This is a genomic window from Sphingobacterium sp. E70, assembly GCF_019285695.1.
Taxonomy (GTDB): Bacteria; Bacteroidota; Bacteroidia; order Sphingobacteriales; family Sphingobacteriaceae; genus Sphingobacterium; species Sphingobacterium detergens.
Genome location: NZ_CP079104.1, coordinates 3602616 through 3717958, shown reverse-complemented (window position 1 = coordinate 3717958; position 115343 = coordinate 3602616). Strand labels below are relative to the sequence as shown.

Sequence of the window (115343 nt, the reverse complement as noted above, 5' to 3'; positions counted from 1 at the left end):
ACAAGCCTTTATCCGCTGGCAGCGAATTAAACACTGCGTCTTTAAAAGAAACAGCTAATGTCTTATTATTTGTACTGTAAAATTTCATCTTTTAATACTTATTTGATGTACATCTATTCTGATTAATCAAAAAGAGTACATTATACGATTTTTATGCAATCAGTAAGATACTTTGCACCTTGCTTAGTTTTTACGCGCATGGTACAGTAAAATTTCTAATTTAACACCCTTGGTCCTTCGACATTTACCTTTGACACATAACCAAAGCTCTCAATTTCATTTTCTTTGAGATGCGCCTGAATTCTGTCTGCAATATTTTTTGCGATTTGCTCATCCCGTGTAATCGCGACTACGGAGGGGCCTGAACCGGATATCCCGAAACTCAAGGCACCATGCTGTAGAGCGATTTCCTTCATTTCATAAAATTGTGGAATCAGAATCGCGCGTGTGGGTTCAATCAGAATATCCTTCATACTGCGTGCAATCAGATCATAATCTTCCATAAATAAAGCCGCAACCAAGCCGGCAATATTGCCCCATTGTGTTACTGCATCTTTTAATAGGACTTTATCTTTAATTAATTGTCGGGCATCACGTGTAGGGACATCTACTTGTGGAAATACCACGGCTGCGACTAACTCCTTTGGTGAAGGAATTGAAATAACATCTAAAGGTTCGTTCCTCTAATCAACGTGATACCTCCATAAAGCGCCGGTGCAACATTATCAGCATGTCCGGTGCCACAGGCCAACCGTTCACCCTCAACACAAAATGGTAAAAGTTCTTCTTTTGTCAATGGACTGCCAAGCATAACATTAATCGCAAAGAGCCCAGCCACCGTACTCGCGGCACTGGATCCCAAGCCTGAGCCGATTGGCATGTGCTTGTGCAACTCAATTTCAACACCTACTTTCGAAGCAATATTTAGCGCCTGCAACAGGTACTGAACGCAAGCCGAAACGGTATTTTTGCTCGGGTCGAGCGGGAGTCTACCGTCATCTCCTGTAATTTGCTTGATAGTCACTCCGGGTTGCTCCTTACGTCGCATGATCACCTCATCTCCAGGCTGCTCTACAGCAAAGCCCAGTATATCAAAACCACAGATCATATTCGCTACAGTTGCGGGAGCAAATACCCGAACTTCGGGTAACATCTTGTCTAAATCGATTACTTTACCTTTTAGATATTCTACATTTAAATTATTGGCCATTACTTCAGTCGTTATTTCCTCTAAAATAGTTTTATGCACCTACGTTAACTAAATCTGCAAAGACACCCGCAGCAGTCACTTCTGCTCCAGCCCCGGCCCTTTGACAACCAAAGGACGCTCTTTATACCGTTCTGTCGTAAATGAAATAATATTATCACTACCCGACAGCGCATAAAAAGGATGATTTTCATCTACAAATTGGATCGCAATGGAAACCTTTCCATGCTCCAGTTTTCCGATATAACGGATTACTTTGTTCTCGCGGGCAGCGCGCGCTTTCATATCTTCAAAATAGGCATTCTCATTTTGTAATTCCGCATAGAAGGAATCTACTGTCTCAGCTTTCAGGCAAGCTGCGGGAAGAATTGGTCCAAGGTCTACGTCTTCCGCTTCGACAGGATAACCTGCGTCCCTAGCTAAAATCAACATTTTACGCATAAAGTCTATTCCCCCAGATCATCTCTTGGATCCGGTTCGGTATAGCCTAATTCTTGTGCTTGCTTTACAACATTAAAAAAACGTAGCATCGTCTTTGAAATTGTTAAAGATGTAAGATATAGTACCTGAAAGAATAGCCTCGATCTTTAAGATACGGTCACCACTGAACATCAAGTCTTTAAGAACCCTTACAATAGGCAATCCGGCCCCAACATTGGTTTCATAGAAGAAGTCCACGCCATGTTTATGTGCCGTATCGCGAAGCGTCTTATATTGTGCATATTTTCCAGAATTCGCGATTTTGTTACAGGTTACGATGGAGATATTGGACTTAAAGATATCTTCATAATATGTTGCCGGCAATTTACTCGCTGTATTATCAATGAAAACACAGTTCGGCAAGTTCAGGGCTTTCATTTTCTCGATAAACAAAGCAAGATCTGCCTCGGAACCATTTTTCTCGAGTTCAGCTGACCAATTATTTAGTTCCACACCTTCGGTATTGAACAACATTTTACGACTATTGGAAATTCCAACAACTTTGATCTCAATATCATTTTTATCGAGCAGAAAATCGTGCTGATCCTCTAATTGTTTAAATAGCGTCGCACCGATATTACCTGTACCGATATTAAACACATGCAATGTTTTTTCAGTTCCGCAAAAAAGCATCATGAACAGCGTTGAGCGCTTTGGCCAAATCTTCTTTACCGATGATGACCGAAATATTGTATTCGGATGAGCCTTGTGCTATTGCCCGGACATTGATACCGTTCCTTCCAAGTGCAGAAAATAACCTACCAGACATTCCCGGAGTCCGTTTCATATTTTCACCGACAATGGCCAATACAGAAAGATTTTCCTCGATAGCGGGGATGACCAATTTATTCGCCTGAATTTCCAATTCGAATTCTATTTCGATCAACTGGATCGCACGCTTTGCATCCGATGGGTTGACCGCAAAGGTGATACTGTGTTCGGAAGAAGATTGTGTAATCAATACAACATTGATTTGTTCCCTAGCCAACAGTGTAAAAAGGCGTCCGCTAAACCCTGACTTGCCGATCATTCCTGATCCACTTAGATTGATCACAGAAATATCCGAAATAGAAGAAATCCCTTTGATCGGTAGTGCCGTTTTCCACTATCAAATTGGATCACTGTACCTGAGAAATCAGGTTCAAAAGTATTGCGAATAACAATTGGGATTTTTCTCAAAAATGCCGGGATCATGGTGGGTGGGTAGATGACCTTAGCACCAAAATAAGATAGTTCCATTGCCTCAGTATAGGAAAGTACGGGGAGTGAGAAGGCTTTTTCACGATCCGGGGATCAGCGGTCAGCATTCCGTTAACGTCAGTCCATATTTCGATCGCCGTAGCATCCAATATTGACCCAAAGATAGCGGCTGTATAGTCCGATCCGCCACGTCCTAAGGTGGTAATGCGACCATTCTCGTTGCTCCCAATAAAGCCAGTCACAAACAGCAGCTTGTCACCATGAGTGATATACATCGATTTCACAAGCTGCTCGGTCAATGCCTCATTTAAATGGGCATTCCCGAAATTCGAATCAGTCTTTACATAGTGTGAGGCATCTATAAATAAAGCCTCCGGTATGTATTGTTCCATGACTTTAGAAACCATATAATTGGAACAGCGCTCGCCATAACTGAGAATCAAGTCTTTACTTTGATTGCTCAATTCTCTCAGTGCAAAAATCCCTGGAGAAGATCCTCGATCTCATTGAAAAATAACTTAAGTTTCGTGAAAACAGGATTTTGGAACTTTACTGCGAGAAGTTCTTTCACAACTGCAAAATGTTTATCTTCCAAAGATTTAAGTCCATCCGAAAAGGACTTCCCTTCAGCTGCGTCTTCTGCCAATTGGGTTAGTAAATTTGTTACACCCGACATCGCGGATAATACCACAAGGGGCTTTTCCTTAGCATCGTAGGATTTCTTGACAATACTTAAGACTGCTTTGAGACTTTCTACTGTTCCGACTGAAGTTCCTCCAAATTTTAAAACTTTCATACTGATCTATACTGTTTGTTTAGTTTGATTTATGCGACAAAAAAAGCGCTTTCCCTTTTGAGGAAAGCGCTTCGAAATATTGTGTCTACAATTATATACAATGAAACTACTTCCTCCTGAGTTTTATCCCGGTGGTAATAATAATCGTTGTAATAATTGTGTTTGTGTTCATTGTTTTTGCTTATGTATTGTAAATATAGAACAAATATTATCACATTCCTAAAGAAAATTAATATTTTTTTCAGTTTCACAAAAACAAGCCTTAAAGAATGGTATTCTAGCAGAACACCCCTATTCTTGGGAGTCTGAAACCACCACCTACTTGTAGTAGAAGTTCGACAGACCGATTAAATTTCAATATCTCCAAAAAGCGTTAAGAAAGATGTTAAAATTGTTAAAATTTCGTTAAATAGCTTTAAAAAAATTTGACCTTAAACTGATATTGTATTATATTCGCAACAGTGCTGTCCAAAATAGATGACAGTATTGAATTTTAAAAGTTAAATGTTGTACAAAAAAGCGATTTAATGAAAACAAAGAAATTTATAGCGTCAATGCTATTTATCGGCTTATGTCTAGTGTCGCAGGCACAAACCAACAGAAACTCCAAACCTGAATCAGATCCTGATAACCTTGCTAAAGAATACTTCTCACAAATTATGGGTGTTGCAGTCTCAGCAACAACAAACACAAAACTTTATCAATTTGTTTACGAATGGCTAGGTACTCCATACCGTTTGGGCGGAGATTCAAAACGAGGCATTGATTGTTCTAAATTTTCTTACGAATTATATGACAAAGTATTTAACACGTCATTGGGTTACAATAGTCGTAACCAGTATTCGCAAGTAAAGACTGTAGAGAAGAATGAGTTGAAAGCAGGGGATTTGGTATTCTTTAAAATCAGAAGTAGAAGCATTACGCATGTGGGTGTTTATATTGGTGACAATAAATTTGCTCATGCTTCTTCCAGCAAGGGTGTTATGATCAGCAATTTGGACGAACCATACTGGAGACGCTACTATTATAACGGTGGACGTTTACCAGAAGACAATAAATCGCTTACTGCCGAAATATTGAAAGCAGAAAAGATAATAAACTGAACTAGAGGTTCAGTTATCGACATAAAAAGTCCAAAGCTTTAAACGGCTTTGGGCTTTTTTATACAATTTAATATCCTATTTTTACCCTATAATCATTGAAATACTATTATGTCTTCAAAGAAAACGCTCATCTTAAATAAAGAACAAATAAAACAGAAGTCTATCCGTATTGCCTATCAGATTTTAGAAGACAATTTTGAAGACGAAACACTTGTTTTGGTTGGGATTGCCGATCGGGGTTATGTATTTGCGCAACGCCTGCAGGCGATATTAAAGGATATCTCAGACAAGGAAATTCTTTTGATTAAAGTTACCATGAAGAAAACAAGCCGCTCTTTGAGTGCTGGTACAGACTTACCTGTTGATATTGCAAAGACAAAACAATCATCTTGGTTGATGATGTATTAAATAGTGGTAGAGCACTGGCCTATGGTTTGGGTGTGTTTCTCAATGTTCCATTAAGGAAGATGAGAACAGCGGTCTTGATCGATCGGAGCCATCACAAGTTCCCAATCTTTAGTGACTACTATGGCACCAAATTGTCTACCATCCTAAAAGAACATGTCACTGTTACCCTAGAGGAATTTGATAACGAAGAAGATGCAGCATGGTTAGTATAACCATGTTGCTATTTCTTTGACACTTTCAATTTCATTCCCGGTTTAATCCGGCTTCCATTCAGATCATTATCGCTTTTTAGCCGGCTAACAGATACACCGTTTTTGTCAGCAATTTGGGATAAGGTATCACCCTTTTTAACCACATAATATGCTGTACGGCTAGCAGCTCGTTGTTGACTCTTCTTAACCGATTTTTCAGCATTATGCGCTAATTTAGCATTAACAAAATTATCTTCCTTCTTGATCAATAAATTTTGCCCCGGTACGATTTTATTTCCGCGTAGGTTGTTCCAGGACTTTATATCCTGAACAGTAACCTCAAATTTTTCAGCTACTGAAGCAAATGTTTCCCCGACTTTCACCTTATATTTTCCATCTTTTAAAAGTTCCGTAGGTTCGTTAGTGCCCGAACTAGCCATCACTGAAGTGGGTATAGGTGTATTGAGGGCAGCATATAGCTCCTCTGTAGCTATTTTCTTATCAATACAGGCAAAACTAATCTTAATGGTGCTTCTTCGGTACCGTTTAAAATATTCTTCTTAAAGCTAGGATTTAGTGCGCGGAGGGTTTCTTTGGATACATCTAAAGCTGCTGCTATCTGATTTAACGAGATCCTTTTGTTGATGTCTAATGCTTGGGTTCTCAGAGAGAGCTCTGTATCAGCTGCATTTATATTGTTTTCCTCGGCATACTTCATCGCATAAGTCATAGCAATGAATTTGGGAATATAGTTTTGTGTTTGTTGTGTCAGATAGGGAGCGATGTCCCAAAAAGTAGGCTTGTCTTTACCCGAACGTTGAATCGCTCGTCCAACAGCACCTTTTCCACCATTGTATGATGCGATTGCCAAAAGCCAGTCACCATATTCGTCATAAGCTTCTTTCAAGATTTTCGCGATCGCGTAACTGGAAGCGATGGGATCCATACGCTGGTCAGTATAACTATCTACGGTCAGGTTATAAGTCTTTGCCTCATAATACATCAACTGCCATAATCCAGTAGCGCCAGCACTTGAAATATCTCGTGGATTCAAAGACGATTCAACCACACTCAGATATTTCAGATCTCTAGGCACACCAACCTCATCCATGATGCGATCAAACATTGGAAAGTAATACTGTCCAAGTCCCATCATTCTACACATATAAGGATTGTAATTGTTGGAGGTGTATTTGGAGATCAGGTTTTTCACCTGTGGAGAGTAATTTAAGGGTACTTCTCGTTCGATTGCTTTGAGTTTGCGAACGAGCTGTATTTCTTCTTCGGTAATGGTGGAATCATCCTGTCGACTATTTCCCGAAGATTTGACACTGTCCAGGTATTGATAAATCTCCTGTTTTTCCCTATCAATCCTTCCTTGGATAACCTGATGTGTGGCTTCTCTCATGCCTTCTACAGCGCTTTCTTGAGCCATGATAGGCAGCACATAGCACAGCCCTCCTAGTATTGAAATTAACGTCTGTTTTCCGATCATAAATTTACTGTTAAATCCAGGTCTGATTTTTCTTCTTAAAAATCAACAATAATCTAAACGCTTAGAAACGGATTTTAGTATAAAAATGGTTCTGGCCTATTCAGCTATAGGTCCAGGATAAAACAAAATACGATTTTGTGAGTAACAAAATCGTATTTATGCTATATGGGATAAAATTACCCTTACTTGTTATCTTCTACTTCAGATTTCTTTTCAGCCGAAGAATCTTCTTTTTGACCTTCTTTGAATTCTTTCACCCCCTTACCCAATCCGCGCATCAACTCAGGAATCTTCTTACCTCCGAATAACAGTAACAATGCTATTACAATGAGGATAATCTCATTCGCTCCCAAACCCATGATTAAAAATGATGTTGACATATCTATAATTTCTTGTTTTTCAATTCTTTTAAACTAAATCTATTCTCCCTCTTTACAAATGTAGTGATAATTATTAAATATAGTAATTATTTCTTATCTCGCCAACCACGACATCGGATTCAATGGTGTTGATCCCTGATAAACAGAGAAGTCGACCATTGGTACACCTGTATCTGAATCCACATCTGCCGTACCGATTGTTTGACCTGTACTTACCTTCTGTCCCTTAGAAACACTGACACTACCTAAGTTATTATATACTGTAAAGTACTCACCGTGTTTAATCATCACAATGCGTTGTCCATACATCGTCAGCACGCTACTTACCTCGCCTGCAAAAACCGCTTTAACTGCAGCCCCGCTGGACGTTTGTATTTTCACCGACTCATGATCCCAGTTCACATTTCTACCTACGCTTTCACCACCAAAACCTTGCATAACTTTCGCATTCGAAACCGGCCAAGGCAAGCTACCTCGATTAGATCTAAAATCATTTGAAAGCTTGATCGCTTCCGGTGTGCTGCGTAAGACCTCAGAATCTGTTTTCCGTGCGGTATTACTACTTTTTGTACTCGTACTGTTTTTACCTTTCGAAGCATTTGCAGATTCATTTGCTTTCCGATTACGTTCTGCGGCTGCTTCGGCAGCACGACGAGCAGCTTCTGCACGTCTTCTTTCAGCTTCAATCTCTCTTCTAATGATTTCTTTGATAGCAGCATTGATCCGACGTTCTTCTTTTTTTTTTGCGTGATATCTTTCTTCACACCACGTTCTGTAACAATGAGGTCACTCAATTGCCCAGAGTAAACAGAGCGTTGTTGAGAGATCGTTCTCTTTTCCGTTTCCTGCTCTTTCATCAATGCAACCTGCTTATTTCGGTCGGCTTGCAATTGTGCAATTTTTTGTTCGATCTGTTTCTTCGTATTCTCGATATCTGCAGCCTTTAATTTTCTTGAATCATTAAATTGCTGTAAATATTTTACGCGTCTAAATCCTTGATTAAAATCCTTCGAAGCAAAAATAAACATCAGTTTATTGTAGGCGTTACGATTACGAAAAGCAAACATGACCATCTTTTCATAATCACGTTTCATTTTTTCCAGTTCGGCCTTCAATTTATTTACTGCTGCTGTATTCGCATTAATATGTTTATTGATGACTGCTACCTCAGAAGTGATTGTATTTATCTTTTGTTCACGTAAATTGATCTGCTTACTCAAGGCAGTCACCTGTTGCTGTGTCAACGATTTTTCCTTGGCTATTTCTTTCACAGTATTCTGCAATTCAGCAATTTCGCGAGTAAGTTTCTCCCGTTGCTTTTCCAGCTCGGCTCTCGTCTGAGCAGCAGAAATACCAATCATCAAAATGAATGCTACTATACCAAATATCGTCTTTTTAAAGTTCATTTACAGTACTATTTATTTAGTGTTTGCTCCTTTCCTAACCCCATTTTTTCATTTACAATAGCAAACTAAATGCGAAAGTAATAAATCTAATGGAAATAGATAACTTCTTATCGGATTACTTTATATCGCGATGACACTGAAAAAGGCATTTCAACAGGTTCATTAAATGTCACTTTGTTAAAATTAATCTCTGTTTTTATCTCCTGACGTCCATCTGAAATAATCATTTTTAGCAGCATCGGAAATTCCTGACCGGAAGCCATTGCATATTCCCCATAATTTGCTTCCAACAGTTGTTTTTGGACAACTGTGACAGCCTGAACTGGTAGGGGCGATTATTGTTGTTCAGTTTATATAAGAAATCAAGTTCATTCAGTTTTCCATCCAACTGCACAGAATTTGGATCTTGTTTAAAATTCACCGCATCGATATCTGACAGTAGATTAACGGATATATTCGCCAAAAGTAAATCCTGTAGGTTAGAAAAAGTAAGATCAGGGCTTGCGAAACGATAGAGATAGTCGAATGGTTTGACCATATACTCATTCTGAAACTTATTCAGAATCTGCACACTATCCGGCGTAATTAAAACCCGGGCAACTTCAATTCAAGGGTTGCTGAAATCGAAATCCAGATCCTTTTATCCTTTTCGATCCGGATATTGGAGGTAACATCAAACTTATCCTTACCCAGATCGAGACGCATTTTTGCCTTTCCGGAAAACGTCGAATAGCTTAAATTGGTCAAAAAAGATTACGCAGTGTCGCTTTCTTTGCTTCACGTGTATTGTCTTTAATAACCAGTTCATTCTCTGATTTGAGATCTGCTCCTTTCAACAGTTTCTTTTTGGAGCTACAAGAAGAAAGCAAAGTCACCAGAATACCTACCCAAACAATTTTATTCCACATAGCTTTTTGTCTCAATCTTCCTTTTTACTTTTTGTTTACTTTCATCAGAATCCAGACCTTTTTCCAGTGCTAGATTCCATTGTTTGAGCGCTTCGCCGGTCTTACCCAATTTGACCAAAATATCACCATAATGCTCAAGTAAAACTGCTGTTGGTGGATTTGTATTTTTCATGGCTTTTTGAATCCAAACCAGTGCATCCTCATATTTACCGTCAGCAAATAAAACCCAAGCATAGGTATCTTCAAATGTTCCGTTGTTGGGTTGCAATTTAGTAGCCATTGCTGCATATTTTGTCGCTTCGTCCAGTCGCTCTTTTCTTAACGATAAATAGTACGCTAAATTGTTCATGGCAGTCACATTTGTGCTGTCCAATCGAATCGCCTCCATATAGGCAGCATCCGATTCTTTATACATCTTTAATGTATTGTAGATATCACCCAGTCCCCATAGATATTCGCTTGTAAAAAGGAGTTTCATCCTGCGCATTATTCAATGCCGCCTCCATAAACTTACGGCTATTCTCTGTATCCTTTTTCATCAGGTAGGCCATACTTGTGAAATAGAGTATGGTAGAATTATTGGCCACATAATGTAGGGCTTCCCCCATGGGCTATAGCTTGATCAAATTCTCCTTTATCCATATCCAGACTCATCAACATCCGCCACGCATCGATCTGATAAGGATTCATACTTACAGCCACTGCCAACGAGCTTTGTGCAGCTGTTTTATCTTCGTTCAGCCACAACACCTGCCCTTTGGCCATATGGCTCTCTGCAATCCGCGGGTGCACCTCTACTAAAATATTGGCTAATTCCAAAAGCTGCGCATTGGAATAGGGACTCTTAGGTCCCATCAAGGTCATGATAATTCTATTTTTGTCTCCGAAATCAATCTTTTGGATTGAAATCCTTTTCTTAATGCATCAAATGATAATTTGTTTTTCTTATCTAACCGGTACAGGTCGGCCAAATCAAAATAAAGGAAGTCCTCCTGCGAAGTTTGAATACCCTTATTGATATATTCCAATGCAAGTTTTGAGTTTTTAGAAAGATTATAAGCCTGAGCCAATTGTCCGTATACCTGAGCTAATTTGGTACCTTTATCAGCCCAAGGTTTCAGGAGACCGATTACAGCATTGTAGTCTCCAGCATCATTCAACAGTACACTCCCACCATATCAAGCGTATCGGAAGGGGTTTCGATTTCTTTTGTTTTAAGAAAATATTCGAGCGCTACGTCTTTATATCCGCCATTAAAAAGGAGCATGATACGTTCACGCTTCAATGAAGCTGTGTTATTTTCATCTATGTTGATCAATTTATCCAGATAGATCAGCGCGCTATCCGCATCATTTTTGCTTTTAAAGGCATCGACTGCGAAGCTTAGATACTCAGGTTTCTGTTGAATTCCTAGGGCTGCCTTTATGGCATCTATCGCAGCATCTTGATTTCGCATTTGGGCAAAAAGGATAGCCTTTGTGAAATAGATTTCATCTGCTTTTGGGTAATCCGCTAATATGGCATCTAAAGAATCTACACCAGGGCCGATTTTCCCTTGCTTTAATATTTCCTGTACATTTTTGAGCCGCGCATCGTAGGGTTTGCTCTTCTTCTCCAATGACTGGGCCTGCACTAGGCCGACTGTACCAAAAAGAAATCCGACAAAACCCAAAACAACTCGTTTATCTAAAAAATTCAATCTCATCTACTTCCACTAAATAATTAAAAATTCTTCCTGCAATATACTAACTAATGTAACAATATTCCTTCGAGGAAGTTGTAAAAATATTGAGATTGGCCCATCCAGTTAGAAACTTAGCTCGTTTTCAATAAAATAAGTGAAATAGATTTTAAAATATAGAATAATAGATGTACCTTTGCAGACCCTTGTGATAAGGGGAAGATAAATAAAAATTTACAAATTATTTAAACAAAAGCAAGTGAATACGTTAAGTTACAAAACTGTCTCTGCCAACAAGAACACCGTTAACAAAGAGTGGATCGTTGTTGACGCTGAAGGAGAGATTTTGGGGCGTTTGGCGAGCAACATCGCGAAAGTAATTCGTGGTAAGCACAAGCCTACATTCACCCCACACGTAGACTGTGGAGATAACGTTATTGTTATCAATGCAGACAAAATTAGATTGACAGGAAACAAATTAGGCGACAAAGTTTACGTACGCTACACTGGATACCCAGGTGGTCAACGTTTCGTTTCTCCTAAAGAGTTAATGGCAAAATTCCTGAGCGCATCATTGAGAAAGCTGTTCGCGGTATGCTTCCTAAAAACCGTTTAGGTCGTCAATTGTTTAAAAACCTTTACGTTTATGCTGGTACTGAGCACAAACATGAAGCACAAAGTCCAAAACCAGTTAAATTTTAAGGAACATCGACATGTCAACAACTAACACTTCAGGAAGAAGAAAAACTGCTGTTGCCCGCATTTACTTAACTGCTGGTAGCGGAAACATTATCATAAACGGTAAAGACTACAAAGAGTATTTCCCGACATTACCTTTGCAATACATCGCTACTCAATCATTGAGCGTAGCGGGTGAATTAGCAAACTTTGATGTAAAAGTAAACGTTAACGGAGGTGGTGTTAAAGGTCAAGCAGAAGCTGTTCGCCTAGCGATCGCAAAAGCTTTGGTTGAGCTTAACCCAGAAGTTAAACCTGCATTACGCGCTAAAGGTTTAGTAACACGTGATGACCGTATGGTTGAACGTAAGAAACCAGGACGTCGTAAAGCTCGTAGAAGATTCCAATTCAGTAAACGTTAATCAAAGGAGGATCAAAAAATGGCAAGAACTACTTATCAAGATTTATTGGATGCAGGTGTGCACTTTGGTCACCTTACACGTAAATGGGATCCGAAAATGGCTAAGTACATTTTCATGGAGCGCAACGGTATCCACATCATTGACTTGAACAAAACTCTTACGAAATTAGAAGAAGCTGCTTCAGCTATCAAACAAATCGTAAAATCAGGTCGCAAAGTTTTATTCGTTGCAACGAAAAAACAAGCAAAAGAAATCATCGCACAACAAGCTAAAGAGGTTAACATGCCTTTTGTGACTGAGCGTTGGTTAGGTGGTATGCTTACAAACTTCGCTACAGTTCGTAAGTCTATCAAAAAAATGTCTAACATCGACAAAATGCAAAAAGACGGTACTTATGATGTATTGTCTAAGAAAGAAAAGTTGATGATTCAACGTGAGCGTATCAAATTAGAAAACCTTTTAGGAGGTATCGCTGATTTGAATCGTTTGCCAGCTGCTTTATTCATCATCGATGTGAAAAAGAACACATCGCTGTTTCTGAAGCAATGAAATTGAACATCCCTACTTTCGCGATGGTAGATACAAACTCTGACCCTTCAAACATTGATTTCCCAATCCCTGCAAATGATGACGCTAGTAAATCTATTAGCTTAATCGCAAGCATCATTGGTCAAGCAATCCAAGAAGGTTTGGACGAGCGCAAACGCGACAAAGAAGAAGAAGCTGAAAAAGATGCTGCTGCTGCAAAAGCAAAAGTTGACAATAGTGAAGCTTCAGAAGCTAAACGTCCTCGCAAAGCGAAAGACGGAGAATAATATTTTTATTCCAAACCGGATAGCGTAGCGTTAGTTTCTGGAAAAGATTACTTTTCTTGAACTAGCCTATCTGTCCGGTTTTTGGTTTAACAGCTCCCGATTATCAAGGAATGTTAAACTTCATATTAGCTTAACATGTTTTAAGTTAATATTGTACAAAATTTTCAGTAGTAAACAATAATAAAAAGAAATAAACATGTCAGTACAAATTTCTGCATCAGATGTAAACAAATTGCGTCAACAAACTGGCGCTGGTATGATGGATTGTAAAAAGCTTTGGTTGAGTCTAATGGTGACTTTGAAGCTGCTGTAGATTACTTGCGCAAAAAAGGCGCTAAAGTAGCTGCTAGCCGTCAAGATCGCGACTCTAACGAAGGTGTTATCATCGCTAAAGCAACTGCAGATGGTAAATCAGGTATCGTAGTTGAAGTAAACTGTGAAACTGACTTCGTAGCTAAAAACTCAGATTTCGTAGCTTTCGCAGAAAAAATCGCAGACCTAGCGTTGAACAACAAACCTGCTTCTTTGGAAGAATTGAAAGGTTTGGAAATTGATGGCAAGAAAATCGCTGATGCTTTGATCGAGCAAACTGGTGTAATCGGTGAGAAAATTGACGTTTCTAAATACGAAACTATCACTGCAGAGAAAGTAATCGCTTATATCCACGGTAACTACCGTTTAGGTGTATTAGTAGGTCTTTCTGCTGACGCAGCTGGTGCTGAAGAAGCTGGTAAAGATGTTGCTATGCAAATCGCAGCGATGAACCCTATCGCAATCGATAAAGACGGTGTTGATCAAAACACAATTGAGCGTGAAATCGCTATCGCAAAAGAGCAAATCATTGCAGAAGGTAAACCAGCAGAGATGGCTGAGAAAATCGCTCAAGGTAAATTGAACAAATTCTTCAAAGACACTACGTTGTTGAACCAAGAATTTGTAAAAGATTCTTCTAAAAATATCGCTCAATTCTTAGATTCAGTTTCTAAAGGATTGACAGTAACTGCTTTCAAACGCGTACAATTAGGCGCATAAGCATATTTCCTTTCTAGCAATAGATCGAAAAAAATAAAAACAGGGACTATTGACAAAATAGTCCCTGTTTTTATTTTTATAGGCGGTCAACCTCGTACAGTCCCATTCTCCTATTATTTGTTACTATCTCTCCGTTCCCCATCATTCCCGCTTTCCCAATAATTTATCTTCATCTTCCTTATGTTTGCCTAGCATTTGTTACGACCCTCAGGTTCCCTTATCATCCTATTAGCCCTCTCCTATCATTTACCACAATCACCTCCCTGTCTTTCATCCATCACTTTTATTTTCATTCAAATTTATGTAACTTAATCATACATAAAAACGAAACAAGATATGGGCATGTTAAAAGAAGGTGCACTAAAAGGCAAACGCATTCTAATTACAGGTGGTGGTACTGGGCTAGGAAAAGCGATGACTGATTATTTCCTAGAGCTGGGTGCTTCGTGCTTGATCAGCAGCCGAAAGGATGATGTGATTCAACATACAGCAAAAGAACTATCCCAAAAACACCAAGGCACATGCCTGGCCATAGCTGGAGATGTACGTAATTATGAAGATGTCGAGCGTGTAGTAGCTTATGGCTACGAACAATTGGGGGATCGACATCCTAATCAACAATGCTGCAGGAAATTTTATATCCCCTACCGAGCGGCTTAGTCATCGTGCTTTTGAGTCTGTCATCGGAATTGTACTTCAGGGTAGTATAAATTACATTAGCATTGGGCAAACGTTGGATTGAAAATAAGGACCAAAATAAAACGGTGCTTAGCATTGTAACGACTTACGCATGGACAGGATCTGGTTATGTTGTTCCTTCCGCGACAGCCAAGGCTGGTGTATTGGCTATGACAAGATCCCTTGCTGTTGAATGGGGAAAAAAAGGAATACGTTTAAATGCAATTGCCCCGGTCCGTTTCAGACCTCAGGTGCCATGGAACGCCTACTACCAGGTGAATTAGGAGAACTACTATCTCCTACGAAACGGATTCCCTTAGGACGTTTGGGTCAATTAGACGAGCTGGCTGATCTTGCGGCGTATCTTGTATCGGATTATTCCAGCTACATTAATGGCGATGTCATAACAATAGATGGTGGAGAATGGTTAAAAGGCGCAGGAGAATTTAATGGTCTGGATATTATTCCTGAAGAACAATGGGATAATATCGAAAAAATGACGCGAAGTGCAAAAAGTACTTAGTCCTATTTCTGGAACCTACAACAGCACATTGTTTTCTTTAAGAAGTCAAAAGATATAATCAAAATAACGATATTTGGCTGTCATATCGATTATCATTCGATAAAACAAAATTTACAAGTACACAATGAATTTATCCTTTCTCCCCGAAAAAATCAAACATAAGCAAAAGATTGATCTAAGCGAACTAGGTTTTGATTTTGCATTGGCTTATATTTCGGAAGGCACGTTGGTATCAAAAAACAATGGTGCAAAATTTCTCAAAGAAAATCTGCTCTTCCTGAATACCGCTTCAGAAATACTTGAAAGTAAGAAAGATTCAAGTGTATTTATTTTATATTTTTCAAGCCATTACTTTAAAGATCTGCATCATATACAACAAAATTTTTGCTTATCTTACAATCCTCAGGATATTTTCAATTCAGAAACACTACGCAATAAAAGCCTGTCCCTTAAAAAGGAGAATAGAAAATTAATAGAAAAAGTAATCTCCTTAATCTATCAACAGGGAGAATCTGAAAATGCAGCGACCTCTACCTTTGTCTTTCATCAAGTGATGTCACTCTTTGCATTAATTGAAAATATATTAAAAGATCTGGATCTTCCGATCAATGAGTCCCGTGACATGTCTCAAGAAATAGAAGCTTATATCCAACAAAACATCTATTTCCCAGACAAGCTACAAATAAAAAATATAGCTGATCATTTTCAGATTTCGGCCAATTACTTCGGCGCCTTTTTTAAGAAAAAATACCAGAAAAGTTATAAACTGTATATAGACGATATTCGTACCCAACTTATCGAAGAAAGGTTGGCATCGAGCCAATACAGCATGAAACAGATTGTGGATGAACTAGGTTTTAACGATGAAAGTCACCTGACCAACTTTTATAAGAAAAAGAGAAATATAACCCCAAGTGCTTATAAAAAATCTAGAAAAACAGTCAGCTAGTTGTCAAGTTGAATGACACCATTGAGGTCATTATTTAGCGAACGTTGGATCGCTTCGTCGAGAATCAATATCTTCTGACCCTGGAGTGTACGTTCTTGTCCGCTACTGGTATTTGTCTGTGTCGAATTGAATGATTCCAATTTCATAGGGAAATAAATTGGGTTCTCATCTTCTGAACGCCCGATGGTCAATAAGATATTATACCCCTGTAGGCGCAAACTCTGTAATGTCTGATAATTTAAACGCTTGAAAATCATAATGGCCAAGATTTACTGTTACTATTAGTAACAATGATGTTTTCAATTTGTTTGCATTATCAGATAGAATTTTATGCCTTTATGATCACTATTTTAGCGAATTTATCAATTGCTAAAAAAATATACTACATCCGGAGTCTTCTGATATTTTTTAAAACTTTTCACGCTGCTGCCTGTTGTATTATTGAAGATAAATCATAGGATTATGGCTAGCACGGAAGACAAAAGACGAAGGGAAAAGTCGAAGCTGACTACTCTGATTCGGAGCAAAATCTAGCTTATAACAAAGATATGGACAGTTATGAGCTGGATGTGGACGATAATGATCCCGATTACGATCATCCGGCAAATTATGACACACTATCCGAAGGTGCAATAGATGATGACTCTACTTATGATAATTCAAATCCTTTTGTCGGAGATGAATACGCTGATCGTGAAAATTTAGAGGAAGATGAGTTAGAGGATGCACATATGCGAATCGAAAGTTTCAAGCACAATCGACTATCCCCTTTAGATAAAAAGCTGGCCCAAAATGAAGAAGATCTCAGAGATGATCTTGATGAAGAAGGATATCCAAAAAATGACAGGTAGTTTTCCAATTATAAAATAGTTTTGAAAGGAGTCTTAGGACTCCTTTTTTCTGAATAAATAAAGCCCGCAACTCTATATTTTTATGTAAGTTTACGTTAGAAGATTTAAATATATGGAAGGTTTGTTGCCGCTCATTCGTATCATTGACCTAAGAAAATCATACGGAACAAAAGAAATTTTAAAGGGAATCAATCTGGATATATTTCCAGGTCAGGTCATTGGCTATATAGGTCCCAATGGTGCAGGAAAGTCTACCACGGTCAAAATATTGACCGGATTGATTGAAGATTTCACCGGTAAAGTTGAGATCAATGGTATCGATATTCAAAAGGATCCCCTTTCCATAAAATCTCAACTCGGGTATGTTCCTGAAAATGCGGAACTTTACGAAGTATTGACCCCAATGGAATATCTCGATTTTGTCGGAAAATTATATGGTATGGAGGATCATACGATCCAGGAACGTTCCCTCAAATTATTAAGCGCATTCGGTCTAGCCGTAAATGCAAATAATAGAATGGATACCTTTTCCAAAGGTATGCGTCAGAAGGTGCTCCTTATATCCGGTATTATCCATAATCCGCAGATCATCATCCTGGATGAGCCCCTGTCTGGGCTAGATGCCAATGCGGTAATCTTCGTGAAGGAACTCATATCATTACTCGCCAAAGAAGGTAAGACTATTTTTTACTGCTCACACATGATGGATGTCGTTGAAAAAGTATCCGATCGAATCCTCCTGATCAGTCAGGGGAGTATTATTGCGGATGGAACGATTGACGAATTGAAGTCAAATCCCAACGAATCACTTGAGCACATATTTGCAAAATTAACCAATACCGACAACGATGCATTGGATGCATCTGACATCATCACCGCTATTCAATAATATGGAAAGATATATCTTACGATTTATTCTTCTATTTAGGGAGTATGGGAAAATTTGGGAGTAAACTTTGCACAGTTTAAAATTATTTTAGAGACTAAAGTTACCTAGATAACAGAAAGCCAATCACATTTAAGAAACGGAATACAGGAAAGTCTTCCTCTTCGTCCTCTATTATACAGTTTATCTTGTATATGATCATTGGTTTGATGTTCATGGTTATTCTAATTCTAATTCCGGATCGCTACTTAGCTCTTTCAATTATGCTACTTTGTTTTATCAGCATGCTGAGCATTACATTAGTGTCGGACTTTTCGCCCATACTTTTGGATACCAGGGATCAATACATCATTATGCCCAAGCCGGTCAACGATCGAACGATAGCATTATCGCGAATAACATTTATTGCCATTAAACTTTTCAATCAGGTCATTGCATTATGCTTGCCACTTTTAATCTATGTGTTCTTCAACTGGGATATTATCGCCATTTTTCTACTGGTTGTACAACTGCTATTAAGCACACTTGTAGCATTGGTATTCGTCAACGGCTTCTATCTAATAAGCATCAAATATCTACCCATCCAAAAATTTAAAGACATTATTACCTATCTACAAATTGGGCTTTCAATGATCATTTTTTTAGCCTATTACCTTGGCCCCAATCTGATTCAAACAATCGTTGAGTCTCAATTGACCATTGAACAGCTCAAATTCCTTTGGTTATTTCCCAGTACCTGGATTGCTTCTTTTCAATCTCTGCTTTTGGGTGACCATAGTCTACAGATCATCCTATTTTCTGTTTTGGGTATAGCTGTTCCGCTCTTTGGGATCTATGCTTGTACACAGTTGTTTTCTAGGGTTTTAACGCAAAAATAGCCGCTCTAGCCAGTGCAGATGCACCTTTACCTGAATCAACAAAAGTGATTTCGCAAAACCTCACAAAACGCCCTTTATATAAAAAATTAGGAACAAAGCTGTGCTCATCTCCTCTTGAAGAGGCTGGGTTTAGTATTGTATGGCTTATAAGTTCAAAAACAAGGGAATTTAAGCAGCAGCTTTACCCCTCTTTGGCCTATTTACCCATCTATTTTGTATTTCTATTTTTACGGACTGGTGAAGGCTTGCCGACAAGAGAAAAACTGGTTAAGTTAGGGAATCTGGCTTATATATTGTTATGTTTTACCTCTCACTACTAACCATATTGACTGTATTTCAGCTGATCACACAGAGCAATAAATATAAGGCCGCTTGGATCTATTATGTCACGCCAATAGATCGTCCGGGACAATTTATGACCGGTGTACTTAAAGCATGTCTTATTAAATACGTACTACCATTTAATGTTCTATTTCTTTGCATTTGTGTTCCTCTATTCGGTATCAGCTCCATAAATGACTTATTGCTTTCGTCGGCTGTTGGCGGAATAGAAAGTATCTTGATCATGCTCTTTCTCGTAAAAAACTACCCTTTTTCCAAAGCGAGTCAATCCAGTTCCAAAGCACTGGTCAACTTATTGATCTTAGGTTTACTCGGACTTTTGGGCTATCTTCATAAAGTTATCTTTCAGTATGAACTATTGATTTGGGGCTGGCAGTACTCGGCTGGATATTGTTTTTTATCATGCTCAAATATTTACAAAAGAGGATTGGAAAAGCCTGGCCTTTGATGATAATTAAGAAATTACCATGAATACACAGGCTCCAGAAAATGGGGCCTGTGTATTTCACGACTACTTTTTATTGATCCGTCCTTTAAACTGACTGATACCATCCATAAAAGCTTCTACAATTATCCTTCCTTTAGGAAGATGATTAAGATCATAGTTGAATATTGCATTCTTAACAGCTTTATATTCATGCTTTTGCCATAGCACACCGTCAACCTTTATCCGCACGGTCATATCGCTCTGCTTATTGGATACCACATTTAACTGCGTTTGGTCAACCACCGATCTTGGATACAGGGAGAATGCATATTGAGCCTTTGTTGTATCCATTTCAAATCCCGGAACAGCCTTAAAACTAAACATTTCACCCACTCCACAATCACTTTCAAATGCATGAATAAGGTTTCCTTTCAGGTCGAAGATGCGAAGATAACCATCTCCGTTTTCGGGTTGTGCCCAAAACTGTAGTCCATTTCCAGCGGTATCTATTAGGCGAAAGGAGTAATTGCCTGCAGCAAGGCGTATCGTATCAGTATAAAGCGTGAGCGCAGTCAACTGTGCTGCCTTCTTTTGGAAAACGGTATCCTGCTGAGCATTTATTAAAGAAATACTATTGTCTTGAGGTGCTTTATTTGTAAGAAATTTCACAACAAATTCATTGGGAAATTTCTCTGGTGCTGTAAAAACAACGTCCATTTCATTGTCTTCTGACCATGCATCTTTCTTACCATTCGGTTTGATAAGCGCCACATGAAAGACATTTTCACCATCTTTTTCCTGAATTTCCCCTGGTAGCAATACATCTGCCACTTGATTAAAAGAAAGATTTCCCTTCCAATGAAATGTTTTAGCAGGAAATCCCTTAGTTCCATACACAATTGTAAGCGAATGCAACGGATCTGCCCCGAGGTTTCTGAAAGATATCCGTGGGCCAGAACTGGCTGGGTTTAATCTCGAAAACGTTGCTCGTCGTTTGGTACCATAATAGATTCAACGGCTGCATCTATTTTTTGCTTGGGTTTCGAATAATGAAACAAGTAAGCTGAGATATTTTCAACCGCCTGTATATTGCTTGAAGCAGTATAGGGTTCCATTCGCAGTGCTGCAGTATGCTGGCCCGGCTTTGTGAATATATCGATTACATCAGGTTGCTGCAGATCACCGGGACACCAATACGCCCGGTCAAAGATCCATGTCCCGCCTTGCGGGTATAAAGGGTTATCGCCACACTTTTTCCACATATCCCGCAGGTCAACGACCTTTCCGTCGAGCATGAGTTCACGCCATCGTGTACAAAACTCACTGCAACCACGAGGTTTGTCCATACCATGTCCTGTATGCTGAATACGTATACGGCTTAAGGCTGCTTGCCCAAGCGATTCGTAAGTTACCGGCAATAAATTCTCCTCTATCTTCTCGTTGGGATCGCCATATTTATAGCCCTTATTCCACAAAGGTGTTATACCAAGAGGTGTAACAACTGGAGGTCCTGATAGAATTTCGAAATCTATGCTAAGTGCCCAACCGACTGTTTTATCCTCAAAACCCGAGTGTACATATACAATCTCAACGCTATCTCGCAAAAAGGAGCAAAGTCAGTCACATCCACCTGCCATTTCCAGTTCCACCCTTTGTTGTAAATACTCCCATAAGGGGTAAGCATCCGGCCCAATTCATAATTCAGCGCCTTTCCTTTCGCTCCTCCTTTGCGTCTCAACACGATATGATCCAGATAATCCCAATGTGCAGTGTTTAAGCTATCAGGACTTCCCAAAGTGACATGCATGGTTATTTTTCTTACGGGGTATTCGGCCTTGGGAAATACCCCCATGCTGGATAAGGATTTTCACCCTTAGCAGCATCACAAATAATAGTAGTACGGTTGTGCGTGACAACATGGCTTATTGCTTTCTTTTGCGCAATAGCATGATAACCGATGATAAGCCACACTAGAATAAGAATAGGTCTGAAATTCATTATAGTAAAAAATAATAGGTAAGAAACCGCATAAATATACATGAATTTAATGTCACAACCTATCATCAGGATGCATCAGGCGTGATATACGTGGGAATTGTGTTACAAAACAAAGCTTGATCGCCAACATATGGTCATTGCTAGGCAACCTTTAGGGTGAAATCGCATTGTATAACATAAGATCACTAACACGTAATCCAGCGGATCCTTTAGTACCCAAGTGTTAGAGCCTAAACAAGAGACACTCTTAAAGAAAATTCCCAAAAAATGCTGTGCTAATCTAAGGTTATTTCAAAAATGGTTCAAAAAAAAGGAAAATCTGTATTAGACTTTCCTTTTTATAGTAGGGGAGCAGGATCGAACTGCCGACCTCAGGGTTATGAATCCTGCGCTCTAACCATCTGAGCTACCCCGCCGTTTCGGTATGCAAATATACCACTTCGCCTGTCAATTCAAAAGATTTTTTTTTTTTTTAGCGATTTATCCTATTCAAAAATCATTATAACACACAACAAACTCATTCTTAACGAAGTAAAATAGCGTTTCCGTTAAGAAAAAATTCGGGATAAGATTTGGACGATTTTAATTTCAAATATTTGCGAAAAAGCCTCCAACTTTTCACAAAAAAACTTGCAATAACAAAATAAATATGTATTATTACAAATAATAAGTTTATGCAATAAAAAGCAAAATGGGAAGAGATTTGTAGCGGGGAGCAGAATCGAACTGCCGACCTTTGGGTTATGAATCCAACGCTCTAACCATCTGAGCTACCCCGCCATTTTGGGAATGCAAATATAGCTTATTTTTGATTTAAACAAACTAAAATTTAAAAAAACATTTTTATGGCAGATAAAATAAAATTCCAACTAGAATATATCATCAACTCTTCACCTAGAATTTTATTTCCGTATTTGCAAGAACCAAACGAACTGGCACAATGGTTTGCAGACGATGTAAACTACAAAGACACTGTTTACACCTTCATTTGGGACGATGAACCGCATCGCGCAAAAATCGTTGCATCAAAAGAAAACAAATCAGTGCGTTTTAAGTGGCTCGATGATGATCCTTATTTCTTTGATCTAGAGATCGATCAAGATGAGCTGACAAACGACGTCGCACTTAAAATTATAGATTTTGCTAAAGAAGAGGACTTGGAAAACAGAAAATTAATCTGGAAAAATTCAATCGTCTATCTTCAAAGTGTTATAGGTGCATAAAAAAACCTATCTTTGCAATATATTTTCACCAAGGGCTCTAAAAGAGCTCCTTGGCTGGAAGATGCTTTAATGTAAAGGCATCAATTTGCTTAGCGTCACGGATGAAAAAGGTTCATTTACTTATTCTTCAAGCTTTCATTAAACCATTCATTGTCACATTTTTTATTGTGATGTTTGTGTTATTGATGCTTTTCCTATTTAAATACATCGATGATTTGATCGGAAAAGGATTTGAATGGTACACCATTATGGAGCTTATTGGGTATCAATGCATTGTTCAAATTCAAATGGCGATGCCCTTATCCATGTTATTGTCTTCCATTATGACCTTTGGAAACTTGGGGGAAAGCTATGAGCTTGTGGCCATCAAAGCAGCAGGCGTATCTTTACGCAAAGCCATGACTCCTCTATTTATACTTGTGGCAATTTTTGCTACGAGTTCCTTTCTATTTTCCGATTACATTTTACCAGTGGTCAACCTAAAAATGGGCACCTTGCTGACAGATGTACGGAATAAAAAGGCTGACTTTCTGATCAAACCCGGCATTTTCAACAATACGATTCCAGGATACTCCATTCGTGCAAGAGGCAAAAATAAGGAAGGAACGATTCTCTATGACTTAATGATCTATGATCATCGAGGTGGTAATACAGCCAACAATGTGCTAATGGCAAAAGAAGGGTACATTTATAACTCACCGGACAATAGTTATATGATCCTCAAATTGAAGGACGGTATACGCTATGAAGAGTCGCGCACAAAGAACTCGAAAACTTACGATCCACGTCAGCAATTTACACGATTTAAGTTTAAGGAAACAGAACAGAAGTTCGACATGGGTAGCTTTCAACAAGGTAAAACAGATGAAAGTCTTTTCAAGAGCCATCATGCGATGTTAAATCTTAGGCAACTGGATATGTACATTGACTCCAACCATATTAAAATCGACAGTATGGGTAAAGCAATTACAAGAACTCTTGATACGCGCTATAATATCTATTCGAAGTATTTCAGTGCAAATCAACCTGGCCTGCCAAAGGTAAAAGAAGCGAAGATCAAACCTTATAAAGATTTAGTAGCGGATCTTGTACCTCCTGAACAACGGACACAGATCACCATGAATGCCCTGAGCCAGCTAAACTATTTAAAAGAGGATCTCAACAGCCGCACCCTTGAATTTAAAGATTACAAAACAAAAGATATACGTTATCGCATTGAATGGCATAGAAAGTTCACATTGGCCGTATCTTGTCTACTGCTATTTGCCATTGGAGCGCCTTTAGGTGCCATTATTAGAAAGGGAGGTCTCGGACTCCCGGTCGTTATGGCCATTATCTTTTTCTTAATCTATCATATCATCTCTACAGTGTCGGAAAAAACGGCTAAAGATGGTGCTATATCTTCGGCTGTAGGTATGTGGATGGCTATTATCATATTAACTCCCCTTGCTGCATTTTTAACCTATAAATCGACTACAGATTCGGCTTTGTTTGATATTGATCAGTACAAATTAAAAGCAGAAGCGGCCTGGAAATGGATCAAAGAGAAATTTGGTAAAAAGAATAAATTAAAGGAGTCACATTAGATTTGTGACAACGCCATTATAAATAAAATTAGATTCTACACTAACTTTGTATCAATACAATATAACAATTAAATGGAATTCAAATTAAACACGATCGAAGAAGCGATCGCTGATATACAAGCAGGAAAAGTAGTTATCGTCGTAGATGACGAAGATCGTGAAAATGAAGGTGATTTTATCACCGCAGCCCGCAACGCAACTCCCGAAATTATCAACTTTATGGCAACTCATGGCCGGGGTTTGGTATGTGCTCCTATCACCAAGGAAAGAGCAGATGCTTTGCATCTTGACCTGATGGTGGGGCAAAATACAGCGGTCTATGAAACTAATTTTACCGTTTCTATTGACTTACAAGGATACGGTTGTACAACAGGGATCTCTGCTTCTGATCGTTCAAAGACGATCAAGGCAATGATAGACCCAAATATTCACTACGAAGAGTTGGGTAGACCTGGTCATATCTTTCCATTGATTGCTAAAGATGGTGGTGTACTACGTCGTACAGGACATACCGAAGCAACTGTTGACCTTGCTCGTCTGGCAGGTTTTGAACCAGCAGGTGTATTGGTCGAGATCTTAAAAGAAGATGGTGAAATGGCTAGACTACCAGAATTAATGGAAGTAGCCAAAAATTTGATTTAAAAATCATCAGTATTGAGGACCTTATTGAATACCGTTTAAAACACGATTCATTGATTAATGAAGAGGTGACTGTCAATATGCCTACACAATATGGTGATTTTCAAATGAAAGCCTTTACTCAAAAAGATACTGGTGAACAACATCTTGCCCTTTATAAAGGTGAGTGGAATGAAGATGAACCTATTCTTGTTCGTGTACATAGCTCCTGTGTGACCGGTGATATTTTTGGATCTTGCCGTTGTGATTGTGGACCTCAGCTTCATAAAGCGATGGAGATGATCCAAAACGAAGGAAAAGGTGTGATTGTCTATATGAATCAGGAAGGCCGTGGTATTGGACTGATCAATAAATTGCACGCTTACAAATTACAAGAGAATGGTTTGGATACCGTTGATGCCAATGCCCAACTTGGATTTAAAGCTGATTTGAGAGACTATGGTGTTGGTGCACAAATCCTTAGAAATCTAGGGGTAACAAAAATGCGTTTGATGTCCAATAACCCAACAAAACGTGCAGGATTGGTCGGCTATGGGCTGGAAATCGTAGAAAACGTTCCTATTGAAATCACCGCGAACCCCTACAACGAGGAATATTTACGAACAAAAAGGGATCGTATGGGACATACCATTATGAAGAACTTGTAATAAAGATCAAAAAGAATATTTCAGAAGCGGTGTTTTCATAGAAACACCGCTTTTTTATGAAAGTTTCTATTTTTTATTGATTCGTATTTTTCGCTAAGGGTATCAATGAACTCACTATGCTCGGTTTATTGGCCAGAAAAAAACTTCAATAGATTTTCATTGCTGTCGATGCTCGTGAAAGCATGAAGGTTTTATAAAAGATGTGATGTTATCATGGCAGTTCTTTCAGTAAATAGAAGTAACTTTATATTAATGAATACGCAAGGGAAACATATCATCTTTTTGACGGTGATTGCTTAGTTTGTAATCGTTTTGTTCAAATCCTATTGAAAATAGACTCAAATAATAGGCTTCTATTTAGTTCCTTACAGTCTGACTTCGCTAAAAATAATTTACACTCTATTCCAAAAAATATAGATTCTATTGTTTATATATCTCCTAGCGGTACTTATATAAAGAGTGAAGCCATATTGAATATCTGCAAAACATTGGGTCTTCCCTATTCAATCGTCTATTTTCTCAAAATACTACCAAAAAGTGGCGGGACTTGGGCTACGACTATTTTGCAAAAAATCGCTACAAATGGTTTGGAACAAATAAGTATTGCGCAGTTCCCAACGAACAGCAACGGAAAAAATTCGTCTAAGCAAAGTTTCCCGTAAAATTGCTTGTTTGCGAAACAATAGGCGATAGAATATTGTTCCAAAAGCAGCTGATGTACCAAATAATCCAAGGTAATATATCAGCAAGTATAAATAAATACAGGTCACAAACAGCAGCAATGGCTTGTAAAAAACAAAAATAATAATTCCAATGAAAAATCCACTTTTAATTGACAGAGCCTATATAAACGGAAAATTTATCACATCAAAAACACATTTGATGTTGTCAACCCCGCCACTGGAAAAACAATTGCAGCTTTACCCGATCTGAAAGTTACAGATTGTACAAAAGCCATACAAGCGGCTGACAAAGCCTGGAAAAGCTGGAAAAATACAACAATTTCGGAACGATGTCTTATTGTTCGCAATTGGTACAATCTCATTCAACAAAATAAAGACCTACTTGCTGAAATTATGACACTTGAGAGTGGAAAACCGCTCAATGAGTCGAAAGTAGAAGTAGATTACGGGAATTCATTTGTTGAATGGTTTGCCGAGGAGGGTAAGAGAGCCTATGGGGAAACGATTCCCGCTCAGAAAAAAAGGGGTAAGAATGATGACAATCCGACAAGGTGTCGGGGTCGTTGCGGCAATTACGCCCTGGAATTTCCCTTTGGCCATGATCACCCGAAAGGTCGCTCCGGCGCTTGTAGCGGGCTGTACGGTAGTCCTCAAACCCGCATCCCAAACACCTTTATCCGCAATCGCATTGGTCAAACTCGCCGAAGAAGCAGGTCTGCCAAAAGGAGTCTTTAATGTCATTACCGGAAAGGATAGTGCTGGTATCGGAAAGGAACTTGCCACAAATGATCTTGTCCGTAAAATTTCTTTTACAGGCTCTACTGAGGTCGGTAGGACGTTGATCGAACAATCAGCCTCAAACATTAAGAAAGTCTCCATGGAACTCGGCGGAAATGCTCCATTCCTTGTATTTAGTGACGCAGATATTGACGCCGCAGTGGAAGGTGCTATTGCTGGTAAGTTCGAAACTCCGGACAAACTTGCGTTTCTATCAACCGCTTCTTAGTCCAAGAAGACGTCTACGACGAATTCGCTACAAAATTAGCCCGTGCTGTGGGTCAATTAAAGGTGGGCAATGGACTCGACAAAGGTGTTCAGGTAGGGCCATTGATCAATGCCAAAGGTTTAGAAAAAGTACAGCATCATGTTCAAGATGCTTTGAATCACGGGGCAGAATTGGCCGCTGGTGGACATGTGATCAAAGGTCTGTTTTTCCAACCTACAGTCCTTACCAATATCCCTAAAGAGGCACTGATATTTCACGAAGAAACTTTTGGCCCAGTTTGCGCATTGTTTAGTTTCAAAACAGAAGAAGATGGTATAGCCATGGCCAATCACACCGAATTTGGCCTTGCCTCCTATTTCTACAGTACCAATATCAATCGCTGCTTTCGTGTGGCGGAACAACTTGAGGCAGGTATGGTAGGTGTTAACACAGGATTAATATCGAATGCTACAGCTCCTTTTGGTGGGGTAAAACAATCTGGCGTCGGTCGTGAAGGATCAAAACATGGACTCGATGAATACATGGAATTGAAGTATATCTGTTTCGCGGAATAGATACGATATAGCTGAGGTTACATTTTACTGAAATAGGCTATTTGCACTATACAACCATCGTTGGTATGACACAAATAGCCTATTTATACAGGTAATTCTTATTCTTAATCACTCTTTCTTGGCAATGAAACCAAAAGATAAATTTCAACTGTAACTAACGCTGCGTCTTAATAAATGCTGTCAATTTTTCCCGAGTGGAACTAAAAGATAGTGCATCGACTACTTTATCATAATTCTCTTTGTCTATACAGCTTGGATAGGCATATTTAGCAAAAGCCAATTTATTATCGTCCCTGATAAATAGCTCCATGAGATCTATGATTTCGGAACTGCGCAATCGCCTATTTTTCAGCTCTTGAGCCGCCACTTGCAAGCGGTCCTGATCATTTTCTTTTGATTGAGCAGATCATTCAATTGGTTAGCTTCATTTTTATCCTGATAACCAGTATTGTCGATCGGATCGTCCTGATTTTGTTGATTATTACTTCTATCATTCTCAGACCGGCCATATCGCTCGTCTTGTTGTTGACCCCGATCGTACCTGTCTTCATTATAATCACCATTATTATAGTTGTCGCCATTGCGATAATTATCATTATAGCGACCAACAGGATTCATCGATTCCAGAACAATACCTCTATTTCCGCCACGGCTGCTTACGGAAAACACAACATTCATATATTGACCATTTTGGTCGACGAGCTGCACACCCTCCCATTTAAAGTTCTCTGCCGCCTATTTGCGAATACGATACGGAGATTATACCTCGGGTTTTGCAAATTTGGTACATGAAGGTCAATCAACGGTCTATTATTGTACAAAACATTATTGATATAAAGAAAGAAGGGAACATCGGCCGAATAGATATTTAATGTTCCGCCATAAGTTCTATAACGTTGGGCAAATCCTCCAGTTGCGATAGCAAGCAACATGATCACAGTCAAAAGTCTCTTGTACATATTCCTTTTCAATTTATAATCGTTCGACTAACGAGAATAGAAAAGGATTAAGAAAATTAAGAATTTAACGTTTTATCCGCGTTGTTTTTATTTCTGATTTTTTTGTAGAGTTTCACAGCCATCATCAGGGAGACGGACAGTATTAAAAGTCCCAGAACACCGAATATCCAATTGAGAGCAGACTTTAATACGACTGTAAATACAATTGCAAATAATAAAACGGTCGCCAGCTCATTCCAAAGACGCAATTTGGTCGAGGACCAAGTCGATGATTCCCCTTTTAACTGAAACATAATACGTTGGCAGGCAAAATGATAAAGGATCAGTCCCAATACAAAGGTGAGCTTGACATGCATCCAGCCCATGGTCAACAATCCCGGATTAATATATAACATGACGAGAGCTGCCAGAATAGTGAGGTACATGGCTGGTGTTGTGATGATCCACCACAATTTACTCTCCATCAGTATAAACTGTTTATGCAAAACCCCATACTCTTCCGCAGATTTGGATTTAGCTTCTGTATGGTAAATGAATAAGCGAACGATATAAAATAAACCAGCCATCCAACAAACCACAAAGATAATATGAACTGCTTTTGCGTATAAATAGACCATGGGTACAAAAATAAGAAAAGTTAGGGGCAATCAATAAAGCTAGGCTTTAATTAGAAAAATCTTACATGAAGTATACAAAAGACGAAAGTCCATCCCGACTACTTAGTTTTAGTTTTCAATAATGCATGTTAAATAAACAACGCTTCCAATCCGATATAGATAGTACAACTTATCGGATTGGAAGCGTTGGTATTTCAACTGATCTATTTCTTCTGTGGAGAAGTTTTCAGTTCCTTATATAACAGAAATAAATGGGCTGCAGACCAGCTAAAATGTGGTGCTTTGAGCCTTTTGCCTGTGCGCGCTTCATAGTTTTCATGAATTGGTCCATTACCAGATAAGCCCTCCAATCGCTCAAAGACTTGTTTGGTATACATATCGGCTTCCTTTTGATAACCGTATTTCCTTAAACCAGCAATTGCGAAATAGACTTGATCCAACCAAATAGGCCCGCGCCAGTATCCTCTATCCATGAATTTGGCGTTGTCTAGAGCCGCAGTAGGAAAAGGTACAAAGGAGGCAAATTTAGCCGTATCCTGCATCACACGAACCACAGCTTCAGCTTGTGGCACAGTAGCTAAACCTGTCCACAATGGCGACCAGCCTTCAGGACCAAAACATGGAATAAGCGCTCCATTCAGTTTGCGATCAAAATAATAACCGCGCTCCTGGTCAAAGAAGTAATCCATGGCAAGGTACGATTCTTTTTCCCCCGAAATGGTACTCCGAGCAATTCCGCAAAATGCATCAGATATTTTCGTTCCAGCTCAAGATAAGCACTGAGCTCCACAGATTCCTGATCCATGCTCCAGGCACCTTTTTCATTCAATAACATCTGGGTACTATCGTACCGAATAGCGTTGTCCATACCGCTCTCCCACTTGGCAGCTTCTAATGTTCCATCCGTAGCACCATACTCACAGATACCATTTTTATTGTGATCCCGGTAGCGAAACCACCATTCATGGTACAAGACTAGTTTATCGTACATTTCCCGTACAAACGATAGGTCATGATCGGCTTCATAGATCGCATTTACCGCCCAGGCAGCTAATGGCGGTTTGGAATCACGGTAATTATTCTCGCGATGGTCCGTATAGATACAATCGGCAATCATCCCGACGCTATCTTGAAAGTCAAACATAGCGCGAACCTGATCTTTCGCCAAAGCGGGATCTATCTGCGCCAATGCAACGGCATGCTTCCATGAATCCCATGCCCAAAATCCAACAAAATAGTCAGCTACATGTGAAGGGACAACACCATCATGTTTTAATTCCTTTTTGCACTCCGCCAATTGCTCATCAGGGTCATCATACTTTTCACCATAATGCGATGTTCCTCCATGGAGAGTTCCGGACGAGTATTTGAGCTGATATAATTCACCCACCGTGCTGTATGTTGCATGCTCAAAGTCTTGCTTTGCTCAACAGCTGTTTTTGCCGTTACGAGTGCCTTTTCTAAGGTGATCGGGTTGGCATAATGGATCAGCACAATCTCCGTATCAGCTTTTTCTAAATGGGCTTGATATTTCCCCTGATCAAAAGTTACTTTCACACCAGCTTCAAAAGATAGTAAAAGAAGTTCTCCATTTGGAAGTTTAGACCACAGGGTATTACCTGCCAATGTCCATTGCCCTTGATTGAGATTGCCATAGGTCCATAGTTCTTTTGATGATTTGTTTTTAATATGTAATATGGCTGTTGTTGATGAGACCTGTTTAAGAGTTTGCTCAACCTCCATATCCTCCCCTCGCAAACGCATCCACAGGCGATCCGGATAATAACAACTGCTATCACGGCTCAATAGATTTTTTTCTCCAGCCGGAGCTGTTCCAATCTGCAGCAATGCACTACTTAACCAGGCACGCCCATCCAGATCATAGGGTCCACAAAAACCTGTTACTGTCTTATTTTCATGAATGCCAAATCCGACCCAGGCGCCGCGGTCGGTATAAAAGGGATTTGTTCGCCGAGTGGAACCTTCTGGTTGTTGCTCCACCCTTAACAATCCACCATAGCCATCCATTTTAGGGGACTTGACCGTATTGCATCCTATCAAAATCAAACAAAAACTAATTGTAACCCATAAGGTTTCGATCTTATTTCTCATAAATAACAAAAAAAAGTAACTAAAAAGGGTACACTGAGGTCAATCAATATACCATGGATGATCGCAACGAGAACATATTGTTTGCCGGAGTATTGTGTGATAATGGGTAATGCAGTATCCATACTTGTGGCGCCTGCAACAGAAATCGGCGCCAGCGGGCAAACCATTTTCGAGCTAATGGGGCCATCAATAGCGCCATTAATTCACGTATCAAATTCGACATCAATGCTATAGTTCCCAATGTGACACCCTTATATTGTGTAATAAAAATACTTGATAAAGAGTAGTAACCAAATCCAGATCCTACAGCCATACTTTCAGCGGCATTCCAGTCGCGGATAAAGAAACTGATGATAAACGTACCTATCAATGTTCCAACGATAGTTGCCAGGGGAACGAGCACGATGCTTAAATTAACTTTTCGTAGAGATATCAAGAGTTCCCTATCATAACCAATGGTAACCCCAACCAACAACATCAATGCATAGAGGACATAAGTATTCCATTCTTCTTTCAACAATTCGGCTGGAATAATTCCCTTGAAACCGACAAAAACACCCACGACAAAAAATGCGAGAATGATCAAACTACCTTTCATGTTTGCTAAAGAATAAACGGTAAACGAACCATGAGCAAAGAACACTTCCAGCGACTCCGGCCAATGTGATCAGTATAGCTTGCAACCCCAATGTATCAAGATTGTCTACTATTTTTGGATTTTGTCCGACCTCTCGTCCCAGAAGAAACAGTAAGGCAAATATGACCAATCGGACAAGAATACCTGTATGTTTAAGAATAGGAAAGGACCGAAGTCCTATCCCTATTCCTACACCTAAAAGCATGACAAAAAAACGGTAAACATGCTCCTTAATTAATTTTATCATTTGACTTGATCTCCAATACTGGAACAGGATAAAAGTTGTGTTTAGCCGGATCAAAACTATTCCGACCAATAGCTTGCAATGCTTCTTTCGCTTTCCCCATCTTCTCATATCGTAGAATCGGGTATTTTCCAAGGCAAACTCCACGATACGCTCATGTTCGATACGTTTTTTGACTTCGGTAACAGACAAATTCAAAGGAAGTGCCGGCATATCTGCCCGCTGGCGTACCTGATTGATCAAAGGGATGGCATCGGCAGGACGATTACGTTCATTTAAGGTTTCAGCCAATAACAGCAACACATCAGCATAACGCATCAATGGAAGATTGACTGCTGTGCGGGACTTATCTAAATCGGCTGCTGTTCGTGGTAAATACTTTCTGAAACTTGCCCGGTCAGATCCAGCCCCAAATATTTCATCGTAGGTAAAGCCATAAACTCCCCATTCTTCAAATCATTAAAATAAGGATCATTGCAGAATACGGTCTGATACATACGTGAGTCATAACGTCCTGTTGTAGCGATCTTACCCTCCTTTTTAAATTCGTTTAAGAGCATCTTGCTTGGTAAGATTTCATCCCAACCGCCCAACTCTCCTACAGCGATCCACTTATGCAGTGCTGTGCGGTAACTCGCACCATTAGCGGTATTATCAGTAAATTGAAGTTCAAAAATAGATTCTGCGCTATTTTTATTGGTTCCGTCAAACATAGACAGGAAATCTTTTTCCAGATTATACCCTGATACGGCTTTAAAGGCCTGTTCAGCTTTTCCGAGCAGTTCCTCTTTTTGGCCGTATTTTCATATGCTGATGTTAAGTAGCTGTAGCCAAGGTAAGCATTCGCCGCCCCTCTTGTAGCTCGACCAACATTGGCCGCCTCCTGTTTCACAGGTAAATTGCCAACCGCAGCCTCCAGATCCCCGATAATAAAAGCCCAAGCTTCATCACGTGTAGATAAGGCCTTGTTAATCTTTCCTTCGTTGGTGATATATTGATCGCGTATAACGATCTTCTCCCAGTTAAGCAATAGTTTCAAATGGTAATAGGCGCGTAAGAACTTTGCTTCGGCAATAATCTGATTTTTCTTATTTGCATCCATTTCAATCGGTGCGGTCTTCTCTATCACTTGATTTGCATAAGAAATACCGCGATATGCTTTACTCCAATAGGCCGTAAATTGACTATTACCATTGGTATAGGTAAAATTATAGAGTTCCACCCAGGTTTGATAGTTCAAGGCATCGCTACCGATTTCACAAGCATCTTCACGATAAGCCTCGACCGGAAATTTTACCTCCGCAAATTCCCATACATCAGTTGCTGCTTCCAACTGCGAATAGGCAGCAGAAAGTCCAGACTCAGCATCCTCGGCATTACGCCAGAAGTTATCTGAAGTAAGTTTGTCCGGCGATGTTAAATCCAATTTATCGCTGCAGGACAATGTCGTGCTTAGCGCGCAAGCGATACAAAGAATCCATTTATAATTTGTTCTATTCTTTTTCATCTTCTAGTTTCTTTAATTATGATACAATAAATACCCAAGTCTTAAAATGTAAATTGAACTCCAAAGGAATAGGACTTGGTAAATGGAAAAATATAACGGTCTACCCCTGTATTCAACACGCTGGATTTATTGTTAACTCCAGATGGTGCAAACTCAGGATCAATTCCCTTGTATTTTGTCCAGGTATATATATTCTGTCCACTGATATAAAACCGTAGATTTTCTGAACGGATCGCATGCAATAGATTTTTAGGCAAAGTATAACCGATCTGTAGCTGACGTAGTCTAATAAAGTTACCCGATTCCAAAAAGCGTGTGGACTCACGGCTGTTTCCATTTGGATCTTGTAATACAGCACGCGGAACATCGGTATTCCGGTTGTTTTCGGTCCATGCATTTAACGTACTGCTCAAAAAGTTGGATCCAGAACTCATGGCTTCAAAAAAGTAGCGATTCCCATTATAGAGTTTATGTCCCCAGCCACTTCCGATCAAAGCCGAAAAATCAAAGCCTTTGTAAGAAGCACCGAGATTCAAACCTACTTCCAATTTAGGAATCCCCGTACCACTGTATTTCTTGTCTTCATCATCAATCACACCATTACCATCGACATCGACAAAACGGATATCGCCCGGCTTGGCATTATCTTGTAGTAATTTCCCCTCCTTGTTGACATGTTTGTTCACCTCCTCCATGCTCTGAAAGATACCATCGGTTTGGTAAAGGAAGAATCCTCCAATCGGATATCCTACACGAGTCTGATTCGGAAAATGTTCAGTATCGAATTTTAGACCATTTCCCAAAAGAATCTGGTCTTCATTAGCGAGGCTGACGACCTTATTTTTGAGGGTTGAAAGATTTAATCAATATCGTATTGAAACTCATTTTTCCGATTTGCATACTTGAGTTCAAGCTCAAAACCCGAGTTTCGGATCTTCCCAACATTTAATGTCGGATCTTCCAAACCTGCAGATGGAGCAACTTTCTTAGTGATCAAAAGATCATTGGTGGTCTTGATAAAGTAATTTACCGAACCTTTTAATACATTATTGAATAGACCAAAGTCTGCTCCTATGTTTTTAGACTCTGTGGTCTCCCAGCTCAACAGTCGATTCTCAAGCCCCATTGCAATACTACCTGGCCAAGGATTGCCACTTCCGCGCACATATCCCATGTACAAATTATTGTAGGTACTGATCAGTGCCTGGTGGTCGTAGTACCCCAAAGCGACCTCATTTCCGAGTTTTCCCCAGCTTCCCCTTAATTTCAGATTAGATACGAAGGATTCTTTCGGGAAGAATGATTCCTCATCGATCTTCCAACCCAATGCTATTGAAGGAAAACTTCCATATCGGCTATCCTTTCCAAATTTGGATGAACCATCACGACGTAAGGTTAACTGTACAAGGTAACGGTCGGCATAAGAGTAATTGACACGACCAAAGATAGACATGCGGTTATAGTCATATTTAGAACCATCCGCGGAGAATGTTCCTCCTTGTCCCGAACTGATCGTCATGAAATTGGGATCCAAAAATCCCTCGGCACTTTCCTTGCTCATCAGTTTACCATTCTCAACCGAGTATACAATCTTCTTTCCTTCAACGCCTACATTATTCCAATTGGATTCCTGCATATTCAACGAACTACCCAAAAGCGCATTTAAACTATGTTTTCCAAATTCTGTTTTATAGTTCAGGAGATTATCAAAGACCTGTTCCTGCCAATAGCTGCGTCCCTCCCAATAAAAAGGAAATTCATACGGGTTCTTTTCATCCGAGGCGAATGGAGGATAATGGTAATAATTTTGTGTATTGATCGCGTTAAAGGCATAACTTGTTTTAAAGGTTAAGCCTTTCATGATATCTACGCTAACAAAAGCATTTCCGGCGAAATCCTGCTTTTTTGTCCAGCTTGTTTTATAGTGTTCGTCGGCAATCACATTGACATTATTGGGAATACCACCCCAATTTGTCAAACCAAAACCACCTTTTTCCGCGGAGTCATATACCGGTACCAAAGGTGAAATCATATAGGCTTCTTTTAGACTAAAATTGGGTCCATGGTATTTGGAATTTGTATAGGCCATATTCCCTTCCACGGTGAAGATATTCTTCTTGGTCCCCAATTTCATACGGACATTTTCCTTTTTGAAATCGTTCGCGATAACGACACCTTTGTCATTACTTAAGTTCGCTGACAGGGAATAGCGGGTATTGTCTTGTCCACCCCTGATGGCAACACTATTCGCCGTGGAAAGCCCTGTACGGAATACCTCCTCTTGCCAATCGGTATTATTGGTACCTGGCTTGTTGATATAATCAGGAAGTTTGACTGGCGTCGTAGCGTACTTATTGTATTCGTCATACATTTGGCGGTGCACTTTTACATAACCGTCGGCGTCAAGTACTTTTAGTCGATTAGACGTTTCTGTTACATTCGTAAAGCTGTTAATGTCTACAAGAATTTTTCCGGCTTTACCAGCTTTCGTTGTGACGATAACAACACCATTGGCAGCCACAGAACCATATATTGCGGCAGCGGCACCATCTTTGAGTACCTCCATGCTCTCAATATCATTGGGGTTGACATTACTGATTGTACCCGGGAAACCATCTATGATATACAGGGGTTCATTACTGCCAAAGGTATTGACCCCACGGATCTTGACCTGCACTCCTGCTCCGGCAATACCACTATTTTTTTGCACATTCACACCAGCTGCAACTCCTTGTAATGCCTCAGCAGGGTTTGTTGTTGCGCGTTTTGCTAGATCTTTTGTGCTAATACTTGCTATTGCACCCGTGACATCAGACTTCTTTAAAGTACCATATCCGATCACAACGACTTCGTCAAGTTCTCTATTTCCGCTAGTTAGGGTGATATCAACATCTTTCCCTGCCTGTACATTAATTTGTTGGTTTTGGTAACCTACATAGCTAACCTGAAGTAAGTCTTTCGCATTCACTTCTAGAGAAAAAGTGCCTGAAAGATCTGTAGCGACGGTCTTTCCACTACCCGAAGCATGTATACTCACACCGGGTAGTGGTTCACCTTTTCATTTACAACAGTTCCTTTTACTTGCCCCGTTTGTTGTTTATTTGCAACCTTACGTTTTAATAAAATCCGTTTCCCCGTAATGTCGTATGTAATCGAGCTCTCTTGTAACGCATCTTTCAACAGTGCTTCCAAGCTGCTTGCCTGACTATTATAGAAAAGTGGTGTCTTGACATCTACATCCGAATTACTGAACATAAATGAATAGCCATACTTTTTTTCAACAATCTCGATAAGTGACTTAAGATTTGAAGCCTCCTTTTTGCCCGATACCTGCTGCGCGTTTACAGCAAAGAAGGTCTGGCTGAGGAGTAAAAGACTCATCAGAATAGGTTTCTTTTTCATAATTTTTGGTATATTTTGTTTTAAGTAGTTTACATCATTAATTTTTGGTTATCGTTTTTTTGAAACTATAGCTACAGATTTGCCGGCTATTGTATATTGGATTGGTGTAATGACATTGATCAATTCCAAAATTTCTCGTAGACTTTCAGTTTTCACTTTGAATGTATAATGTCTATCGGACTCTGCCCCCTTCCAAGCAATATCGACACCATACCAGCGTTCCAATTTCTTAAGAACACTTTCCAAAGATTCGTTCTCAAAAACAAGTTCCTCAGATTTCCAGGTGCTATATTGTATCGCGTCAAATTGCTGTATCTGCGTATACCGACCAGTCCTTTTATTCAGTTGGATCCAATCATTAGGTTTTAATTCTCCGATTAATTGTCCTTTTTATCTTTTATCGCAACTTTTCCACGCAGCAGCGATACCTCTATCTTCGCATCATCCGCATAGGCTGACACATCGAAAGCAGTCCCTTTCACCACAACATCCAAATGAGAAGTCTGCACGGTGAAAGGCATATTTTCTTTTTCACAACATCAAAAAATGCCTCGCCTTCGAGTGTAACCTTGCGATCATGTTGATTGAATGCATGTGAATAGCTCATCTTTGTACCCGCATTTAACCAAGCTTTTGATCCATCCGGTAATATGACCTGTGACTTCTGCCCTAAAGCCGTATAAACAGTTGTCTGCTCCTGCGAAGATGTGTTCATTAAAATATTACGCTGAATAAAATACGTTCCCAATGTCCCTGATAGAAAAATAAGAATCGCAGCAGCACTGACCAACCACCAAAAACGGCTACGGTCAAAAACAATAGTTTTTACGACAGGTTGGATACGATCTTGGATTTTGTCCCATATCCGTGGACGATCTGCCCGATCGATGATCAGTGGCGGTTCTTTGAGATGTATCCATTCGTTTTCCAGCTGCAAAAGATAATGACGATTTTGTTCACTTGAATCGAGCCAAGCTACAATCGCTTCATTCTCCTTTACATCACTCTCTTTTTTAGATATCGAACTAATTGCTCCAGTGACGGCTTATAACTGTTATTCATTATTTTGGGTTTACGACAAATAGACACCCAGAGCAGAGAAAACCCTAAAAGATTTTGTGTTTTTTTCAAAAATATTTAAACGAGTGTGGAAAGGCCTGCACCACACATCGTTAAAACCAATAAAATCGAATCTGGATACAGTATTTGATAGCGTTCAAGTATATGTGCCCGTATTTTTTTAGCTGCAATGGACATCTGATTTTCGACTGTCTTGATGGATATTTGCAGTTCTTGGGCGGCCTGCTGATAGGTCTTCTGATCTTCCTTACAGTATTGATAGACGATTTTACATTTTTCAGGCAATTTGCCAATAGCTTCCTGATAAACAAGGGAAAACTCCTCCATATTGATACACTCTTCTGCCTCCTGACGGGTCATTTCCTCCTTAAACCAACGTTCCAAATGAGCAGTACGTGTACTTTCATTGCGTAAAGCATTGAGCACACGGTTACGGGCTGCCCGATAAAGATAGGTCTTGACATGGAAAATATGGATTTGATCCCGATCTTCCCATAGTTTAACAAACACATCCTGCAAACAGTCCTCCACCAACTGTACATCGCGCGTATAATACCCTAAGAAACGGCATAGCTCATCAAAATAATGATGAAACACTTCTTCCAGCGCTTCTTCATTAATCAGCAGTCCATCCATCAAGGTATTTTTACTCATTTATTAGGTTTTGCGACTAAGCTATAAAATAAAACAAGATTTACAAAAAAGTAACTGTGCTCATTTTAACATATTTTGCACGAATTTTCACCATGCCCATGATAACCCGCATTTTAATACATTATAAAACAATAAAAAAACTTTTTAACTATTCCAACTGCCATCTCTTGCTCAAAAAAAAAAGACCTGCTGGTTATAGCAAGTCTTCTTTCTTCTCGATCAGATGTTTATGCAAAATCTTGTTTCGTTTTTTAGAACTCTTTCCAATCAAAAGTTTAATAGCGAAATTCTTTCACAACCTCGATTGCGTATTTTACATTGTCAAAAGGAATATCAGGCATAATACCGTGTCCTAAATTGAATATAAAACCATTCTCTCCGCGCATGCGCTCAAATAATTCTATAATTTTCTTTCTGATAACAGGCTTTTCAGCATATAGTACAAACGGATCTAAATTCCCTTGAACAGCTATTCCCTGTGGCAAGGATTGCTTCATATTTTTAAGATCTGCATTCCAGTCGATCGAAACCACATCTGGCTGCGCCTCTACCATCATTGGAGCAAAGACAGATGATCCTTTACAGAAAGATATTACAGGAATATCCTTGCGGTTCAATTTGGAGATGATCTGTTTGTTATAATAATGTGAAAAATCACGGTAATCATTCCAAGACAAAGCCAAAGCCCAGCTATCAAATAATTGGATCGCATTTACGCCTGCCGCAATCTGCATATTAAGATATTCTACAGTTACATCAGCAATCTTTTGAAGGATTGTATGCGCCAATTCAGGTTGATTGTTTAACATCAACTTCGTCAACTTGAAATCTTTTGACGAACCGCCTTCAACCAAATAACTTAAAATGGTAAAAGGTGCTCCTGCAAAACCGATCAATGGAATACGATTATCAAGACGTTGTTGGATTACTTTTATGGCATCCGCAACATATTGCAATTTATCCAGACAGTCAACCGATAATGCCTCCGCATCTTTGACAGAACGAATTGGATTAGAAAAACGAGGACCTACTCCTTGTTCAAATGACAGGTCTCCACCCATTGCCTCAGCTGTAACCAAAATATCCGAAAACAAGATCGCCGCATCTATACCCAACAAATCCACGGGCAGCATCGTTACGTCTGCTGCAATCTCTGGTGTTTTGCACATTTCGAGAAAAGAATACTTGTTTTTGATATCCCAGTATTCTTTCATAAAGCGTCCAGCCTGACGCATCATCCACACAGGAGGTCTCTCCGTTTGCTGCGAGAATGCAGCTCTAATCAATAAGTCGTTTTGTAAAGTAGTACTCACTATAAATGTTTTGAAATTTCGTTTTCTATTTTTGTAATAATACTGGCCTGTCTTGCAGTTAAATGTAATTTGTTGGCCACATCTGTATACGCCCTTGCTCGTTCATAATCTGTCTTTCGCAGCGCAATATTCGCCAGATTGATCATTACCATACCTTTTTCATTATCTTTTTCCAAGGCAACGAGAAGCCAGCTGAAAATGGTATTCAGCTTCATCAATACGATCCTCTTTCAAGGCGATATTTCCCATCATAAATTCATAGAAATTACGACGCCCCTTGCGAAGTGTATCTGGATTTTTATTTCGGACAGCAAATTTTTTGTCTTTTCATAGTCTTGCCGATGAAAAGCTTGTGTTGCCAAGAAAACTGAACCTTCTCGAAAATGGCTCCAAATTAGATAACCAATTCCACCAGCCAACAATACAGCTGTCTGATAATGCCCTTGGTATAAACCATAGCCCAAAAGTAACGCAGCAATAAAAATAACGGCTATTCTAGCCTTAATTGTCATCATCTTTTATTTGCTATGCGTTATTGTCGGTAAATTTATAACCAACACCTCGGATAGAGTGGAAATAGATTGGGTGCTTTTGATCAGGCTCAAAATATTTCCGGAATGTCAAAATGAAATTGTCAATGGTACGCGTCGAAGGATAGACGTCATAATTCCATACAGTTTCTAAAATCTGCTCACGGGAAACGGCTTCATTACGACGTTCGATCAACAGCTTCAATAGCATGGTTTCTTTTTTCGTCAATGAGGTAATCGTTCCATCTGCATGATGCAATTCGTAAGAATTAAAATAGATGGTTTTATCACCGATTTGATAAGAATTCAATTCTTTAAGATCATCTGGTTTCATACCGCGACGAACCAAATTTCCTACACGGAGAATCAATTCTTCTAAATTGAAAGGCTTTACCAAATAATCATCGGCACCTTTTTTAGTCCAGTGATACGGTCTTCACTACTGTTTTTGGCAGTCAAAAATGATAGGAACCTCTGTATTCTGTAGTCGGATTGTTTCAGCAACCTGAAATCCATCAATTTCAGGGATCATAACGTCCAATATCACGAGATTGAAACGTTCCTCTTTAAAAACTTTCAATGCTTTTTTTCCGTCAGTAGCCGTAGTGACACGGTAACCTTCCATTTCGAGATTCAACTTGATTGCTTCTAACAAGTGTTCTTCATCTTCGACAAGTAATATTCTTTGTTTACTTTGCATTTCTTTCAAATGTTACTTCAAAAATACTCCCTTTAGGAGTGTTATCTTTAACTTTAATGGTCGCATCGTGCTTCTGCAACACGGTTTTTCACGATATATAACCCCAAACCAGTACCTTTGGTTTTCCGTGTCGCTTCACTTCCCACGCGATAAAACTTATTAAAGATAAGTTTTTTCTCTTCATCACTGATACCGATACCATGGTCAGCAACAGAAAAAATTATTTTACTGCTCTCCGTATATAGTTTGACATCCACCATGGCGCAGGCCGGTGAATATTTAATAGCATTCTCAATGAGATTTGTCACGACATTACTTATCGCAAATTTATCACCATGGATAATAATATCCGACTCCAGGTAAGGTTTCAATACCTGTGAGCTGCATGAATTCTTTTGAAGTCGATCGACGATTTGCTCCACCAAAGAAGTAAAGTTAAAATCCTCCTTGGGCATACTGTAATTGCGGCTGTCTAATTTGGTTGTCATCAAGACATTCTCTACCAAATCATCCAATCGCTCAATATCTTTTAGGGAATTTCTTAAAAAGTCTGTTGTTGCTCTTTATCCAGATCTCGTCGCAAAATGGTCTGAATATACAGCTTGACGGATGCCAGAGGAGATTTCAACTCATGTGTAATAGCCAAAAGGAAATTTTGCTGCTGTTGCAACAATTTCTGTTCCCGTTCTACCAAGCGCTTTAACCGCCACGCACCCCATAAAAAAATGATCAAGAAGAAAATACCTTCACCTATAATCATGTTCTTTTTGCTTGGATCAAAGCGGATGAACATCACCCCCACCATATCAACTGCATGATCGCGTAAAACAAAAGGAAATAAAAGAGTAAAAGCGCTTTCTTCATGTAGCAAAAATAGCTATTCACCAAGGCATTCGGAAATATCCTAAAGATTATGACACAAAGAAGAAAATTAGCCGATTCACAATAAGATAAAATCTCCCCAGAGGTGGTATATTTGTATATGTTTAATCGTGAGAAAAAGGATATTTTCTTTGATTTGGATCATACCATCTGGGATTTTGACAAAAATGCCGAAGAAAGTCTCCACGAACTATATTTTAAATACAAGTTTGACAGCTTGTTTAACAAGGAATCCCCTCCCGTTTCATAGAAACTTATACAATCAACAATCATCGCCTTTGGGGATTATATCATCATGGAAAGATTTCAAAACCCGAGTTAAGAAAGGCTCGGTTCGCTGATACATTTATCGAATTGGGCGTAGACCCCGAATTGTTTCCTGAAGAATTTGAACTGGAATACCTTGCGATCTGTCCTCAAAAGACGAATTTATTTCCGCATGCACATGAAACCTTGGCCTACCTGGACGAAAAATACAACCTGCATTTGATTTCCAACGGTTTTAAGGAGGCTTGTGAGACCAAATTGGAAAAAAGCAATTTGAACAAATATTTCAACAACATCTTTATTTCTGAGGTCGTCGGAGTGAACAAACCTGATCCAAGGATCTTTCAATTTGCACTGAAACCACAGGAGCACACGTACAACAGTCATTGATGATTGGAGATAATCTGGATGCGGATGTACGTGGGGCTATGAATGTAGGAATGGATGCGATCTTCTTTAATCCGAACAGTACGGAGCAACCTGAAGATGTACCACATATGATTGTCGATCTGAAAGAATTACAATTTATATTATAACAAAAAAGCAGCTTTAAAAGCTGCTTTTTTGTTATTTTAAAACTTTTACGGTTATGTTCTTAAACCAAACATCGTTTCCATGATCTTGAGACCAATCAAGCCTGATTTGCTTTCTCCACCTACATGGCTCAGCAACTCAAAAGCCAGAGGCCATTTTTCTTGACTGAATTTACTTTTTTGCAATAGGTCAACCCAAGATTTATCCCATAGGGTATATTCAACGACCTTCACACCATTTTGAAAGTGTTCAACTTTACCATTGTTCACGCGGATCTTCACTTTGTTCCATTCGCCATAAGGTTTGCCATTTTGTGGTTTCGCAGGAATCATATCATACAATGATGTAGACTTGCGATTCCCATCGACACCCATCTTAGCATCTGGATGGTTTTCGTTGTCAAGAACCTGACACTCGGGTGATGAGATATAAATTGGCTGACCTTCGACTTCTTTGGCCAAAAAGAAAATTCCGGAATTTGCTCCTTTTGCTACTTTCCATTCCAATTCCAACTCGAAATTTTTGAAGTCATGTGCGAAAATCAAATCACCACCTTCGTCCTTACCTACATTCGCTCCACTATCAAATTTAATTGCGCCTTCATTGATAACCCATTTTTTGGGAACTACAGTTTTATCATATCCTCTCCAGCCTTCCATCGAAGTACCATCAAAGATAACATATGCTCCAGCCTTATTCTTTTTGAATTTTTGATATCCACGCGTGGCAAATCCAAAATTTTGTAAGCCGGTACTTCTTTTTTGCTTGCGCTACGGCAGTATTAAGATGTGCAGAAAATGCCATCACCGATACCGCAAGAACTGTTTTTAATAACTTCATTCTTTATAGTTTTAGGTTTGTTTCAAAATTAAAATTAAGCATTTGGGGTTAAAAAGAGGAATATTTTTAATATTCCTCTCCTCCACCATTTATTTCATTTGTATTTGTTTCCTTCTTTTTCAACTTATTTAGATCCTGACTGCCAAAGCGGTATGAGAGCGATAAAGTAAACATTCTCTTCATCCAACGGTGTTCAAAATTAGAATTCAATTGCGGGGTTTCTGTAAAACCCTGCATTTTCCTACTGTTAAAGACATCTCTGACATTAAACATGATTGAAGCCTTTTATTGAACACCTCTTTTTTCAGGGCGATATCCACCCCTTTCATTGCATTCATTTTTCCCTGTGCCATGACCCGGGAAGAATTGTATTCGCCTCTAATCTGGCCAGAGAATGTAGGGGTAAAACGATAATTTGCAGTTAGATTAGAATTGTAGGCAAAACCATTGGAAGCTTTTACGTTATAGGCCTCATTCGCTTTGTAATTAATATTGATCAAATTAAGATTAAATGTAAAATCAAAATCCTTCGTCGCATTGACCTTAGAAATAAATTCAAATCCAGAAAGGTTTCGGCTTGTCAAATTCTCCCAGCGACTGTAAGTGACACTACTTATTGTATCTACAAAATAAACGAATGGCTGCATCACCTCACTGGTGTGGTTAAAATACGCCGAGGAAATCAAGTTAACTTTTCCAAAAGTCTTAGCAAAGCTCAGCTCAAATCCATGTACATCTTCCGGTTTCAAGTTTGGGTTACCTTGACGTCTGTTCATATCATCTGATACATTCAAGAATGGATTGACCTGCCAGCCTCGGGCACGTTGAACCCTTCTTGAATAACTAAATTGAATTTTATCACCGTCATCCCCACCTTATAGGTTAAAAATAAGGTTGGATATAATCTAAAAAAATCTTGCTTAGCTTTTGTTTCTTTTTCTATTACGTCAGGATCTTTAGAAAGATAAGTTGAATTTAAATTAAACTGCTCAGCACGAAGCCCCAATTGATAACCGATTTTATTGGACAATCTACCTTGATAATTGGCATAAAGCGCATGTACGGTGGAGGTAAAATCAAAATCGTTACTTATCCCATAATCTGGTAGATAAACCTGATTTGCGACACTCAATGTATCGGAATCCTGCGTATCAAATGACTTTCTGATCTGTGAACGATAGCCTGCTTCAAACTTACTATCTTCGGAGAACGGCAGTACATAATCTGCTTGTAGATTTATATTCTTCCCATCTTCAGAGGTTATATTTTTACGTCCAGAACTAGGAGCCTTTGATGTAAACTCCTGAATAAAATCATTGGTCCCATCTTCTTTATCTCGACCATAGCTGGCGTTTGCCGTCAGTTCTTCTCCTGATCTTTTAAATTGGTGTTTAAAGTCCAAATTAAACTCATAGCCCAAATCATCCTCAAGTTGCGAAGAGGTTCTGGTGCTCTCACCAGATAATTTCGGATGATTAATGTAACGGTACCACAGGTTTTCAACACGATTATTATCCCGTACACTTAAATTTCCGGAAAAACTCAATGAATTCCGATCAGAGAGATAATAATCTACGCCGGCCTTCATCGTATGACTATTTCCTTTTCTCGAAGACTCAGAATTATTGGAAATTTGGCTGTTGTTATCTTTAAAAACGTTATCTACGGCTCCACTTCCCACCATGTTACGTTTATTGAAGTTATAGGATCCGAAGTAGTTGAATTTTCGATCACGATAATTCAATGTTATACCAGCCATATAATTGTCATAGGAACCAGCGGATGTATTTACCGATCCGTTCAGCCCTGTTCGAATATTTTTCTTTAAGACGATATTGATAATCCCCGTCTGCCCTTCCGCATCATATTTAGATGAGGGGTTGGTGATGACCTCAACCTTTTCTATGGAATTAGCCGGAAGACTCTGAAGCAAAGATGTGACATCGTTTCCTGCGAGTGCTGACTCGCGGCCGTCTATTAGAATCTTGACACTACTGGATCCACGTAGACTCACCGATCCGTCTTGATCCACCTGAAGCGTGGGGACATTGGCTAACACATCTGTTGCTGTTCCACCCGCACTGACCAAACTCTCGCCCACGTTAAAGGTTTTGCGGTCAATGCCAATCTGCATCGCAGGAACTCTCCCCTCGACTACTACCTCATCCAATAACTCACCTGTTGAATTTAAACCAATCCGTCCAAGGTCATTGCTTTTCGATGCCGCCACATCCACACCTTCAATGGTATGTGTTTCATAGCCGACATAACTGATACGGACCTTATATTTACCAGGTTTAATATCTGAGAATAAAAGAAATCCTTGATCTACTGACTGTGCACCTTTGACATAACTATTATTGCTCGCATCTAAAAGCGCAGCACTGGCAGACGAAATAGGTTTGGAAGTTTTGCCATCGACCAGGATAGCTTTGATTTGACCAGTTTGTGCAAGAACAATAACCGGTAGAAAAAATAAAAATAATAATAAAAATTTAAACGATTTAGCGTTAAATGACATGAGAGCTTCAGCTTAGTTTATAGTTTAGTGCAAATAAAACTAAAACTTAGAGACAAACTTGAAGCGTAACCATATTATTACGGTAACAAAAAAGATAGTAAATTTATTCCACAGAGACCGTCAATCCCTCCGCTTTCAAAATCTTGCGGTAGATTTCCATCTCTGTAAAAGTACCCTCCAAAACGGCGCACTTTCCTTCAGTATGCACTTTCCATGCAATTTTCTCAGCTTGTTTTTCGGTATATTGAAGGTGATACATCAGACAATGAATCACATGGTCGAACGTATTCGTTTCGTCATTCCATAAAATCAGGCGATTAGAGTCCTTAACAGACGCTAATATCTCTTCTAACGTAAAGGTTTCTTCAGCAGTTTGGGTACCCATCCTGCAAAAATAGAATATTTTTTTCTAAATTAACGACAATATAAAAGGGAAGAATACAATCAATTAGAGGAATTTATTATGTTTCAGTCAAAAATCGCAGGAATTGGCTATTACGTTCCAAAAAACGTATATACCAACAATGACTTAACACGTTTTATGGATACCAGTGACGAATGGATTCAAGAAAGAACAGGTATCAAAGAGCGTCGCTATGCTGACCGTATTGGAGAAACGACAACCACAATGGGTGTTGAAGCCGCGAAAATAGCAATTGAACGCGCCAATATCAGCAAGGAAGATGTCGATTTCATCATCTTTGCAACCTTGTCGCCTGACTATTATTTCCCAGGCTGCGCTGTTTTACTACAGCGGGAAATGGGCATGAACGAGGTCGGCGCATTGGATATCAGAAATCAATGTTCTGGTTTCATCTATGCCCTATCCATAGCAGATCAATTTGTCAAAACGGGGATGTACAAAAATGTACTTGTAGTGGGTTCAGAAAAACATTCATTTGCACTCGATTTTTCAACCAGAGGACGTGCTGTTTCTGTAATTTTCGGTGATGGTGCCGGAGCAGTAATTGTGCAGCCGACAACCGAAGCTGGAAAAGGCATTTTGAGCACGCATTTGCATTCCGATGGCGCGGAAGCAGAAAAGCTCGCGATGTATTATCCAGGAGCATCAAGCGGAATCTGGCTGGACAAAATGCCCGATTGGCCGGAACAGGAATTGGGGGATTATTGATGACCAAAGAAATGCTTGAAGATGGAACTGCGTTCCCAAATATGGACGGACAGGCCGTTTTCAAAAAGGCCGTTGTAAAGTTCCCGAAGTTATTCATGAGGCTTTGACAAAGAACAACCTGAAAACTTCTGACATCGACTTATTGATTCCCCATCAGGCCAATCTTCGTATTTCACAGTTTGTTCAGAAAACCTTGGGATTAAATGAGGATCAGGTGTTCAACAATATCCAAAAATACGGCAATACCACAGCAGCGTCCATACCGATCGCGTTATGTGAGGCTTGGGAAGCCGGAAAAAAAAGAGGGCGATCTTATTTGTTTAGCCGCCTTTGGCGCAGGCTTTACCTGGGGATCCGCTTTAATCAGGTGGTAAAAAGGATTACTAAACATAAAAAGGCGATAATCATAAGATTATCGCCTTTTTATATTGTCCTGATTAAGGATTATCCGTTTGATAACGCTGCCGCTCCAGAGACGATCTCGGTCAATTCTGTTGTAATTGCCGCTTGACGTGCTTGGTTATACGATAACTTAAGTGATTTCAATAAGTCACCAGCATTTTCAGTTGCTTTATCCATTGCTGTCATACGTGCGCCATGCTCAGAAGCATTGGAATCTAAAACAGCTTTGTATAATTGAATCTTGATGGCTTTAGGAATTAATTCTTCAATAATCTTCTCTTTAGAAGGTTCGATGATATAATCCACTTCAGCTTCAATTTTTGCTTTATGCGTATGTTGTGTGTTTTGCTCTGCAGGTGGTAATAAAGGCAAAATTTGCTCTGCTGTCAACTCTTGAACTGCAGCGTTTTTGAATTGGTTATAAACCACTTCAACACGATCAAAATTACCTTCCTTAAATTGTTCCATGATAAATTCTGTCACTACAGAAACAGATCCAAAATTTAAATCAGAAAACAAGTCTGAGTGATTAGCTATCACATCGAAATTACGCTTCGAATAGAAATCGTAACCCTTTTTACCAATAGCGATGATACTCAAATTGCCTTTCGCATGCTGCTCGGCATATTTGTTAGCGATCAAGTTATTAGTCATCTTGATAGCATTCGCGTTGAATGCCCCAGCCAAACCTCTATTAGAAGAAACAACAACGATCAACACCTTATTTGGCTCACGATCTACTGTGAAAGGAGAATTACTTCCCTCCACACTTGCAGAAACATCAGCCAAAATATCTCTTAGTTTATTCGCATATGGGCGCAATTGTAAGATAGCGTTAGTAGCGCGCTTCAATTTAGCAGCCGAAACCATTTTCATGGCTTTAGTGATCTGCTGTGTTGATGATACCGAGGTAATCCGGTTTCTTACTTCTTTTAAATTTGCCATATTTGTTTTAAGTATCAAGTACCTAGTATTGAGTATTGAGTCTAGTCAATGGACTCAATACCAAATACTCATTACTAATTAATATTTTGATGCTAAATCCTTAGCTACTGTTTCTAATACTGCAGTCAACTCATCAGAGAATTTACCAGCTTTGAACGCTGACAAAACTTCTGGATGGCGTTGTTCCAATTGCGTCAAGAATTCGTCTTCAAACGCTCTTACTTTATTTACTGGAACATTACGTAATAAACCTTTCGTTCCAATGTAAATGATCGCAACTTGTTTCTCTACCGAAACTGGAGAGTATTGACCTTGTTTCAAGATCTCAACGTTACGAACACCTTTATCCAATACAGCCTTAGTAGCAGCATCTAGATCAGAACCGAATTTCGCGAAAGCTTCCAATTCACGGTACTGCGCTTGATCCAACTTTAATGTACCTGATACCTTTTTCATCGGTTTGATCTGAGCGTTACCCCCACACGAGATACCGAAATACCTACGTTGATCGCCGGACGAATACCAGCATTAAATAAGTTAGATTCCAAGAAGATCTGACCATCTGTAATAGAGATTACGTTGGTAGGGATATATGCCGAAACGTCACCTGCTTGTGTTTCGATGATTGGAAGAGCTGTCAATGAACCACCACCTTTAACCAAATGCTTGATAGACTCAGGAAGGTCATTCATGTTACGAGCGATATCATCAGAAGAGTTGATTTTCGCTGCACGCTCCAATAAACGGCTGTGTAAGTAGAAAACGTCACCTGGATATGCCTCGCGGCCTGGAGGACGACGCAACAACAAAGAAACCTCACGGTAAGCCACAGCTTGTTTAGACAAATCATCATAAACGATCAACGCTGGACGGCCTGTATCACGGAAGAACTCACCGATAGCAGCACCCGCCATTGGCGCGTAGAATTGAAGTGGAGCCGGATCCGCCGCAGAAGCAGCGACAACAACTGTATAAGCCATTGCACCTCTTTCCTCCAAGGTACGAACGATATTCGCTACTGTAGAATTCTTTTGACCTACAGCAACGTAGATACAGAATACAGGTTGACCTGCATCATAGAACTCTTTTTGGTTTAAGATCGTATCGATACAAACCGCAGTTTTACCTGTTTGACGGTCACCGATGACCAACTCACGCTGACCACGACCTACTGGAATCATCGCATCAATCGCTTTGATACCCGTTTGTAATGGCTCAGTTACCGGTTGACGGTAGATAACACCCGGAGCTTTCCGCTCGATAGGCATTTCATACAATTCACCTTGGATAAGTCCTTTACCATCAATTGGTTGACCCAATGTATTCACAACACGTCCCAACAAACCTTCTCCAACTTTGATGGATGCAATACGGTTGGTACGTTTAATAGTATCTCCTTCTTTAATTTCGTCAGAAGGACCTAAAAGTACAACACCGACGTTGTCTTCTTCTAAGTTTAATACAATACCTTGTAATCCGTTATCAAATTCAACCAACTCACCGGACTGAACTTTAGTTAAGCCGTAAATACGAGCAATACCGTCACCTACAGCAAGTACGGTACCCACTTCCTCTAGTTCGGCTTCTGATTTAAAGCCCGACAATTGTTCTCTTAGAATTGCCGAAACTTCATCTGGTCTTACCTCTATCATTTTAATTATTATAAGGGGTTTTTGATTTATTTTACTTCAAGTATCAGAATAACTTAGTTACCCTGATTCAAATATCTTTCTAATTTATTCAACTTACCAGCAATACTTGCATCAATCTGGCGGTCACCAACATTGACTACAAATCCACCGATCAAACTGCTATCGACTTTATTGTTCAATATCACCTGAGCGTTGGTTTCTTTTGCAAGTACATCTTTCATCGCTGCCAAATTAGCTTCAGAAAGTGGTGCTGCAGATGTAACTGTAGCTTTCACAATACCTTTTACCTCGTTATACTCACGGACAAATTCCTGAGCTGTAGCATATACTATTGTACCACGACCTTTGTTGATCATGATCTTAAAGAATGCCAAGATATTCGGATTGATCTTATCTTTAAATAAAGCATCCAATATGTTTTTCTTCTTGTCCAAAGGAACAATAGGATTGGCCAAAACAGCCTGCAATTCCGAACTGGATTTTAAAACAGCAATGAACGAATCCATATCTGTCTTGATGGTCTCCAGTGAGCCTTGCTCGCTAGCCAAGTCAATTAATGACTTTGCATATCTCGATGCTACTTTAAATACTGACATAATTCTATTTCGTAATTTAAGTGACCAGATTAGTTCAATTTAACATCATTCAGCAAATCTGCCACTAAAGCTTCTTGCTTACCTTGGTCCTCAAATTCTTTTGTTAACACTTTACGAGCGATATCCAAAGACAAAGAAGAAACTTGTGATTTTACCTCAGCCAAAGCTTTATTCTTTTGTTCTTCGATCTCTTCTTTCGCTTGAGCAATCATTTTAGCACCTTCAGTTTGTGCCTGTGTTTTTGCCTCAGTAACGATTTTCTCTTTTAGCTCTTTTGCTTCTTTAAGGATAACATCACGTTCCGCACGAGCCTCTTTAAGCAATTGTTCGTTCTCATTTGTCAAACGAGCCATTTCTAATTTAGCTTTCTCAGCAGCTTCCAATGCATTCGCAATTCCTTGCTCACGTTCATCCAAAGCATTGACGATAGGTTTCCAAGCAAACTTGCCCAATAAAAAGATCACAACCAATAAGATGATTAGTTGCCAAAAGAACAAACCGTACGAGAACTGATTAATTAATGCTTCCATTTATATACAATTGTAAATTATAATTTTCTTTTGTTTGTATTTTTTTGTTTAAATACAGTCTGCAACCAACCGTTGCAAACTGTATTTAGTAAACTTTAATCAGCTTGGATTATTTACCTAAGATTAAAGCACCGAATGCTAAACCTTCAACTAAGGCACCAATGATGATCATCGCAGTTTGAATTTTAGATGCTGCTTCTGGTTGACGAGCGATAGCTTCCATAGCTGAACCACCGATTTTACCTAAACCTAAACCTGCACCGATTACGATTAAACCTGCTCCAATTAAGTTGTACATAATAATTATTTTATAAAATTTAACAAAAAAATTCGATTAATGATGCGCGTGTTCTTCAACAGCCATTCCGATAAACAAGGATGACAACATGGTAAAGATAAAGGCCTGCAAAAACGCAACCAGTAGCTCCAAGAAAAACAACACTAATGTTAACAACATGGACACCCCGATACTACCACCGACTGTCAACTGTTGTTGAAATAAATATACGATTGCGATCAAACCCATTACAACGGAGTGACCAGCAGTAATATTCGCAAACAAACGCAACATCAAGGAGAAAGGCTTAGTAAACATACCCAACACCTCAATTGGCGCCAAAATAAATTTGAAAGGAACTGGAACACCTGGCATCCAAAAATGTGTTTCCAATAATCTTTATTAGCCTTAAAGTTGGTAATAAAGAAAGTGAATAAAGCCAAACATAAAGTGACTGTAATATTTCCTGTTACGTTAAAACCTAGTGGAGTCATACCTAACAAGTTTAAAACAAAGATCAAGAAAAACACAGATAACAGGTAAGGCATAAATTCTTTATAACGATGACCAATATTTGGAACAGCCATCTCATCACGTACATATAAAACCAATGGTTCTAAAACGCGACCAACACCTTTAGGAAGGTTATTAACACCTTTCTTGTATGTTTTAGCCAGGCATATGAAACCCCAGAACAATAAGAATGCTGCCAATAATAGGCCCACCACGTTCTTTGTAATCGAGAAATCTAAAGGTTTTGAATTCGTAGGGTGATGTGCTTCATCAAAGTTTAAGGTACCTGAAGCATCTGTTTTATAGATCTTGCCATGGTAAAGTGTATAGTATTGACCATTTTTCTCTACAACGGATTCGCCATGATGAAACTCGCCAGAAGAAAAAACAACCAATCCATTATCAATAAGAATTACTGGCAATGGAAAACCATAATGTTTTCCTGCTTTTTGATCGGAGAACAAAGAAAAATAATGATCATCTTGTAAGTGATGTTGACTATACTCTTTGATTTCCTCAGCCTGGGTTTTAGGCGCATCCCCATGCGCTTCTTCAGCTGCTTTTAAGGTAAAAGGATTGACAGCAAGAAAAATTACTGCAAATAATAAAAGTGCTCTCTTAAGATTCACCATTTCAGATTACTATTGAATAATAAAAATTTTGCGCAAAAATACAATTTTATTTGGCATAAATCACCATTTGTTTAAACTTTTTCCAAAAATAGTTTAAACCTTTTTATCTGCTTGATTTAAAGCGCTAAAAGCGACGTAGACATCCACAAACAGAGAGATAAAAATACAACCAAAAAGTTATATTCGATAAAGTTATTTTCAAAGGTCTTTAACCCGTCTTTAATATAAATATATCCTGCAACACCTTTCAAGAGCACCAGCCCCAGAAATATAACCCCTAGTTTCTCCGGCATAGACCAATTTGCAAAAAATATCAAGACCGCAACCAGCAACGAAGAACAGAATCCAAAAGTATACATTCCCACCAGACTGTAGGAGGTTTTGCTCCAGTATTGTTCCACGTTCATTCCGGATATCACTAAATAATGCGCAGCAAAACTTGCCACAAAGACGATCAGCAGTATAAGTATGCTTTTCAAATAACTATTCATTCTTATTAATTTGATTTGCCTGCCTGATGAACTGATACAGGGATACAACCACACCCAACAACGTCAACCCTTTCATTCCCCAATCACCCGCAATGGCATATTTATTATCTAACCAACTCCCCACCCAATAAAACAAATATATTGTCACACCCATCTGAATCGGCATGGAAGTAAATACAATCCACTTGTTAATTTTCTTATTGGTTTTCTCCTCTTTCAATTAGCTTATAATAAAAGGTTGACAAATATACATCATAAATCCTTACCCACTACAATCCTAAAACTTTTTGTCCAATTTTAATATCGGGATAATCGATATCCGCCCCAAAAAGCATCTTCAGTTCGGAAGATGATTTGTCTGGATTCGCACGAATAACATCAAGGATACGATCCAGCTTCGCTTGATCAATTAATTCGGTCGCTTCGACCTCCGTGCCCACAAAATTAATTAAATGCCCATAAATTGTACCGGCGACCATCCCTCGCTTGCCCGCAATATCCGCGATAGTCATCCCCTCTTTAAACATTTCTAACGAAATATCCTTTGTATCTAGTTTTTTTGTCCCTTCTTCGTCAGCGCTTTGTGCCGCCAATTCATCTCTTTCCTTTGTCTTAACCTGTGCAGCTACATCTAGCATGGCTGTTTGAAAATCTTCTCTTTTGGATAGCGTTTCGGCAATAATTAGACAATGCTGCAACTGCTCCCGTTTTCTCTTATAATCCAACAATATTGCTTTCAATTCATCAACATATTTCTTTGTTCGCTTGCGGATCTGATATTCCTCAATATGCTTTGTCAGAGCCGCAATAAGATCCTTATCCATCCTTGGCAAAAACCAATTTACAGCGGCAGTCGAACGCTCGCAAATCAGGTCATAATCAATCGCATCCTTATCCCTAAGGAGATCATAAAGGACAACAATAAATTTGTGGGCCACTTTCTCCTGTGTCTGAAGCTGTTTAACGATCTCCTGAAAAAATTGAACAGCCTGCTCTTTCCCATCGATATTACGTTCATCCATTGATTTCAGCAGCTCCGAAGTTTCCACCAAGAGACCATCCCATCGAAAACCATTCATCAAAATCTGCCCTAGATAATTTCGTTGGCACTGTTCCAATATTTCGTTAATACTGGATTGGGAATGTGCACGTTGTGCGAACTCGACCACCTGATAATCCGTACGGATGGCATAAGATGGAATAATGGATTTAAGTACAAGTCCGTCCAAACTCGTCAAACGGCTTAACGCAACATAAACCTGTCCGGCCGCAAATGAGGTACCCGCATCAATAATTGCTTTCTGAAAAGTCAAACCCTGACTCTTATGGATTGTAATAGCCCAGGCTAGTCGCAACGGAAATTGAGAAAATGTACCCAGAATCTCCTCTTTGATTTGATCCTGCCCCTTATCATAATTGTAACGGATATTTTCCCAGGTCTCTCTTTTGACTGTTACCTCTTCAGAGCCGTCAGGAAAAGTGACTGATACCGTTCCTTGTACTGTATCAATATTCTTGACCGTACCGATCTTACCATTGTAATACTTCCGCTCATCACCGGAATCATTCCGGATGAACATCACCTGCGCCCCTATTTTTAAGGACAGCGTTTCCTCGGCAGGATAAGACCCTTGTGCAAAGTCATCCTTTACAACAGCTTTTAAGTTAAGCATCTTTCCAGACAACGAAGCCAGTTTTGCACTGTTGATCTCATCGGCATTCCGATTATGGGATGTCAATGTAATATATTGCCTCCTCCTCTTTTGGCACAAAATCCTGTTGGTAATAACCATTTAGAGTAGTTAGCATTTCACTGGTACATTGATTATTCCGTATTGCATTCAAGATCGAAATAAACCCTTCATCCTGCTGACGATAAATCTTATTAAGCTCCAGCATGACCAAAGGGCTATCCCTTAGAATCTTCGCATTGAAGAAAAATACAGACGAATAATGATCACGGAGAATATTCCATTCCGCATCTTTGACCACAGGGGGCAATTGATATAAATCGCCTATAAACAAGACCTGTAATCCTCCGAAAGGACGCATATCGCGACGAACAGATTGTAATATCACATTGATCGCATCCAAGGTATCTGCCCGTACCATCGAAACCTCATCGATAATCAATAATTCCAGTTCCTGTAGAATCGCCCGACGTTGTTTCGTTAGCTTTATCGTACTGAACAAACGGGATTTATTATAAATATGACTATCCTGCTCATCCCAGCGCAACTCATAATCTTCAACAAATGTTCCGAAAGGAAGCCAAAATAAGGAGTGAAGAGTCGTCCCACCAGCATTCATAGCAGCTACTCCTGTTGGCGCAGTAATCGCCATTTTCTTATAGCTATGCTCCCGAATATACTTCAAGAAAGTCGTCTTTCCCGTACCTGCTTTTCCTGTAATAAATACATTCTGATTGGTTTGGTTAACAAATGCAACAGCCTGCATAAATGCTGTGTTTTCTCGATCGACTTGAAAATTTGACATATCCTGAAATTAGATTGACCACAAAACTAAGTATTTCATTTTGAAAACATATCCTATCGATAGATTGTATATTTTATATAAAACCACATTTTATTAATGATTTCAGCAAAGCTAAAACGGTTAACTAAAAATATTAATGATTTTTTTCTATATTTAGCTGCTGAATTAATGATCAATAAATTTTTAGAAATTTTATAAGATGGCTATAGATAAAACCGCATTATTTGAAAAAGTGCAAGAGATGTTGACATCCAAAGGATTCAACATTGAGAAGTCGGATGCAGCACGCCCTTGGGGTGGCTTTTTTGTCATCGACGAATCCCAGGCACAAGAGTTCGCAAATGAGTATTTTGGTGGATTGGATGTTCAGGAGTTAAGAATTTCAGGAAAATTAAGTCCAAAAATTCTGATCGTTGCTCCAGACAAGAGACTTTCTTGGCAATACCACCACCGCCGCGCTGAAATCTGGCGTGTTATTCAAGGCAATGTAGGTGTTATGGTTTCGGATACCGATGAGGAGTCAGTGGTATCTACTTTGAAAGAAGGTGAAACAATCAGATTACGTCAGGGACAACGTCACCGTCTAATTGGCTTGGATGGCTTTGGTATTTTGGCAGAAATTTGGCAACATACTGATGCGAACAACCCTTCAGATGAAGACGACATTATTCGTGTTCAAGACGATTTTGGAAGATAGAAGTATTTAATACTTATTTCTCATAAAAGGGCTGTCCAGATGACAGCCCTTTTTCATTTTCATCACTATTCCGCGCCAGACTTTCCTAAAATAGTCAATATTTAGAGCCCTACCACTACTTTGCAGACATCTTCTTTGATTTTAAAAGACAATACCTATCCAAACCATTTGACACTTCTTCATTTCACCAAATACCCTATTAACCCGCAATTAATTACGCTCCATATTTTGCATACCGATTCGCTTTGGCGCATTTAACATAGCTCCCTCAACACGTAAGACCAATCACAATCCTATCACCGGACAAATTTCTCCAATGTTATTTTTCAGATATTGAAGTCTCATTTATTGCATCCATATTTTATCCCTATGAAAATGATCAGCTAGGTCTATTCGCCTCATTCTGACCATTAATTAACCTCATGATGATTTCATTCCAATAAATTAGCTGTCACAATCCTAATTTTTACTATTTTAGTATACGTATAATAAAATGTCACATGATGAGCAACAACGAAAACCAAAGAAGTTCTGGGATATTAAACAGTCTTAAAAGTTAATTTTCGAAGATGATCAGACAAGCTCTGCCCCTCAATCTCCGGCTCCAGCACCTGCTGCTCCGACACAAGAAAAATTAAATACTCCCACACCAACATATACGTCGGTAACACAGCCTGTAGCAACTGGCAAGACTCCGCCGCCTATTCCTATTACAGCCAACGATGGATCTACGGATCTCAAAGAAATGAAACTAAAGGTTTATGCCATCCTTGAAAAACTTAATGAACCGGGTGTCGATTTTTTTGAAGTCTGGAATGCCGCTGCAGCAATGGGAAAAGTAGAAGAAAACACCTTAAAAGCGGCCTATACCTCACTTAAGTTTGTGGATAGTTCACTATCGAAGGAAAAACTTGTGGCAACTGGCACAAATTATGCTAATAAGCTTAAAGAAACCATAGCCAAAGAGTCGGACCAGAAACAGGAGGAAAAGAAAAGGACCGAACAGGACCGAACAATGGAGATAGCGAATTTGAACAGTGAAATCAAAGCATTAACTGAAAATATTACCAAATTACAAGATGACCTACAGAAAAAGCAGGTCGCCCTGGGACAGATTAATGAAAAGTACGAACCAAAGATCAAAGAAATCGAACAAAAAATAGCAATAGGCAACGCTGCTGTTGGTGAGGTTATTACCGAAATAAACAACGCATTGCATATGATTAATCAATCAATTACATAACTATAAATCAATGGAAAAAAAAGATCAATACATCAATATTCCTGCTGAAATAAAGACACAACTCCCCATATTTCAAGTTTTGGGAGATCATTTACCTGCACAATTAAAATCTCCAGAAGCAAAAAAAACTGCTTCGACTGTTTTCTTTTGGGCATTACTTTTGGGCGGCGCATTTGCTTTTTTCAAATTCCTTCCCATTATGCTTGAATACGCAGGAAAGAGCATTTTATTTGTTATTTTCAGTATTATCCTGATCACTCTATTGCTTTTAGCTCCTAAGATCATCGCCCTACTGCATCGCTTGGGCACTGTACTGTTGTTCAAAGGGGAGAAATCCATTATTAGAAACAATCCCATCGAGACTTTACAATTGCTGTCCCGTGATGCCAAAGACACGTTAAAACGTGTAAAGGAAAAGATCAGTAATGTGGACGGGGTTCGCATTGATATGATTCAAAGCGGTGAAACAGCTCAAAAAACTGCGGAAGAAAAGTACACTTATGCGAAAAGGTTTACGGCTGAAGCTGCTAATCTTGATGAAAAATCAAAGGAAGAAGCCAGCAAAAATAATGCTGAGAAAGCCAATGCCTATGCAAGAGATGCCAAGGAAACACGTACCAAAGCTTTTTGCTAGGTAAAGAAGGGGAATCCGAAGAACAAAATGCCCGTAGCTATGTGCAATACGCCAATCAGTTTGCCAAAGTACTGGAGGTCCTCAAAGACAACGAAAGCGCAGCACGTATCTATGTAAGTACATTGGATAGCAGTATTTCTATTATTTCCAAGAAGTTAGAAGCAACGCAAAAATGAAAAATGCAACGGATGGACTTGCCGATGTATTTAATATCAAAGATGGATGGGCTTTTCAGGAAGCAATGAATGCAGCTACAGGTGCTATCAGCCAAAACATTGCTTCGATTAGATCCAACTTGGATTTCTTGGATCAAAACAACAACATCACAGTCGGGGGCGCCCCTTCACAAGGAGAACTGGAAGAATTTATACGTAAGGTCGACGAACGTAATTTGAAAGTACTTAATGTCACTCAGATGTCCGATGCGAGCTACGAACTCAAGCCAGAGGAGAAAATCGACAAAGGCTTTACATTACTAGATTAATTAACAAAACAATATCATATTATTCAAAATTATGGAAGAGAAATCGACATGGGCTAGATTAAGATGGCCTATCAAAGCGCTTATTATCGCGGTACCTATTCTTGCTATTGGCTATTGGGCGATGCAATCAGGCAAATTCGACACAATCCCAACTGTTAATAAAGCAGATACATCCAGTTCCAACACACCAGGCGCAGCTACCCCAACCTCTGGCAGCACACGTTCATTCAATTATCAACCTGAAAAACCGATCGATGGAGAGTATAAGGGTGTTGTAGAAGTGGGCGCCTCGGGATTCAATTCCTTTGTCGTCAATATGGATAAAGAAAATCGTTGGGAGATTATTTCCAAAGATTTTGGTAAATCCTTTGCTTATGAAGGCTTAGCCAATACCGAAGATATCCGTAAAGGATTAAAAGACTATATCGGCATGATGCTCGATAAAGGTGTGAAATCTAAAAACATCCACTTTGTTATCAGCTCTGGCGCACAAAAAGAACCTAAGACGACTGTGATTAGTTCCGAGCTCAGAAAAATGGGTTTTGTTGTTAATTTAGTGACTGCCGAACAAGAAGGAAAGCTGGCGCTTAAATCTGTTCTTCCTAAGGCTTATGAAGAAAATTCTTTTGTTGTGGATATCGGTTCGGGCAACACCAAAATCTCCTGGATTGATGGTAATACCAAATCTGAGGAAGCGCCTGGCGCAAAATATTATGAAAAAGATCTAAAAGACGATGCCGTTTATGCGGAAGTGAAAAAATTAGGTGAGAAAATACCCGCTGCAAAAAGAGAAGTATGTTTTATCATTGGTGGTGTTCCCTTTGAACTAGCATCTCAGACACGTCAAGGAGACGAACGGTTTACAGTATTGAATGACCCTTCCTCTTATAAAGCAGAAAAAATAAAAACCAAAAGCGGAGTAAACATCTACAAAGCACTTAAAGATGCGACCAATTGCGATACCTTTGTATTTGACTGGGACGCAAACTTCACGATCGGCTTTTTGCTTTCATTGAATAAATAATTACATTTTACAGCAACAAAAAGAGCTGTACTTTTTCAAAGTACAGCTCTTTTTGTATCACCATTACAAGCCTTAGCCCATAAAGCTCAAAAGATATAATACTAAAAGAATCAAAAGGATCAGGGATACAATTTTCCAGACGCTGTACGGTCTTTGTCCATAAACCTTGCCATTGAAAGCATTCACCATAATTTGATAACTCTTACCTTTATACTGATAGGCTGAGAGCCAGATCGGCAACAAAATATATTTCAATCTGATCGACTTAAAATCGCTATCGATGGAATCAATGTCCTGTGTATCCCCACCAATATCATCCTCTACCTGCCGCACAATTTCACGATCCATAATAGCACGGGCAGTTCCGGCAGCCACCACATGATCAACACTGAAAGTCTCCGCGATAAAACCACTTAAATACTGTTCATTAAACGGTTTCAGGTAATCTAGGTTCCAAGGACCTATTTTGTCCGAAAATTTTTCAGGCAGTGAAGTCGATCCGGAAATAACAATATCTCTAAATCGACTATAGATCCTCCCTGAAGCAGGATACCAGTTCGTGCGGCGCTCTTCATATTCCTCCGTTTCACCGTCTGAATTACGTCGTGTCCGCGTTACATAATAATATTCCCCACGGGATCCTTCATAAGAAGAATGCACATCCGAATCATATGACCAAAATGGTATATATACACCCTTCAAACGATCATTTCGCGTATTAAAGATTTTTTTGAAATCATTGGGGCAAACCAGACCTTTCCTGCCCATTGGGTCAATAATCCAAACGCCTGTTTGTAATCCACTGTGAAAGGTACAAGTCCATGAGGTCTGACAATACGTCTTTGCTGATGATCAATAACCAATGGCGATGCACAGAAGGCACAGACATCCGCAGTAACATGCGGATTCAACCTTGAATTAGCGCCACAGTTGTTGCAATGAACAATCTCAGCCAGATAACTATAACGTTCATCTGCCACACCCTCCATCGCTTTACCAAAAACCTTATAATCCGTTGCTTCAATCTCACCACTTACGGGCATTTCATCCGCAATTTCATTTTTAGTCCCACAGTAAGAACATTCCAGATAGGAAGTTCCGGGCTGATAAGTCAAAACGGCACCGCAACCTTGGCATTTTAACCCCGATCTATTTCGGAGGTTTTCTCTTCAAAACTCATACTCGTGATAGCACTTATACCTCTAAACTCCAGGAATTGGCGGTGGAGTTTGTGAAAACAAATCCTTCAATTCTACAACTTTATCAGCCTCAGTCCAGTTATCGAGCCCTTCCTTCCATACTAACGTTGACGTGGTAAGCGTACCTTCACCCACTAATCCACGCAACTGTTCCTGATCGAAAGGTCCCTCCTGCTTGCCTTTTATAGCCAGGTAATAAGCAACGGCCTTGGGTAATGGCGGTGGCCCAGCTGATCCTGCTGCAACAGCTCCCGCACCAGCAACACCATTAGGGTTATTCCCGTCAAAATTATTCTGTTGGAATACATTGCCCATTTGTCCAACCATCCCAGCACCCAAACCTGCACCAAAGCCTGCACCAACAATACCACCACTGCTTGGATTTTCCGCTGCTTTCTCCATCGAATTGGCCGCTTGAAATTGCGCATAAGCACCAAGGTTCCCGACCACGCCCATACTACTTCTTTTATCCAGTGCTTTTTCCACTTCTTCTGGAAATGAGATATTCTCAATCAAAAATTTGGTCAAGCTCAATCCGATCTCCTCAAAATCTCCGGTTATCTTTTGTTGAATCAATGCGGAAACTTCATCGTAGTTAGACGCTAAATCCAAGGCCGGAATTTTAGACTCCGCAATAGCATCCATACCTCTTGACACAGCAATATTGCGCAATTGCTCAGTAATATCATCTACAGTAAATACCGGGGTCGTCGCAACCAACTGTTTCATAAAAACAGGAACGTCTTTCACTTGAAAGGAAAAATTTCCAAAGGCACGAAGACGTATTGGCCCAAATTCCGGATCACGCAACATAATCGGATTTTTGTTCCCCAACGCTGATTAACAAACTGACGCAGGTTAATAAAATAGACATCAGCCTTAAATGGGCTATTAAAGCCATACTTCCAACCTCTAATGGTTGTCATAATCGGCATATTTTGTGTCGTCAATTCATATCTTCCGGGTTGAAATACATCAGCAACCACACCCTCATTTAAGAACACCGCTGCCTGCCCCTCACGTACAGTAAGTTGTGCACCCATTTTTATTTCATTCTGATACCTAGGAAATTTCCATACGATCGTATCAGTACTATTATCGACCCACTCGATAATATCAATAAATTCATTCCTGATTTTATCAAATAACCCCATAAATTTTTCTCTTTACAATTACTTACACTAAATGTAAACATTTCTTGGGAAACCGCCAATTTTAACAATCATATCAGAAACCATAGATATCTAAAAAATTTAGTCTTTCATACCATATATCGTTTTTATTTTTTATACTTTTGTTAGCTAAGTTCTACATAAATTTATGAGTACATATAACGAAGACAGTATTAGGTCCCTGGATTGGAAAGAGCATATCCGCCTTCGTCCGGGAATGTACATAGGAAAGTTGGGGGACGGTTCAGCCTACGATGATGGCATCTATGTTTTATTGAAAGAAGTCGTCGACAACTCGATCGACGAATTTGTAATGGGTGCCGGTAAAACCATTGATATCACTGTAAACGAAAACAAAGTTTCAGTACGCGATTATGGCCGTGGAATTCCAATTGGCTCCGTCGTAGATGTAGTTTCCAAGATCAATACAGGTGGTAAATATGACAGCAAGGCCTTCCAAAAATCCGTTGGCTTAAATGGTGTAGGTACAAAAGCCGTCAATGCATTATCCAGCCAGTTTACAGTACAATCCTACCGCCAAAATATAACGCGTATTGCGCAGTTTTCCAAAGGGGAATTGGTAAATGACGAGCAGAAAGACACTACCCAACGTAATGGTACATCGGTAACATTCTATCCAGACGATTCTATTTTCAGAAACTACAAATACCGTTCAGAATTTGTAGAGAATATGATCTGGAATTATGTTTTTCTGAATTCAGGTCTTACGATCAACTTCAATGGACAGCGATTTATTTCTGAAAATGGATTAAAAGATCTATTAGAAAGGAATATTGACGCCGAATCCATGCGCTATCCAATCATTCACCTACGTGGGGAGGATATCGAGATTGCAATGACCCATGGTCAACAGTATGGAGAAGAATATTATTCCTTTGTGAATGGTCAGCATACCACACAAGGGGGAACACATCAGGCGGCATTCCGAGAAGCACTTGTAAAAACCATTCGCGAGTTCTACAAAAAGAATTTGATGCGTCAGATATTCGATCCTCGATTATTGGTGCCATCGCCATAAAAGTTCAGGAACCGGTTTTCGAATCCCAAACAAAAACAAAATTAGGCTCTCAGAGTGTAGGCCCAGAAGGCCCTACTGTAAGAGGGTTTATTAATGATTTTGTCAAAAAGCATTGGATGATTACTTGCATAAAAATCCAACGACAGCGGATGCGCTTCAAAAACGTATTCTCCAATCTGAAAGAGAACGGAAGGATATTGCAGGGATCAAAAAACTAGCGAATGAAAGAGCTAAAAAGCCTCTTTGCACAACCGCAAATTGCGTGACTGTAAAGTCCATTTCAGCGATAAAAACGAGCGCAACCAAGAAACGACACTTTTCATAACAGAGGGTGACTCCGCATCAGGTTCGATCACCAAATCACGTGACGTACAGACTCAAGCCGTTTTCAGCTTAAAAGGAAAACCGCTGAACTCTTATGGCATGTCCAAAAAGATCGTTTATGAAAACGAAGAGTTCAATCTCTTGCAGCACGCCCTCAATATTGAAGATGGATTGGATGGACTACGTTATAATAATATCGTTATCGCTACCGATGCCGATGTTGATGGAATGCACATCCGTCTGCTATTATTGACCTTTTTCTTACAGTTTTTCCCTGATTTGGTCAAAGCAGGACATGTATCTATCCTCCAAACACCATTATTCAGGGTGCGGAATAAAAAGGAGACGATCTATTGTTATTCGGATGAAGAAAGACAAAAAGCAATTGCGAAACTTGGAGCAAAACCTGAAATCACACGATTTAAAGGTTTAGGTGAAATATCACCCTCTGAATTTGGTCTCTTTATCGGAAAAGATATCCGTCTGGATCCTGTTATTTTATCAAAAGACAATAAAATTCAACAATTATTAGAATACTACATGGGCAAAAATACACCAGATCGACAAAAACATATTGTCGAAAATCTACGTGTAGAAGTAGACCTTGAAGAAGAACTAACAAAAAAAGCGGGTTAAATTAACCCGCTTTTTTGCGACCTACGACCAATATTTCATGTACAACCAAACCTTAATTCTGATCCAATGTCAAGATGCCGTTGGATTAGTAGCCAATATTTCAATACACTGGCCCAATATCAGCTTAACATCATTACCATGCGGGAATATGTTGATGAGGAGGCGAACAAGTTTTTGTCCGTGTTGTCTGCAATGGTCTTTTCCTGATCAGACACAGCTCACCGATTCCCTGGCCAATGTGCTTCCTCCCTCCGCTCAGATTCAGGTCAACCCCAGTAATCGAAAGAAAATTGTTGTTCTCGTAACCAAAGAGCACCATTGTTTAGCCGATATTCTTGTCCGACAACATTTTGAAACCTGGGGTGCAGAAGTACAGGCTGTCATTGGTAATTACGATACTTTACGCTCGTTTACGGATAAATTTGAGATCCCATTCCATTATATTTCGCATGAAGGTATATCGAAAGAAGATTTTGAGACACAATTGATTGCCCAAATCAAACAATACGATTTTGATTATATTATTCTAGCAAAATTTATGCGGATTCTCTCCCCTATTTGTTGCAACATTCGAAAATAGGTTGGTCAATATTCATCATTCTTTTCTACCTGCATTTATCGGCGCAAATCCTTACAAGCAGGCACATTCCCGAGGTGTAAAAATCATTGGTGCGACAGCACACTTTGTTACCGACCAGCTCGATGAAGGTCCTATCATTGTTCAAGATATTCGTCATGTCAATCATACCTACACCGTCAAAGATATGGTTACTGCCGGGAAGGAGATTGAAAAAGCCGTTTTAAGTAGAGCGATCCGCTTATTGAGTGAAGACCGTGTAATGCTCAACGATTACAAAACGATTGTATTTGAATAGTGATCACAATCACCACTTTAAACGTATAGTCATTATTTTTTAATCGCGTTATTCTTGATTATTTCGTAAAGAACTATTTAAGAATGACGCACACTTTCCATATCCCTGTATTAGGACTTGCTTTTTCGATAGACTCAGCAATCAAAGTTGCCCGCTATGGCATCTCAACGGTCATGTCTATTGTAGACGATGAGCTCATAGAGCGTATCCGGGCATATTACTGCAAACTTAACCAGCTGGCCTTTCACCCCATTCATAAGCAAGAAGAAGATTATAGAGCCAGTCGAATCACCGCTTATCTTGATTTGGTCAAGACTTTAGTAGAACAACAAATGGAAACACTAAAGCAACAACCTTTTACAGCGGATTCTGATCTAACAAAGTATTTTCAGTTATTGCCGGAATCTCATCCTGCTAGACCAATCTATCATGCCATGGAGATTGAGACCAATACCAGTATCAAGCAGCAGTTACAAGAATTATTGATTGGCTATGTAAAACCTGGCGAAATCGATGTCAATATTATGTCCAAAGTGGATAAACTGAATTTTAAAAATGATGTTGCTTTGGATCAAAAGTATTCAGACGCTTCAGCTGCGCTACGCGGATTCGTCAATTCCACTTTACATTCCGCTGTTATCCTATCAGCGGGAATGAATCCTCATTTATACGCCTATCTGGCCGAATTACCAGCATTCTTTCCAAAACCTGACAGCACATTTGATAAAAAGGTAGTTTTGAAAGTCAGCGACTTTAGATCATCACTCATCCAGGCAAAATATCTTGCAAAAAGAGGTGTTTGGGTATCCGAATTCCGGGTAGAATCCGGATTGAATTGTGGTGGGCACGCTTTCGCTACAGATGGTTTCTTATTGGGACCCATCCTTGAGGAGTTCAAAGAAAAAAAAGAAAATTTAAAAATTGAGCTCTTTACAATTTATCAGGATTATTGGGCATCCCAAGGTGTACGATTAACGGATTTTCCTCCAATGAAGTACACTGTACAAGGCGGAGTAGGGACAGCCATGGAGCATCAGTTTCTACTGGATTATTATGAATTTGACGCTGTAGGCTGGGGTTCCCCTTTTCTAATGGTCCCAGAGGCAACAACGGTAGACAATGAAACATTGAAAGCACTGGAGGAAGCGGAGAAAACAGATTTCTATTGCAGTGGAGCATCACCTTTAGGAGTACCATTTAATAATTTTAGACCAAGTAATGCCGAAAAATTACGATTGGAACGCATCAAAAAGGAAGACCGGGTAGTCCCTGTAAAAGGAATATCTTGTTACTAATCGTGAGTTCGGAGAAAAACCGGTTTGCACCGCTTCACGCACTTATCAGCATCAAAAGATCCGGGAACTACAGGGGCAAGGACTTACCGATGAAGAATATAACAGGTCATTTGATACCATCACCGAAAAAACCTGTCTTTGTGAAGGTCTCGCAGCTCCCGCCTACCTCAAATATGGCATCCAACGAAATAAAGAACAGACAGCTGTTTCTATTTGCCCTGGACCTAATCTGGTCTGGTTCAAAAGGCAATATTCTTTAAAACAGATGGTTGATCATATTTATGGCCGTGGCTCTATCCTAAAGCATTCAGATAGACCATTTGTGCTAATCAATGAATTAAACCTTTACATCGATCATATCCAAAAGTACGTCGAGGACAATAAAGACATCCTCAATGACAAAAAAATAAAATATATCACGAAGTTCAAGGCGCAATTACAGCTAGGGATAGATTACTATCATCGGTTACAAAATAAACTCCTTTATATTCCTAAAAGCACCCAGGCAGCCATACCATTACAATTGGAACTCGCTATGATCCGTTTAAATAATGTTCATATTTAAGTACGATATCTATTTCATGCTAAAAATAAACGCGGCAGATCCACAAGACCTGCCGCGTTTTATGTTATTAAATACTTGCCTTTATTCAACGGCAAGATCTACTTTGCAATTTTACGAAATTTTCCAAAAACGCCTAATGGCAATTTTGGTCCTGCTGTAGCCTGTAGAAACAGTTCGCCAATTTCTAAATTCTCCACTTTCGGAAATGCAGTTTTTATTAGATTCTCAACAATAACCGAAGAGAAACCTAATGAATAGGTATTTAAGATCAAAAAATGCTCCTTAGGATCCAGTAATTGAACAACCTCAGTCATCATCTCCATGATATGATCTTCAAGCTTCCATTTCTCCCCTTTTGGCCCATGTCCATATGCTGGTGGATCCAATATAATACCATTGTAAGTATTTCCGCGTTTTAGCTCACGCTTGACAAATTTCAATGCGTCCTCAACCATCCAACGAATATTGTCGAGATTGGAAATCTCCATATTTTCATTGGCCCATGTAACAACCTGCTTAATGGAATCGACGTGTGTTGTATCTGCTCCCGCAGCTTTAGCTATTAATGAAGCACCTCCTGTATAGGCAAAAAGATTTAAAACTTTAGGTTTTTCGGTCTTGAAAGAACGAACAGATTCCGAAATATAATCCCAATTGACAGCCTGTTCAGGAAATATACCAACATGTTTAAACGAGGTAAGGCCCAACCTAAACTTGATCGCTACATCATCGTTTTTATATTGAATATGCCAACGATCTTGAATCTTCGGATTTTTTTCAACCATTCTCCAGAAGTAGCTGAACGCCCCTTGAACTTGATATGATAACGTTTGTTCCATTCTGCATCGCTCAAAGCCTTAGGCCATACAGCTTGTGGTTCGGGTCTGATTAATACAAGATCTCCAAAACGTTCTAATTTTTCAAAATCACCACAGTCAATGAGCTCATAGTCCTTCCAGTGTTGTGGGGTCAATAGTTGTATATTCGTTGTTGCCAAAATCAAAATTTTCCGACAAAACTAAGCTAAATTTCTTTCATATTGAAATTTAGCGTTCGTCCATCTTACTTAAAAATAACATTCGTAAGATTAAAACATATAAAAATTTCATGTAAATCAATAAAGACACAATCTGTTCAAAAAACAGCTATTGATTACAGATTTCAATCATACGCTTCCTTTTCAGCATTTATTACCCCATAGAGGCTTTGCACTTTTCATCAACGGGCTTGCAAATACAAAATTATTTAACTCTTCGACATCAGACCGCATCATATCTTTATTGGATCCCTCCCAAAATTTCTGCCCCTTATATAAAAACAGAATATATTCACCAATTCCCATAACCGAATTCATATCATGGGTCACAACGACCGTTGTACACTTTAATTCTTGCGTAATTTTAAGAACCAGCTCGTCGATTACAATAGAGGTTTCAGGATCCAAACCTGAGTTGGGTTCATCACAAAAAAGATATTTGGGATTCATACTGATTGCACGTGCAATGCCTACCCGTTTTTTCATCCCACCGGATAGCTCCGCGGGGAACAACTTGTTGCGCCCCTCCAAATTAACCTGTTCCAAGCAATGGTTCGCACGGTCCAATTTCTCAGATTTAGACATATCTGTGAACATATCCAGCGAGAACATAATATTCTGCTCGACTGTCATTGAATCGAATAAGGCTGAATTTTGGAACAGCATACCTATTTCTTTCCGGATGGGCACGCGTTCCTCAAAATTCATCCGCGTGAAGTCCGTCTGGTCAAACAACACCTTTCCTTTTTCCGGATGATGTAATCCGACAATACATTTTAGTAAGGTACTTTTTCCCGAACCAGATCCACCAATAATTAAACTCACTTTTCCAGGTTCAAAATTTGCACTGATCCCCTTTAAAACATGGTTATCACCGAAAGACTTATTAATATTTTCAATTTGAATCATATGATCTTTTTAAAGCATTAATGCTGTAATCACATAGTCTGCTGCCAGAATGGTAATACATCCAACGACAACAGCTTCAGTGCTCGCTTGTCCTACTTCTAAGGCCCCTCCCTTCACTTTATACCCTTTATATGCAGATACAGAAGTAATAATAAAGCCAAATACAACAGCTTTTACAAGTGCTACGGTCACTGTAAATCCATTGAAATTATCTTGAATACCTAAAATATAATCCGCCGGAGTTACAGCTCCAGAAAGAGAGCCACCCAATAGACCACCTACTAGTGCACAGACTATGGCGATAATAACCAGCATCGGAATCATAGTCACTCCCGCCAATATTTTAGGCAATATGAGATAGCCCGGAGCGTTTATCCCCATAATCTCCAAAGCATCAATCTGCTCGGTCACACGCATTGACCCAATCTGGGAAGAAATCGAAGAGCCAATTTTCCCCATCAGTACCAATCCCGAAATCGTAGGCCCCAGCTCCAAAATATTTGAATCCCTATTGATGGAACCAATAATCGAATTTGGAATTAGATCAGAGACCATCTGAAAAGCAATCTGCATGGTCATTACCGCTCCAATAAACGTGGAAATGATCACAATAAGTCCTAAAGATCCTATGCCGATATCGGTCATTGTCAGCATGGTTTCTTTCCAATAGATACGCCCTTTCTCCGGCCTTTTAAAGACTGACTTCAGTAGTATTAGATACGCACCAATGTGATGAAAAATCATATTATCAATTTAAATTCTATGTATTATACAAACCAAGCACGATGTTTGGTCCATGTATCCATTAAAGGTACTTAATTCCAACAAATATATAAACAAGCGAAAACCTAAAAAGTAGGAGAAAAACAAAATTACTTACCGATCAATTAGTCACATTTACCGAATTTTTATGTATAATAGCCTAATCTTTCGTACAGTGTCTAACAAAGCGATTTACTTTTGGGATATATAACAAACGGAATTAGTCATGAACACACAACGTATAACAACTGGAATTACAATTCTTTTTATAGGGATTGTCTTATTATTATCCCAACTTAACAGTATTTCCTTTAATTGGGTAGGAATTTTCAGATATTGGCCATTATTTATTGTCCTCGCTGGAATCCGTATGCTGATCCCTAAGGATCAACAAATCGGACAGTTTATTGCTATCGGTGCTACTGTAGTTATCCTGGGTTTTCTTACATATATCGGATTATCTACTCCAAAAGAACCTCTTTTGACGCAATTATTAAAAAACAAAGGGGTACAGATCGATATGGACGATCCAAATGACAAGACCAACTATACAGCACAGAAACTACAAGTCCCTCTAGACGATAAAATCAAAAGCGCAAATTTAAACATCGATTTGGGAGCTACATCCTTAAAAAACGATAGTACAACTACATCTTCAATTTTCACCGCATATAATACTTCTAGTGAATATCTCTTGGGTATGACTACACATGGTGAATCTTCAGATAAGATTGATATTAACTTAAAAGGTAAATTCAAAGACAAGGATTTTAATAGCAAAAATAACAATACCTACATCTCACTCAATCCAAATATCGTATGGAAGCTGAACTTTGATATCGGTGCAATTGATGCCAAATTGGATCTTTCACCATATAAAATTGAGGTATTGGATATTGATGCAGGAGCGACCAGTCTAAAATTAAAACTTGGACAACCTTTAGCAACAACAAAGATATCCATGGACGCTGGTGCATCTTCGATCGAAATTGCAATCCCTAAAAATGCAGCATGTCGTATCACCAGCGATAATGCCCTGTCATCAACTTCCTATGAAGGCGATTTCCTAAAAATGGATGGTATGGTAAAATCAACAAATTATGATGCAGCGACTGAAAAATTTGATTTTGACATCAATGGCGGAATTGCTTCAATAAAAATTAGAAGATATTAATTGACAGCGATTTTTTAGCCAAGAAAAGCTAACTTTGTGTTATATATGAACACAAGTAATATGTTGACTTTACCAGGAATCTATTGCAATTCCAAGGTAGAATATTCGAGATGGAAAACAAGGGAAATTCAGATTGGAGATATCCCTATGGGTGGAGACAACCCGATCCGCATTCAAAGTATGACTACTGTGGATACAATGGATACACTGGGCTCGGTAGAACAGACTATTCGAATGGTAGAAGCGGGTTGTGAATATGTTCGTATCACTGCACCAAGTATAAAAGAAGCTCAGAATCTAGCAAATATAAAAAGTGAGCTTCGAAAAGAGGGTATAACGTACCCTTAGTAGCAGATATCCACTTTACACCAAATGCCGCTGAAGTTGCCGCCCGGATAGTCGAGAAAGTTCGGGTAAACCCAGGTAATTATGCCGATAAGAAGAAATTTGACCTGTTATCATATACTGAAGCAGAATATAAATTAGAACTAGAGCGTATCTACACCAAGTTTACTCCGCTGGTAAACATTTGTAAAGAATATGGCACTGCCATGCGGATTGGTACAAATCATGGTTCTCTTTCAGATCGGATCATGAGCCACTATGGGGACACCCCTGAGGGAATGGTCGAATCCGCCATGGAGTTCATCCGGATGTGTGAAGATCTAAATTTCTATAATCTATGTATTTCAATGAAATCCTCCAACCCGCAAGTAATGGTCAAGGCCTACCGTTTGCTGGTTGAAAAGATGGTTTCTGAAAATATGAATTATCCGCTACATCTTGGCGTGACGGAGGCCGGTGATGGAGAGGATGGTCGTGAAATCTGCGGTAGGAATAGGTACACTTCTAGAAGACGGGCTTGGAGATACTGTAAGGGTTTCCTGACCGAAGAACCTGAACGCGAAGCTCCAGTAGCAATTGCGTTGGTCAATAGATATAGTCAGCGAAAAACGGTTTTGGCCAATCAACCAAAAGAAGAAATCATACAGCTCGCATCAGATAGTCCAGTTGTTCCCTATCAGAGTCAGGAGGTCAATACCTTCATCGGTGGTTCGCTGGTTCCCAGAATTGTGACAGATATCTCGAATGAAAATCTGAAAGACGCCCAAATTCTTACAAAAGTTGGCTACCGCTATGATATCCTTTTGGATAAATATCATATGGGTGAGCAATCCGTAGATTTTGTTTATCTAGGGGATCATTTGCCTTCATTTAATATGCCCGCAAATTTAAAACAGGTATATAATTTTGTGACATGGTCCAATCTTAAGGACAAAACAAATATCCATCCACTCTATACGCTGGAAGAGTTTGTACATGCAGACAGTAAGGATAGTGTGTTGAATATGGTAAAAATCCGTAATACGGATTTAACAAGTCCGCTATTTGAATCATTGCCGTTAGACAAGACTGTTGTATTTATATTAGAAACCGATCATACGCATGGAATGGCCGATCAACGGCAATTTTTCCGAAATCTGCAAGAAATCGGCATTGATAATCCTGTCATTATCAAAAGATCCTATCGTAAAGAGGATTTTTCAGGTCCTATGGGCGAGTTTATGAACCCCGAGGAGCCTATATCGAAAATACAGCTATATGCTTCCACAGACATGGGTGCATTGTTAATTGATGGTTTAGGTTCGGGCATATGGATTGATTCTCCGGCGACCCCGTTAGAGAACATTGCATCTCTTTCCTTCGGAATACTGCAAGCAACCCGCTCAAGAATATCAAAAACAGAATATATCTCTTGCCCAAGCTGTGGAAGAACATTGTTTGATCTTCAGGAAACCACTCAAATGATTCGAGTCGCACCAATCACCTCAAAGGCTTGAAAATTGGCATTATGGGTTGTATTGTGAATGGCCCAGGTGAGATGGCTGATGCAGATTACGGATATGTGGGAGCTGGTCCTGATAAGGTAACCTTATATAGAGGCCAAGAGGTCGTCAAAAAGAATGTAAGTTCAGCCCAGGCATTGGACGAATTGATCAAGATCATCCAAGATGATGGACTATGGATTGATGAAGTACAAGAATAAGCGATAATATAATAAGTAAGGGGATCAAATGATCCCCTTACTTATTATATTATATTGTAAATTCAATTTTATCAATTGAGTATTCTCGTCTTCCTTAGCGGACAGAAAATCTTTTACCACAGTCTCCGATCCAGCAACAACGCGCACAAAATAAAATCCAGTTGTCAATTTGCCACCATGTTCAAAAGAAAGATTCTGAACACCAGCGTCAAGATTTCCATTCATCAGTTGTAGAATTTCATTACCTAAAGCATCCATGACTTTAATAGACACACTAGATGACTTTGCCAATTTAAAGGAAAGATTGACTTGTTCGGCAATTGGATTATAAAATACTTTAACGTTATTGATCAGTTTCTCAGTATCCTTAATATTGTTATCTCCAAATCCTCATTACCGTTCCAAGTAGCTTGCAAAAAGTATGGTCATCAGGAGACTTCGCATACACCCGACCTACCCCGCTGCACAAGGTCAGTGTGGTAATAAGTGTTAAATAAGCTGCTTTAAGTAGATTTCTCCCCATAGTGTTAAATTAGACTTCAAATATTGGTTACGGTTTAATCAAATATAACGCTAACTATTTGAATTATCAACAACAAAGTTAGTATTTTGTTTAAAATTTTTTGAGGTAAAGTAGGGATCGATAGATTCTTTTAACAAATTTTAACAGCTCTTGCGCATGTCAAATGAAATGCTAAAATTTGGCGCAGCAAATGTACCTGCTTAAAGTACAGACAAAAAGTCTATTTTTGCATTATATTTTGAAATAAAATAATAATTAAATGACAGATAACAGTCATCACAACAGTATCAATAAGGTGAGTGTCGCCGGATTATTGATCAGTTTAGGAATCGTGTTTGGAGATATCGGTACCTCGCCGCTATATGTCTTCAAAGCAATCATGGGTCAAGGTGCCATTCAAAAGATCTTGTTTTGGGAGGTCTCTCCTGCGTCTTTTGGACACTCACCCTACAAACAACCATCAAATATGTCTGGATCACCTTACGTGCTGACAATAAAGGCGAAGGTGGAATTCTTTCACTTTACTCTTTAGTTCGCAAACGGGCACCGTGGTTGATTTTCCCAGCAATGATAGGTGCAGCCACATTGCTAGCTGATGGGATGATTACACCCGCTATCACAATATCCTCTGCTATAGAAGGTTTGGATATCAAATTTCCAGGTCTTCCAACAGTACCGATTGTGGTAACGATTATTTCTTTACTTTTTATTATTCAACGATTTGGCACTTCTGTTGTCGGAAAAGTATTCGGCCCATTAATGACAATATGGTTTACCATTATTGGAGTTCTTGGTCTGTCCCATATCCATTTGGCTCCAGAAGTAATGAAAGCAATTAATCCGTATTATGCCTTTCATATCTTAATAACCTACCCACACTCTCTCCTCTTGATCGGTGCTGTATTTCTTTGTACAACAGGTGCAGAAGCTCTATATTCAGATATGGGACACTGTGGTAAGGCAAATATTCGCATTAGCTGGATTTATGTTAAGATCACACTGATATTAAACTATTTTGGTCAAGGAGCTTGGTTATTAACACAGGAAGGTCGTGTGTTAGGCGGAGCAAATCCATTTTACTCCATCATGCCAGATTGGTTTATCGGTTATGGTATCGCTATCGCAACTATTGCTGCCGTAATTGCCAGTCAGGCCATGATCTCTGGTTCATATACCTTAATTTCGGAAGCTGTACGTTTAAACATCTGGCCTAAAGTTGCGATCCGCTATCCTAGTGAGCATAAAGGTCAATTATATGTTCCTTCAATCAACCTTATTCTTTGGATCGGTTGTATGATTGTTATCTGGGTTTTCGAAGAATCAAGCAAAATGGATGCGGCCTATGGTCTTGCCATCAACCTAACGGTACTGATGACAACCGTTTTAATGGGTTATTTCCTAGCCATGAAAAAAGTCAACCGTGTACTCATTGGGATTTTCCTAGTCGCGTATTTTGTGATAGAGTTGACATTCCTGATCGGTAATGGTGTAAAAATTGCCCATGGCGGTTGGTTGACACTTTTATTAGCGATTGCCTTGTTTGGTACAATGTACTGCTGGTATACTGCACGTAAGATTAAAAATCGTTTTGTCAACTTTATCAATATCAATAAATATTATCCGATTATATCGGAATTGAGCGAAGACAAGTCCGTTCCACCCTTTGCGTCACATTTGGTATACTTGACCAGTGCAAACTTCAAGTCTGAAATTGAAGCCAAAATTATTTACTCCATCATTAATAAAAAACCTAAACGCGCTGACGTTTACTGGCTGGTACACGTGGATGTTATGGATCATCCCCACACGAGGGAATACTCCATTGATCAACTGATCCCTGGAAAACTTATACGAATTGACTTCAAATTGGGCTTTAGAGAAGAACAGCGTATTAGCCTACTCTTCAGAAAAGTTGTTGAAGAAATGGTGAAAAAGGTGAAATTGATATCACAAGTCAATACGACACACTGCGTAAACATAATATTCCAGGAGATTTCAAATTTGTGGTACTGGAAAAGGTATTATCCAAAACCAACCAGATGTCATGGATCGAAAAAGTGATTATGGATATCTATGGGTACTTGAAAAAATGAGTTTATCCGAAGAAAAGGGATTTGGTTTAGATTCCAGTTTCGTCACGATTGAGCGGGTCCCACTGAATTTCCCACAGACATCGGAGGTTCATCTCATACGAAAAGATTAAGTCTTAAAAGGTGGTGCAAAAGCATCGCCTTTTTTATTCAATAGAATTGCATTACTTTTGTGCAAATATTATATCATGGCAGACGCTAATCCAACAAAGAAATTACACCCTCGAAATAGACATCTCGATAATTACAATTTTGACGAACTTAGCAAAATCGAACCTTCCTTAAAAGATTTTGTTACAGTAAATGCTTATAAGCTCAAAACAATTGATTTTAACAACCCCGATGCTGTTAAGGTTTTAAATCAAGCACTTCTTAAAAAATACTACCACATCCAACATTGGGATATCCCAAAGGAAAATCTATGTCCTCCTATTCCAGGTAGAGCAGATTATATTCATTATGTTGCGGATGTTCTTGCCAGAGATAATAACGGTGAAATTCCAAAAGGAGGAAAGGTCCGACTGCTAGATATTGGTGTGGGTGCCAGTTGTATCTATCCCATTATAGGTCACCAAGAATATGGATGGAGTTTTGTTGGTTCAGAAATCATAAAAAAGCATATAAAAACGCAATTGAAATTACGCGTACCAATGTGAGCTTAAAAAGAATATCCAAATACGATTACAGAACAATCCAAAAGCGATTTTCAAAGATATCATCCTCCCAGATGAAAAATTCGACATGATCATCTGCAATCCACCTTTCTTTAGTTCGCAGACAGAAGCATTACAACAATCCGTACGTAAAGCTACAGGTATAAAAATGCGAAATTAGATGAGAATACCGTTGTCCAGACGTTCTCGGGACAAGGAAGTGAACTTTGGTGTGATGGCGGCGAGAAAGCCTTCTTGACACGCATGATATTTGAGAGCCAATTCTATAAAGATCAGGTTAAATGGTTCTCCTCATTGGTTGCTCATCGTGAAGACGTTCGTTTTCTACAGCATAAGTTAAAGAAAATCAATGTAAAAGAGTCCGAAGTTATCCGCATGGAACAAGGTAACAAAGTAAGCCGAATCCTGTTGTGGAGATTTTAAATAAAAAAGGAGCTATTGAAAAAATAGCTCCTTTTTATTTAAATATCATAGATACCAGATCTCTAAACAGCTGCTGATTTATTTAATTTAGAATGTTTATAGCCGTACATAAAATACACTCCTAAACCAAGAACCAACCAAATCACGAAAATAATCCAGTTACTTGCACCAAGCTCGGTCATCAGATAAAGATTAATCAATATGCCGATAACAGGTAAAAGCGAGAAATTCATTTTAAAGCTATAAATGCCCAAACCCAACCATGTTAGCCAAAAATGATCACTAACATTTTATGTTCTATTATTTCCAAAATGGAAAGCTTCTTCCATTCATTCAATGTATCTTTTCCATAGATTCCTATCAAGACAATCGCGATGATGAGCCCTGCTCCAACCAGGTATTTACCATTGATATAGGGAACCTTAAATTTGGATTTGGCCGATAATCCCGAATAATCCATATATAGTACACCCGCGCAGACTAAAATAAAGGCGAAGAACGTACCAACACTCGTCAAATCAACAAAGAAGTCCATCTTGAAAAATAAAGAAGGAATTGCTACAACAAGACCTGTTACAATTGTCGCAAAAGAGGGTGTTTTATATTTCGGGTGAATTGTCGCAAATTTCTTCCATAATAATCCGTCCCTGCTCATTGTCATCCAAATCCTTGGTTGAGCCAATTGATACACCAGCAGAGCACTGGTAATCGCGATAACAGATGTTACCGATATCACCCCAGCCATATGGTCAAATCCAACATACTTAAACACAAAAGCCAAAGGATCTTTTACATTAAGTTCGGTATAATTTACCATCCCTGTCAACACCAATGTAATAGCCACATACAGTACTGTGCAAATCAATAAACAATAAATCATTGCTTTAGGTAGATCACGCTGTGGGTTTTACATTCCTCGGCAGTTGTTGAGATCGAATCAAATCCGATAAAAGCAAAGAATACAGCCGCCACACTTCCAAGTACCCCCTGCAGGCCATTTGGTGCAAAAGGAGTCCAATTTTCTGGCTTCACGTAAAAGATTCCACCAAAAATTACCGCCAGGATTATCCCTACCTTGATCATAACCATAATCATACTTGCTTTTGGGATTCCTTAATACCTATATAAACGAGCCAAGTGACCAAAAAGGTAATTACCCCGCGGGTAAATCAAATATAATAGGCATTCCCCGATACGTGGCGCACTGTTAAATGCAGCAAGCCCATGCTGATCAATGGCCGTAAGACTTGACATCCCATGTTGATTCATTTTATCCACAGCGTCATAAGCATACCCAGGTGCCATCGAAAGCCAAGCAGGTATATGCAGCCCAAACCCCTCCAACATAGAAACAAAATATTGCGACCAGGAAATAGCTATTACCGTATTTGAAACCGCATATTCCAATACCAACGCCCAGCCGATAATCCAGGCAAACAGCTCACCAAAAGCCACATAGGCATACGTATAAGCTGATCCCGAGACAGGTACGGTACTGGCAAACTGTGCATATGCCAGTGCTGTAAACACGCAGGCAAAAGCAGTAAAAATAAATAGAAGAGAAACGGCAGGCCCACCTTCATAACTCGCTAATCCAATGGTGCTAAAGATTCCAGCGCCAACAATAGCGGCTATACCCAATGAAACCAGATCGGTTACCCCAAAACCTTCGCGAGGCCAGTTCCACCCTCCTTTTGGGTATCCAGTAGGATCTGATCAACACTTTTCTTCCGAAAAAGTCTATGTGACATGTAATATTAGTTTTATACGTAAAATTATGCGAAAATAAATATTTTCAAGGTCTTATACTATTGGTATTTTTTGAACAAATTATTTAAAGTCGACCAACTCATAATGAATATATTGATAAATCTCTTGATAATCCGCCATATGATGCTGTAAATAAGAAATTAATTGTTCGGTCAATAATTCACGCTGATGCTCCTGAACGTCAAATTGCCATAAGCGCTTACAGATATTAAAAAGGGCATCTGCAATTTTTTCAATATGTGCATAATCATAGATATATTTCCATTCAATAAATTGATGGTAGAATTTCTCAAATTTTGGAATATCGTTTAATTGGTTTATTTTCAGAAATTTTCGTACAGCATCTTCGTTCACCTGGGACATTGCCGAATAGAACTTATCGATAGATACCGCTTTTTGCTGTGTCAGGATATGATCTAGCAGCAGTTCTAAAGCAATATGCGCCATAAAGGAAGGTCGAATGGGCAGTCCCTGTAGACTTGACTGTATCTGTAACTTTAATTGATGTGTGTGATGAAAAAAATAAGTTGAATTATGAAAGAGACGATCAACCTCTATATGACGGTTCCAACCGATATAAAGTTGCTCCAACAATGGGTTATCCAGCAATTCATCTTCATATTGCCTGGGTTTGAGCACAAAAGTTTTATCGGCATTCTTTAACAGATCGGGTAACAAGCCACCGACAATTCGCTCGGGATTGATCGCAAACCGCTCAAAATAAAAATGTGATAAAAAATTCATATTAGCTTATTAGCGTGTGCTTTTATATGGAATTATTCGCTCAATATACGCTTAATCTCCTATCTTTGCATCTTGTAAATTAAAAATTAAATCCATTTAACAATGAGCTTTGTAGAAGAATTACGTTGGAGAGGCATGCTGCAAGATATTATGCCTGGAACTGAAGACTTACTGAATAAAGAAAAAGTCGCTGGCTATATCGGCTTTGATCCCACAGGAGACTCTCTACACGTAGGACACTTAACTCAAATCATGACCTTAATCCATTTCCAAAATGCTGGGCATAAACCAGTCGCATTGGTAGGTGGTGCAACAGGAATGATTGGAGACCCTTCTTTCAAATCTGCAGAGCGTAACTTACTTGACGAAGCAACCTTACAACATAATGTTGCATGTCTGAAAAAACAGTTAGGCAAATTTCTTGAATTTGGAGAAGGCGAAAATGATGCCCAAATGGTTAATAATTACGATTGGTTCAAAGATTTCAGTTTTTTGGACTTTATCCGTGATATCGGTAAAATGATTACCGTTAACTATATGATGGCAAAGGATTCTGTAAAAAACGTTTAGAAGGAGACAATGGTCTATCATTTACAGAATTCACCTATCAATTGATTCAAGGTTACGACTTCTACTACCTGTGGAAACACCACAATTGTAAAATACAAATGGGTGGATCTGATCAATGGGGTAATATTGTCACAGGAAGTGAAATGATCCGTCGTCAAGATCAGGGAACAGCTTATGCCATTACGACACAATTGATTAAAAAAGCAGACGGCCAAAAATTCGGAAAAACAGAATCTGGAGCGGTCTGGTTAGATCCAAAGAAAACTTCGCCCTATAAATATTATCAATTTTGGTTAAACACCTCGGATGACGATGCCAAAAGCTGGATTAAGATCTTTACACTTAAACCACAGGCAGAAATAGAGACGATCATTGCGGAGCACGATGCTGCACCACATTTGCGCATTGTCCAAAAAGCGTTAGCAAAAGACATCACCATTCGCACGCATTCTGAAGAAGCTTATGAGACTGCTATTAAAACCTCTGAGTTTCTTTTTGGCAACGGCTCATTGGAATTTCTAAACGATTTAGATCACGAAGCTGTACTTGAAGTATTTGAAGGGATTCCACAATTTCAGGTAACAAGAGAAGATATAAAAGCAGGAATCAATGTCCTCGATCTGTTGGCTGTCAATACGCAAGTTTTCCTTCAAAAGGCGAAGCACGTAAAATGCTCCAAGGTGGTGGTGTGTCTATCAACCGTGAAAAAGCAACAGATATTGAACAAGTGATCACCGAAAATAATTTGGTAAACAATAAATATATTATTGCACAAAGAGGTAAGAAAAACTACTATTTGATTATTGCATAAACGTCATTTTAGGCAACAAAAATCCCTTTTACGATGTAAAAGGGATTTTTTATTGATAGTCATTAAAGTCAGTAACAATACCAATCTCATTTTAACTCCTGTTCGCTCGATCCTGGTGCTATAGTCACTTATTTTAATAGTTTTCAAAAGCGCGACGGGCAGCGCCTCGAAAATGTACTTCCCCACAATATTGATACCTAGCTTATCAAATACATGTAACATCCCACCATTATCAAAATTCGTATCCACTTTGATGCTATATATTCCATTATTTACCGCTATTTCCTCCACTCCTTGCATGATGGCTGTGCCAACGCCTTTTACATGTGGATCCTGAGCTGAGGCCAAACGATGAATGCCCACATATTCACCATCACTAAGCCATTTGCCATCAATATCATTATAAGCAGGTTCGATATCAAAAATAATAGCAACATAACCGATGATTTTATCATCAACCTCCACGACATGCCCATAGCCTTTGTCTATATCTGACTGTACTACATCTTCATTTGGATAACCATCTTGCCACTGCCGACTGCCTTGCTCCTTTCGTAATGCGATTGCCTGTTGTATAATTTCCCAAATCCGTCCTTTATCTGCCTGTTCCGCTTTTCGTATCTGAAACTTATTCATAATGCCTTAATTTGATCAGTAAAACTACATAATTTACTTTAACTGTAAAAGACAGACAAAACCACCATATTCTAATCCGCTTAGCTCAATCTTTCCAAAAATCTATTCTCAGGGCATAGTATTTGCTAGTTATAATTGCTATTATTCATTTAATAGCCTATCTGAAATTATTCGTTTATGAAAAAATTACAAACTTAAAATAATAGTGTTCATGATCTTCAAAATACTATCAAAATAACTAAGTTTGTAAGCAGTATAATTGTGAGCTTTTCAATGTCAAATAAAGGAAATACATTTAGGCAGGCAGGAAATTCAGTTTCTGGCAAGCGTGCCCCGTCAAAAGAATCGGCAACATTTAAAAAGAAAAAGTCAAACAACCAGTGTCCCTAGGGATTATTCAGATGCACAACAGAAGACTGTCAAAATTCTAGGATTTTATTGATTGTACTCTCGTTGGCTTTTGCCACTGCTTTTGTCTCTTATCTTTTACATGGGAAGATGACCAAAGTTATATCGCCAAAACAAATGGCGGTTGGGGAACCCTTTTAGTTCTTCCGAAGAAATTCATGATGAGGCTGTCGAATTACCGGTCGTTGATAATAAATTAGGAAATTCGGCGCATTACTGGCCAACCAATTTATGTATGAATGGTTTGGTGTTGCCGCTTTCCTTTTTATTCCGGTATTATTCATTTTAGGCTATCGTCTATTATTCAAAAAATCCCTGCTTCCATTATACCGTACTGTAGTTTATTCCTTTGTAGCGATTGTCTTTATCTCTGTAACATTGGGATTCTTACATGGATTTATGGCGAATACGCCCCACATGTTGGAAGGCAAGTTTGGCTTTTGGACCAATAAGCTACTGGAAGCACAAGTTGGGATTGTCGGTGTGGGTTGTATTTTAGCATTTGCTTATCTGACAACTTTGATACTATTGTACAACTTGGATTTTAAATTTGTATTATTCAGCAATCGAAAATCTAAATCTTTATCCGAAGATCTAGAGGATGAAGACGACGAAGATTCCTATACTGCTAATAACCTAAGAACCAAAGTGCATGTAGAGGATGATTCTATACAATCCGTCAGAGAATCTTTCCAACGACCAACTTCAATAAATGAAAGATTTCAATCCAGCCGGGAGAAAGATCTAAAAGAAGAGCTTGAGCGTCCTGCATTTACACATCATCCAATACCAGAAGTACAAATAGATCCAAAGGACAAAGTTGTGCTTACCTTTGATGATAGTCCTTTGGAACGTACAGAGAGTACGCCTTCCATTAGTTTTACCATTGATCAGCCAGAGGAAGAAGATACGGAAGAATTAAATAGCCCAAGTATTCAGGAAAACTACAGTCCAGCTATAACCATTACCCCTCAACCCGAGCCAGAGTTCCCTGCTGACGTTACCCTAGTACCTGGTTTGGTTGTCGAAGACATCAAAGAAGAAAAAGAAATTACAGCGAGCGACCTGGTTGCACAATTTGGTCAATATGACCCCAAATTGGACTTATCAGGCTATCAACATCCCACACTTGACCTATTACGAGATTATGGAAGTGGTAAAATTACCATCAATCAGCATGAACTTGAAGCAAACAAAAACAAAATTGTTGATACACTTAGAAACTATAGCATTGAGATTGAAAGCATAAAAGCAACAATCGGCCCTACAGTTACCTTATATGAGATTATACCGAAACCCGGTGTACGGATTTCAAAAATCAAAAATCTGGAAGATGACATTGCCTTAAGCCTTGCGGCACTTGGAATCCGGATTATTGCACCAATGCCGGGTAAAGGAACAATCGGTATTGAAGTTCCAAATTCGAATCCAGAAATGGTATCCATGCGATCTGTTTTGGCTACTGAAAAGTTCCAAAAAACAGATATGGATCTACCAATTGCATTGGGAAAAACAATTTCTAATGAGGTCTATATTGCCGATTTAGCAAAGATGCCCCACCTTCTGGTTGCAGGTGCCACAGGTCAGGTAAATCCGTTGGTATCAATGCGATTTTAACGTCTTTATTGTATAAAAAGCATCCTGCTGAGCTCAAATTTGTGCTTGTCGATCCTAAAAAGTTGAACTTTCCTATTCAAAAAAGTTGAACGTCATTTCTTGGCCAAACTACCCGATGAGGAGGAAGCGATCATTACCGATACAAAAAAGGTTATCAATACCTTAAACTCACTTTGTATCGAGATGGATCAGCGTTATGACCTGTTAAAAAATGCACAGGTTCGTAATTTAAAGGAATATAATGCAAAATTTATCAATCGCAGATTAAACCCTGAGGAGGGTCATCGATTCTTACCATATATCGTTCTTATTGTTGATGAGTTTGCCGATTTGATGATGACTGCCGGAAAAGAAGTAGAAACCCCTATTGCACGACTGGCCCAGTTGGCCCGTGCTGTAGGAATTCACTTGGTCATTGCGACCCAACGTCCTTCAGTCAATATCATTACAGGTACAATCAAAGCCAACTTCCCAGCACGTCTTGCTTTCCGTGTGTTATCAAAAGTAGACTCGCGAACTATCTTAGATACCGGCGGAGCAGATCAGTTAATTGGTCGTGGGGATATGCTGCTGGCAACCGGAAGTGATTTGATACGTATTCAGTGTGCATTTGTCGATACACCAGAAGTTGAACAGATCTCTGATTATATCGGAGCACAACGTGGCTATCCATCGGCATTTATGCTCCCAGAATACGTAGATGAAAACGGAGAAGGTTCAGGTAGCGTAGATTTTGATCCAAAAGATCGCGACCAATTGTTTGAAGACGCTGCTCGTTTGATTGTTATGCATCAACAAGGTTCTACATCTTTAATCCAACGTAAATTGAAACTGGGTTATAATAGAGCTGGACGAATCATCGATCAATTGGAAGCCGCCGGAATTGTCGGCCCATTTGAAGGAAGTAAAGCACGTGAAGTTCTTTATCCAGATGAATATTCATTAGAACAGTATTTGGAGACATTAAGAAACAATTAACATGAAAAAACAACTATGGTTAGTGCTAAGCTTTTGCTTCTCACAATGAGTCAACACAGTTATGCGCAAAATGACGCCGCAAAAGCGTTACTCAACAAAGTAAGTCAAAAATATAACGGATATAAGACAATACAAGCCGGTTTTACCTTGGACATAAAACAAGCAAATGGAAGTTCACATTCAGATGCGGGCACCTTGTATCTTGACAAGGCAAATAATAAATACCATGTCAATACCAAAAATCAAATTCTAATTTCAGATTCCAAAACACAATGGAATATTATGAAAGCAGAAAAAGAAGTCGAGATATCCGAGGCGAGTAACTCAACGAATGAGATCAACCCGACAAATATTTTCTCATTCTATACCTCGGGATTTAAGTATGCGCTAGTGGGTACAGAAAAAGTAAAAGGAATGAGTTTGAGTGTTGTGGAATTAACACCGGTTGACAGCAAAAAGAACTATTCTAAAATCAAATTACGGGTCAACAAAGTGAATAATTTGATCTACGACACGACTATCTTTGATAAGAGTGGTAATCGCTATACTTACACCTTGAATGCACAGGAAGGAAACAAGGCCATTGCATCCAGCTATTTTACCTTTAATAAAAGTAACTACAGCGGATTTGACATTGTCGACTTAAGATAAGATCTACCGTTCGGATGGATCAACTCCCAGGCCAAATAAGGCTAACAAAAAAAGATTTCTCAATGGGAAATCCTTTTTGTTAGTAGTTGCTTTCTATCTAGAGCATATTCGGCTCTCTATCCAGCGCCTCAGTGTCTTTGTCCGCATAACGCGAATAACCGTGCTTCTGTGGATGTTCGATAATCTCCTTCATTGAAACTAATTTATACACGTAAGATCCAGTCTCATTGTTCAGCTTCAAAGCAAAATAATCATCCTTCTTCTGCCTTCTTATTGAACCTTTTAAACTGCCATCGCCGACATTGTATGCCGCCGCCACTAAAGTCCAATTACCAAATTGAGCATAAAGATATTTTAAATAGCGTGCTGCTGCATGAGTGGATTTCACGAGATCTTTTCGATCATCTACAGTGCCATTGACCCTTAAGCCATACAAACGAGCTGTTGCTGGCATAAATTGCCAATAACCTCCCGCCCCTTTTGATGAAACAACAGCCTTGCTTAGGCCACTTTCAACCAATGGGATGTACTTAAAATCTTCGGGAATACCATGTGATTTCAGGATCTTGGCGATCATAGGCAAATAGGTCTCTGCCTTTTTATGCATATCATACGATCCTGTTTTTTTAAATGAAAATCTACTGAAGAACTTGCGCAATTTGCTTTCCACTAATGGACGATCCATCGGCAATGAATCTTCAGCAAATGTCAATGAACTCAGGTAAGATTCAAAAGAATTGCTTTTTCTTTTTCTCTTCGTCGCCTCCATGATGAGTTGGAATTTCGACTAACTTCGCTGCTACGATCTTATCGCTGCCAGAAGTGTTGTTGTGTGGGGTTGAGTATAATTTTGAAAGCAATAAAGCAAACAAAATCAAACTACTACATAATACTTTTTTTCTTATCATTCACTCCCTTAATGCTATCCTATCCACGAGTCAAATCGATCAAAAAATAGCTTGGTTCAAATTCGAGGGGACAAAGATAAACAGTATTTATTTAAAAACAAATAGTTACGTTACAGCTGTTTTAAAGGGCATTTTTAACGTTCAAATTGTGCAAATCCAAGAAAAGACAAAAGATAAGGATTTTTTCGCAAAACCCAAAATTATGCCTAACTTTGCAGTTCACATTTTAGCAAAACACAATGCCATTCAGCAATAAAAGGAACAGTCGTGATGACAACTCCAGAAAGTCACGGGGCAACTCAGATAGCTTCAAATCTAGAGGCGACAAGAATAATAGTTTCGGTAAAAAATCGTCCTTTGGTTCAAAGGATCAATCTGAAAGAGGTTCTTTCAGAAAAGATGACAACCGCGAGAATAGATCATTTGGATCTAATAAATACGCAGACAAACCATCCTTTAGAGGAGAAAGCAACTCCTTCCGTTCAAAAGATAATTCAGACAAGCCTTTCAACAGAGGTGGCCGTTCATTTGATAAAAATGATTCTTCGAGATCTTTTGACAAAAGAGATTCATTCAACAAATTTGATAAATCTGAGCGTTCTTTTGATAAAAAGATAATTTCAAACGTTCTGACAGAAACGATTCTTCTCGGTCTTTCGACAAAAGAGAAGGTTCATTTGATAAAAGAGATAGCTTCAAACGTTCTGATAGAAATGATTCATCAAGATCATTCGACAGAAAAGAAGGTTCTTTTGATAAAAGAGATAGCTTCAAACGCTCTGACAGAAATGATTCATCAAGATCATTCGACAGAAAAGAAGGTTCTTTTGATAAAAGAGATAGCTTCAAACGCCCTGACAGAAATGATTCATCAAGATCGTTCGACAGAAAAGAAGGTTCTTTTGATAAAGAGATAGCTTCAAACGCTCTGACAGAAATGATTCATCAAGATCGTTCGACAGAAAAGAAGGTTCTTTTGATAAAAGAGATTCATTCAAGCGTTTCGATAAGGATGACCGTTCCTCAAACAATCGCAGTAGAAGCTTTGATAAACCATCTAATAGAAAATTCGATGGAGATAGAAGCAGAAACTTTGATGAAAACAAGAGTTTTGACGATAAACAATACAGCAAACGTCCTAAGAAGAAAACCGAAACCTCAGCAGAAGATGACGGCTTAATTCGTTTAAACCGTTATATTGCCAATGCAGGTATTTGCTCGAGACGTAAAAACAGACGAATTAATTGCTGCAGGTGTAATATGGGTAAATGGTGAGGCTGTTACTGAATTAGGTACCAAAGTTGATCCAGCTACAGACGAAATCCGTTACAACAACGAGCGTTTAAAGCGTGAGAAGATGGTTTATGTTTTACTTAATAAGCCAAAAGACTACATTACAACGACAGATGATCCTCAGGAACGTCATACCGTAATGGAACTTGTATCCAAAGCAACCAAAGAACGAATCTATCCCGTAGGACGTCTTGATAGAAACACAACCGGATTACTTTTGATGACAAACGATGGCAACCTTGCGGAAAAACTTTCCCACCCACGTAATAGCATCAGTAAAATATATAATGTAGAACTTAACAAAAGTCTTACGCAAGGAGATTTCAACAAGATTAATTTTGGTATTGAACTAGAAGATGGCGTAATCAAACCGGATGATTTAAGCTATGTACAAGGCGGTTCTAAAAGAGAGATCGGAATACAGATCCACTCTGGCAAAAATCGTATCGTACGTCGTATTTTCGAATCTCTTGGTTATGACGTTGTAAAGTTAGATCGTGTCGTATATGCTAACTTGACGAAAAGGATTTACCACGTGGACGTTGGAGATATTTAGAAGAAAGAGAAATTGTTCAATTGAAACATTTGATCTAATCAAATCTCATTTGATAAATAAAATAAAGGACGGTCATTCAGTTAACCGTCCTTTATTTTTTATATTTGCACCTGAGATAAGAAGAGTATAAAAAATAAAAGAATATGACTGATCCAAAAACACTTTCATCTGTAGCGGAATTCCATAAAACATTCCAGCATCCGATCCTGGATACACCCACAATTCCTTCTGAGCAAAGATGCGCATTACGGGTTTCGTTGATAGCTGAGGAATTAAAAGAATTAGAAGAAGCTATCCAAGATAAAGATCTTGTGGAAATTGCAGATGCCCTATGTGACATTCAATACGTCCTCGCTGGAGCGGTTCTTGAATTTGGTTTAAAAGATAAATTCTCAGCACTTTTTGATGAAGTGCAACGCTCTAATATGAGTAAGGCCTGCAATGACGAAGCAGAGGCAGTCGCTACTCAAGAGCATTACAAACTTAAAGGAGTGGAATCTTACTATAAAGAAGTTGATGGAAAATTTTTGGTTTTTAGAACGGCCGACAATAAAACACTAAAATCTATCAATTATTCTCCAGCAGATCTGAAATCCATTGTCGAAGGATAATTTGACTTCCAGTACAACATAAAATAAATACGGCTTCCTTTGGGAAGCCGTATTTATTTATACTATATCAATTCCAGTAGTCTTATAGAATCGTAGAAATGAATTATCTCTTTTGCAATCGGTTGTCTATAATAAAATTAAAAGAGACTACCTTGCACGACTTTCCGTGCTTCCAGACCTTTGTCGATATAGGTTTGAATCCCTGACTTAGGCAATCCCCAATTTGGCGCTATCAATAGTTCTTTGTCTGCGATACCAAAAATACGTTGGATAATCAAATCTGGGCGTAGACGGGGTATAAATTTCGACAGGAAGTCCGTATAGCCTTCCATAGAGAATAAGTCAAAAGGTTCACGCTTATATTTTACGCCCATAATAGAGCCTTCTACAATATGCAAATGGTGCAATTTAACGAACTTAATCTGTGGGAACCGATTAATCTCGTCAGCATATTTTAACATCATCTCTTCAGTCTCCCATGGAAATCCAAAATAGTATGCACACAAAGCTCTAAAGGTGTATCCTTTAACATATCCATCGCCTTAATGAATTCATCGTGTGAGCAACCTCTATTGATCCTTTCCAAGGTATCATTATAAATCGACTCCATTCCCATTTCCAAATCCACGTCATAACGATCGGTATAAGATTCCAACAGGGCAATTTTTTCAAAGTCCAAACAATCTGGACGTGTACCCACAGAAAGACCTAGTGTATTTTCAGGATCGATGCTTAACGCTTCGTCGTACATCATCTTCAGCAAATGTGTTGGCGCATATGTATTGGTATTGGGTTGGAAATAAATAATAAATTTTTCTGCACCATAGCTGTTACGTGCGCGTTCAATCCCTGACTCCACCTGCTCACGTATAGAAGGAATTTTTCGCGCAGTATCGGGCGTAAAAGAGTCCACATTACAGTAAGTACACCCACCATAGCCTTTGCTGCCATCTCTATTGGGACAAGTGAAATTGCCATCGACAATCACTTTAAATACTTTCTGTCCGTTATATTTCTGCTTTAAATAAGCGCCGTAATGATTATACGGCTTAATTCCGTTATCCAATAATGTACCCATTGCGCCGCAAAGTTACTCAATAAAAACCATAAATAGATTACTACTCAGGAACAAAGCGTTATAACATCGTCCATTCTTCTGTCATTTTTGTCTTGGCGGGACCAGTAATCGCTGGGAAATATATTACCAAAAATATAGCGCAGCACCTTCGATCATGGCCATGCAGATTTCTACCGGATAGTACGGTTACGGAGCCCTATTCTTCTGTGACATTGGGGAGCAGGGGCATCGTTCTTCTATAATCTTTTGGATAGTACCTAAACAGAGTCATAGTGCAGCACCTTAGAGCGGTGCCATACAGGCTTGCACCTGACAGTGCTATTCCTGAGCGGAGTCTTTTGTGTGGCCTTTGGGAGTGGATCCCAGTCTCGCTTTTGGGGCCAGAGCCATACAGCTTTGTACCAGACAATAGGGTTGCCGAACATATGTGCCTCTTTTCCGAGCGTCACCCAGTGGGCTTTATCCCGGCCCCATTGATCTTTGGAACCTTTTGGGAAGTATGTAAACGAAAGAAGCCCTTGACTGTTTCCAGCAAGGGCTTCCGTGTAAAAAAGGCACCGACCTACTCTCCCACCTGTTACGGCAATACCATCGGCTCTGGCGGGCTTGACTGCTCTGTTCGGAATGGGAAGAGGTAGACACCGCCGATATAGGCACCTAAAGTTTTTTTAGATGTGAGATAGGAGATATGAGTACCGAGATCCTTTCAGGTCCCACATAGCTCTGCTCCATGCACACGTCTAACTGACATATATATTGAAAGAGTTTCGTTTCCTTTGTTTCAAAAATTAAAGAGGAAGACAACAGTGTGTCTCTGCATGAGAAAGCTTCGGGCTATTAGTACCACTTGGCTTTGGTCTCTCAACCTTTACACCTATGGCCTATCAACGTAGTCATCTTCTACGACCCTATAAGGAAGTCTCATCTCGTGGCTAGTTTCGCACTTAGATGCTTTCAGCGCTTATCTATTCCAGACGTAGCTACCCTGCCGTACACCTGGCGGCATAACAGGTTCACCAGAGGTCTGTCCAACCCGGTCCTCTCGTACTAAGGTCAGATCCACTCAAACTTCCAACGCCCACAACAGATAGGGACCGAACTGTCTCGCGACGTTCTGAACCCAGCTCGCGTGCCACTTTAATGGGCGAACAGCCCAACCCTTGGGACCTTCTCCAGCCCCAGGATGTGACGAGCCGACATCGAGGTGCCAAACCTCCCCGTCGATATGAGCTCTTGGGGAGATCAGCCTGTTATCCCCAGCGTACCTTTTATCCTTTGAGCGATGGCCCTTCCATACAGAACCACCGGATCACTATGTCCGTCTTTCGACCCTGTTCGACTTGTCGGTCTCACAGTCAAGCAAGCTTATGCCATTGCACTCCGCGTACGGTTACCAAGCGTACTGAGCTTACCTTTGAAAGCCTCCGTTACCTTTTTGGAGGCGACCACCCCAGTCAAACTACCCACCAAACAATGTCCTCCCCATTAGGGAGTTAGAAACCGAATACAGAAAGGGCGGTATTTCAAGGTTGATTCCACGTATCCTGGCGAACACGCTTCAACATCTCCCGCCTATCCTACACATCCTGTACCCAATCTCAATGTTAAGCTATAGTGAAGGTGCATGGGGTCTTTCCGTCCCGTTGCGGGTAATCGGCGTCTTCACCGATACCACAATTTCACCGAGCTCATGGCTGAGACAGCGCCCAGATCGTTACACCATTCGTGCAGGTCGGAACTTACCCGACAAGGAATTTCGCTACCTTAGGACCGTTATAGTTACGGCCGCCGTTTACTGGGGCTTCGATTCAATGCTTCTCTTACGATGACATCCCCTCTTAACCTTCCAGCACCGGGCAGGTGTCAGGCCTTATACCTCATCTTGCGATTTTGCAAAGCCATATGTTTTTGTTAAACAGTCGCCTGGGCCTTTTCACTGCGGCTGCTCATCGCTGAGACAGCGCCCCTTCTCCCGAAGTTACAGGGCCATTTTGCCGAGTTCCTTAGCCATGACTCACTCGAGCACCTTAGGATTCTCTCCTCGACCACCTGTGTCGGTTTGCGGTACGGGTCTTCATAACCTGAAGCTTAGCGGGTTTTCTTGGAAGTCTGTTTACCTGCTCTATCAGCGCCACCGAAGCTTTGCTGTACTATTGGGTTTCAGCAGGGTCGGCGGATTTGCCTACCGTCCCTATACCTACGCCTTTCAACGAACTATTCCGTCAGTTCGCGGCAGTGTCACTACTCCGTCACCACATCGCAGTTATGAAGAGTACTGGAATATTAACCAGTTGTCCATCGGCTTGCCCCTTCGGGTGCGCCTTAGGTCCCGACTGACCCTGATCCGATTAACGTTGATCAGGAAACCTTGGTCTTTCGGTGGGCGGGTTTCCCACCCGCCTTATCGTTACTTATGCCTACATTTGCTTTTCCATACGGTCCAACACCCATTACCAGATATCTTCGCCCCATATGGAATGCTCCCTACCAGATGCACATAAGTGCAAATCCATAGCTTCGGTACCGTTCTTGATGCCCGTTTATTATCCACGCCCGGCCGCTCGACTAGTGAGCTGTTACGCACTCTTTAAATGAATGGCTGCTTCCAAGCCAACATCCTAGCTGTCTGGGCAACCGGACCTCGTTAGTTCAACTTAGAACGAATTTGGGGACCTTAGCTGATGGTCTGGGTTCTTTCCTCTCGGCCTTGGACCTTAGCACCCAAAGCCTCACTGCCGGCCATATTTAATAGCATTCGGAGTTCGTCTGGATTTGGTAGGATTTGACTCCCCGCACCCAATCGGTAGCTCTACCTCTATTAAACTCGATGCCGACGCTGTTCCTAAAAACATTTCGGGGAGTACGAGCTATTTCCCAGTTTGATTGGCCTTTCACCCCTACCCTCAGGTCATCCGGAAACTTTTCAACGTTTATCGGTTCGGTCCTCCATTACATGTTACTGCAACTTCAACCTGCCCAAGGGTAGATCACAAGGTTTCGCGTCTACCTCATCTGACTATGCGCCCTATTAAGACTCGCTTTCGCTTCGGCTGCGTCCCTGAAGGACTTAACCTTGCCAGACAAGAGTAACTCGTAGGCTCATTATGCAAAAGGCACGCTGTCACAGGACCTGCCTGCTCCAACCGCTTGTAAGCACACGGTTTCAGGTTCTTTTCACTCCCCTGTTCGGGGTTCTTTTCACCTTTCCCTCACGGTACTGGTTCACTATCGGTCTCTCAGGAGTATTTAGCCTTACCAGATGGTGCTGGTGGATTCCCACAGGATTTCTCCGGTCCCGCGGTACTCAGGATACCACTATGTCAACATTCTTTACCTGTACGGGGCTCTCACCCTTATTGCGCAGTTTCCCACCTGCTTCCAGTTCATAGCGCTGTACAATGTCGTGGTCCTACAACCCCGACCATGCCGTAACATGATCGGTTTGGGCTCTTTCCCGTTCGCTCGCCACTACTTGGGAAATCATTGTTATTTTCTTCTCCTACGCCTACTTAGATGTTTCAGTTCAGCGCGTTCGCGTATCATACGACTATTCTTCAAATAGTCAGGTTGCCCCATTCGGAAATCTCTGGATCAAGTCGCATTTGCCAATCCCCAAAGCTTATCGCAGCTTATCACGTCCTTCTTCGCCTCTGAGAGCCTAGGCATCCCCGTGTGCCCTTATTTACTTTCTTCACCGGCATAGCCTTTTGCTACTATGCGGCTGCTTTTGATATATATACCGATATGCTACGCAAAGATTCGTTCGGCCTGGACCGAGGGTCTCCTCCCTACATCAGACACATATCAGCATTGTCTCTATACTGTTGTCTTCTCTTGTAATTTTTTTCTCTTTCAATATGTCAAAGAACTCTTTTTTTTTTTTTTAGATAGGAGATTTTAGATCTGAGATATCAGACCTTGTATGGTCTGTTATCTTGCTCTATCTTTCCTCCAAAAAACGTGGAGAATAACGGATTCGAACCGTTGACCCCCTGCGTGCAAGGCAGGTGCTCTAGCCAGCTGAGCTAATTCCCCTTTTTTTCGTAGTCCCGAGCAGATTTGAACTGCTGACCCCTACATTATCAGTGTAGTGCTCTAACCAACTGAGCTACGGGACTAGCTATTCTGTTCATCTATCTCTCTCGGTCCTGCTCCTTATAGGGGCGGGCACTTTCTTCTGATGTTTCCTTTTTTAGTAGTGAGTAGTCTGTAACGGGTATCGGGATCCTTTATGTCGCCATAAAATCATCTCAATACTCAATTCTCATATCTCAATACTATAATCAATCATATGTACGTGACGAGCACCGATCTTCGATACTCTAGAAAGGAGGTATTCCAGCCGCACCTTCCGGTACGGCTACCTTGTTACGACTTAGCCCCAATTATCGGTTTTACCCTAACACGCTCCTTGCGGTCACATGCTTTAGGTACCCCCAACTTTCATGGCTTGACGGGCGGTGTGTACAAGGCCCGGGAACGTATTCACCGCGTCATTGCTGATACGCGATTACTAGCGAATCCAACTTCATGGGGTCGAGTTGCAGACCCCAATCCGAACTGTGAATGGCTTTTAGAGATTAGCATCATATTGCTATGTAGCTGCCCGCTGTACCATCCATTGTAGCACGTGTGTAGCCCCGGACGTAAGGGCCATGATGACTTGACGTCGTCCCCACCTTCCTCTCTGTTTGCACAGGCAGTCTGTTTAGAGTCCCCACCTTAAATGCTGGCAACTAAACATAGGGGTTGCGCTCGTTGCGGACTTAACCCAACACCTCACGGCACGAGCTGACGACAGCCATGCAGCACCTAGTTTCGTGTCCCGAAGGACGGATGCGTCTCTGCATCCTTCACTAACTTTCAAGCCCGGGTAAGGTTCCTCGCGTATCATCGAATTAAACCACATGCTCCTCCGCTTGTGCGGGCCCCCGTCAATTCCTTTGAGTTTCACCCTTGCGGGCGTACTCCCCAGGTGGATAACTTAACGCTTTCGCTTGGACGCTGGCTGTCTATCGCCAACATCGAGTTATCATCGTTTAGGGCGTGGACTACCAGGGTATCTAATCCTGTTCGATCCCCACGCTTTCGTGCATCAGCGTCAATACCAGCTTAGTGAGCTGCCTTCGCAATCGGAGTTCTAAGACATATCTATGCATTTCACCGCTACTTGTCTTATTCCGCCCACTTCAAATGGATTCAAGCCCATCAGTATCAAAGGCACTGCGATGGTTGAGCCACCGTATTTCACCCTGACTTAATAGGCCGCCTACGCACCCTTTAAACCCAATAAATCCGGATAACGCTCGGATCCTCCGTATTACCGCGGCTGCTGGCACGGAGTTAGCCGATCCTTATTCTTCCAGTACATTCAGCTCTCTACACGTAAAGAGGTTTATTCCTGGACAAAAGCAGTTTACAACCCATAGGGCAGTCATCCTGCACGCGGCATGGCTGGTTCAGGCTTCCGCCCATTGACCAATATTCCTTACTGCTGCCTCCCGTAGGAGTCTGGTCCGTGTCTCAGTACCAGTGTGGGGATTCTCCTCTCAGAGCCCCTAGACATCGTCGCCTTGGTAAGCCGTTACCCTACCAACTAGCTAATGTCACGCGAGCCCATCTCTATCCTATAAATATTTAATATCCAACTGATGCCAATCAGATATATTATGCGGTGTTAATCTCTCTTTCGAGAGGCTATCCCCTGATAGAGGTAGGTTGCTCACGCGTTACGCACCCGTGCGCCACTCTCACCATCTTCGAGCAAGCTCTCCGATGGATCCCGTCCGACTTGCATGTATTAGGCCTGCCGCTAGCGTTCATCCTGAGCCAGGATCAAACTCTCCATTGTAAAATGAAGTTTTTGATTCCAACTATTTACATAATCAGAATTCTTTTTTATATCTCTGATCTTGGATCGAATTGAACGAATTGCTTGAATTTGTTCATGACTTTCGTTTTGTCTACTCGTCACGCTTACATGATTGTGTTTTCTTAAAGAACTTATCTCGCTTCAACTTCCGTATCCGCTATATTCCGATGAGCATTGCGCTCCTCTTTATCTTTTTTGTTTCCCTCCGTTTCCGTTGGGACTGCAAAGGTAGAAATCTTTTTGAACTTCCAAAAACTTTTGAAGTTTTTTTTCTTTTCTTTTTCTGATTTCCGCGTTTAAAATAATCTGAACGGGATTTTAAATCCTGTCGCGCTTACCTAAACCCTTCTTTTTTTTCATGGTCTCTTCTTTCGAAGCAACCGTCCCTCCCTTGCGGAGTGGTGCAAAGATAGGGAGTTTTATAATCACTTCCAAGCCTTTTGTTCTTATTTATTTCATTTTGCCGCTAACTCGCTGTGAACTTGGCGGATTCTTTTTGTGAAACAGGATCCCGGGGGCTCCGGGGACAAAAAAGGCGGGTTATATCAGAATATGCACTGGATCTGCAGTGGATAAGCCGTGGAAAGGCGGCGCAAGGGGATGGTGGAACCGCAGCGGATACGCAGTGGAAAGGCAGGATTGCCTATGGGCTAGACTTACGCCACAGCAGCGCAGAACCGGGGAATCCGGCGAAAAGTCGCAGCAAGGCCAGCTATACGAAAAAACAGTGAAGGGAGAAAAGTGCATGGGCAGCGGGAATCAGAACCGGAGAATGGACATCTCAGCGAACCCCTGAAAAACAGTTGCCCGGAACAGAAAAAAATCCGAGGGGACGGTCTCCAAGCCGGGATAACGGACAGGCGGCGGATAGACAGGCCTAAAAACCGCAGCAAAAAAACCCACCACCATAGAAAAACAGCCCGAAAACAGGGGCTCAGGGTAAGGACAAATCCAGAGTTTAGTTAGGGTTTGTTTAGGTTTAGTTTAGGTATTCCTTAGGTTTTGTTTAGGTTTTAGCTAAACTAAACCTAACTATATGCTAACCTAAATCTAAGCTAGCTCTAACTTCATAGTTAATCAATATAGCAGCAAGTAATAAGATGACCAAATGGCCTTAGCTTTACGGAAAAGAATATAGCTGTTCACAGTGTGTTGATCAATGAAAATCTAAAAAAGCGGAGGTCGGAAATAAAAACAAACATTGAACCCCACCACAAATAACCAGGAGTTATCAACAAGGGATTACAATTTCAAGAACTTAAAATTAAAAAAGGATTAGGTGTTCGAAAAAAAGTTATGCAAAAAAACAGCATTAGGCTGAACTATATTGTCTAATCGACAAGAAAGGAGAAAAAATCACTTCCCTTCACCTTTAAAAACCCAAAACGCTGAAGCGTATAATTAAAGCCTAGAGAAACAAGCAACTCGACAAGTAACTTCGAAAACAAAAATTGAAATGATATACATCCACCAGGAAGTGAATGCCAGTAGATTTAAGCAGAATACTACCACAGACAACAATCACAAACTTCCATAACTGGCTACCTACAGAATTTTGCGTGCTACCAAAAGACCAATACCGATTGATCAAGAAATTTACGACAGCACCTAGACTGCCACTGATTGCATTAGAAAAAGGAGCGCTAATATGCAGCAATTTATAACAGGCAGAATACACCCCAAAATCAAACAATCCGCCTAAAAGGCGGAAAGTTGTGCTTTTAAAAAAGTAATCACCTTTGAAGACATATTTATTCCACCTCCTCTTGCTGCTTTTTTAATTTGTCTTCCTTATCCTTTGCATCGCCCAATTTCAACAAAGACGCGTATCATTTGCATTGATAATAAAAAGTAAAATGCAAATGACGAATACACACCAATTAATAGAACCAGGCACGAAAACCTCTAATAACATCACTAAAGCGATAATGACACGTATTTCTGTTGGACCGAGTATCCCGGCATCTATCGTATATTTATCTGTAATCCTATACCTAAGTTGTGATATAATCATTGCCCATCCATATAACGAGACCAAAGTAAAGCCCAGATACTTATAGTCACCAGTCGTATAAAGCACATACCCTAATCCGATAAAGACTGTACTAATCCAATCCATTACGATATCCAACGCAAATCCATACCAACGGCGCGATTTATTCCGATAAAAAGCTATACGCCCATCTAATGAATCACCAAACCATTGAACGAAAAAACCGGGTATACCCAGAAGTAAATAGCGAATATCCACGTATTCTGCAAGTATAAAGCTCCCTAAAACCATTAACGAGCCAAAAAAACCGATCGCTGTAAGGCCATCCGAAGTAATCCAATTAGGAACCCTAGGTACAAGGTATGTAATCAACTTTTGTTCGGGTTCACTTAAGATATTTGTTCTCTTTCTATCCTGAAAAAGTTTTTTATTTATTTTTAACTCACTCATTATCTGCGATTATAGCCATTTATTTTCTTTATACCAAGCCAATGCCTCCATTAAGCCTTTCTTCAAATCATATTTAGGTTGGTATTGTAGCTGACGTTGAGCCGCCGAGATATCACAGCCCCAGTTTTCAGCTGTAAGTTCATTCAATCGCTCTGGATATAGTACAGGTATTGTTTTTGAATTTTTATATACACGTTCAAAGATTACTGCTACCGCTTTTACGACCCCTAATGGAATATGTATTCGGATCATTTTCTTTTGCGTGAACTCTTTGAAAAATTTTGCCATTTCATATCTGTCATAGACCTGACCATCACTCAGATTGTATACTCTTTTCCCTCCTTGATCGGAACGACAGGCATTTAAAATCGCTTGAACTAAATCTGTCACATAAATAAAGCTAAGTTTCTGAGGAGATCTTCCAACATAAGCATCCATTCCACCGTTCATTGTCTTGAAAAGAATAAAAATATCTTTCTCTCTGGGACCATATACCGCTGTAGGCCGTAAAATTGTCACTGGTTGACCCTCAAACTCACTCAATGCGAGTTCCGCCTTCCTTTTGCTTCGACCATAAGCTGTAACTGGACAATAGGGATTGCGTTCATCAATTAAATTGGATGCATAAGGAACAGGTCCTATCGCTGCAAGACTACTTACAAATACAAATCTGCGGATTGGGTTTTCCAATGAAAAACAAGCCGACGCCAGGTTTTTGGTATAACCAACATTGACCTTTTCGAGATCTTCTTCGCGTTTGGCGCGCGTCATTGCCGCCGCATGTACGACGTAGGTGTAGTTTTCCGATTCTAATAAAGCTTTGATGGAAGCTTCATCAGTGAAATCAGGATAAACAAATTTATCCACAACAGAACGAATTTCTGAAACATCACTCGACTTTCTAACGGCAGCATGAACTTCCATCCCTGCTTCCTTTGCCGCTCTTGTCAAATGATAGCCTACAAAACCACTCGCTCCGGTGATTAATACTTTTCTATCATAATGATTTTTGATACAAACGATAACGTTTGTACAATTCTCCATTCATTTGTTCAATAGCGTGGTTCATCATGTAATTATGCTCCAACATCCATGAACATTCGGCCCCCTTAATATTAGAATCTTTTGATTCTTTTATAATTCGGCCATACAAACATGCTTCAATACCAAGCTTACGGTAGTCTTCCAATACCCCTAACATGAGTACACGAAGCAAGTTGATTTTTTCTTGCCAAATAACAATTTAAAAATACCTGTAGGAAGTAGACGTCCTCGCTTCACTTTGATAAGGATCTGATTGATATCTGGTATCCCTAGACCAAAGCCAACAAGCTCACCATCTTTCTCCGCAACGATAGCAAAACGTGGATCGAGAATCATTTTTAAATCTTTGGCCGTATAATTAAATTCATCCTCTGTCATCGGAACAAAACCCGAATTTTTATCCCATGCTCTATTATAAATGTCACGAACTTTTGCTGCCTCGTTTTTAAAATCCTTCACATTGAATTGACGCAATGTAATGCCAGATCTTTTCAAACGCTCTTCCAGCCTATCCAAAAGCAATACAGAACGCTTATCCGCAGACTTTTCCATAACCAAATAAGCTCTCAAATCCACTTTATGTCCATAGCCTGAATTGGTAATCAAGTCGATGTAATAAGGTGAATTGTAGGGCATCATGGCCACTGGAGGCTTATCAAAACCGTCAACCAATAAACCAACGGTATCATTGGTCGATAAATTGATCGGCCCAACGATCGTATCCCCTCCTTTAGCTTTAACCCATTTTTCTGCAGTTTCAAATAACGCGTTTGCGACTTCTTGATCATCTATACAATCGAAAAAACCCCACTGTCCTTCATTGACATGATTAAAGGCATTATGGTTGTTGTTCCAGATGGCACATATACGACCGACAATCTTATCGTTACGATAAGCTAGAAAAGGTTGTGCTTGGGAATGTTTATAAAAGGGATGCTTGTCAGGGGAAAGCAAATCGTTTTGTTCAAGAAATAAGGCAGGTACATAATTAGGATTTCCCTCATAGAGACTATGAGGGAAATCTATAAACAGCCGTCTTTGTTTCTTTGTTTCAACGGGTACAATCTGAATCATACGATTAGATTTTATATTAATGTTTCAACTTCAGCTTGTTTGAATACTTTAACCATCTTCTCAATTGCTTCATCGATTTGGTCATAAGTATGTGTCGCCATCAATGAAAAACGGATCAAAGACTCTTCCGCAGGAACTGCCGGAGAAACAACTGGATTAACGAATACACCATCATCTTGGAGCATTTTAGTTACCCAGAACGTTTTTTCATTGCTACGGATAAATATAGGCAAAATAGGACTTTCCGTAGCACCTAGATCAAAGCCATGATCTAATAATTGTGCTTTGGCATAATCTGTATTTTTCCACAATTTTTCGATGTGTTCAGGTTCATTTTGAATAATCTCTAACGCCTTCAGTGTAGAAGCAACAGATGCTGGCGTCATTGACGCACTAAACATTACCGAACGTGCATTGTGTTTCAAGAAATCAATCACATCAGCATCACCCGCTACGAATCCACCTAAAGAAGCTAATGATTTACTAAAAGTACCCATGATCAAATCTACATCGTCATTAAGTCCAAAATGTGAGGCTGTACCAGCCCCTTTGTGCCCAATAACACCTAAGCTATGTGCATCATCTACCATAACAGCAGCATCAAACTCATTAGCTATTGTAGTAAGCTCCGGTAAGTTAACAATATCACCTTCCATACTAAAGATACCGTCAGTACAAATTAATTTTGCGCTTTCTTCAGGTAATCTAGATAATTTAGCACGTAAATCGTCCATATTATTGTGACCGTATTTGATCACTTTTGCAAATGACAAACGGCTACCATCAATAATTGACGCATGATCACGTTCATCAAGCAAAATATAATCATTACGTCCCATCAGACAAGACAATGGTCCAAGATTTGATTGGAAACCTGTACTAAATAGAATCGCGGCCTCTTTACCCACATAAGCAGATAGTTTTTCTTCCAGTTCTACGTGAATATCCAACGTACCGTTTAAGAAACGCGATCCAGCACATCCAGTACCATATTTTTCCAAAGCATCTTGCGCTGCTTTTATAATACGTATATCAGTCGTTAACCCTAAATAAGAGTTAGAACCGAACATCAATACACGTCTACCATCGATTTTTACCTCGGTATCTTGCTTTGATTGAATAGGTCTAAAATAGGCATATAAGCCTTTAGCTTTTAACTCCTCTACAATCTTAAATTGCGATATTTTTCGCCTAACTTTCCTTTACTCATGCGATAAAAAGGTATTTCTAAAACTATTTCTAACTTTTAGATGTTATTGTAACAAACAAAATTCTCGAATTGGACTTTTATATAAAAACTCTGTCTTCGAATAAAAATCTGTTCTACCCACAATGTAAGCTAAAATTCTACGTTGTATATATTCACAATAATTCCAAAAACGTTGCAAACATACGAAAACATAATCTGACTTTCACTTAAATTTAGTCATATTTTTAACACATCGCCCAAAACAGTTAATTTTATTTTAATACTCCGCTAACATCTCCCCACACAATTCTACTATAAAATAAGACAATTTTAATAATTATATTTGCGAACTATAAATTATCCTATAATTAGTTACATTTAGGTTCATTGCACTAGCAATGGTATAGACTTACTAATATACAACAATATATGGCTTTATCTTCAGATATCAATATAAAAAAATAAAAAAGCTTCTTTTGAGTATCATCTACTGGACAAATACGTCGCTGGAATTCGACTACTAGGCACAGAAATAAAATCAATACGTGAGGGAAAAGCAAATATCAACGATAGTTTCTGCAGTTTCTTTAACGACGGCCTTTACATTCGTAATATGCATATTGCCGAATATTCCATGGGCTCATTTTATAACCACGAAGCAAAACGCGACCGTCAGCTTTTGCTGACAAAAAGAGAATTGAAAAAATTAAAAGAAAAAGGCGAGGAACGTGGTTTTACAATTGTTCCATTGCGCATATTTATCAGTTCACGCGGATTTGCAAAAGTTGAAATTGCTTTAGCACAAGGTAAAAAGATTTTGATAAACGGGAAAATATAAAGGAAAGAGATGTCAAACGTGAGCTCGATCGCGTCATGAAATTCTAAGGCCATCTTTGCGCCAGGACGAATGCTCCTGGCGTGATACCCACCCTATTTTTAAACAGCCGAACGAAATAATTAACATCGTTGAAGCCTGCCCCAAAACAGGATTCCTTTACATTTCGAGTCAAGAGCAAAAGCTGCTTTGCTTTACCAATACGTTGCTGAATCACATATTCCATTGGGCTCAGCCCGAGTTCTCGATTGAACATTCGAGTCAAACTTGCCTTGCTCATATGAGCGACCTTCTCCAATAAGTCTATGGATATTTTCTCGGTGATATTCCTACGAATAAACTCCTGTAAATGAACAAGTACTTTGTTGGGCGATTTCCCCACCTTCAATGCCATAAGAGACTGTGACTGCAGCAATCGAATTGTGAGCTCCTTAAATGTCAGATCTGCCAAAACATCTTTAAGCGGATTTTCACTTATAATAATCTGAAACAATTTATTAACAAGTTCGGCCAGTTCGTTCGAATTGTAAAGATGAAAAAGCTCAGGATCAATATGCCAGCGGCCCAACTGTTCCTTTGGATAAAATTCATTTAAATAATCCAATACAGCTTCTATTTTCTCCTTTCGGATGGTGAGGGCCGAACACTGCGTAGGTCGCTCCAATGTAGCTTCCGGAAAGTCAATATGCATACCGACCATGGCCGGTAATACGATCATCTGCCCGGGCAGATAATCAAAAGCTTTCATATGATCCAAGTGCATAATTTTCTTCCCTGGATCATATTGATCATCACCAGGTCATCAAACCGTAGGGGTACATGCTCCGAAACACGGTATGTCTCATATATATTCAGTTCTAGGCTATCCAATGTAAACGCGCGTCGGTTTTCCACCAGCGTACTGAGTTCCCTTCCCTGAGAAAATGGTAACGTATGAATCAGTGTCCTATCTCTCATATCGCATCAACTAAATATAATTGGAAATCAATCAAATATAACAAAAAAATCCAAGCATTTGTTTTGGGCTATCCCAGAATAATATCCCTACACTATACTGCAACAATGATGCTACCCTTTGCCTCAATAATGCTACGGTATTGAATAATTGCTGGCTAACTTTGATAAGAAGGGATTAAAAATAAGTAATAATAAATCATATGAGCGCAATTAAAAGACCATCGTTCAAAGAACGATACGACAATTACATCGGCGGTAAATTTGTAGCCCTGATCCAAGGAAAATATTTTGACAATATCTCGCCCGTAGATGGTAAAGTATATACCCAGGTAGCACATTCAACGAAAGAAGATCTCGATCTGGCGGTTGATACCGCGTCCAAAGCCTTTGAGACCTGGGGAAAACATCAGCAACCGAACGCAGCATTATCCTCAATAAAATTGCAGACCGCATCGAGGCTAATCTGGAATATATTGCTGCAGTAGAAACCATAGATAACGGAAAAGCAGTACGCGAGACGCTAAATGCAGATATCCCGCTTGCTATTGATCATTTTAGATACTTTGCCGGAGTAATCCGCGCCGAAGAAGGATCAATAACTGAATTAGACAGCAATACCGTTTCCTTGATTGTACACGAACCGATCGGCGTTATTGCACAGATCATTCCATGGAATTTCCCAATTTTAATGGCGGTATGGAAACTAGCTCCAGCGCTTGCTGCCGGAAATACCGTTGTTTTAAAACCAGCAGAAAGCACACCGGCGTCAATTCTCGTCTTGATGGAAATTATTGGCGATCTGATACCGGCAGGTGTGATAAATATTGTGAATGGGTTTGGCTCGGAACTAGGCCGGGCCTTAGTAACCAATCCTAAAGTTGCGAAGGCAGCCTTTACAGGATCAACCGCAACAGGGCGATTAGTTATGCAATATGCTACAGAAAATATTATACCCGTAACACTGGAATTGGGAGGAAAATCCCCAACATATTCTTCAGTTCTGTCATGGATGCTGACGATGCATTCTTGGACAAAGCAATCGAAGGTGCCGTTTTATTTGCCCTTAATCAAGGAGAAATATGCACTTGTCCTTCACGTTTATTAGTACAGGAGGATATCTACGATAAATTTATTGCCAGAGTCATCAATCGGGTCAATCAGATCAAAGTTGGGGACCCATTGGATCCGACAACAATGATGGGGGCCCAAGCTTCAAAAATTCAAAAAGACAAAATTATGTCTTATATCACACTAGGCAAACAAGAAGGAGCCGAAGTGCTGACTGGCGGAGACGAAAATAATGTCGGCGTAGGTTTTGAAGAAGGTTACTACATCAAACCAACGCTATTCAAAGGAAATAATAAGATGCGGATCTTTCAAGAAGAGATTTTCGGTCCGGTCTTGGCTGTAACAACTTTCAAAGACGAACAAGAAGCGATCACTATTGCCAATGACACTATGTATGGTCTCGGCGCCGGTGTATGGACCAGAGATGCGCATCAACTTTATCAAGTTCCACGCGCCATCCAGGCAGGCCGTGTTTGGGTTAATCAATATCACTCTTATCCAGCTGGCGCTCCATTCGGAGGATACAAACAATCCGGAATTGGTAGAGAAAATCACAAGATGATGCTTGCGCATTATCGTCAGGCAAAAAATATGTTAATATCATACAGCAAGGAAAAACTGGGCTTCTTTTAATACGCTGTAAATTAAAAACGCAATGAAGAAATGCATTATTCTTCATTTATCAATCCGTTCAGCAATGGTCAACAGAATAGATAGTACAGACAAAGCCAAAGATCTCATTCATACCCTTGAAGCACAACACGGTGCATTGATGTTTTACCAGGCTGGAGGCTGCTGTGAAGGGACTCAGCCCCAATGTTTTGAAAAAGGGGGTATTTTCCGCGCATGAATGACGCCATGATCGGATTGGTTGAAGGATACGAGTTTTGGGTTGACCGGGATCTGTTTGAGTATTGGAAACATGCCCATTTCACACTTGATGTACTGGAGGGCTTTGGCCCGGTGGTTTTTCGTTGGAAACACCACTTGGAAAAACCTTTAAGGTACATTACAGGCTCTTTACAGACGAAGAATTAAAAGAACTTAGCCCGATCAAACGTAGTGAATAAACACAAAAACGGGTGGAATAATCCACCCGTTTTTCTAAGTCTCTGCCAGCTCTTCCCCATCAAATTAGGCTGATTATTCAATATCCAAACCCTCCAAAACAGGAATTGGTTGTTTGTTTTCATCCAAAGCGACAAAAGTAAAGACTCCTTCAATAGCAAGTTCTCGTCCTTCTTTATACATATGCTCCAGAAATATTTCTACTTTCACTTTTAGGCTCGTACGCCCTACATTTTGGACACGCGCAACTGCCTCTATAATACTTCCGGAAGGAATTGCTTTATTAAAATCAATACGATCTGTTGATACTGTCACCAACGTTTTGCGACAGAATCTTGTTGCGGCCATAAAAGACACTTCGTCCATAATAGACATCGCCTTACCGCCGAATAAGGTATCGTGATGATTTGTCAAAAACGGGAATACTGTTGTACATACATGCGTTTCTGATAAATCAATACGTTCTTGTAAAGTCATTTATTGTTATTTTTAATGGATTCAAGAGAGCACAAATGTAAGGCTATCCAAAAACAGTTGAGTCATTTTTATCCAATATTTTCCTCGATATCGACTCCTATACCCTTTAACAACAAAGAAGCATTGAAGATCTTACACTCCCTGTCTTCAGTTTATAGTCAAACAGCATCTGCCCTTCATCAACCTGAATATCGAAGTGATAATTTTTGATATCTTTTGGAAACTCCTGTTCCAAACTAGACAGCTGCAGATCGTGCGTTGCCACCATACCTTTACCACTCAAGCGAACCAACTGCTTAATAATCGCGCGTGAGCCCAAATATTTGTCAACCGAGTTTGTTCCGCGTAACATTTCATCAATCAGAAAAAACTATCCGTATGTGAAGCTACAGTATCCAGTATAAATTTCATCCGATTGAGTTCTGCCTTGAAAGTGGAAGTACTTTCGTTGAGATTGTCTCTGATACGCATATAGGATATAAGTTTATAGATTGGTAGTTGAAATGATGAGGCGGCAACACTCGCTCCAGCATAAGCTAAAATTGCATTGATACCAATTGTACGTAAGAATGTGCTTTTCCCAGCCATATTGGATCCTGTTACCAATGCAACCCGATGATCGTTGCTGGTATAATCGTTGGCAACCACTAATTCATTCGGAATAAGCGGATGATAAATACCTTGCGCCTCAATCTTATCCTCATCTGGATTGACCAAGATGACCGGATAGACATAAGTCGGATGATTTCTTTTCCAAATTGCGAGACTATTCACAGCTTCAACTTTTGCCAATGTATCAAACGAATTCAAGATCTCTTGTTCATACTTATTTTTCCAATCGATAATCGCCAGTACCTGTCTAAAATCCCACAGCAAAAAAAAGATTCAGGAATATCCCAACAAACACATTATTTCGTGCATCCAGATTATTGATAAGAACTGCTAATTTTTTAAATGCTTTTGAAATAGGTTCAGCATGCCCTCCCTGCTTTAATTCATTAGCCATTTCTTGTAAGGAGGCGGATTTCCATGCGTGGTTTTCTATAGCTTGTATCGCATCGGCATAGGAAGCCAGTATTCCACCAATCTTGTCTATTCTTGATGAAAATAAACCAACACTACCTGCTTTGGCGAAAGCCCAAAGAATATGAAACAAACCTAATATCGTTGCAACCGCTGCAAATTTGGAAATAAAAAGCTTCCAACAAGCGCTAGCACAAATAAAACCGGGCCCACTTTGACATAGATACGCATGAAAGCGTTTCCAAAACTAAAATTTCCGTCTTGAAAATAATTGGACAAAAAAGTCTTAATATCTAGTTTATGATTAAGATTTGCTAGTAGTTTCGCCTGAAAATCCCATATCCATTCCGATTCACTCTCCAACTCCTTTGACGCTTCCTGATTCCGCTGGATCTGTTCTTTATCCAGGGGTGCATTTAGCCAAGATGCCAGCAAATCAATCGCCTGTTTTGTTGTTGACCGATTCAATTGGGCAAATAACGAATATACGCCGAATACGTCCATATCTGAGCTATAAGGATGATTACCATCCTCAAAGTTCTCTCCATTAGCATACATATTTGCTTTTCCATCAATGATGTTTTGCTCATTGGCCAGCACCTTCAGATAGGCTTCAAAATAGTTCTTCTGAAGCTCCAACTGGCTTTGTCGGCGTACCAAATACGCAAATAGGAACAATAAAGCAAAGAAACAAAAGAAAACCAATGGAAGACTTTCCAGCTGAAAAGTATAAAATAGCAAGGCTCCCCACCAAGAATTACAAAGAGCCGGGTTAAACTCAGGGTATTCACCTGCTTGTTTAATTTTAAGACCGTGGAGGCAATTTCTTGATGCTTTTGATCGTATAATGTCGTGATTGGATTCATTCTTAAATAATTTTTTATTCCATCAGTTGGACGAAATCCATCCTATCCAAAATCATATTGTAACAAACTACAACTTTTAAATTGAGCGGATTCACAAGAGTAAATAGAAAACAATATATTTTCATTTACCTATCTTGCAAAAACAGCGAATAATGGTTCGAAGCACTCTTAATTTTTTTCGAGACAATGTGAATTACCAGGCCTGATCACCCACCAAGGGCACAAAACGAAAAGTGTCCAATTCAATACGATCAAAATCATTTTCACCTACGCGAATTATTGTCATCATTTTCTGAGACTTCTCATCCCCGACCGGAATCACAAAAATCCCACCTATTTTTAACTGCTTCAACATGATTTCAGGAACGAATGGTGCCCCGGCAGTTACAATAATCTTATCGTAGGGGGCATGTTTTTCAATACCTTTGGAGCCATCACCCAAAAAGAAATTTGCCTTATACCCCATATAGGGTAATACCTGAATTGTTCGTTGATAAAGGTTCTCTTGGCGTTCTATCGTATATACGTCGGCACCAAGTTCAAGCAAAATACAAGTTTGATACCCTGATCCTGTTCCAATTTCCAGTACCTTATCCCCTTTTTTCACGTGGAGCAATTCGGATTGATAAGCGACAGTGTACGGTTGGGAGATTGTTTGTCCGTCACCGATTGGAAAAGCAATATCGCGATAAGCCTGATTCCAAAAGGTTTCATCAAAAAAGAAATGACGTGGTACCTTCCCAATGGCTTCCAATACTTTTTGGTCTTCAATACCTCTTCCTTTTAGATGCTCAACCAATTTCTTGCGTGCACCTCTTTCCCGATAATTATCAATAAACTTATACGCCATGATGTTTCAAATTTACCTTTAAAAAGGATATTTAGCCGAACTATTCACAAATCACTTAATATCAAAGCAATATACAATACTGAACGTAGACCACACAACAAATCACAACCAAATAAAAACATTATATCTAAAACATTATCAAAAAGTTACATGCATTTCATCACGAAAAACTCAGTTCAGTTAGCACATGATCCAACGCTACGAGAACATAAAAACATGTCGTTAATAAGGGTCGACATCGACCTGAACACGAACGCCGCTATTGGTCTTATCAATCTCAAAATCCAATAAAACCGAACGAATCAACTCCTTTACCTTAGCAATACTAATATTTGTGCGTTCAATCTTCAATGTAATTGTCTGAATAAAATTATTTCGCACACGGGAGACCAGCGGTGGTTCAGGCCCCAATACCCTAGCTCCAAGCTGTGGTCGTAAAGCAGCGGCAAAACGATTCGCAGCATCATAGCATTTTTGAAAATCTGTATGCTTAATATCAATGCGAATAAGTCGATAAAAAGGGGGTAAAGGTAATTCTTACGTTCAGTAATTTCCGTCATAAACATCCCTTCATAATCATTGTTAACGACTTGCTCCAAGACCCTATGATTTGTCGTATAACTTTGAATAATCACCCGTCCACCTGCTTCCCGACGACCGGCTCGGCCTGCAACTTGGGAAAATAGCGAAAAGGAACGCTCATAGGCACGAAAATCAGGAAAATTAATAATGGTATCCGCATTCACAACACCGATTAAACTAACACGCCCAAAATCCAACCCTTTGGCCACCATCTGTGTCCCAATCAGCACATCAAACTCATGCTCATCGAAAGCCGTAATAATCTTATCAAAGCCATACTTTCCTTTTGTTGAATCCAGATCCAATCGGCCTATCCGGATCTCGGGCATCAGCAATTCAAGTTCTTCTTCCACCCGCTCTGTCCCAAAGCCCTTACTTTCAATATGTGGCATTCCACAAGCTGGGCAGACCCGAAGTGGTGGCTCAACATGCCCACAGTAATGACAATGCATCATATTGGAACTTTTATGGTAGGTCAAACTGACATCACAATTCACACATTTGGCGACAAAACCGCAGGTATTACACTGGATCATGGTGGTGTGTCCGCGTCTATTCTGAAACAGAATAACCTGTTCCTTATTCTTAACAGCTTCTTCAATAGCTTTTAACAATGTTCCGGAGAAATAGGAGAACATATTTTCCTTTCGCCCTTCTTCGGGAATATTGACGAGCTCTACACTTGGCAACTGCGCATTGCCATAACGCTCCAATAACTGCACAAAGCCATACTTCTTTGCTTTAGCATTGTAGTAACTTTCCAACGATGGTGTTGCGGATCCCAAAAGCACCTTAGTCTGATGTAAAAAGCCGAGATAAATGGCTGTATCACGCGCATGGTAACGCGGTGCAGGGTCAAATTGTTTATATGAACTTTCATGTTCCTCATCAACAATAATAATTCCCAGATCCTGAAACGGAAGGAATACAGAAGAACGGGCTCCGATAACAACTTGAAACTCATTTTTCATCACCTTATGCCATACCTCAGCACGTTCATTATCATTGAATTTCGAATGATAAACACCAAGCTTATCACCAAAGTGCAGTTTTAATCGCGCAGTAATCTGTGCTGTCAATGCGATCTCAGGTAGAAGATACAAAGCTGATTTTCCTTCAGCTATTGCCTGTTCGATAAGTCGTATATAGAGCTGAGTTTTCCCTGAAGCAGTTACCCCATGCAATAGTGTTACCTCTTTTTCCTCAAAAGATTGTTGGATCTCATCATAGGCACGCTGTTGATTTTCATTGAACTGAAAATTAGCATCTAGTTCTATATCTTCTCCCTGAAATCTCGACACGACCTTCTCCTTCACTTCAAATACACCTTTGTCGATCAACGCCGTGATCGCTCCATTACCGCAACCTGAAGCTTCTGCCAACATCGGACGTGTAATCTCTTCAGTCTTTTTGACAAGCTGCATAAATGCCAAAACTGCATCTTGCTGTTTGGGTGCACGATTGAGACTATCCAATAATTCTCGTTTGGCGTCCTCATTTCTAAAGTCAGGGCAAAACGTAAGAATACTTTTGTTTTGGGTTTATATCTTTCTGTTATTTCCTCGGAGATAAGTACGATCCCCTTGTCAAACAATTGCTTCAATATCGGAAATACCGTTTTCTGTCCCAATAACTTCACGATATCATTGACTTTAAGTTCTCCTGCTACCTCCAGGGCCTCAATAATGAGGTATTCTTTATCCGAAAGTGTCGAACGATCAAATTCTTCTGTTATAGAAGAGATCACTTTGGTTTCACTTGCCAGTTTTAATGCCGCTGGAAGTGCAGCCTGCATGACTTCACCCAAACTGCACATATAGTAATCTGCCAACCAATCCCACAATTTAAATTGGGCAAGGTTGACGATAGGTTTGTCATCAATGATATCTAAAATATACTTTGCTTCGTATTTCAGTGGAGCTTCTTTGCTGATCGATTTCACGACAGCCGAATAAATCTTGTTTCGTCCAAATTGCACAATGACCCGTACCCCAATCTGTACCCGATCATTCCAGTCAGCCGGAATACGATAAGTATATGTTCGTGCTAGAGCTAACGGTAGAACCACATCAATAAACAAGGTATCTCTTTCACTAAAAATCGAAGATTGCGGATTGGACATATTTTTTTATTATGGGATAAAAATACAAAAAAGCGACAGAAAGAATACGTGAGTGACCTCCCTCAAAATAAAAGCCCTCCTGGATTTTTAATCGTTGGAAGGCTCTTTATCTAAAAAGCTAGCAAGCTTTATTCTATTTAAACAGCAGGATTATGATTTATTTTTAATGCCGCTACAAATAAGGCTATCCAACCGATAATCAATGACAAGCCACCTAAAGGTGTTATGGGACCTAAGATAGCCGGATTCCCGAAACCAGTTATTTCCCTGATACTAAGTATATATAAGGATCCTGAAAAAACAAAATACCAACAATAAAAGCAATAAAGGACACCTTGATTGAATAGGTTTTCGCACGCGAAAAAGTCGATAAAAATAACAATGCAAAGGTATGATAGAAATGATACTGATTTGCAGTTTTCCAAGTTTCGATATGATATGCACTTACCTTTCCTTCTAGACCGTGGGCACCAAAGGCACCTAATATTACAGCTAATGCTCCCAATAACGAAGCGGCTAAAATGATTCTCTTATTCATTATTATAAAGTGAATGCTGAAAACGTGTTTCTCCGATAAATGTATTAAAAACCGAACAAAATAAGGAATATTTTGTTAAATTTATATTACAAAGCCCCATTATTGAGATGATTTTCTAGCGCTTCCCGCATATTTTTGTTAGGTTTGTTTTACAGATGAAACTATCATAAGTTTATTCAAGTTGATCGCTTCATTACTATAAAAACAAATTGACTGAAACGTGTCCATCTATACCATTGAAGATGAGCACTCATAAATATATATTCTGATGAAAAAAACAATAATCATCACTATTCTATTGTTCATAGCTGTCATTGCAGCAACGATTTATCTTTTCGGAGATTTCAATAAAAATAATAAACAGGATTCCAAGGCCTTACAATACCTCCCTGAAAATACGCTGGCCATAACATCCTTTGCCAACAACGAGACTGTAGACACGATATTTAAGGATTACGAATTATTTAAAGCCATTATAGGACAGGGAAATTTTAGTAATCTCGAGCGATTAAAAACAGAGTTATTACAAAGTGAACAATTGACACCTTTCGTTGCTGGGCAACAGATATTACTGTCTTTTCATCAAGAAAAAGATCAGATAACACCTCTTTATAGTGTACAAGTTGGGCAGAGCCTTGACAATAACACGCTGGCAACCCTTATCGGGCAAATCGGAAAAAATTATAAAGTTCAACCCTTTGATACGCTGGGCCAACGGTTCTTTGGATTCAATAAAGGAATAAAAGACAGTACGCTCTATTGCGCTTATTCCCATGAAATTATCTTTGCCAGTTATTCAAAACAGGTGCTTGCGCAAATTTTCGATAAGAATGTAAAAAAATAAACACAAAGCAAATTGAATTCTTTGTCAATCACAACAATAAGAATACACCACTCAGTTTATATTTTTTCAATGAACAGTTAGCGCAGGTCGCCCGCATATTGATGAAATCCAAATTTGGCAATTACCTCAATTTAATTGATTCTCTCAAGGGACAAACTTCCTGGAATATGAATTTCAAACAGGATGCGCTTATCTTTAAGGGTGTAACTGATCTAACAGGCAGTAAAAACAGCTATCTACAATTGTTTGCCAATCAAACCGCTCAAGTACAGGCATTAGGAAACTACTTACCAAAAAAATACAGCATCCTATATTGATTTCAGTATTTCCGATGAACATAGCTTCCGTTCGGGACTCAAAGAACTATTGATTCAGCAAAAAGAGTACGATCGCGTAAGCAAAAGCATTAAAAATCTTGAGGACGATACAAAGGTATCATTTGACAGTGTCATCGCCCCTCTTTTTAATGATGAATTTGCGCTGGCTGAATTAGACAATCAAGATGTACTGGGGCTGATTAGCATATCTGATTCGAGCTTATTCGCAAATAACTTTAAAAATTCAGTTCATCTGTCGGTGACTCGATCTATCAATTTAAATATTCCCAGCTATTATATGCCTCTTTCGGAGAGCCGTTCAAAAGTTTTACAAGACCATACTTTACCATCGTTGATGGTATCATGGTTGTCGCAAATCGAACAGGCATCCTAAGAGATTATCGTGAATCTTTCCGTGAAAAGCAATTTCTATCGGGAACAGCAATTTTCAAAAATCACGCGGCTTTACAAAATAGCCGTAGCAATGTAACCTTCTATTTAGAGCCCAAAGCTGGCAAAAGCAATATTTTAGATAATTTAAAATCTGATTATGCCAAAAATTTTAAAGATGAAGAGCAGTTTGGTTTTCAAAATTTCTACTCATGGTCCTATCAATTAAGTGGTAATCAAGGGACATTCTCGTCCAGCTTATACGCTCTTTACAAAAGTGATACACGACTTGGAGGAAAACCTGAATGGACTGTACAGCTTGAAAGCCGCATCATCAACAAACCTTGGGTTTTGGATCAAGATGGCAAAAACAAATTTATAATGATCCAGGAGCAGGATCATACCGTACATGCGTTTTCGCCAGACGGAAAGGAACTTTGGCAAAACCTTTTCCAAGGCGAGATTTTAGGTGAACCAATTCAATTGCAAGATCTTAGCATCATTATTGTCACCAAAAGCAGACTATATCGGATCAGACCTGACGGAAAAAATATGAATGGTTTTTCTGTCGAATTACCTTCTACGGCTAGCTATGGGGCCACAATATCTAACTTCAATAAAGAACAACGTATCTATATTCCTGCCACAGATCGCATCTTAGCCTATTCATTAGATGGCAAAAGAATAGAGGGATTTGAAAATAATACTGTAGACAGCCGTATACTTTTTGATCTAAAAATAACCACACTGGGGCAAACCAATTACATTATAGCGGGTACAAGCACAGCTTCTGTTTATTTTTTCAATGAAAATGGTAAGATCATTCGCAAACAAAGCTTAGATACAGACGGCGAAAGCGTTCGGAATCCGATTGGTTTAGTAGCTGCCTCAGATGAAAAAAATTCATTTGTCTATGTCGCCGATAATAAAGGCAGTATTTTCAAAGTTCCTTTTGAAGGAGAGTCAAAAAAATTAAATTAGGCAGCTGGGGCAAAGATGCTTTCTTTAATTTTGAAGATATCAGTGGTGGTGCAGACAGAGACTTTATCATTTTGGCCAACAATAAATTGAATGCTTACAGCAGCAGAGACTCCTCTTCCTATTTCGAATATAAATTCATCGAAGATGCGAGCAACAGACCTTTATTCTTTAAGCGTATTGGAAAATCCGACGTCTTGGGAGTCGGCACAGACAATCGGATGATTTATCTTTTCGGCTCAGATGGTTTAGTACAGGATGGATTCCCTATCGAAGGGTTTTCGAAATTCTATTATGGGCCAATTAACTATGGCGACAATGCTAATTATTTGATTTGTATGAAAAAGGATTTTAAGGTTTACGCCTACAAATTCTAAGCAACTGAAAATCATTTTTTTAACCCCAAAACAAAACACAATAAGACGCGAAAGATGTTTATAAAAAATTTGTCTAATCTAAATTTTTATAGTAGGTTTGCAGACTTAATATGACTATGCTAAAATCGGAAGAATTAAAAGAATTATTGGCTGAACCAAAGCACATTGTAATCACCACGCATTACAAACCTGACGGCGATGCATTGGGTTCATCGTTGGGATTATATTTTTGGTTAACCGCAAAGGACATCATGTCAATCTAATCGTACCATCAGATTTTCCTGCTTTTTTAGACTGGTTACCTGGTTTGGAAAATGTACAGATTTATACGCAAAATATCAACCTACATAATCAACAGATTGAAGCTGCAGATTTATTATTCTGTTTAGACTTCAATGGGCTCGCTCGCATTCATGAGATGGGTGATCCTATTCGT

124 protein-coding genes, 3 tRNA genes, 3 rRNA genes and 29 pseudogenes (2 of these 159 cut by a window edge) are annotated in these 115343 nt (G+C 39.6%); 59 read left to right on the top strand and 100 right to left on the bottom strand.

Annotation, left to right across the window (positions count from 1 at the left end):
- The 4 genes and pseudogenes from thrC to thrA form a co-directional block, all read right to left on the bottom strand.
- A protein-coding gene (thrC, locus tag KUH03_RS26130; RefSeq protein ID WP_306429176.1) for a threonine synthase crosses the window boundary here: on the bottom strand, positions 1–88 show its 5' portion. Its footprint begins 887 nt before the window's first position; only the first 88 of its 975 coding nucleotides appear in the window; it begins with the start codon at positions 86–88; its stop codon lies off the left edge, out of view.
- 127 nt (positions 89–215) lie between these two features.
- Positions 216–626, bottom strand: coding sequence for a homoserine kinase (locus KUH03_RS49185; RefSeq protein ID WP_373564496.1), 411 nt, complete (start codon positions 624–626; stop codon positions 216–218).
- A 41-nt stretch (positions 627–667) separates the two neighbouring features.
- Complete coding sequence (locus tag KUH03_RS49180) at positions 668–1210, bottom strand: homoserine kinase (protein WP_373564495.1); 543 nt, start codon at positions 1208–1210, stop codon at positions 668–670.
- A 31-nt stretch (positions 1211–1241) separates the two neighbouring features.
- Positions 1242–3683, bottom strand: a pseudogene (gene thrA, locus KUH03_RS26120) (bifunctional aspartate kinase/homoserine dehydrogenase I).
- Positions 3684–4210: 527 nt separating this feature from the next.
- Between thrA and KUH03_RS26115 the strand changes: the two are divergent.
- From KUH03_RS26115 to KUH03_RS46745, 3 genes are all read left to right on the top strand, one after another.
- Positions 4211–4786 carry a C40 family peptidase gene (locus KUH03_RS26115; protein ID WP_257087450.1) on the top strand — a complete coding sequence of 192 codons (576 nt, stop codon included), beginning with the start codon at positions 4211–4213 and terminating at the stop codon, positions 4784–4786.
- A gap of 108 nt (positions 4787–4894) precedes the next feature.
- Positions 4895–5194, top strand: coding sequence for a phosphoribosyltransferase family protein (locus tag KUH03_RS46750; protein ID WP_306429175.1), 300 nt, complete (start codon positions 4895–4897; stop codon positions 5192–5194).
- On the top strand, positions 5176–5406 hold the full coding sequence (locus tag KUH03_RS46745; protein ID WP_306429174.1) for a hypothetical protein: 231 nt from the start codon (positions 5176–5178) through the stop codon (positions 5404–5406). Before KUH03_RS46750 ends, KUH03_RS46745 begins: the two co-directional genes overlap by 19 nt.
- Positions 5407–5414: 8 nt before the next feature.
- Here the strand turns inward: KUH03_RS46745 and KUH03_RS26105 are convergent, their stop codons facing one another.
- The 13 genes and pseudogenes from KUH03_RS26105 to KUH03_RS26045 all read right to left on the bottom strand — a co-directional run bounded on the left by KUH03_RS26105 (position 5415) and on the right by KUH03_RS26045 (position 11246).
- Positions 5415–5825 carry a LysM peptidoglycan-binding domain-containing protein gene (locus tag KUH03_RS26105; protein ID WP_257087449.1) on the bottom strand — a complete coding sequence of 137 codons (411 nt, stop codon included), beginning with the start codon at positions 5823–5825 and terminating at the stop codon, positions 5415–5417.
- A 50-nt stretch (positions 5826–5875) separates the two neighbouring features.
- Complete coding sequence (locus KUH03_RS26100; RefSeq protein WP_257087448.1) at positions 5876–6880, bottom strand: lytic transglycosylase domain-containing protein; 1005 nt, start codon at positions 6878–6880, stop codon at positions 5876–5878.
- A 182-nt stretch (positions 6881–7062) separates the two neighbouring features.
- Positions 7063–7260: a twin-arginine translocase TatA/TatE family subunit gene (tatA, locus tag KUH03_RS26095; protein WP_208642640.1), complete on the bottom strand. Its 198-nt coding sequence runs from the start codon at positions 7258–7260 to the stop codon at positions 7063–7065.
- A gap of 93 nt (positions 7261–7353) precedes the next feature.
- Positions 7354–7698, bottom strand: coding sequence for a murein hydrolase activator EnvC (locus KUH03_RS26090; protein WP_257087447.1), 345 nt, complete (start codon positions 7696–7698; stop codon positions 7354–7356).
- On the bottom strand, positions 7671–8624 hold the full coding sequence (locus KUH03_RS26085; protein ID WP_257087446.1) for a murein hydrolase activator EnvC: 954 nt from the start codon (positions 8622–8624) through the stop codon (positions 7671–7673). The genes KUH03_RS26090 and KUH03_RS26085 overlap by 28 nt, the downstream gene beginning before the upstream one ends.
- A gap of 149 nt (positions 8625–8773) precedes the next feature.
- Positions 8774–9237 (bottom strand): annotated as a pseudogene (locus KUH03_RS26080) (DUF4292 domain-containing protein).
- A gap of 14 nt (positions 9238–9251) precedes the next feature.
- On the bottom strand, positions 9252–9413 hold the full coding sequence (locus KUH03_RS26075) for a DUF4292 domain-containing protein (RefSeq protein ID WP_257087444.1): 162 nt from the start codon (positions 9411–9413) through the stop codon (positions 9252–9254).
- Positions 9410–9574 carry a hypothetical protein gene (locus KUH03_RS26070; protein WP_257087443.1) on the bottom strand — a complete coding sequence of 55 codons (165 nt, stop codon included), beginning with the start codon at positions 9572–9574 and terminating at the stop codon, positions 9410–9412. The genes KUH03_RS26075 and KUH03_RS26070 overlap by 4 nt, the downstream gene beginning before the upstream one ends.
- Positions 9564–9989, bottom strand: coding sequence for a M48 family metallopeptidase (locus KUH03_RS26065; protein ID WP_257087442.1), 426 nt, complete (start codon positions 9987–9989; stop codon positions 9564–9566). Before KUH03_RS26065 ends, KUH03_RS26070 begins: the two co-directional genes overlap by 11 nt.
- Positions 9990–10008: 19 nt before the next feature.
- Positions 10009–10161, bottom strand: coding sequence for a hypothetical protein (locus KUH03_RS26060; RefSeq protein ID WP_257087441.1), 153 nt, complete (start codon positions 10159–10161; stop codon positions 10009–10011).
- Positions 10151–10438 carry a hypothetical protein gene (locus KUH03_RS26055; protein ID WP_257087440.1) on the bottom strand — a complete coding sequence of 96 codons (288 nt, stop codon included), beginning with the start codon at positions 10436–10438 and terminating at the stop codon, positions 10151–10153. Before KUH03_RS26055 ends, KUH03_RS26060 begins: the two co-directional genes overlap by 11 nt.
- Positions 10435–10734: a hypothetical protein gene (locus KUH03_RS26050; RefSeq protein WP_257087439.1), complete on the bottom strand. Its 300-nt coding sequence runs from the start codon at positions 10732–10734 to the stop codon at positions 10435–10437. The genes KUH03_RS26055 and KUH03_RS26050 overlap by 4 nt, the downstream gene beginning before the upstream one ends.
- Entirely contained in the window at positions 10731–11246 is a 516-nt protein-coding gene (locus KUH03_RS26045; RefSeq protein ID WP_257087438.1) for a hypothetical protein, read from the bottom strand. Before KUH03_RS26045 ends, KUH03_RS26050 begins: the two co-directional genes overlap by 4 nt.
- 268 nt (positions 11247–11514) lie before the next feature.
- On the opposite strand from KUH03_RS26045, the pseudogene rplM reads away from it, so the two are divergent.
- From rplM to KUH03_RS26015, 7 genes and pseudogenes are all read left to right on the top strand, one after another.
- A pseudogene (rplM, locus tag KUH03_RS26040) lies at positions 11515–11957 on the top strand (50S ribosomal protein L13).
- Positions 11958–11968: 11 nt separating this feature from the next.
- Complete coding sequence (gene rpsI / locus KUH03_RS26035) at positions 11969–12355, top strand: 30S ribosomal protein S9 (protein ID WP_077437656.1); 387 nt, start codon at positions 11969–11971, stop codon at positions 12353–12355.
- Positions 12356–12373: 18 nt separating this feature from the next.
- Positions 12374–13170 (top strand): annotated as a pseudogene (gene rpsB / locus KUH03_RS26030) (30S ribosomal protein S2).
- A gap of 196 nt (positions 13171–13366) precedes the next feature.
- A pseudogene (tsf, locus tag KUH03_RS26025) lies at positions 13367–14202 on the top strand (translation elongation factor Ts).
- 336 nt (positions 14203–14538) lie between these two features.
- A complete protein-coding gene (locus KUH03_RS46740; RefSeq protein ID WP_306429173.1) occupies positions 14539–14862 on the top strand; it encodes an SDR family NAD(P)-dependent oxidoreductase in 324 nt (107 codons plus the stop codon).
- A 104-nt stretch (positions 14863–14966) separates the two neighbouring features.
- Positions 14967–15403 (top strand): annotated as a pseudogene (locus KUH03_RS49175) (SDR family oxidoreductase).
- Between the two features lie 124 nt (positions 15404–15527).
- Positions 15528–16352 (top strand): AraC family transcriptional regulator, encoded by an 825-nt coding sequence (locus KUH03_RS26015; protein ID WP_257087437.1) that lies wholly within the window; start codon positions 15528–15530, stop codon positions 16350–16352.
- On the opposite strand, the gene KUH03_RS26010 is transcribed toward KUH03_RS26015, so the two are convergent.
- Entirely contained in the window at positions 16349–16609 is a 261-nt protein-coding gene (locus tag KUH03_RS26010) for a hypothetical protein (protein WP_120262242.1), read from the bottom strand. The two genes, KUH03_RS26015 and KUH03_RS26010, sit on opposite strands and share 4 nt — an antisense overlap.
- 291 nt (positions 16610–16900) lie before the next feature.
- On the opposite strand from KUH03_RS26010, the gene KUH03_RS26005 reads away from it, so the two are divergent.
- The 4 genes from KUH03_RS26005 (at position 16901) to KUH03_RS25990 (ending at position 19757) form a co-directional block, all read left to right on the top strand.
- The gene (locus KUH03_RS26005; RefSeq protein ID WP_257087436.1) at positions 16901–17203 is read left to right on the top strand and encodes a hypothetical protein; all 303 of its coding nucleotides are present in this window, start codon (positions 16901–16903) and stop codon (positions 17201–17203) included.
- Positions 17204–17315: 112 nt separating this feature from the next.
- On the top strand, positions 17316–18092 hold the full coding sequence (locus KUH03_RS26000) for an ABC transporter ATP-binding protein (RefSeq protein ID WP_257087435.1): 777 nt from the start codon (positions 17316–17318) through the stop codon (positions 18090–18092).
- A gap of 191 nt (positions 18093–18283) precedes the next feature.
- A complete protein-coding gene (locus KUH03_RS25995; RefSeq protein ID WP_257087434.1) occupies positions 18284–18967 on the top strand; it encodes a hypothetical protein in 684 nt (227 codons plus the stop codon).
- A 298-nt stretch (positions 18968–19265) separates the two neighbouring features.
- The gene (locus tag KUH03_RS25990; RefSeq protein WP_257087433.1) at positions 19266–19757 is read left to right on the top strand and encodes a hypothetical protein; all 492 of its coding nucleotides are present in this window, start codon (positions 19266–19268) and stop codon (positions 19755–19757) included.
- Between the two features lie 63 nt (positions 19758–19820).
- Here KUH03_RS25990 and KUH03_RS25985 read toward each other — a convergent pair whose 3' ends face one another.
- The 4 genes from KUH03_RS25985 to KUH03_RS25970 all read right to left on the bottom strand — a co-directional run bounded on the left by KUH03_RS25985 (position 19821) and on the right by KUH03_RS25970 (position 22514).
- Entirely contained in the window at positions 19821–20651 is an 831-nt protein-coding gene (locus KUH03_RS25985) for a hypothetical protein (RefSeq protein ID WP_257087432.1), read from the bottom strand.
- Positions 20652–20704: 53 nt separating this feature from the next.
- Complete coding sequence (locus KUH03_RS25980) at positions 20705–21211, bottom strand: peptide-N-glycosidase F-related protein (RefSeq protein ID WP_257087431.1); 507 nt, start codon at positions 21209–21211, stop codon at positions 20705–20707.
- A 53-nt stretch (positions 21212–21264) separates the two neighbouring features.
- Positions 21265–21588, bottom strand: a complete 324-nt coding sequence (locus KUH03_RS25975) for a hypothetical protein (protein ID WP_257087430.1) — start codon at positions 21586–21588, stop codon at positions 21265–21267.
- An 852-nt stretch (positions 21589–22440) separates the two neighbouring features.
- Positions 22441–22514, bottom strand: a tRNA-Met gene (locus KUH03_RS25970).
- 65 nt (positions 22515–22579) lie between these two features.
- On the opposite strand from KUH03_RS25970, the gene KUH03_RS25965 reads away from it, so the two are divergent.
- The 6 genes and pseudogenes from KUH03_RS25965 (at position 22580) to KUH03_RS46725 (ending at position 28072) form a co-directional block, all read left to right on the top strand.
- Positions 22580–22957: an START-like domain-containing protein gene (locus tag KUH03_RS25965; RefSeq protein ID WP_120262237.1), complete on the top strand. Its 378-nt coding sequence runs from the start codon at positions 22580–22582 to the stop codon at positions 22955–22957.
- Between the two features lie 101 nt (positions 22958–23058).
- A complete protein-coding gene (locus KUH03_RS25960) occupies positions 23059–24543 on the top strand; it encodes an LptF/LptG family permease (RefSeq protein ID WP_257087429.1) in 1485 nt (494 codons plus the stop codon).
- A gap of 72 nt (positions 24544–24615) precedes the next feature.
- A pseudogene (locus KUH03_RS25955) lies at positions 24616–25829 on the top strand (bifunctional 3,4-dihydroxy-2-butanone-4-phosphate synthase/GTP cyclohydrolase II).
- 248 nt (positions 25830–26077) lie between these two features.
- The gene (locus tag KUH03_RS49170) at positions 26078–26491 is read left to right on the top strand and encodes a thiol-disulfide oxidoreductase DCC family protein (RefSeq protein WP_373564844.1); all 414 of its coding nucleotides are present in this window, start codon (positions 26078–26080) and stop codon (positions 26489–26491) included.
- Positions 26492–26686: 195 nt separating this feature from the next.
- Positions 26687–26974 (top strand): annotated as a pseudogene (locus KUH03_RS25950) (aldehyde dehydrogenase family protein); the annotation flags it as partial.
- Positions 26975–27005: 31 nt separating this feature from the next.
- Positions 27006–28072, top strand: a pseudogene (locus tag KUH03_RS46725) (NAD-dependent succinate-semialdehyde dehydrogenase).
- Between the two features lie 154 nt (positions 28073–28226).
- On the opposite strand, the gene KUH03_RS25935 reads toward KUH03_RS46725, so the two are convergent.
- From KUH03_RS25935 to KUH03_RS46715, 23 genes and pseudogenes are all read right to left on the bottom strand, one after another.
- A complete protein-coding gene (locus KUH03_RS25935; protein ID WP_257087427.1) occupies positions 28227–28439 on the bottom strand; it encodes a DUF4476 domain-containing protein in 213 nt (70 codons plus the stop codon).
- The gene (locus tag KUH03_RS25930; RefSeq protein ID WP_257087426.1) at positions 28421–28750 is read right to left on the bottom strand and encodes a hypothetical protein; all 330 of its coding nucleotides are present in this window, start codon (positions 28748–28750) and stop codon (positions 28421–28423) included. Before KUH03_RS25930 ends, KUH03_RS25935 begins: the two co-directional genes overlap by 19 nt.
- Positions 28747–29031, bottom strand: coding sequence for a hypothetical protein (locus KUH03_RS25925; RefSeq protein WP_257087425.1), 285 nt, complete (start codon positions 29029–29031; stop codon positions 28747–28749). Before KUH03_RS25925 ends, KUH03_RS25930 begins: the two co-directional genes overlap by 4 nt.
- 56 nt (positions 29032–29087) lie before the next feature.
- Positions 29088–29648, bottom strand: coding sequence for a CopD family protein (locus KUH03_RS25920; protein WP_120262232.1), 561 nt, complete (start codon positions 29646–29648; stop codon positions 29088–29090).
- Positions 29649–29851: 203 nt separating this feature from the next.
- A complete protein-coding gene (locus KUH03_RS25915) occupies positions 29852–30337 on the bottom strand; it encodes a trehalase family glycosidase (protein ID WP_257087424.1) in 486 nt (161 codons plus the stop codon).
- Entirely contained in the window at positions 30286–30945 is a 660-nt protein-coding gene (locus tag KUH03_RS25910; RefSeq protein WP_257087423.1) for a hypothetical protein, read from the bottom strand. The genes KUH03_RS25915 and KUH03_RS25910 overlap by 52 nt, the downstream gene beginning before the upstream one ends.
- The gene (locus KUH03_RS25905; RefSeq protein ID WP_257087422.1) at positions 30921–31676 is read right to left on the bottom strand and encodes a hypothetical protein; all 756 of its coding nucleotides are present in this window, start codon (positions 31674–31676) and stop codon (positions 30921–30923) included. Before KUH03_RS25905 ends, KUH03_RS25910 begins: the two co-directional genes overlap by 25 nt.
- Before the next feature lie 80 nt (positions 31677–31756).
- Positions 31757–32358: pseudogene (locus KUH03_RS25900) on the bottom strand (lysine exporter LysO family protein).
- The gene (locus tag KUH03_RS25895) at positions 32348–33058 is read right to left on the bottom strand and encodes a RagB/SusD family nutrient uptake outer membrane protein (RefSeq protein ID WP_257097306.1); all 711 of its coding nucleotides are present in this window, start codon (positions 33056–33058) and stop codon (positions 32348–32350) included. The pseudogene KUH03_RS25900 and the gene KUH03_RS25895 overlap by 11 nt, the downstream one beginning before the upstream one ends.
- Positions 32992–33234, bottom strand: a complete 243-nt coding sequence (locus tag KUH03_RS25890; RefSeq protein WP_257087420.1) for a hypothetical protein — start codon at positions 33232–33234, stop codon at positions 32992–32994. The genes KUH03_RS25895 and KUH03_RS25890 overlap by 67 nt, the downstream gene beginning before the upstream one ends.
- Before the next feature lie 5 nt (positions 33235–33239).
- Positions 33240–34148: a RagB/SusD family nutrient uptake outer membrane protein gene (locus KUH03_RS25885; RefSeq protein ID WP_257087419.1), complete on the bottom strand. Its 909-nt coding sequence runs from the start codon at positions 34146–34148 to the stop codon at positions 33240–33242.
- A gap of 41 nt (positions 34149–34189) precedes the next feature.
- Positions 34190–34951 carry a hypothetical protein gene (locus tag KUH03_RS25880; RefSeq protein ID WP_257087418.1) on the bottom strand — a complete coding sequence of 254 codons (762 nt, stop codon included), beginning with the start codon at positions 34949–34951 and terminating at the stop codon, positions 34190–34192.
- 56 nt (positions 34952–35007) lie between these two features.
- Entirely contained in the window at positions 35008–37185 is a 2178-nt protein-coding gene (locus KUH03_RS25875; RefSeq protein WP_257087417.1) for a SusC/RagA family TonB-linked outer membrane protein, read from the bottom strand.
- Positions 37182–37550: a hypothetical protein gene (locus KUH03_RS25870; RefSeq protein ID WP_257087416.1), complete on the bottom strand. Its 369-nt coding sequence runs from the start codon at positions 37548–37550 to the stop codon at positions 37182–37184. The genes KUH03_RS25875 and KUH03_RS25870 overlap by 4 nt, the downstream gene beginning before the upstream one ends.
- Before the next feature lie 48 nt (positions 37551–37598).
- A complete protein-coding gene (locus tag KUH03_RS25865; protein ID WP_257097304.1) occupies positions 37599–37847 on the bottom strand; it encodes a DUF4974 domain-containing protein in 249 nt (82 codons plus the stop codon).
- Positions 37848–37927: 80 nt separating this feature from the next.
- Positions 37928–38265, bottom strand: a pseudogene (locus KUH03_RS25860) (FecR family protein).
- 422 nt (positions 38266–38687) lie between these two features.
- Entirely contained in the window at positions 38688–39284 is a 597-nt protein-coding gene (locus tag KUH03_RS25855) for an RNA polymerase sigma-70 factor (protein ID WP_257087415.1), read from the bottom strand.
- 275 nt (positions 39285–39559) lie between these two features.
- Positions 39560–40570 (bottom strand): uroporphyrinogen decarboxylase, encoded by a 1011-nt coding sequence (gene hemE, locus KUH03_RS25850; protein WP_373564494.1) that lies wholly within the window; start codon positions 40568–40570, stop codon positions 39560–39562.
- Between the two features lie 26 nt (positions 40571–40596).
- Complete coding sequence (locus KUH03_RS25845) at positions 40597–40812, bottom strand: hypothetical protein (RefSeq protein WP_257087413.1); 216 nt, start codon at positions 40810–40812, stop codon at positions 40597–40599.
- A 33-nt stretch (positions 40813–40845) separates the two neighbouring features.
- Positions 40846–41112, bottom strand: coding sequence for a hypothetical protein (locus tag KUH03_RS25840; protein WP_257087412.1), 267 nt, complete (start codon positions 41110–41112; stop codon positions 40846–40848).
- Positions 41113–41122: 10 nt separating this feature from the next.
- Positions 41123–41827, bottom strand: a pseudogene (locus KUH03_RS25835) (response regulator transcription factor).
- 53 nt (positions 41828–41880) lie between these two features.
- Positions 41881–42342, bottom strand: coding sequence for a cell wall metabolism sensor histidine kinase WalK (locus KUH03_RS46720; protein WP_306429170.1), 462 nt, complete (start codon positions 42340–42342; stop codon positions 41881–41883).
- A 26-nt stretch (positions 42343–42368) separates the two neighbouring features.
- On the bottom strand, positions 42369–42698 hold the full coding sequence (locus KUH03_RS46715) for a histidine kinase dimerization/phospho-acceptor domain-containing protein (protein ID WP_306429169.1): 330 nt from the start codon (positions 42696–42698) through the stop codon (positions 42369–42371).
- Positions 42699–43063: 365 nt separating this feature from the next.
- Here KUH03_RS46715 and KUH03_RS46710 point away from each other — a divergent pair, with 365 nt between their 5' ends.
- Complete coding sequence (locus KUH03_RS46710; protein WP_306429168.1) at positions 43064–43366, top strand: HAD-IA family hydrolase; 303 nt, start codon at positions 43064–43066, stop codon at positions 43364–43366.
- Positions 43366–43512: an HAD hydrolase-like protein gene (locus KUH03_RS46705; protein WP_306429167.1), complete on the top strand. Its 147-nt coding sequence runs from the start codon at positions 43366–43368 to the stop codon at positions 43510–43512. Before KUH03_RS46710 ends, KUH03_RS46705 begins: the two co-directional genes overlap by 1 nt.
- A 51-nt stretch (positions 43513–43563) precedes the next feature.
- On the opposite strand, the gene KUH03_RS25820 is transcribed toward KUH03_RS46705, so the two are convergent.
- From KUH03_RS25820 to KUH03_RS25800, 5 genes and pseudogenes are all read right to left on the bottom strand, one after another.
- Complete coding sequence (locus KUH03_RS25820; RefSeq protein WP_257087411.1) at positions 43564–44169, bottom strand: DUF1080 domain-containing protein; 606 nt, start codon at positions 44167–44169, stop codon at positions 43564–43566.
- 247 nt (positions 44170–44416) lie between these two features.
- Positions 44417–44560, bottom strand: a complete 144-nt coding sequence (locus KUH03_RS25815) for a hypothetical protein (RefSeq protein ID WP_257098061.1) — start codon at positions 44558–44560, stop codon at positions 44417–44419.
- Positions 44561–45204 (bottom strand): annotated as a pseudogene (locus KUH03_RS25810) (outer membrane beta-barrel family protein); the annotation flags it as partial.
- The gene (locus tag KUH03_RS25805; RefSeq protein WP_257087410.1) at positions 45141–46871 is read right to left on the bottom strand and encodes an outer membrane beta-barrel protein; all 1731 of its coding nucleotides are present in this window, start codon (positions 46869–46871) and stop codon (positions 45141–45143) included. The gene KUH03_RS25805 and the pseudogene KUH03_RS25810, both read right to left, overlap by 64 nt.
- A gap of 103 nt (positions 46872–46974) precedes the next feature.
- Positions 46975–47256: an ATP-dependent Clp protease adaptor ClpS gene (locus KUH03_RS25800; RefSeq protein WP_077437687.1), complete on the bottom strand. Its 282-nt coding sequence runs from the start codon at positions 47254–47256 to the stop codon at positions 46975–46977.
- 78 nt (positions 47257–47334) lie between these two features.
- Between KUH03_RS25800 and KUH03_RS25795 the strand changes: the two genes are divergently transcribed.
- Both KUH03_RS25795 and KUH03_RS25790 read left to right on the top strand, forming a co-directional pair.
- Positions 47335–48003, top strand: a complete 669-nt coding sequence (locus KUH03_RS25795; protein WP_257087409.1) for a 3-oxoacyl-ACP synthase III family protein — start codon at positions 47335–47337, stop codon at positions 48001–48003.
- Between the two features lie 103 nt (positions 48004–48106).
- Positions 48107–48377 (top strand): annotated as a pseudogene (locus tag KUH03_RS25790) (3-oxoacyl-ACP synthase III family protein).
- Between the two features lie 70 nt (positions 48378–48447).
- Here the strand turns inward: KUH03_RS25790 and atpG are convergent.
- The 10 genes and pseudogenes from atpG to KUH03_RS25740 all read right to left on the bottom strand — a co-directional run bounded on the left by atpG (position 48448) and on the right by KUH03_RS25740 (position 56537).
- On the bottom strand, positions 48448–49350 hold the full coding sequence (atpG, locus tag KUH03_RS25785) for an ATP synthase F1 subunit gamma (RefSeq protein ID WP_257087408.1): 903 nt from the start codon (positions 49348–49350) through the stop codon (positions 48448–48450).
- A gap of 78 nt (positions 49351–49428) precedes the next feature.
- Positions 49429–51002, bottom strand: a pseudogene (atpA, locus tag KUH03_RS25780) (F0F1 ATP synthase subunit alpha).
- A 53-nt stretch (positions 51003–51055) separates the two neighbouring features.
- Positions 51056–51598, bottom strand: a complete 543-nt coding sequence (locus KUH03_RS25775) for a F0F1 ATP synthase subunit delta (protein WP_120262216.1) — start codon at positions 51596–51598, stop codon at positions 51056–51058.
- 29 nt (positions 51599–51627) lie between these two features.
- Complete coding sequence (locus KUH03_RS25770) at positions 51628–52128, bottom strand: F0F1 ATP synthase subunit B (protein WP_120262215.1); 501 nt, start codon at positions 52126–52128, stop codon at positions 51628–51630.
- Positions 52129–52237: 109 nt separating this feature from the next.
- The gene (gene atpE / locus KUH03_RS25765; protein ID WP_028070619.1) at positions 52238–52426 is read right to left on the bottom strand and encodes an ATP synthase F0 subunit C; all 189 of its coding nucleotides are present in this window, start codon (positions 52424–52426) and stop codon (positions 52238–52240) included.
- A gap of 36 nt (positions 52427–52462) precedes the next feature.
- A pseudogene (gene atpB / locus KUH03_RS25760) lies at positions 52463–53550 on the bottom strand (F0F1 ATP synthase subunit A).
- Between the two features lie 116 nt (positions 53551–53666).
- A complete protein-coding gene (locus KUH03_RS25755) occupies positions 53667–54029 on the bottom strand; it encodes a hypothetical protein (protein ID WP_257087407.1) in 363 nt (120 codons plus the stop codon).
- A 4-nt stretch (positions 54030–54033) separates the two neighbouring features.
- The gene (locus KUH03_RS25750) at positions 54034–54261 is read right to left on the bottom strand and encodes an AtpZ/AtpI family protein (RefSeq protein WP_223581168.1); all 228 of its coding nucleotides are present in this window, start codon (positions 54259–54261) and stop codon (positions 54034–54036) included.
- A 49-nt stretch (positions 54262–54310) separates the two neighbouring features.
- Positions 54311–55780 (bottom strand): helix-turn-helix domain-containing protein, encoded by a 1470-nt coding sequence (locus KUH03_RS25745; RefSeq protein WP_257087406.1) that lies wholly within the window; start codon positions 55778–55780, stop codon positions 54311–54313.
- The gene (locus KUH03_RS25740; RefSeq protein ID WP_257087405.1) at positions 55767–56537 is read right to left on the bottom strand and encodes an AAA family ATPase; all 771 of its coding nucleotides are present in this window, start codon (positions 56535–56537) and stop codon (positions 55767–55769) included. The genes KUH03_RS25745 and KUH03_RS25740 overlap by 14 nt, the downstream gene beginning before the upstream one ends.
- A gap of 199 nt (positions 56538–56736) precedes the next feature.
- Here KUH03_RS25740 and KUH03_RS25735 point away from each other — a divergent pair, with 199 nt between their 5' ends.
- Positions 56737–57234: a cupin domain-containing protein gene (locus KUH03_RS25735; protein ID WP_120262211.1), complete on the top strand. Its 498-nt coding sequence runs from the start codon at positions 56737–56739 to the stop codon at positions 57232–57234.
- 591 nt (positions 57235–57825) lie between these two features.
- Here KUH03_RS25735 and KUH03_RS25730 read toward each other — a convergent pair.
- Positions 57826–57975 (bottom strand): hypothetical protein, encoded by a 150-nt coding sequence (locus KUH03_RS25730; RefSeq protein WP_257087404.1) that lies wholly within the window; start codon positions 57973–57975, stop codon positions 57826–57828.
- Between the two features lie 4 nt (positions 57976–57979).
- Here KUH03_RS25730 and KUH03_RS25725 point away from each other — a divergent pair, with 4 nt between their 5' ends.
- Genes KUH03_RS25725 through KUH03_RS25705 form a run of 5 tightly spaced genes read left to right on the top strand, consistent with a single transcriptional unit; the run spans position 57980 to position 60619 of the window.
- The gene (locus KUH03_RS25725) at positions 57980–58477 is read left to right on the top strand and encodes a hypothetical protein (RefSeq protein ID WP_257087403.1); all 498 of its coding nucleotides are present in this window, start codon (positions 57980–57982) and stop codon (positions 58475–58477) included.
- Positions 58478–58487: 10 nt separating this feature from the next.
- Positions 58488–59111, top strand: coding sequence for a hypothetical protein (locus tag KUH03_RS25720; RefSeq protein ID WP_257087402.1), 624 nt, complete (start codon positions 58488–58490; stop codon positions 59109–59111).
- A complete protein-coding gene (locus KUH03_RS25715; protein ID WP_257087401.1) occupies positions 59105–59287 on the top strand; it encodes a hypothetical protein in 183 nt (60 codons plus the stop codon). The genes KUH03_RS25720 and KUH03_RS25715 overlap by 7 nt, the downstream gene beginning before the upstream one ends.
- The gene (locus tag KUH03_RS25710) at positions 59284–59595 is read left to right on the top strand and encodes a hypothetical protein (protein WP_257087400.1); all 312 of its coding nucleotides are present in this window, start codon (positions 59284–59286) and stop codon (positions 59593–59595) included. The genes KUH03_RS25715 and KUH03_RS25710 overlap by 4 nt, the downstream gene beginning before the upstream one ends.
- 31 nt (positions 59596–59626) lie before the next feature.
- Positions 59627–60619: a hypothetical protein gene (locus KUH03_RS25705; protein ID WP_257087399.1), complete on the top strand. Its 993-nt coding sequence runs from the start codon at positions 59627–59629 to the stop codon at positions 60617–60619.
- Positions 60620–60691: 72 nt separating this feature from the next.
- Here KUH03_RS25705 and KUH03_RS25700 read toward each other — a convergent pair whose 3' ends face one another.
- The 4 genes and pseudogenes from KUH03_RS25700 to KUH03_RS25685 all read right to left on the bottom strand — a co-directional run.
- Positions 60692–61321: a hypothetical protein gene (locus KUH03_RS25700; RefSeq protein WP_257087398.1), complete on the bottom strand. Its 630-nt coding sequence runs from the start codon at positions 61319–61321 to the stop codon at positions 60692–60694.
- Positions 61318–61734: a hypothetical protein gene (locus KUH03_RS25695; RefSeq protein ID WP_257087397.1), complete on the bottom strand. Its 417-nt coding sequence runs from the start codon at positions 61732–61734 to the stop codon at positions 61318–61320. The genes KUH03_RS25700 and KUH03_RS25695 overlap by 4 nt, the downstream gene beginning before the upstream one ends.
- An 87-nt stretch (positions 61735–61821) precedes the next feature.
- Entirely contained in the window at positions 61822–62133 is a 312-nt protein-coding gene (locus tag KUH03_RS25690; protein ID WP_257097302.1) for a DUF4339 domain-containing protein, read from the bottom strand.
- 192 nt (positions 62134–62325) lie between these two features.
- Positions 62326–62861 (bottom strand): annotated as a pseudogene (locus KUH03_RS25685) (SPFH domain-containing protein); the annotation flags it as partial.
- Between the two features lie 277 nt (positions 62862–63138).
- On the opposite strand from KUH03_RS25685, the pseudogene KUH03_RS25680 reads away from it, so the two are divergent.
- The 4 genes and pseudogenes from KUH03_RS25680 (at position 63139) to KUH03_RS25660 (ending at position 67724) form a co-directional block, all read left to right on the top strand.
- Positions 63139–64989: pseudogene (locus KUH03_RS25680) on the top strand (DNA topoisomerase IV subunit B).
- 37 nt (positions 64990–65026) lie between these two features.
- Positions 65027–65864: pseudogene (gene purU / locus KUH03_RS49165) on the top strand (formyltetrahydrofolate deformylase).
- 83 nt (positions 65865–65947) lie between these two features.
- Positions 65948–67159, top strand: coding sequence for a hypothetical protein (locus tag KUH03_RS25665; RefSeq protein ID WP_257087394.1), 1212 nt, complete (start codon positions 65948–65950; stop codon positions 67157–67159).
- A gap of 265 nt (positions 67160–67424) precedes the next feature.
- Positions 67425–67724 (top strand): hypothetical protein, encoded by a 300-nt coding sequence (locus KUH03_RS25660; protein WP_257087393.1) that lies wholly within the window; start codon positions 67425–67427, stop codon positions 67722–67724.
- A 98-nt stretch (positions 67725–67822) separates the two neighbouring features.
- Here the strand turns inward: KUH03_RS25660 and KUH03_RS25655 are convergent.
- The 3 genes and pseudogenes from KUH03_RS25655 to KUH03_RS25645 all read right to left on the bottom strand — a co-directional run bounded on the left by KUH03_RS25655 (position 67823) and on the right by KUH03_RS25645 (position 70413).
- A pseudogene (locus tag KUH03_RS25655) lies at positions 67823–68727 on the bottom strand (class I SAM-dependent methyltransferase).
- Positions 68728–68904: 177 nt separating this feature from the next.
- On the bottom strand, positions 68905–69669 hold the full coding sequence (locus tag KUH03_RS25650) for an ABC transporter ATP-binding protein (RefSeq protein ID WP_257087392.1): 765 nt from the start codon (positions 69667–69669) through the stop codon (positions 68905–68907).
- A gap of 9 nt (positions 69670–69678) precedes the next feature.
- Positions 69679–70413 carry an ABC transporter permease gene (locus KUH03_RS25645; protein WP_120262200.1) on the bottom strand — a complete coding sequence of 245 codons (735 nt, stop codon included), beginning with the start codon at positions 70411–70413 and terminating at the stop codon, positions 69679–69681.
- Between the two features lie 244 nt (positions 70414–70657).
- Between KUH03_RS25645 and KUH03_RS25640 the strand changes: the two genes are divergently transcribed.
- Complete coding sequence (locus KUH03_RS25640; protein WP_257087391.1) at positions 70658–71605, top strand: LiaI-LiaF-like domain-containing protein; 948 nt, start codon at positions 70658–70660, stop codon at positions 71603–71605.
- 45 nt (positions 71606–71650) lie between these two features.
- Positions 71651–73652 (top strand): annotated as a pseudogene (gene ispG, locus KUH03_RS25635) ((E)-4-hydroxy-3-methylbut-2-enyl-diphosphate synthase).
- A 24-nt stretch (positions 73653–73676) separates the two neighbouring features.
- On the opposite strand, the gene KUH03_RS25630 reads toward ispG, so the two are convergent.
- The gene (locus KUH03_RS25630; protein WP_257097300.1) at positions 73677–74003 is read right to left on the bottom strand and encodes a T9SS type A sorting domain-containing protein; all 327 of its coding nucleotides are present in this window, start codon (positions 74001–74003) and stop codon (positions 73677–73679) included.
- A 431-nt stretch (positions 74004–74434) separates the two neighbouring features.
- Between KUH03_RS25630 and KUH03_RS25625 the strand changes: the two are divergent.
- From KUH03_RS25625 to KUH03_RS25615, 4 genes and pseudogenes are all read left to right on the top strand, one after another.
- A pseudogene (locus KUH03_RS25625) lies at positions 74435–76378 on the top strand (KUP/HAK/KT family potassium transporter).
- Between the two features lie 75 nt (positions 76379–76453).
- Positions 76454–76921 (top strand): RlmF-related methyltransferase, encoded by a 468-nt coding sequence (locus KUH03_RS25620; protein WP_257087390.1) that lies wholly within the window; start codon positions 76454–76456, stop codon positions 76919–76921.
- Between the two features lie 13 nt (positions 76922–76934).
- Positions 76935–77099 carry an RlmF-related methyltransferase gene (locus KUH03_RS49160; RefSeq protein ID WP_373564843.1) on the top strand — a complete coding sequence of 55 codons (165 nt, stop codon included), beginning with the start codon at positions 76935–76937 and terminating at the stop codon, positions 77097–77099.
- Positions 77100–77110: 11 nt separating this feature from the next.
- Positions 77111–77362, top strand: a pseudogene (locus KUH03_RS25615) (RlmF-related methyltransferase); the annotation flags it as partial.
- Positions 77363–77424: 62 nt separating this feature from the next.
- On the opposite strand, the gene KUH03_RS25610 reads toward KUH03_RS25615, so the two are convergent.
- The 5 genes from KUH03_RS25610 to KUH03_RS25590 form a co-directional block, all read right to left on the bottom strand.
- On the bottom strand, positions 77425–77544 hold the full coding sequence (locus tag KUH03_RS25610; protein WP_373564842.1) for an amino acid permease C-terminal domain-containing protein: 120 nt from the start codon (positions 77542–77544) through the stop codon (positions 77425–77427).
- Between the two features lie 83 nt (positions 77545–77627).
- Positions 77628–78242, bottom strand: a complete 615-nt coding sequence (locus tag KUH03_RS25605) for an APC family permease (RefSeq protein ID WP_306429165.1) — start codon at positions 78240–78242, stop codon at positions 77628–77630.
- Positions 78239–78445 carry a hypothetical protein gene (locus KUH03_RS25600; RefSeq protein ID WP_257087388.1) on the bottom strand — a complete coding sequence of 69 codons (207 nt, stop codon included), beginning with the start codon at positions 78443–78445 and terminating at the stop codon, positions 78239–78241. The genes KUH03_RS25605 and KUH03_RS25600 overlap by 4 nt, the downstream gene beginning before the upstream one ends.
- Positions 78446–78475: 30 nt before the next feature.
- Positions 78476–79003, bottom strand: coding sequence for an amino acid permease (locus KUH03_RS25595; protein WP_257087387.1), 528 nt, complete (start codon positions 79001–79003; stop codon positions 78476–78478).
- A gap of 189 nt (positions 79004–79192) precedes the next feature.
- Positions 79193–79876 carry a hypothetical protein gene (locus KUH03_RS25590; RefSeq protein ID WP_257087386.1) on the bottom strand — a complete coding sequence of 228 codons (684 nt, stop codon included), beginning with the start codon at positions 79874–79876 and terminating at the stop codon, positions 79193–79195.
- Between the two features lie 102 nt (positions 79877–79978).
- Between KUH03_RS25590 and tyrS the strand changes: the two are divergent.
- Positions 79979–81257: pseudogene (gene tyrS / locus KUH03_RS25585) on the top strand (tyrosine--tRNA ligase).
- A gap of 3 nt (positions 81258–81260) precedes the next feature.
- Here the strand turns inward: tyrS and KUH03_RS25580 are convergent.
- Entirely contained in the window at positions 81261–81893 is a 633-nt protein-coding gene (locus KUH03_RS25580; protein WP_257087385.1) for a GNAT family N-acetyltransferase, read from the bottom strand.
- Between the two features lie 424 nt (positions 81894–82317).
- Between KUH03_RS25580 and KUH03_RS25575 the strand changes: the two are divergent.
- Both KUH03_RS25575 and KUH03_RS25570 read left to right on the top strand, forming a co-directional pair.
- Positions 82318–84896: pseudogene (locus KUH03_RS25575) on the top strand (DNA translocase FtsK 4TM domain-containing protein).
- 15 nt (positions 84897–84911) lie between these two features.
- The gene (locus KUH03_RS25570) at positions 84912–85547 is read left to right on the top strand and encodes an outer membrane lipoprotein carrier protein LolA (protein ID WP_257087384.1); all 636 of its coding nucleotides are present in this window, start codon (positions 84912–84914) and stop codon (positions 85545–85547) included.
- 97 nt (positions 85548–85644) lie between these two features.
- Here the strand turns inward: KUH03_RS25570 and KUH03_RS25565 are convergent, their stop codons facing one another.
- A complete protein-coding gene (locus tag KUH03_RS25565; RefSeq protein WP_257087383.1) occupies positions 85645–86316 on the bottom strand; it encodes a lytic transglycosylase domain-containing protein in 672 nt (223 codons plus the stop codon).
- A gap of 56 nt (positions 86317–86372) precedes the next feature.
- On the opposite strand from KUH03_RS25565, the gene KUH03_RS25560 reads away from it, so the two are divergent.
- The 5 genes from KUH03_RS25560 (at position 86373) to KUH03_RS25540 (ending at position 88915) form a co-directional block, all read left to right on the top strand.
- Entirely contained in the window at positions 86373–86711 is a 339-nt protein-coding gene (locus tag KUH03_RS25560) for a hypothetical protein (protein WP_257087382.1), read from the top strand.
- Positions 86695–87372: a hypothetical protein gene (locus KUH03_RS25555; RefSeq protein ID WP_257087381.1), complete on the top strand. Its 678-nt coding sequence runs from the start codon at positions 86695–86697 to the stop codon at positions 87370–87372. Before KUH03_RS25560 ends, KUH03_RS25555 begins: the two co-directional genes overlap by 17 nt.
- 20 nt (positions 87373–87392) lie before the next feature.
- The gene (locus KUH03_RS25550; protein WP_257087380.1) at positions 87393–87635 is read left to right on the top strand and encodes a hypothetical protein; all 243 of its coding nucleotides are present in this window, start codon (positions 87393–87395) and stop codon (positions 87633–87635) included.
- A gap of 24 nt (positions 87636–87659) precedes the next feature.
- Positions 87660–88304, top strand: a complete 645-nt coding sequence (locus KUH03_RS25545) for a pseudouridine synthase (RefSeq protein WP_306429164.1) — start codon at positions 87660–87662, stop codon at positions 88302–88304.
- 143 nt (positions 88305–88447) lie between these two features.
- Positions 88448–88915 (top strand): nucleoside triphosphate pyrophosphohydrolase family protein, encoded by a 468-nt coding sequence (locus tag KUH03_RS25540; RefSeq protein ID WP_257087379.1) that lies wholly within the window; start codon positions 88448–88450, stop codon positions 88913–88915.
- 137 nt (positions 88916–89052) lie between these two features.
- Here the strand turns inward: KUH03_RS25540 and KUH03_RS25535 are convergent.
- The 6 genes and pseudogenes from KUH03_RS25535 to KUH03_RS25510 all read right to left on the bottom strand — a co-directional run bounded on the left by KUH03_RS25535 (position 89053) and on the right by KUH03_RS25510 (position 95844).
- Positions 89053–89993 (bottom strand): annotated as a pseudogene (locus KUH03_RS25535) (TIGR01212 family radical SAM protein).
- A gap of 549 nt (positions 89994–90542) precedes the next feature.
- Positions 90543–90654 (bottom strand): 5S ribosomal RNA (rrf, locus tag KUH03_RS25530).
- 157 nt (positions 90655–90811) lie between these two features.
- Positions 90812–93685 (bottom strand): 23S ribosomal RNA (locus KUH03_RS25525).
- A gap of 269 nt (positions 93686–93954) precedes the next feature.
- Positions 93955–94028: transfer RNA gene (locus tag KUH03_RS25520), tRNA-Ala, on the bottom strand.
- 9 nt (positions 94029–94037) lie between these two features.
- Positions 94038–94111 (bottom strand) — tRNA-Ile (locus KUH03_RS25515).
- 208 nt (positions 94112–94319) lie between these two features.
- A 16S ribosomal RNA gene (locus KUH03_RS25510) occupies positions 94320–95844 on the bottom strand.
- Together the 16S, 23S and 5S rRNA genes with 2 tRNA genes alongside form the textbook arrangement of a ribosomal RNA operon.
- A 497-nt stretch (positions 95845–96341) precedes the next feature.
- Between KUH03_RS25510 and KUH03_RS25505 the strand changes: the two genes are divergently transcribed.
- Positions 96342–96596, top strand: coding sequence for a hypothetical protein (locus KUH03_RS25505; RefSeq protein WP_257087378.1), 255 nt, complete (start codon positions 96342–96344; stop codon positions 96594–96596).
- 677 nt (positions 96597–97273) lie between these two features.
- Here KUH03_RS25505 and KUH03_RS25500 read toward each other — a convergent pair.
- The 6 genes from KUH03_RS25500 to KUH03_RS25475 form a co-directional block, all read right to left on the bottom strand.
- On the bottom strand, positions 97274–97543 hold the full coding sequence (locus KUH03_RS25500; protein ID WP_257087377.1) for a GtrA family protein: 270 nt from the start codon (positions 97541–97543) through the stop codon (positions 97274–97276).
- 135 nt (positions 97544–97678) lie between these two features.
- Positions 97679–98308 carry a CDP-alcohol phosphatidyltransferase family protein gene (locus KUH03_RS25495; RefSeq protein ID WP_257087376.1) on the bottom strand — a complete coding sequence of 210 codons (630 nt, stop codon included), beginning with the start codon at positions 98306–98308 and terminating at the stop codon, positions 97679–97681.
- Positions 98309–98317: 9 nt separating this feature from the next.
- Positions 98318–99352 (bottom strand): NAD(P)-dependent oxidoreductase, encoded by a 1035-nt coding sequence (locus tag KUH03_RS25490; protein WP_257087375.1) that lies wholly within the window; start codon positions 99350–99352, stop codon positions 98318–98320.
- Positions 99306–99524, bottom strand: a complete 219-nt coding sequence (locus KUH03_RS25485) for a hypothetical protein (protein WP_257087374.1) — start codon at positions 99522–99524, stop codon at positions 99306–99308. Before KUH03_RS25485 ends, KUH03_RS25490 begins: the two co-directional genes overlap by 47 nt.
- A complete protein-coding gene (locus KUH03_RS25480; protein WP_257087373.1) occupies positions 99503–100426 on the bottom strand; it encodes a hypothetical protein in 924 nt (307 codons plus the stop codon). Before KUH03_RS25480 ends, KUH03_RS25485 begins: the two co-directional genes overlap by 22 nt.
- An 11-nt stretch (positions 100427–100437) precedes the next feature.
- A complete protein-coding gene (locus tag KUH03_RS25475) occupies positions 100438–101496 on the bottom strand; it encodes an aminotransferase class I/II-fold pyridoxal phosphate-dependent enzyme (RefSeq protein ID WP_257087372.1) in 1059 nt (352 codons plus the stop codon).
- 548 nt (positions 101497–102044) lie between these two features.
- Between KUH03_RS25475 and smpB the strand changes: the two are divergent.
- Positions 102045–102500, top strand: a pseudogene (gene smpB, locus KUH03_RS25470) (SsrA-binding protein SmpB).
- Here smpB and KUH03_RS25465 read toward each other — a convergent pair.
- Together KUH03_RS25465 and KUH03_RS25460 are read right to left on the bottom strand one after the other, a co-directional pair.
- A complete protein-coding gene (locus KUH03_RS25465; RefSeq protein ID WP_257087371.1) occupies positions 102497–103213 on the bottom strand; it encodes an AraC family transcriptional regulator in 717 nt (238 codons plus the stop codon). The pseudogene smpB and the gene KUH03_RS25465 overlap by 4 nt on opposite strands.
- Positions 103195–103407: a hypothetical protein gene (locus tag KUH03_RS25460; RefSeq protein ID WP_257087370.1), complete on the bottom strand. Its 213-nt coding sequence runs from the start codon at positions 103405–103407 to the stop codon at positions 103195–103197. The genes KUH03_RS25465 and KUH03_RS25460 overlap by 19 nt, the downstream gene beginning before the upstream one ends.
- 200 nt (positions 103408–103607) lie before the next feature.
- Between KUH03_RS25460 and KUH03_RS49155 the strand changes: the two are divergent.
- The 3 genes and pseudogenes from KUH03_RS49155 (at position 103608) to KUH03_RS25445 (ending at position 105513) form a co-directional block, all read left to right on the top strand.
- A pseudogene (locus tag KUH03_RS49155) lies at positions 103608–105108 on the top strand (aldehyde dehydrogenase family protein).
- A gap of 22 nt (positions 105109–105130) precedes the next feature.
- On the top strand, positions 105131–105325 hold the full coding sequence (locus KUH03_RS25450; protein WP_257087369.1) for a DUF779 domain-containing protein: 195 nt from the start codon (positions 105131–105133) through the stop codon (positions 105323–105325).
- Entirely contained in the window at positions 105322–105513 is a 192-nt protein-coding gene (locus KUH03_RS25445; protein WP_257087368.1) for a DUF779 domain-containing protein, read from the top strand. The genes KUH03_RS25450 and KUH03_RS25445 overlap by 4 nt, the downstream gene beginning before the upstream one ends.
- A 105-nt stretch (positions 105514–105618) precedes the next feature.
- On the opposite strand, the gene KUH03_RS25440 is transcribed toward KUH03_RS25445, so the two are convergent.
- The 10 genes and pseudogenes from KUH03_RS25440 to KUH03_RS46665 all read right to left on the bottom strand — a co-directional run bounded on the left by KUH03_RS25440 (position 105619) and on the right by KUH03_RS46665 (position 111968).
- Positions 105619–106020 carry an acyl-CoA thioesterase gene (locus KUH03_RS25440; RefSeq protein ID WP_257087367.1) on the bottom strand — a complete coding sequence of 134 codons (402 nt, stop codon included), beginning with the start codon at positions 106018–106020 and terminating at the stop codon, positions 105619–105621.
- A gap of 106 nt (positions 106021–106126) precedes the next feature.
- A complete protein-coding gene (locus tag KUH03_RS25435) occupies positions 106127–106372 on the bottom strand; it encodes a hypothetical protein (RefSeq protein ID WP_257087366.1) in 246 nt (81 codons plus the stop codon).
- 8 nt (positions 106373–106380) lie between these two features.
- A complete protein-coding gene (locus KUH03_RS25430; RefSeq protein WP_257087365.1) occupies positions 106381–106896 on the bottom strand; it encodes a hypothetical protein in 516 nt (171 codons plus the stop codon).
- Positions 106880–107176: a hypothetical protein gene (locus tag KUH03_RS25425; RefSeq protein ID WP_257087364.1), complete on the bottom strand. Its 297-nt coding sequence runs from the start codon at positions 107174–107176 to the stop codon at positions 106880–106882. Before KUH03_RS25425 ends, KUH03_RS25430 begins: the two co-directional genes overlap by 17 nt.
- A 2-nt stretch (positions 107177–107178) precedes the next feature.
- Positions 107179–107784, bottom strand: a complete 606-nt coding sequence (locus KUH03_RS25420; RefSeq protein WP_257087363.1) for a hypothetical protein — start codon at positions 107782–107784, stop codon at positions 107179–107181.
- 318 nt (positions 107785–108102) lie between these two features.
- A complete protein-coding gene (locus KUH03_RS25415) occupies positions 108103–108759 on the bottom strand; it encodes a protein-L-isoaspartate(D-aspartate) O-methyltransferase (RefSeq protein ID WP_120260051.1) in 657 nt (218 codons plus the stop codon).
- A gap of 222 nt (positions 108760–108981) precedes the next feature.
- Entirely contained in the window at positions 108982–109254 is a 273-nt protein-coding gene (locus KUH03_RS46680; protein ID WP_306429798.1) for a hypothetical protein, read from the bottom strand.
- Between the two features lie 47 nt (positions 109255–109301).
- Positions 109302–110726, bottom strand: a pseudogene (gene priA / locus KUH03_RS46675) (primosomal protein N'); the annotation flags it as partial.
- A complete protein-coding gene (locus KUH03_RS46670; protein WP_306429161.1) occupies positions 110678–111463 on the bottom strand; it encodes a hypothetical protein in 786 nt (261 codons plus the stop codon). The gene KUH03_RS46670 and the pseudogene priA, both read right to left, overlap by 49 nt.
- A gap of 259 nt (positions 111464–111722) precedes the next feature.
- Entirely contained in the window at positions 111723–111968 is a 246-nt protein-coding gene (locus tag KUH03_RS46665; protein ID WP_306429160.1) for a DUF423 domain-containing protein, read from the bottom strand.
- 301 nt (positions 111969–112269) lie between these two features.
- On the opposite strand from KUH03_RS46665, the gene KUH03_RS25400 reads away from it, so the two are divergent.
- The 6 genes from KUH03_RS25400 to KUH03_RS25375 all read left to right on the top strand — a co-directional run.
- Positions 112270–112845, top strand: coding sequence for a hypothetical protein (locus tag KUH03_RS25400; protein WP_257087362.1), 576 nt, complete (start codon positions 112270–112272; stop codon positions 112843–112845).
- Positions 112846–112946: 101 nt separating this feature from the next.
- Positions 112947–113162, top strand: a complete 216-nt coding sequence (locus KUH03_RS25395) for a hypothetical protein (protein WP_257087361.1) — start codon at positions 112947–112949, stop codon at positions 113160–113162.
- A gap of 49 nt (positions 113163–113211) precedes the next feature.
- Positions 113212–113556 carry a hypothetical protein gene (locus KUH03_RS25390; protein ID WP_257087360.1) on the top strand — a complete coding sequence of 115 codons (345 nt, stop codon included), beginning with the start codon at positions 113212–113214 and terminating at the stop codon, positions 113554–113556.
- Positions 113526–114533 (top strand): hypothetical protein, encoded by a 1008-nt coding sequence (locus KUH03_RS25385; RefSeq protein WP_257087359.1) that lies wholly within the window; start codon positions 113526–113528, stop codon positions 114531–114533. The genes KUH03_RS25390 and KUH03_RS25385 overlap by 31 nt, the downstream gene beginning before the upstream one ends.
- A 71-nt stretch (positions 114534–114604) precedes the next feature.
- Positions 114605–114907: a hypothetical protein gene (locus KUH03_RS25380; protein WP_257087358.1), complete on the top strand. Its 303-nt coding sequence runs from the start codon at positions 114605–114607 to the stop codon at positions 114905–114907.
- A gap of 229 nt (positions 114908–115136) precedes the next feature.
- Positions 115137–115343: the beginning of a bifunctional oligoribonuclease/PAP phosphatase NrnA gene (locus tag KUH03_RS25375; protein ID WP_306429159.1), read on the top strand. The gene runs 627 nt beyond the window's last position; 207 of the gene's 834 nt are visible here — the first part of the coding sequence; the start codon lies at positions 115137–115139; its stop codon lies off the right edge, out of view.

What these genes read in the sequence shown, in the direction of transcription:
- KUH03_RS49180 (WP_373564495.1), bottom strand. Translation starts at nt 1,210, where the DNA reads ATGGCCAATAATTTAAATGTAGAATATCTAAAAGGTAAAGTAATCGAT.
- KUH03_RS26115 (WP_257087450.1), top strand. Translation starts at nt 4,211, where the DNA reads ATGAAAACAAAGAAATTTATAGCGTCAATGCTATTTATCGGCTTATGT.
- KUH03_RS46750 (WP_306429175.1), top strand. Translation starts at nt 4,895, where the DNA reads ATGTCTTCAAAGAAAACGCTCATCTTAAATAAAGAACAAATAAAACAG.
- KUH03_RS26105 (WP_257087449.1), bottom strand. Translation starts at nt 5,825, where the DNA reads ATGGCTAGTTCGGGCACTAACGAACCTACGGAACTTTTAAAAGATGGA.
- KUH03_RS26100 (WP_257087448.1), bottom strand. Translation starts at nt 6,880, where the DNA reads ATGATCGGAAAACAGACGTTAATTTCAATACTAGGAGGGCTGTGCTAT.
- tatA (WP_208642640.1), bottom strand. Translation starts at nt 7,260, where the DNA reads ATGTCAACATCATTTTTAATCATGGGTTTGGGAGCGAATGAGATTATC.
- KUH03_RS26090 (WP_257087447.1), bottom strand. Translation starts at nt 7,698, where the DNA reads ATGCAAGGTTTTGGTGGTGAAAGCGTAGGTAGAAATGTGAACTGGGAT.
- KUH03_RS26070 (WP_257087443.1), bottom strand. Translation starts at nt 9,574, where the DNA reads ATGTGGAATAAAATTGTTTGGGTAGGTATTCTGGTGACTTTGCTTTCT.
- KUH03_RS26065 (WP_257087442.1), bottom strand. Translation starts at nt 9,989, where the DNA reads ATGTATAAAGAATCGGATGCTGCCTATATGGAGGCGATTCGATTGGAC.
- KUH03_RS26055 (WP_257087440.1), bottom strand. Translation starts at nt 10,438, where the DNA reads ATGACCTTGATGGGACCTAAGAGTCCCTATTCCAATGCGCAGCTTTTG.
- rpsI (WP_077437656.1), top strand. Translation starts at nt 11,969, where the DNA reads ATGTCAACAACTAACACTTCAGGAAGAAGAAAAACTGCTGTTGCCCGC.
- KUH03_RS46740 (WP_306429173.1), top strand. Translation starts at nt 14,539, where the DNA reads ATGGGCATGTTAAAAGAAGGTGCACTAAAAGGCAAACGCATTCTAATT.
- KUH03_RS26015 (WP_257087437.1), top strand. Translation starts at nt 15,528, where the DNA reads ATGAATTTATCCTTTCTCCCCGAAAAAATCAAACATAAGCAAAAGATT.
- KUH03_RS26010 (WP_120262242.1), bottom strand. Translation starts at nt 16,609, where the DNA reads ATGATTTTCAAGCGTTTAAATTATCAGACATTACAGAGTTTGCGCCTA.
- KUH03_RS26005 (WP_257087436.1), top strand. Translation starts at nt 16,901, where the DNA reads ATGGACAGTTATGAGCTGGATGTGGACGATAATGATCCCGATTACGAT.
- KUH03_RS26000 (WP_257087435.1), top strand. Translation starts at nt 17,316, where the DNA reads ATGGAAGGTTTGTTGCCGCTCATTCGTATCATTGACCTAAGAAAATCA.
- KUH03_RS25995 (WP_257087434.1), top strand. Translation starts at nt 18,284, where the DNA reads ATGATCATTGGTTTGATGTTCATGGTTATTCTAATTCTAATTCCGGAT.
- KUH03_RS25990 (WP_257087433.1), top strand. Translation starts at nt 19,266, where the DNA reads ATGTTTTACCTCTCACTACTAACCATATTGACTGTATTTCAGCTGATC.
- KUH03_RS25975 (WP_257087430.1), bottom strand. Translation starts at nt 21,588, where the DNA reads ATGGGGGTATTTCCCAAGGCCGAATACCCCGTAAGAAAAATAACCATG.
- KUH03_RS25965 (WP_120262237.1), top strand. Translation starts at nt 22,580, where the DNA reads ATGGCAGATAAAATAAAATTCCAACTAGAATATATCATCAACTCTTCA.
- KUH03_RS25960 (WP_257087429.1), top strand. Translation starts at nt 23,059, where the DNA reads ATGAAAAAGGTTCATTTACTTATTCTTCAAGCTTTCATTAAACCATTC.
- KUH03_RS25930 (WP_257087426.1), bottom strand. Translation starts at nt 28,750, where the DNA reads ATGAATGTTGTGTTTTCCGTAAGCAGCCGTGGCGGAAATAGAGGTATT.
- KUH03_RS25925 (WP_257087425.1), bottom strand. Translation starts at nt 29,031, where the DNA reads ATGTACAAGAGACTTTTGACTGTGATCATGTTGCTTGCTATCGCAACT.
- KUH03_RS25920 (WP_120262232.1), bottom strand. Translation starts at nt 29,648, where the DNA reads ATGGTCTATTTATACGCAAAAGCAGTTCATATTATCTTTGTGGTTTGT.
- KUH03_RS25915 (WP_257087424.1), bottom strand. Translation starts at nt 30,337, where the DNA reads ATGGATTACTTCTTTGACCAGGAGCGCGGTTATTATTTTGATCGCAAA.
- KUH03_RS25905 (WP_257087422.1), bottom strand. Translation starts at nt 31,676, where the DNA reads ATGGATGGCTATGGTGGATTGTTAAGGGTGGAGCAACAACCAGAAGGT.
- KUH03_RS25885 (WP_257087419.1), bottom strand. Translation starts at nt 34,148, where the DNA reads ATGAAAAAGAATAGAACAAATTATAAATGGATTCTTTGTATCGCTTGC.
- KUH03_RS25870 (WP_257087416.1), bottom strand. Translation starts at nt 37,550, where the DNA reads ATGAAAAAGAAACCTATTCTGATGAGTCTTTTACTCCTCAGCCAGACC.
- KUH03_RS25855 (WP_257087415.1), bottom strand. Translation starts at nt 39,284, where the DNA reads ATGAGTAAAAATACCTTGATGGATGGACTGCTGATTAATGAAGAAGCG.
- KUH03_RS25845 (WP_257087413.1), bottom strand. Translation starts at nt 40,812, where the DNA reads ATGAAGCTGAATACCATTTTCAGCTGGCTTCTCGTTGCCTTGGAAAAA.
- KUH03_RS25840 (WP_257087412.1), bottom strand. Translation starts at nt 41,112, where the DNA reads ATGATGACAATTAAGGCTAGAATAGCCGTTATTTTTATTGCTGCGTTA.
- KUH03_RS46705 (WP_306429167.1), top strand. Translation starts at nt 43,366, where the DNA reads ATGATTGGAGATAATCTGGATGCGGATGTACGTGGGGCTATGAATGTA.
- KUH03_RS25820 (WP_257087411.1), bottom strand. Translation starts at nt 44,169, where the DNA reads ATGGAAGGCTGGAGAGGATATGATAAAACTGTAGTTCCCAAAAAATGG.
- KUH03_RS25805 (WP_257087410.1), bottom strand. Translation starts at nt 46,871, where the DNA reads ATGTCATTTAACGCTAAATCGTTTAAATTTTTATTATTATTTTTATTT.
- KUH03_RS25800 (WP_077437687.1), bottom strand. Translation starts at nt 47,256, where the DNA reads ATGGGTACCCAAACTGCTGAAGAAACCTTTACGTTAGAAGAGATATTA.
- KUH03_RS25795 (WP_257087409.1), top strand. Translation starts at nt 47,335, where the DNA reads ATGTTTCAGTCAAAAATCGCAGGAATTGGCTATTACGTTCCAAAAAAC.
- atpG (WP_257087408.1), bottom strand. Translation starts at nt 49,350, where the DNA reads ATGGCAAATTTAAAAGAAGTAAGAAACCGGATTACCTCGGTATCATCA.
- KUH03_RS25775 (WP_120262216.1), bottom strand. Translation starts at nt 51,598, where the DNA reads ATGTCAGTATTTAAAGTAGCATCGAGATATGCAAAGTCATTAATTGAC.
- KUH03_RS25770 (WP_120262215.1), bottom strand. Translation starts at nt 52,128, where the DNA reads ATGGAAGCATTAATTAATCAGTTCTCGTACGGTTTGTTCTTTTGGCAA.
- atpE (WP_028070619.1), bottom strand. Translation starts at nt 52,426, where the DNA reads ATGTACAACTTAATTGGAGCAGGTTTAATCGTAATCGGTGCAGGTTTA.
- KUH03_RS25740 (WP_257087405.1), bottom strand. Translation starts at nt 56,537, where the DNA reads ATGTCAAATTTTCAAGTCGATCGAGAAAACACAGCATTTATGCAGGCT.
- KUH03_RS25735 (WP_120262211.1), top strand. Translation starts at nt 56,737, where the DNA reads ATGGCTATAGATAAAACCGCATTATTTGAAAAAGTGCAAGAGATGTTG.
- KUH03_RS25725 (WP_257087403.1), top strand. Translation starts at nt 57,980, where the DNA reads ATGAAACTAAAGGTTTATGCCATCCTTGAAAAACTTAATGAACCGGGT.
- KUH03_RS25720 (WP_257087402.1), top strand. Translation starts at nt 58,488, where the DNA reads ATGGAAAAAAAAGATCAATACATCAATATTCCTGCTGAAATAAAGACA.
- KUH03_RS25710 (WP_257087400.1), top strand. Translation starts at nt 59,284, where the DNA reads ATGAAAAATGCAACGGATGGACTTGCCGATGTATTTAATATCAAAGAT.
- KUH03_RS25705 (WP_257087399.1), top strand. Translation starts at nt 59,627, where the DNA reads ATGGAAGAGAAATCGACATGGGCTAGATTAAGATGGCCTATCAAAGCG.
- KUH03_RS25690 (WP_257097302.1), bottom strand. Translation starts at nt 62,133, where the DNA reads ATGGGCAATGTATTCCAACAGAATAATTTTGACGGGAATAACCCTAAT.
- KUH03_RS25665 (WP_257087394.1), top strand. Translation starts at nt 65,948, where the DNA reads ATGACGCACACTTTCCATATCCCTGTATTAGGACTTGCTTTTTCGATA.
- KUH03_RS25660 (WP_257087393.1), top strand. Translation starts at nt 67,425, where the DNA reads ATGGTTGATCATATTTATGGCCGTGGCTCTATCCTAAAGCATTCAGAT.
- KUH03_RS25650 (WP_257087392.1), bottom strand. Translation starts at nt 69,669, where the DNA reads ATGATTCAAATTGAAAATATTAATAAGTCTTTCGGTGATAACCATGTT.
- KUH03_RS25645 (WP_120262200.1), bottom strand. Translation starts at nt 70,413, where the DNA reads ATGATTTTTCATCACATTGGTGCGTATCTAATACTACTGAAGTCAGTC.
- KUH03_RS25640 (WP_257087391.1), top strand. Translation starts at nt 70,658, where the DNA reads ATGAACACACAACGTATAACAACTGGAATTACAATTCTTTTTATAGGG.
- KUH03_RS25620 (WP_257087390.1), top strand. Translation starts at nt 76,454, where the DNA reads ATGGCAGACGCTAATCCAACAAAGAAATTACACCCTCGAAATAGACAT.
- KUH03_RS25610 (WP_373564842.1), bottom strand. Translation starts at nt 77,544, where the DNA reads ATGACCGAGCTTGGTGCAAGTAACTGGATTATTTTCGTGATTTGGTTG.
- KUH03_RS25605 (WP_306429165.1), bottom strand. Translation starts at nt 78,242, where the DNA reads ATGATTTATTGTTTATTGATTTGCACAGTACTGTATGTGGCTATTACA.
- KUH03_RS25600 (WP_257087388.1), bottom strand. Translation starts at nt 78,445, where the DNA reads ATGATCAAGGTAGGGATAATCCTGGCGGTAATTTTTGGTGGAATCTTT.
- KUH03_RS25590 (WP_257087386.1), bottom strand. Translation starts at nt 79,876, where the DNA reads ATGAATTTTTTATCACATTTTTATTTTGAGCGGTTTGCGATCAATCCC.
- KUH03_RS25580 (WP_257087385.1), bottom strand. Translation starts at nt 81,893, where the DNA reads ATGAATAAGTTTCAGATACGAAAAGCGGAACAGGCAGATAAAGGACGG.
- KUH03_RS25570 (WP_257087384.1), top strand. Translation starts at nt 84,912, where the DNA reads ATGGTTAGTGCTAAGCTTTTGCTTCTCACAATGAGTCAACACAGTTAT.
- KUH03_RS25565 (WP_257087383.1), bottom strand. Translation starts at nt 86,316, where the DNA reads ATGGAGGCGACGAAGAGAAAAAGAAAAAGCAATTCTTTTGAATCTTAC.
- KUH03_RS25555 (WP_257087381.1), top strand. Translation starts at nt 86,695, where the DNA reads ATGCCATTCAGCAATAAAAGGAACAGTCGTGATGACAACTCCAGAAAG.
- KUH03_RS25550 (WP_257087380.1), top strand. Translation starts at nt 87,393, where the DNA reads ATGATTCATCAAGATCGTTCGACAGAAAAGAAGGTTCTTTTGATAAAA.
- KUH03_RS25545 (WP_306429164.1), top strand. Translation starts at nt 87,660, where the DNA reads ATGCAGGTATTTGCTCGAGACGTAAAAACAGACGAATTAATTGCTGCA.
- KUH03_RS25540 (WP_257087379.1), top strand. Translation starts at nt 88,448, where the DNA reads ATGACTGATCCAAAAACACTTTCATCTGTAGCGGAATTCCATAAAACA.
- KUH03_RS25495 (WP_257087376.1), bottom strand. Translation starts at nt 98,308, where the DNA reads ATGAGTGAGTTAAAAATAAATAAAAAACTTTTTCAGGATAGAAAGAGA.
- KUH03_RS25490 (WP_257087375.1), bottom strand. Translation starts at nt 99,352, where the DNA reads ATGGAGAATTGTACAAACGTTATCGTTTGTATCAAAAATCATTATGAT.
- KUH03_RS25480 (WP_257087373.1), bottom strand. Translation starts at nt 100,426, where the DNA reads ATGATTCAGATTGTACCCGTTGAAACAAAGAAACAAAGACGGCTGTTT.
- KUH03_RS25475 (WP_257087372.1), bottom strand. Translation starts at nt 101,496, where the DNA reads ATGTTCGGTTCTAACTCTTATTTAGGGTTAACGACTGATATACGTATT.
- KUH03_RS25465 (WP_257087371.1), bottom strand. Translation starts at nt 103,213, where the DNA reads ATGCACTTGGATCATATGAAAGCTTTTGATTATCTGCCCGGGCAGATG.
- KUH03_RS25460 (WP_257087370.1), bottom strand. Translation starts at nt 103,407, where the DNA reads ATGAGAGATAGGACACTGATTCATACGTTACCATTTTCTCAGGGAAGG.
- KUH03_RS25450 (WP_257087369.1), top strand. Translation starts at nt 105,131, where the DNA reads ATGAAGAAATGCATTATTCTTCATTTATCAATCCGTTCAGCAATGGTC.
- KUH03_RS25445 (WP_257087368.1), top strand. Translation starts at nt 105,322, where the DNA reads ATGAATGACGCCATGATCGGATTGGTTGAAGGATACGAGTTTTGGGTT.
- KUH03_RS25440 (WP_257087367.1), bottom strand. Translation starts at nt 106,020, where the DNA reads ATGACTTTACAAGAACGTATTGATTTATCAGAAACGCATGTATGTACA.
- KUH03_RS25435 (WP_257087366.1), bottom strand. Translation starts at nt 106,372, where the DNA reads ATGTTACGCGGAACAAACTCGGTTGACAAATATTTGGGCTCACGCGCG.
- KUH03_RS25415 (WP_120260051.1), bottom strand. Translation starts at nt 108,759, where the DNA reads ATGGCGTATAAGTTTATTGATAATTATCGGGAAAGAGGTGCACGCAAG.
- KUH03_RS46670 (WP_306429161.1), bottom strand. Translation starts at nt 111,463, where the DNA reads ATGTCCAATCCGCAATCTTCGATTTTTAGTGAAAGAGATACCTTGTTT.
- KUH03_RS25400 (WP_257087362.1), top strand. Translation starts at nt 112,270, where the DNA reads ATGAAAAAAACAATAATCATCACTATTCTATTGTTCATAGCTGTCATT.
- KUH03_RS25395 (WP_257087361.1), top strand. Translation starts at nt 112,947, where the DNA reads ATGAAATCCAAATTTGGCAATTACCTCAATTTAATTGATTCTCTCAAG.
- KUH03_RS25385 (WP_257087359.1), top strand. Translation starts at nt 113,526, where the DNA reads ATGGTTGTCGCAAATCGAACAGGCATCCTAAGAGATTATCGTGAATCT.